128 protein-coding genes, 1 riboswitch and 2 other annotated features (2 of these 131 cut by a window edge) are annotated in these 115343 nt (G+C 38.5%); of the genes, 17 read left to right on the forward strand and 111 right to left on the reverse strand.

Going from position 1 to position 115343, the window contains the following annotated elements; all coding sequences use genetic code 11:
- From CEY16_RS04890 to CEY16_RS04915, 6 genes are all read right to left on the reverse strand, one after another.
- Positions 1–2085, reverse strand: the 5' portion of a protein-coding gene (locus CEY16_RS04890) for a RelA/SpoT family protein (protein WP_101330835.1). The gene continues 108 nt to the left of window position 1, outside the view; only the first 2085 of its 2193 coding nucleotides appear in the window; its start codon is at positions 2083–2085; its stop codon lies beyond the left edge, outside the window.
- Between the two features lie 154 nt (positions 2086–2239).
- Positions 2240–2752 (reverse strand): adenine phosphoribosyltransferase, encoded by a 513-nt coding sequence (locus tag CEY16_RS04895; RefSeq protein WP_101330836.1) that lies wholly within the window; start codon positions 2750–2752, stop codon positions 2240–2242.
- Positions 2742–5066, reverse strand: coding sequence for a single-stranded-DNA-specific exonuclease RecJ (gene recJ, locus CEY16_RS04900; protein ID WP_101330837.1), 2325 nt, complete (start codon positions 5064–5066; stop codon positions 2742–2744). The genes CEY16_RS04895 and recJ overlap by 11 nt, the downstream gene beginning before the upstream one ends.
- A 75-nt stretch (positions 5067–5141) precedes the next feature.
- Positions 5142–5474 (reverse strand): LapA family protein, encoded by a 333-nt coding sequence (locus CEY16_RS04905; RefSeq protein ID WP_101330838.1) that lies wholly within the window; start codon positions 5472–5474, stop codon positions 5142–5144.
- A 188-nt stretch (positions 5475–5662) separates the two neighbouring features.
- Positions 5663–7939 carry a protein translocase subunit SecDF gene (gene secDF / locus CEY16_RS04910; protein ID WP_101330839.1) on the reverse strand — a complete coding sequence of 759 codons (2277 nt, stop codon included), beginning with the start codon at positions 7937–7939 and terminating at the stop codon, positions 5663–5665.
- 49 nt (positions 7940–7988) lie between these two features.
- The gene (locus tag CEY16_RS04915) at positions 7989–8303 is read right to left on the reverse strand and encodes a post-transcriptional regulator (protein WP_238378751.1); all 315 of its coding nucleotides are present in this window, start codon (positions 8301–8303) and stop codon (positions 7989–7991) included.
- Positions 8304–8412: 109 nt separating this feature from the next.
- Here CEY16_RS04915 and spoVB point away from each other — a divergent pair, with 109 nt between their 5' ends.
- Positions 8413–9957 carry a stage V sporulation protein B gene (gene spoVB / locus CEY16_RS04920; RefSeq protein WP_101330841.1) on the forward strand — a complete coding sequence of 515 codons (1545 nt, stop codon included), beginning with the start codon at positions 8413–8415 and terminating at the stop codon, positions 9955–9957.
- Between the two features lie 3 nt (positions 9958–9960).
- On the opposite strand, the gene CEY16_RS04925 is transcribed toward spoVB, so the two are convergent.
- Positions 9961–10605: a YetF domain-containing protein gene (locus CEY16_RS04925; RefSeq protein ID WP_101330842.1), complete on the reverse strand. Its 645-nt coding sequence runs from the start codon at positions 10603–10605 to the stop codon at positions 9961–9963.
- A gap of 69 nt (positions 10606–10674) precedes the next feature.
- Complete coding sequence (locus CEY16_RS04930) at positions 10675–11961, reverse strand: ArsB/NhaD family transporter (RefSeq protein WP_101330843.1); 1287 nt, start codon at positions 11959–11961, stop codon at positions 10675–10677.
- Positions 11962–12072: 111 nt separating this feature from the next.
- On the opposite strand from CEY16_RS04930, the gene CEY16_RS04935 reads away from it, so the two are divergent.
- The gene (locus CEY16_RS04935) at positions 12073–12444 is read left to right on the forward strand and encodes a TIGR04086 family membrane protein (RefSeq protein WP_101330844.1); all 372 of its coding nucleotides are present in this window, start codon (positions 12073–12075) and stop codon (positions 12442–12444) included.
- Between the two features lie 219 nt (positions 12445–12663).
- On the opposite strand, the gene yajC is transcribed toward CEY16_RS04935, so the two are convergent.
- The 29 genes from yajC to CEY16_RS05080 all read right to left on the reverse strand — a co-directional run bounded on the left by yajC (position 12664) and on the right by CEY16_RS05080 (position 39239).
- Positions 12664–12930, reverse strand: coding sequence for a preprotein translocase subunit YajC (gene yajC, locus CEY16_RS04940; protein WP_101330845.1), 267 nt, complete (start codon positions 12928–12930; stop codon positions 12664–12666).
- A 17-nt stretch (positions 12931–12947) separates the two neighbouring features.
- Positions 12948–14084, reverse strand: a complete 1137-nt coding sequence (gene tgt / locus CEY16_RS04945) for a tRNA guanosine(34) transglycosylase Tgt (RefSeq protein ID WP_101330846.1) — start codon at positions 14082–14084, stop codon at positions 12948–12950.
- 18 nt (positions 14085–14102) lie between these two features.
- A complete protein-coding gene (gene queA / locus CEY16_RS04950; RefSeq protein ID WP_101330847.1) occupies positions 14103–15131 on the reverse strand; it encodes a tRNA preQ1(34) S-adenosylmethionine ribosyltransferase-isomerase QueA in 1029 nt (342 codons plus the stop codon).
- A 17-nt stretch (positions 15132–15148) separates the two neighbouring features.
- On the reverse strand, positions 15149–15349 hold the full coding sequence (locus CEY16_RS04955; RefSeq protein ID WP_420795510.1) for a DUF2905 domain-containing protein: 201 nt from the start codon (positions 15347–15349) through the stop codon (positions 15149–15151).
- The gene (gene ruvB, locus CEY16_RS04960) at positions 15346–16347 is read right to left on the reverse strand and encodes a Holliday junction branch migration DNA helicase RuvB (RefSeq protein ID WP_101330848.1); all 1002 of its coding nucleotides are present in this window, start codon (positions 16345–16347) and stop codon (positions 15346–15348) included. Before ruvB ends, CEY16_RS04955 begins: the two co-directional genes overlap by 4 nt.
- A 14-nt stretch (positions 16348–16361) precedes the next feature.
- Positions 16362–16985, reverse strand: a complete 624-nt coding sequence (gene ruvA / locus CEY16_RS04965; RefSeq protein ID WP_101330849.1) for a Holliday junction branch migration protein RuvA — start codon at positions 16983–16985, stop codon at positions 16362–16364.
- Positions 16986–17220: 235 nt separating this feature from the next.
- A complete protein-coding gene (locus CEY16_RS04970) occupies positions 17221–17940 on the reverse strand; it encodes a YebC/PmpR family DNA-binding transcriptional regulator (protein WP_101330850.1) in 720 nt (239 codons plus the stop codon).
- A gap of 22 nt (positions 17941–17962) precedes the next feature.
- Positions 17963–18724: a (S)-benzoin forming benzil reductase gene (locus tag CEY16_RS04975; RefSeq protein WP_162297852.1), complete on the reverse strand. Its 762-nt coding sequence runs from the start codon at positions 18722–18724 to the stop codon at positions 17963–17965.
- A gap of 71 nt (positions 18725–18795) precedes the next feature.
- Entirely contained in the window at positions 18796–19287 is a 492-nt protein-coding gene (locus CEY16_RS04980; RefSeq protein WP_101330852.1) for a YhcN/YlaJ family sporulation lipoprotein, read from the reverse strand.
- A 51-nt stretch (positions 19288–19338) separates the two neighbouring features.
- The gene (gene nadE, locus CEY16_RS04985) at positions 19339–20100 is read right to left on the reverse strand and encodes an NAD(+) synthase (protein WP_101330853.1); all 762 of its coding nucleotides are present in this window, start codon (positions 20098–20100) and stop codon (positions 19339–19341) included.
- Positions 20101–20181: 81 nt separating this feature from the next.
- Positions 20182–20688: a LysM peptidoglycan-binding domain-containing protein gene (locus tag CEY16_RS04990; RefSeq protein WP_162297853.1), complete on the reverse strand. Its 507-nt coding sequence runs from the start codon at positions 20686–20688 to the stop codon at positions 20182–20184.
- 136 nt (positions 20689–20824) lie between these two features.
- Positions 20825–22114, reverse strand: coding sequence for a GTPase ObgE (gene obgE, locus CEY16_RS04995; RefSeq protein WP_101330855.1), 1290 nt, complete (start codon positions 22112–22114; stop codon positions 20825–20827).
- Positions 22115–22122: 8 nt separating this feature from the next.
- Positions 22123–22605 (reverse strand): Spo0B domain-containing protein, encoded by a 483-nt coding sequence (locus tag CEY16_RS05000; protein WP_101330856.1) that lies wholly within the window; start codon positions 22603–22605, stop codon positions 22123–22125.
- 169 nt (positions 22606–22774) lie between these two features.
- Positions 22775–23065 carry a 50S ribosomal protein L27 gene (gene rpmA, locus CEY16_RS05005; protein WP_101331142.1) on the reverse strand — a complete coding sequence of 97 codons (291 nt, stop codon included), beginning with the start codon at positions 23063–23065 and terminating at the stop codon, positions 22775–22777.
- A 14-nt stretch (positions 23066–23079) separates the two neighbouring features.
- Positions 23080–23412, reverse strand: a complete 333-nt coding sequence (locus CEY16_RS05010) for a ribosomal-processing cysteine protease Prp (protein WP_101330857.1) — start codon at positions 23410–23412, stop codon at positions 23080–23082.
- Between the two features lie 11 nt (positions 23413–23423).
- Complete coding sequence (gene rplU / locus CEY16_RS05015) at positions 23424–23732, reverse strand: 50S ribosomal protein L21 (protein WP_101330858.1); 309 nt, start codon at positions 23730–23732, stop codon at positions 23424–23426.
- 14 nt (positions 23733–23746) lie between these two features.
- Positions 23747–23822 (reverse strand) — a sequence feature (ribosomal protein L21 leader region).
- Between the two features lie 40 nt (positions 23823–23862).
- The gene (locus tag CEY16_RS05020) at positions 23863–25293 is read right to left on the reverse strand and encodes a ribonuclease E/G (protein WP_101330859.1); all 1431 of its coding nucleotides are present in this window, start codon (positions 25291–25293) and stop codon (positions 23863–23865) included.
- 14 nt (positions 25294–25307) lie between these two features.
- Entirely contained in the window at positions 25308–26120 is an 813-nt protein-coding gene (locus CEY16_RS05025; protein WP_101330860.1) for a site-2 protease family protein, read from the reverse strand.
- Positions 26113–26859: a M23 family metallopeptidase gene (locus CEY16_RS05030; protein WP_162297854.1), complete on the reverse strand. Its 747-nt coding sequence runs from the start codon at positions 26857–26859 to the stop codon at positions 26113–26115. Before CEY16_RS05030 ends, CEY16_RS05025 begins: the two co-directional genes overlap by 8 nt.
- Positions 26860–27224: 365 nt before the next feature.
- Positions 27225–28022, reverse strand: a complete 798-nt coding sequence (gene minD / locus CEY16_RS05035) for a septum site-determining protein MinD (RefSeq protein WP_101330862.1) — start codon at positions 28020–28022, stop codon at positions 27225–27227.
- A gap of 1 nt (position 28023) precedes the next feature.
- Positions 28024–28695, reverse strand: coding sequence for a septum site-determining protein MinC (minC, locus tag CEY16_RS05040; RefSeq protein ID WP_101330863.1), 672 nt, complete (start codon positions 28693–28695; stop codon positions 28024–28026).
- A 35-nt stretch (positions 28696–28730) separates the two neighbouring features.
- A complete protein-coding gene (gene mreD / locus CEY16_RS05045) occupies positions 28731–29255 on the reverse strand; it encodes a rod shape-determining protein MreD (RefSeq protein ID WP_162297855.1) in 525 nt (174 codons plus the stop codon).
- A gap of 2 nt (positions 29256–29257) precedes the next feature.
- Positions 29258–30124, reverse strand: a complete 867-nt coding sequence (gene mreC, locus CEY16_RS05050) for a rod shape-determining protein MreC (RefSeq protein WP_101330865.1) — start codon at positions 30122–30124, stop codon at positions 29258–29260.
- 15 nt (positions 30125–30139) lie between these two features.
- Positions 30140–31180, reverse strand: a complete 1041-nt coding sequence (locus CEY16_RS05055) for a rod shape-determining protein (RefSeq protein ID WP_101330866.1) — start codon at positions 31178–31180, stop codon at positions 30140–30142.
- A gap of 219 nt (positions 31181–31399) precedes the next feature.
- The gene (radC, locus tag CEY16_RS05060) at positions 31400–32089 is read right to left on the reverse strand and encodes a RadC family protein (protein WP_101330867.1); all 690 of its coding nucleotides are present in this window, start codon (positions 32087–32089) and stop codon (positions 31400–31402) included.
- 146 nt (positions 32090–32235) lie between these two features.
- Positions 32236–33054 (reverse strand): hypothetical protein, encoded by an 819-nt coding sequence (locus CEY16_RS05065; protein ID WP_101330868.1) that lies wholly within the window; start codon positions 33052–33054, stop codon positions 32236–32238.
- Between the two features lie 421 nt (positions 33055–33475).
- The gene (locus CEY16_RS05070; RefSeq protein ID WP_101330869.1) at positions 33476–35188 is read right to left on the reverse strand and encodes a sensor domain-containing diguanylate cyclase; all 1713 of its coding nucleotides are present in this window, start codon (positions 35186–35188) and stop codon (positions 33476–33478) included.
- Between the two features lie 25 nt (positions 35189–35213).
- On the reverse strand, positions 35214–36515 hold the full coding sequence (locus CEY16_RS05075; protein ID WP_162297856.1) for a bifunctional folylpolyglutamate synthase/dihydrofolate synthase: 1302 nt from the start codon (positions 36513–36515) through the stop codon (positions 35214–35216).
- Positions 36516–36587: 72 nt separating this feature from the next.
- A complete protein-coding gene (locus CEY16_RS05080; RefSeq protein WP_101330871.1) occupies positions 36588–39239 on the reverse strand; it encodes a valine--tRNA ligase in 2652 nt (883 codons plus the stop codon).
- A 49-nt stretch (positions 39240–39288) separates the two neighbouring features.
- Positions 39289–39522 (reverse strand) — a binding site (T-box leader).
- A gap of 105 nt (positions 39523–39627) precedes the next feature.
- On the opposite strand from CEY16_RS05080, the gene CEY16_RS05085 reads away from it, so the two are divergent.
- Complete coding sequence (locus CEY16_RS05085) at positions 39628–39816, forward strand: hypothetical protein (protein WP_101330872.1); 189 nt, start codon at positions 39628–39630, stop codon at positions 39814–39816.
- Here CEY16_RS05085 and CEY16_RS05090 read toward each other — a convergent pair.
- Positions 39788–40924 carry a LysM peptidoglycan-binding domain-containing protein gene (locus tag CEY16_RS05090; protein WP_101330873.1) on the reverse strand — a complete coding sequence of 379 codons (1137 nt, stop codon included), beginning with the start codon at positions 40922–40924 and terminating at the stop codon, positions 39788–39790. The two genes, CEY16_RS05085 and CEY16_RS05090, sit on opposite strands and share 29 nt — an antisense overlap.
- A gap of 181 nt (positions 40925–41105) precedes the next feature.
- On the opposite strand from CEY16_RS05090, the gene CEY16_RS05095 reads away from it, so the two are divergent.
- Positions 41106–41531 carry a hypothetical protein gene (locus CEY16_RS05095; RefSeq protein ID WP_101330874.1) on the forward strand — a complete coding sequence of 142 codons (426 nt, stop codon included), beginning with the start codon at positions 41106–41108 and terminating at the stop codon, positions 41529–41531.
- An 81-nt stretch (positions 41532–41612) separates the two neighbouring features.
- On the opposite strand, the gene hemL is transcribed toward CEY16_RS05095, so the two are convergent.
- The 6 genes from hemL to hemA are packed head-to-tail and all read right to left on the reverse strand — an operon-like array spanning position 41613 to position 47872.
- On the reverse strand, positions 41613–42902 hold the full coding sequence (gene hemL / locus CEY16_RS05100; RefSeq protein WP_101330875.1) for a glutamate-1-semialdehyde 2,1-aminomutase: 1290 nt from the start codon (positions 42900–42902) through the stop codon (positions 41613–41615).
- 47 nt (positions 42903–42949) lie between these two features.
- Positions 42950–43927 (reverse strand): porphobilinogen synthase, encoded by a 978-nt coding sequence (hemB, locus tag CEY16_RS05105; protein ID WP_101330876.1) that lies wholly within the window; start codon positions 43925–43927, stop codon positions 42950–42952.
- Positions 43927–44688 (reverse strand): uroporphyrinogen-III synthase, encoded by a 762-nt coding sequence (locus CEY16_RS05110; RefSeq protein ID WP_101330877.1) that lies wholly within the window; start codon positions 44686–44688, stop codon positions 43927–43929. Before CEY16_RS05110 ends, hemB begins: the two co-directional genes overlap by 1 nt.
- The gene (gene hemC / locus CEY16_RS05115; protein ID WP_101330878.1) at positions 44688–45620 is read right to left on the reverse strand and encodes a hydroxymethylbilane synthase; all 933 of its coding nucleotides are present in this window, start codon (positions 45618–45620) and stop codon (positions 44688–44690) included. The genes CEY16_RS05110 and hemC overlap by 1 nt, the downstream gene beginning before the upstream one ends.
- 37 nt (positions 45621–45657) lie before the next feature.
- Positions 45658–46485 (reverse strand): cytochrome C assembly family protein, encoded by an 828-nt coding sequence (locus tag CEY16_RS05120; RefSeq protein ID WP_101330879.1) that lies wholly within the window; start codon positions 46483–46485, stop codon positions 45658–45660.
- A gap of 19 nt (positions 46486–46504) precedes the next feature.
- Positions 46505–47872 carry a glutamyl-tRNA reductase gene (gene hemA / locus CEY16_RS05125; RefSeq protein WP_101330880.1) on the reverse strand — a complete coding sequence of 456 codons (1368 nt, stop codon included), beginning with the start codon at positions 47870–47872 and terminating at the stop codon, positions 46505–46507.
- Between the two features lie 198 nt (positions 47873–48070).
- Between hemA and CEY16_RS05130 the strand changes: the two genes are divergently transcribed.
- Both CEY16_RS05130 and CEY16_RS05135 read left to right on the forward strand, forming a co-directional pair.
- On the forward strand, positions 48071–48550 hold the full coding sequence (locus CEY16_RS05130; protein WP_101330881.1) for a LiaI-LiaF-like domain-containing protein: 480 nt from the start codon (positions 48071–48073) through the stop codon (positions 48548–48550).
- A 76-nt stretch (positions 48551–48626) separates the two neighbouring features.
- The gene (locus tag CEY16_RS05135; RefSeq protein WP_101330882.1) at positions 48627–49550 is read left to right on the forward strand and encodes a P1 family peptidase; all 924 of its coding nucleotides are present in this window, start codon (positions 48627–48629) and stop codon (positions 49548–49550) included.
- On the opposite strand, the gene CEY16_RS05140 is transcribed toward CEY16_RS05135, so the two are convergent.
- From CEY16_RS05140 to aldA, 14 genes are all read right to left on the reverse strand, one after another.
- Complete coding sequence (locus tag CEY16_RS05140) at positions 49545–50390, reverse strand: NAD(P)H-hydrate dehydratase (protein ID WP_101331143.1); 846 nt, start codon at positions 50388–50390, stop codon at positions 49545–49547. The genes CEY16_RS05135 and CEY16_RS05140 overlap by 6 nt on opposite strands.
- 65 nt (positions 50391–50455) lie before the next feature.
- The gene (locus CEY16_RS05145; protein WP_101330883.1) at positions 50456–50776 is read right to left on the reverse strand and encodes a gas vesicle protein; all 321 of its coding nucleotides are present in this window, start codon (positions 50774–50776) and stop codon (positions 50456–50458) included.
- Between the two features lie 38 nt (positions 50777–50814).
- Positions 50815–51135 (reverse strand): gas vesicle protein K, encoded by a 321-nt coding sequence (locus CEY16_RS05150; protein WP_101330884.1) that lies wholly within the window; start codon positions 51133–51135, stop codon positions 50815–50817.
- A 3-nt stretch (positions 51136–51138) separates the two neighbouring features.
- Positions 51139–51378 (reverse strand): gas vesicle protein, encoded by a 240-nt coding sequence (locus CEY16_RS05155; RefSeq protein ID WP_101330885.1) that lies wholly within the window; start codon positions 51376–51378, stop codon positions 51139–51141.
- Positions 51378–52217, reverse strand: a complete 840-nt coding sequence (locus CEY16_RS05160; RefSeq protein ID WP_162297857.1) for a GvpL/GvpF family gas vesicle protein — start codon at positions 52215–52217, stop codon at positions 51378–51380. The genes CEY16_RS05155 and CEY16_RS05160 overlap by 1 nt, the downstream gene beginning before the upstream one ends.
- Positions 52218–52236: 19 nt before the next feature.
- Entirely contained in the window at positions 52237–52488 is a 252-nt protein-coding gene (locus CEY16_RS05165; RefSeq protein WP_101330887.1) for a gas vesicle protein GvpG, read from the reverse strand.
- Positions 52485–53246 (reverse strand): GvpL/GvpF family gas vesicle protein, encoded by a 762-nt coding sequence (locus CEY16_RS05170; protein ID WP_162297858.1) that lies wholly within the window; start codon positions 53244–53246, stop codon positions 52485–52487. Before CEY16_RS05170 ends, CEY16_RS05165 begins: the two co-directional genes overlap by 4 nt.
- Positions 53247–53277: 31 nt before the next feature.
- The gene (locus tag CEY16_RS05175; RefSeq protein WP_101330889.1) at positions 53278–53550 is read right to left on the reverse strand and encodes a gas vesicle protein GvpO; all 273 of its coding nucleotides are present in this window, start codon (positions 53548–53550) and stop codon (positions 53278–53280) included.
- A gap of 92 nt (positions 53551–53642) precedes the next feature.
- A complete protein-coding gene (gvpA, locus tag CEY16_RS05180; RefSeq protein WP_101330890.1) occupies positions 53643–53903 on the reverse strand; it encodes a gas vesicle structural protein GvpA in 261 nt (86 codons plus the stop codon).
- A 16-nt stretch (positions 53904–53919) separates the two neighbouring features.
- Entirely contained in the window at positions 53920–54378 is a 459-nt protein-coding gene (locus tag CEY16_RS05185; protein ID WP_101330891.1) for a hypothetical protein, read from the reverse strand.
- Between the two features lie 36 nt (positions 54379–54414).
- Positions 54415–54807, reverse strand: coding sequence for a gas vesicle accessory protein GvpU (gene gvpU, locus CEY16_RS05190; protein WP_101330892.1), 393 nt, complete (start codon positions 54805–54807; stop codon positions 54415–54417).
- Between the two features lie 34 nt (positions 54808–54841).
- The gene (gene gvpT / locus CEY16_RS05195; RefSeq protein ID WP_101330893.1) at positions 54842–55483 is read right to left on the reverse strand and encodes a YtxH domain-containing protein; all 642 of its coding nucleotides are present in this window, start codon (positions 55481–55483) and stop codon (positions 54842–54844) included.
- A gap of 14 nt (positions 55484–55497) precedes the next feature.
- On the reverse strand, positions 55498–55854 hold the full coding sequence (locus tag CEY16_RS05200) for a hypothetical protein (RefSeq protein ID WP_101330894.1): 357 nt from the start codon (positions 55852–55854) through the stop codon (positions 55498–55500).
- A gap of 148 nt (positions 55855–56002) precedes the next feature.
- Positions 56003–57448 (reverse strand): aldehyde dehydrogenase, encoded by a 1446-nt coding sequence (aldA, locus tag CEY16_RS05205; RefSeq protein WP_101330895.1) that lies wholly within the window; start codon positions 57446–57448, stop codon positions 56003–56005.
- A 278-nt stretch (positions 57449–57726) separates the two neighbouring features.
- Here aldA and CEY16_RS05210 point away from each other — a divergent pair, with 278 nt between their 5' ends.
- The 3 genes from CEY16_RS05210 to CEY16_RS05220 all read left to right on the forward strand — a co-directional run bounded on the left by CEY16_RS05210 (position 57727) and on the right by CEY16_RS05220 (position 61063).
- Entirely contained in the window at positions 57727–58422 is a 696-nt protein-coding gene (locus tag CEY16_RS05210) for a hypothetical protein (protein WP_101330896.1), read from the forward strand.
- 186 nt (positions 58423–58608) lie between these two features.
- Positions 58609–60267, forward strand: coding sequence for a BCCT family transporter (locus CEY16_RS05215; protein WP_101330897.1), 1659 nt, complete (start codon positions 58609–58611; stop codon positions 60265–60267).
- Between the two features lie 181 nt (positions 60268–60448).
- A complete protein-coding gene (locus CEY16_RS05220) occupies positions 60449–61063 on the forward strand; it encodes an NUDIX hydrolase (RefSeq protein ID WP_101330898.1) in 615 nt (204 codons plus the stop codon).
- Between the two features lie 92 nt (positions 61064–61155).
- Here CEY16_RS05220 and CEY16_RS05225 read toward each other — a convergent pair whose 3' ends face one another.
- The 3 genes from CEY16_RS05225 to CEY16_RS15150 form a co-directional block, all read right to left on the reverse strand.
- A complete protein-coding gene (locus CEY16_RS05225) occupies positions 61156–61752 on the reverse strand; it encodes a class I SAM-dependent methyltransferase (protein ID WP_143484589.1) in 597 nt (198 codons plus the stop codon).
- A 381-nt stretch (positions 61753–62133) separates the two neighbouring features.
- Positions 62134–62598 (reverse strand): hypothetical protein, encoded by a 465-nt coding sequence (locus CEY16_RS05230; RefSeq protein WP_143484590.1) that lies wholly within the window; start codon positions 62596–62598, stop codon positions 62134–62136.
- 23 nt (positions 62599–62621) lie between these two features.
- On the reverse strand, positions 62622–62762 hold the full coding sequence (locus CEY16_RS15150; RefSeq protein ID WP_162297859.1) for a hypothetical protein: 141 nt from the start codon (positions 62760–62762) through the stop codon (positions 62622–62624).
- A gap of 281 nt (positions 62763–63043) precedes the next feature.
- On the opposite strand from CEY16_RS15150, the gene CEY16_RS05240 reads away from it, so the two are divergent.
- Positions 63044–63499: a YhfM domain-containing protein gene (locus tag CEY16_RS05240; protein WP_101330902.1), complete on the forward strand. Its 456-nt coding sequence runs from the start codon at positions 63044–63046 to the stop codon at positions 63497–63499.
- A gap of 626 nt (positions 63500–64125) precedes the next feature.
- On the opposite strand, the gene CEY16_RS05250 is transcribed toward CEY16_RS05240, so the two are convergent.
- From CEY16_RS05250 to CEY16_RS05265, 4 genes are all read right to left on the reverse strand, one after another.
- A complete protein-coding gene (locus CEY16_RS05250; protein ID WP_101330903.1) occupies positions 64126–65034 on the reverse strand; it encodes a glycine betaine ABC transporter substrate-binding protein in 909 nt (302 codons plus the stop codon).
- A 287-nt stretch (positions 65035–65321) separates the two neighbouring features.
- Positions 65322–66317, reverse strand: a complete 996-nt coding sequence (locus CEY16_RS05255; RefSeq protein ID WP_101330904.1) for a F510_1955 family glycosylhydrolase — start codon at positions 66315–66317, stop codon at positions 65322–65324.
- 95 nt (positions 66318–66412) lie between these two features.
- On the reverse strand, positions 66413–66907 hold the full coding sequence (locus CEY16_RS05260; protein WP_101330905.1) for an NUDIX hydrolase: 495 nt from the start codon (positions 66905–66907) through the stop codon (positions 66413–66415).
- A gap of 17 nt (positions 66908–66924) precedes the next feature.
- Positions 66925–67155 carry an excisionase family DNA-binding protein gene (locus tag CEY16_RS05265; protein WP_101330906.1) on the reverse strand — a complete coding sequence of 77 codons (231 nt, stop codon included), beginning with the start codon at positions 67153–67155 and terminating at the stop codon, positions 66925–66927.
- A gap of 348 nt (positions 67156–67503) precedes the next feature.
- On the opposite strand from CEY16_RS05265, the gene CEY16_RS05270 reads away from it, so the two are divergent.
- Complete coding sequence (locus CEY16_RS05270; RefSeq protein ID WP_101330907.1) at positions 67504–68580, forward strand: M14 family zinc carboxypeptidase; 1077 nt, start codon at positions 67504–67506, stop codon at positions 68578–68580.
- Positions 68581–68585: 5 nt separating this feature from the next.
- Here the strand turns inward: CEY16_RS05270 and CEY16_RS05275 are convergent, their stop codons facing one another.
- Both CEY16_RS05275 and CEY16_RS05280 read right to left on the reverse strand, forming a co-directional pair.
- Positions 68586–69431, reverse strand: coding sequence for a protein-glutamine gamma-glutamyltransferase (locus tag CEY16_RS05275; protein WP_101330908.1), 846 nt, complete (start codon positions 69429–69431; stop codon positions 68586–68588).
- 100 nt (positions 69432–69531) lie between these two features.
- Complete coding sequence (locus tag CEY16_RS05280) at positions 69532–71709, reverse strand: ATP-dependent helicase (RefSeq protein WP_101331144.1); 2178 nt, start codon at positions 71707–71709, stop codon at positions 69532–69534.
- Positions 71710–71996: 287 nt separating this feature from the next.
- On the opposite strand from CEY16_RS05280, the gene CEY16_RS05285 reads away from it, so the two are divergent.
- Both CEY16_RS05285 and CEY16_RS05290 read left to right on the forward strand, forming a co-directional pair.
- Positions 71997–72767, forward strand: coding sequence for a DUF817 domain-containing protein (locus CEY16_RS05285; protein WP_101331145.1), 771 nt, complete (start codon positions 71997–71999; stop codon positions 72765–72767).
- Positions 72768–72927: 160 nt separating this feature from the next.
- Positions 72928–73575 carry a uracil-DNA glycosylase gene (locus CEY16_RS05290; protein WP_101330909.1) on the forward strand — a complete coding sequence of 216 codons (648 nt, stop codon included), beginning with the start codon at positions 72928–72930 and terminating at the stop codon, positions 73573–73575.
- A gap of 241 nt (positions 73576–73816) precedes the next feature.
- Here the strand turns inward: CEY16_RS05290 and yihA are convergent, their stop codons facing one another.
- From yihA to CEY16_RS05330, 8 genes are all read right to left on the reverse strand, one after another.
- Positions 73817–74398, reverse strand: coding sequence for a ribosome biogenesis GTP-binding protein YihA/YsxC (gene yihA, locus CEY16_RS05295; protein ID WP_101330910.1), 582 nt, complete (start codon positions 74396–74398; stop codon positions 73817–73819).
- A 6-nt stretch (positions 74399–74404) separates the two neighbouring features.
- Positions 74405–76723, reverse strand: a complete 2319-nt coding sequence (gene lon, locus CEY16_RS05300; RefSeq protein WP_101330911.1) for an endopeptidase La — start codon at positions 76721–76723, stop codon at positions 74405–74407.
- 163 nt (positions 76724–76886) lie between these two features.
- Positions 76887–78170: an ATP-dependent protease ATP-binding subunit ClpX gene (gene clpX / locus CEY16_RS05305; RefSeq protein WP_101331146.1), complete on the reverse strand. Its 1284-nt coding sequence runs from the start codon at positions 78168–78170 to the stop codon at positions 76887–76889.
- A 219-nt stretch (positions 78171–78389) separates the two neighbouring features.
- Complete coding sequence (gene tig, locus CEY16_RS05310; RefSeq protein WP_101330912.1) at positions 78390–79676, reverse strand: trigger factor; 1287 nt, start codon at positions 79674–79676, stop codon at positions 78390–78392.
- Positions 79677–79816: 140 nt separating this feature from the next.
- Positions 79817–80806 carry a tetratricopeptide repeat protein gene (locus CEY16_RS05315; RefSeq protein WP_162297860.1) on the reverse strand — a complete coding sequence of 330 codons (990 nt, stop codon included), beginning with the start codon at positions 80804–80806 and terminating at the stop codon, positions 79817–79819.
- Positions 80807–81007: 201 nt separating this feature from the next.
- Positions 81008–81871, reverse strand: coding sequence for a fructosamine kinase family protein (locus CEY16_RS05320; RefSeq protein WP_101330914.1), 864 nt, complete (start codon positions 81869–81871; stop codon positions 81008–81010).
- Positions 81872–81990: 119 nt separating this feature from the next.
- Positions 81991–83265 carry a C40 family peptidase gene (locus tag CEY16_RS05325; RefSeq protein ID WP_238378752.1) on the reverse strand — a complete coding sequence of 425 codons (1275 nt, stop codon included), beginning with the start codon at positions 83263–83265 and terminating at the stop codon, positions 81991–81993.
- Between the two features lie 751 nt (positions 83266–84016).
- Complete coding sequence (locus CEY16_RS05330; protein WP_101330915.1) at positions 84017–84601, reverse strand: class I SAM-dependent methyltransferase; 585 nt, start codon at positions 84599–84601, stop codon at positions 84017–84019.
- 354 nt (positions 84602–84955) lie between these two features.
- Positions 84956–85036, forward strand: a riboswitch (cyclic di-GMP riboswitch).
- A gap of 23 nt (positions 85037–85059) precedes the next feature.
- On the opposite strand from CEY16_RS05330, the gene CEY16_RS05335 reads away from it, so the two are divergent.
- The 3 genes from CEY16_RS05335 (at position 85060) to CEY16_RS05345 (ending at position 86530) form a co-directional block, all read left to right on the forward strand.
- Entirely contained in the window at positions 85060–85431 is a 372-nt protein-coding gene (locus CEY16_RS05335; protein WP_238378753.1) for a response regulator transcription factor, read from the forward strand.
- 102 nt (positions 85432–85533) lie between these two features.
- Positions 85534–85737 (forward strand): hypothetical protein, encoded by a 204-nt coding sequence (locus CEY16_RS05340; RefSeq protein ID WP_101330916.1) that lies wholly within the window; start codon positions 85534–85536, stop codon positions 85735–85737.
- Positions 85738–86140: 403 nt separating this feature from the next.
- Complete coding sequence (locus tag CEY16_RS05345) at positions 86141–86530, forward strand: DUF1259 domain-containing protein (RefSeq protein WP_101330917.1); 390 nt, start codon at positions 86141–86143, stop codon at positions 86528–86530.
- 787 nt (positions 86531–87317) lie between these two features.
- On the opposite strand, the gene CEY16_RS05350 is transcribed toward CEY16_RS05345, so the two are convergent.
- Together CEY16_RS05350 and CEY16_RS05355 are read right to left on the reverse strand one after the other, a co-directional pair.
- A complete protein-coding gene (locus tag CEY16_RS05350; protein ID WP_101330918.1) occupies positions 87318–88037 on the reverse strand; it encodes a hypothetical protein in 720 nt (239 codons plus the stop codon).
- Positions 88038–88151: 114 nt separating this feature from the next.
- Positions 88152–88574, reverse strand: a complete 423-nt coding sequence (locus CEY16_RS05355; RefSeq protein WP_101330919.1) for a hypothetical protein — start codon at positions 88572–88574, stop codon at positions 88152–88154.
- A 206-nt stretch (positions 88575–88780) separates the two neighbouring features.
- Between CEY16_RS05355 and CEY16_RS15155 the strand changes: the two genes are divergently transcribed.
- Positions 88781–88927: a hypothetical protein gene (locus CEY16_RS15155; RefSeq protein WP_162297861.1), complete on the forward strand. Its 147-nt coding sequence runs from the start codon at positions 88781–88783 to the stop codon at positions 88925–88927.
- A 169-nt stretch (positions 88928–89096) separates the two neighbouring features.
- Here CEY16_RS15155 and CEY16_RS15395 read toward each other — a convergent pair whose 3' ends face one another.
- From CEY16_RS15395 to CEY16_RS05510, 34 genes are all read right to left on the reverse strand, one after another.
- Positions 89097–89237 (reverse strand): hypothetical protein, encoded by a 141-nt coding sequence (locus CEY16_RS15395; protein ID WP_238378754.1) that lies wholly within the window; start codon positions 89235–89237, stop codon positions 89097–89099.
- Between the two features lie 276 nt (positions 89238–89513).
- A complete protein-coding gene (locus CEY16_RS05360; RefSeq protein ID WP_101330920.1) occupies positions 89514–89732 on the reverse strand; it encodes a hypothetical protein in 219 nt (72 codons plus the stop codon).
- 235 nt (positions 89733–89967) lie between these two features.
- Positions 89968–90342: a hypothetical protein gene (locus CEY16_RS05365; RefSeq protein WP_101330921.1), complete on the reverse strand. Its 375-nt coding sequence runs from the start codon at positions 90340–90342 to the stop codon at positions 89968–89970.
- Positions 90343–90404: 62 nt separating this feature from the next.
- Positions 90405–90665, reverse strand: coding sequence for a phage holin family protein (locus tag CEY16_RS05370; protein WP_101330922.1), 261 nt, complete (start codon positions 90663–90665; stop codon positions 90405–90407).
- Between the two features lie 14 nt (positions 90666–90679).
- Positions 90680–91474: a peptidoglycan DD-metalloendopeptidase family protein gene (locus tag CEY16_RS15400; protein ID WP_238378755.1), complete on the reverse strand. Its 795-nt coding sequence runs from the start codon at positions 91472–91474 to the stop codon at positions 90680–90682.
- A gap of 6 nt (positions 91475–91480) precedes the next feature.
- Positions 91481–91921 carry a phage holin family protein gene (locus CEY16_RS05380; RefSeq protein WP_101330923.1) on the reverse strand — a complete coding sequence of 147 codons (441 nt, stop codon included), beginning with the start codon at positions 91919–91921 and terminating at the stop codon, positions 91481–91483.
- Positions 91922–91957: 36 nt separating this feature from the next.
- Positions 91958–92383 (reverse strand): DUF1617 family protein, encoded by a 426-nt coding sequence (locus CEY16_RS05385; protein WP_101330924.1) that lies wholly within the window; start codon positions 92381–92383, stop codon positions 91958–91960.
- A 13-nt stretch (positions 92384–92396) separates the two neighbouring features.
- Positions 92397–95234 carry a phage tail spike protein gene (locus tag CEY16_RS05390; RefSeq protein ID WP_101330925.1) on the reverse strand — a complete coding sequence of 946 codons (2838 nt, stop codon included), beginning with the start codon at positions 95232–95234 and terminating at the stop codon, positions 92397–92399.
- Between the two features lie 13 nt (positions 95235–95247).
- Positions 95248–96678, reverse strand: a complete 1431-nt coding sequence (locus CEY16_RS05395) for a distal tail protein Dit (protein WP_162297862.1) — start codon at positions 96676–96678, stop codon at positions 95248–95250.
- On the reverse strand, positions 96668–99964 hold the full coding sequence (locus CEY16_RS05400; RefSeq protein WP_101330927.1) for a phage tail tape measure protein: 3297 nt from the start codon (positions 99962–99964) through the stop codon (positions 96668–96670). Before CEY16_RS05400 ends, CEY16_RS05395 begins: the two co-directional genes overlap by 11 nt.
- A gap of 15 nt (positions 99965–99979) precedes the next feature.
- Positions 99980–100126 carry a phage tail assembly chaperone GT gene (gpGT, locus tag CEY16_RS15160; protein ID WP_162297863.1) on the reverse strand — a complete coding sequence of 49 codons (147 nt, stop codon included), beginning with the start codon at positions 100124–100126 and terminating at the stop codon, positions 99980–99982.
- 35 nt (positions 100127–100161) lie between these two features.
- Positions 100162–100515, reverse strand: a complete 354-nt coding sequence (gpG, locus tag CEY16_RS05405) for a phage tail assembly chaperone G (protein ID WP_101330928.1) — start codon at positions 100513–100515, stop codon at positions 100162–100164.
- Between the two features lie 41 nt (positions 100516–100556).
- On the reverse strand, positions 100557–101636 hold the full coding sequence (locus CEY16_RS05410) for a hypothetical protein (protein ID WP_101330929.1): 1080 nt from the start codon (positions 101634–101636) through the stop codon (positions 100557–100559).
- Between the two features lie 6 nt (positions 101637–101642).
- Positions 101643–102317: a major tail protein gene (locus CEY16_RS05415; protein WP_162297864.1), complete on the reverse strand. Its 675-nt coding sequence runs from the start codon at positions 102315–102317 to the stop codon at positions 101643–101645.
- A gap of 15 nt (positions 102318–102332) precedes the next feature.
- The gene (locus CEY16_RS05420) at positions 102333–102701 is read right to left on the reverse strand and encodes a hypothetical protein (protein ID WP_101330931.1); all 369 of its coding nucleotides are present in this window, start codon (positions 102699–102701) and stop codon (positions 102333–102335) included.
- Complete coding sequence (locus CEY16_RS05425; RefSeq protein ID WP_101330932.1) at positions 102701–103093, reverse strand: HK97-gp10 family putative phage morphogenesis protein; 393 nt, start codon at positions 103091–103093, stop codon at positions 102701–102703. Before CEY16_RS05425 ends, CEY16_RS05420 begins: the two co-directional genes overlap by 1 nt.
- On the reverse strand, positions 103090–103461 hold the full coding sequence (locus CEY16_RS05430; RefSeq protein WP_101330933.1) for a phage head-tail adapter protein: 372 nt from the start codon (positions 103459–103461) through the stop codon (positions 103090–103092). Before CEY16_RS05430 ends, CEY16_RS05425 begins: the two co-directional genes overlap by 4 nt.
- A 1-nt stretch (position 103462) precedes the next feature.
- Complete coding sequence (locus CEY16_RS05435; protein ID WP_101331150.1) at positions 103463–103738, reverse strand: hypothetical protein; 276 nt, start codon at positions 103736–103738, stop codon at positions 103463–103465.
- A gap of 58 nt (positions 103739–103796) precedes the next feature.
- Positions 103797–104969 carry a phage major capsid protein gene (locus CEY16_RS05440; protein WP_101330934.1) on the reverse strand — a complete coding sequence of 391 codons (1173 nt, stop codon included), beginning with the start codon at positions 104967–104969 and terminating at the stop codon, positions 103797–103799.
- Positions 104970–104996: 27 nt separating this feature from the next.
- A complete protein-coding gene (locus CEY16_RS05445; RefSeq protein ID WP_238378757.1) occupies positions 104997–105758 on the reverse strand; it encodes a head maturation protease, ClpP-related in 762 nt (253 codons plus the stop codon).
- Positions 105758–106891 carry a phage portal protein gene (locus CEY16_RS05450; RefSeq protein ID WP_101330935.1) on the reverse strand — a complete coding sequence of 378 codons (1134 nt, stop codon included), beginning with the start codon at positions 106889–106891 and terminating at the stop codon, positions 105758–105760. The genes CEY16_RS05445 and CEY16_RS05450 overlap by 1 nt, the downstream gene beginning before the upstream one ends.
- A 6-nt stretch (positions 106892–106897) precedes the next feature.
- Positions 106898–107668, reverse strand: a complete 771-nt coding sequence (locus tag CEY16_RS05455; protein WP_101330936.1) for a DNA-methyltransferase — start codon at positions 107666–107668, stop codon at positions 106898–106900.
- Between the two features lie 89 nt (positions 107669–107757).
- Positions 107758–109404: a terminase TerL endonuclease subunit gene (locus CEY16_RS05460; protein WP_101330937.1), complete on the reverse strand. Its 1647-nt coding sequence runs from the start codon at positions 109402–109404 to the stop codon at positions 107758–107760.
- The gene (locus CEY16_RS05465; RefSeq protein WP_101330938.1) at positions 109405–109734 is read right to left on the reverse strand and encodes a P27 family phage terminase small subunit; all 330 of its coding nucleotides are present in this window, start codon (positions 109732–109734) and stop codon (positions 109405–109407) included.
- A 109-nt stretch (positions 109735–109843) separates the two neighbouring features.
- Positions 109844–110173, reverse strand: a complete 330-nt coding sequence (locus CEY16_RS05470; RefSeq protein WP_101331152.1) for an HNH endonuclease — start codon at positions 110171–110173, stop codon at positions 109844–109846.
- An 82-nt stretch (positions 110174–110255) separates the two neighbouring features.
- Positions 110256–110666, reverse strand: coding sequence for a hypothetical protein (locus CEY16_RS05475; protein ID WP_101330939.1), 411 nt, complete (start codon positions 110664–110666; stop codon positions 110256–110258).
- Positions 110667–110743: 77 nt separating this feature from the next.
- Positions 110744–110959, reverse strand: a complete 216-nt coding sequence (locus CEY16_RS05480) for a hypothetical protein (RefSeq protein ID WP_101330940.1) — start codon at positions 110957–110959, stop codon at positions 110744–110746.
- Positions 110960–111049: 90 nt separating this feature from the next.
- Positions 111050–111520 carry a sigma-70 family RNA polymerase sigma factor gene (locus CEY16_RS05485; RefSeq protein WP_238378758.1) on the reverse strand — a complete coding sequence of 157 codons (471 nt, stop codon included), beginning with the start codon at positions 111518–111520 and terminating at the stop codon, positions 111050–111052.
- Positions 111495–111647, reverse strand: a complete 153-nt coding sequence (locus CEY16_RS15165) for a hypothetical protein (RefSeq protein WP_162297865.1) — start codon at positions 111645–111647, stop codon at positions 111495–111497. The genes CEY16_RS05485 and CEY16_RS15165 overlap by 26 nt, the downstream gene beginning before the upstream one ends.
- A 105-nt stretch (positions 111648–111752) precedes the next feature.
- Positions 111753–112475 (reverse strand): hypothetical protein, encoded by a 723-nt coding sequence (locus CEY16_RS05490; protein ID WP_101330941.1) that lies wholly within the window; start codon positions 112473–112475, stop codon positions 111753–111755.
- Between the two features lie 73 nt (positions 112476–112548).
- On the reverse strand, positions 112549–113637 hold the full coding sequence (locus tag CEY16_RS05495; RefSeq protein WP_101330942.1) for an MrcB family domain-containing protein: 1089 nt from the start codon (positions 113635–113637) through the stop codon (positions 112549–112551).
- A gap of 86 nt (positions 113638–113723) precedes the next feature.
- The gene (locus CEY16_RS05500; protein WP_101330943.1) at positions 113724–114554 is read right to left on the reverse strand and encodes a putative phage abortive infection protein; all 831 of its coding nucleotides are present in this window, start codon (positions 114552–114554) and stop codon (positions 113724–113726) included.
- Positions 114555–114616: 62 nt separating this feature from the next.
- Complete coding sequence (locus tag CEY16_RS05505; RefSeq protein WP_101330944.1) at positions 114617–115240, reverse strand: hypothetical protein; 624 nt, start codon at positions 115238–115240, stop codon at positions 114617–114619.
- Positions 115237–115343: the 3' portion of an XtrA/YqaO family protein gene (locus CEY16_RS05510; RefSeq protein WP_162297874.1), read on the reverse strand. The gene runs 64 nt beyond the window's last position; 107 of the gene's 171 nt are visible here — the last part of the coding sequence; its start codon lies off the right edge, out of view; it ends in the stop codon at positions 115237–115239. The genes CEY16_RS05505 and CEY16_RS05510 overlap by 4 nt, the downstream gene beginning before the upstream one ends.

Consider the following 115343-nt stretch of genomic DNA (forward strand, 5'->3'; position numbering starts at 1 on the left):
CGCAATTTTATTTTTGTCAGATTTACCCGTAACAAAAGTAATCGTAGTATTCGTTTCATTGACCACATGTAGAATTTCATTGAGCAGACCGCTACGATCAAATCCTGAAATTTCTAGATCGACGTTATAACTTTTGCGGCTTTGTATTTCATTCTCCCATTCTACATCTATCAGACGGCTCTCTTCCTCTGAAGAGATGTTTGGACAATCTGCTCGGTGAACAGACACTCCCCGACCTCTTGTAATGAAACCGACGATTTCATCGCCTGGCACCGGATTACAGCATCGAGAAAGTCGAATCAATAAATTGTCGACACCTTTAACACTCACACCTGATCCAGATGAACGATTTTTACGATTTTCAACTTCTTGTTGGACTTCTTTGATTGAATCTTCTAAATCAGTCGGTTTCTCTTTTTCACGTAATTTTTCAGTCAAACGGTTCACTACTTGTTGTGATGTTAATCCCTGATAACCTACCGCTGCGTAAAGGTCATCTACATGATTGAAATGGAACTTTTCCAAAGCGACTTGAATATTTTCATCCACTAATATTTCTTTTGGACTCAAGTCCATGCTTTTCAGTTCTTTCTCAATCATTTCACGACCGCGTTCTACGTTATCGTCACGTTTTGCCTTCTTGAAGAACTGTTTGATCTTATTTTTCGCTTGAGAAGTCTGGGTGATTTTCAACCAGTCCTCTGATGGGCCATATGAACTTTTCGATGTCATCATTTCAACAATGTCACCGGTCTGAAGCTTATAATCCAGAGGCTCCATTTTACCGTTCACTTTCGCACCTACAGTTTTGTTTCCTACTTCAGTATGGATACGGTAAGCGAAATCTAAAGGCACTGAACCGCTTGGTAGTTCGATGACATCTCCATTTGGCGTAAAGACATAAACCATGTCTGAAAAGAAATCGACTTTTAATGATTCCATGAATTCCTCAGCATCACTTGTCTCATTTTGCCATTCTAAAATTTCACGGAACCAAGCCAATTGTTTGGCCATATCTTCAGGATTGTTGTTACTTTTACCCTCTTTATAAGCCCAATGCGCAGCAATCCCGTACTCAGCAATCTCATGCATTTCTTCGGTCCGTATCTGTACCTCTAATGGGTCACCTTTGGGTCCGATGACAGTCGTATGCAATGATTGGTATAAGTTCGGTTTAGGCATTGCAATGTAATCCTTGAACCTACCAGGCATCGGTTTCCAACAAGTATGGATAATCCCCAGTACTGCGTAGCAATCTTTGATACTGTTGACGATTACTCGGACAGCTAGTAAATCATAAATCTCGTTGAAATCCTTTTGCTGGAGAACCATCTTGCGATAAATGCTGTAAAGATGTTTCGGTCGACCTGAGATTTCAGCCGTAATATTCACATCTTTCAATTGCGTATGTATTTCATTGATTACATGATCAATATATTCTTCACGCTCTTGTCGCTTCTGCTTCATTAACTGTACAATACGGTAATATTGTTGTGGATGCATATAGCGTAACGCTACATCCTCCAATTCCCATTTAATAGTGGAAATACCAAGACGATGCGCAAGAGGTGCAAATATCTCTAAAGTTTCATTCGCAATACGACGTTGTTTCTCCTCAGGAAGATGGGTCAACGTACGCATATTGTGTAATCGGTCAGCTAATTTAATCAAAATGACACGGATATCTTTAGCCATAGCGATGAACATTTTTCTGTGATTCTCAGCTTGCTGTTCTTCTTTTGATTTATATTTGATTTTACCTAATTTAGTAACACCCTCGACTAAAGAAGCCACTTCTTCGCCGAATTCATCTTTCAATTCTTCGAAAGTGATGCCTGTATCTTCTATTACATCATGCAAAAAGCCACTTGCTATAGTTGCTGGGTCCATCTCTAAATCAATCAGAATATTAGCAACTTGAACAGGGTGAACAATATACTCCTCGCCGGATTTACGTACTTGTCCCTCGTGTGCTTTCTTCGCATATTCATAGACATGACTAAGGAATGCTATGTCCTTTTCGTTGAGATAGCGACTAGCATGATCGAGTACTTCTTCTATTGTTTTAGTTTCATGTTTAGCCATATTATTCATCACCTAGGTCAATTTCTGTCAAAATACCTTTTATACATTATTAAAAATAATTCATTCATTGTAAAGTAATTCAATTCTTATTCTTAAAAATAGTAGCTGACCCTATTTAATAGAGCCAGCTCTATAATATCTAACAAATTTCAAATTAGTATTGCATTAAGGTCAAGACATCGTATCCTTCTAGTTTGTCACGACCATTCAAGTAAGTCAATTCAATAAGAAAAGCACAACCTGCAACCTCTCCACCTAGCTGATTCACGAGGTCTATCGTCGCTTCGATCGTTCCACCTGTTGCCAATAAGTCATCAATGATTAAAACTCGCTGACCAGGCTTGATTGCATCTTTATGAATAGTCAGCACATCGCTTCCATATTCAAGACCATAATCAACTTTAATCGTTTCTCGTGGTAGTTTACCCTCTTTACGTACAGGAGCAAACCCCTTTGCTAGTGCATATGATACGGGGCACCCCACGATAAAACCTCTTGCTTCAGGACCTACAATTACATCTATATCTAACTTTTTAGCATACTCTACAATGTCATCAACTGCTGATTTGAATGCAGGTCCATTATCCATTAATGTCGTAATATCTTTGAAACGGATCCCCTCTTTTGGCCAATCCTCAACAATCGTTATATGTTCTTTATAATCCATGTACTACTGCTCCTTCCCTCGAATGGGCATTCATTCGATGTTCGAACCACTCTTTCATTTCATTATAAGAGGCATAAAGTAATTTTTCCTCTACTTGAATGGAACGAATTTTCTGCTGATAGGTATTTGATTCTGTTAAAGGACGTGGTTGCACATCCTCTTGAAAGACAATTTTACCATTCACTATTTTAACAAAATTCAGGTCAAAAAACACATTAATCATAAAATCTAGTTGTGACTGATTCCAGCCTTTTGCTTGAGCTAATTGTAATTTCTGTTCTTCTTGGATCGTTTGATGCTTTTTCAATATACCATACAATTGCTTAAATTGATCTCTTGTAGGCACAGATGAAAAGAAATGTCCTTGATTCGTCGGATAACATAAATAAATCGAGTGGAATCTTGACTTCCCTAGGACTTGTTCAAAAACATCTAAATGATCAGGAAGGTCGAGTAGAGCAATTCTATTTGCAGTTTCTAATTGTTCGTCCAATTGAGGATCATTAATATTCAAAGTCTTCAATTTGGTCTCATCTGCCCGGATGGCATCATTGAAATATATAGCCACTGTTTCATTCGTTGGTATGCTTTCATGTATTCTTTGCAAGTTTTTACTACCACGATAATCGAATAATTGCCATTCCAAGCACTGAAGGTCTTTCAACTTGATCTGTAACTTTTTCGTGCCGTTCCATTCATTGATTTCAATTTCTCCGGCAACATCCACTGTAGAGTTCAGTGTCAGATGGTCAGCTAGTTGGCCGAGTTGGAAACCAATCATATCAATTGATCGACCATCTTTTTGGCCTAACAACTTAATATGGTTTTGCTTCGCTCCAATTTTTCTCATTTGACTCAATTGAATGCCGTTGAACTTGAAAACGGGCTTGGGATTGTTCATACCGAATGGTGACAGCTGGCTCAATTCTTCTGGGAGTGCCATGTCGATTTCTTCTAAATTCAACTCATCTTCGATCTCAAGTGGCGTTTGAAAATCTTCTTCTGTTAGATCATTGAATGCCTTTTCATTCAAAGCTTTTCTTAGTGGATCTAATTGGTCTAAGGAGAGTGTCATCCCAGCGGCTTGAGAGTGTCCGCCAAAGTGAATGAAATAATCTCTGACTGTCATCCCGTTTTTAAATAAATCAAACGCTGGGATACTTCTGGCACTACCTTTAGCAGTATGAGTTTCCGGATCTATTCCTAAGACAATAGCAGGACGATCGTAAGTGTTCACTAAACGAGAGGCGACAATCCCTAAGACACCAGGGTTCCACCCTTCCTTCGCTACTATCAACACACGATCTCCTTTAAATTTTTCCTCGACTTCTAAAATAGCTTCATCGGCAATGCTAGCTACGATTTTTTGTCTTTCTTGATTAAGCCGATCGATCTCCCCGGCCATCTCGATAGCTACTTCAGGATCCTCCTCTAAAAGAAGTTCCACTGCCAATGATGCATCTTGAAGTCTTCCGACAGCGTTCAACCTAGGACCCATAACAAAGCCGATCGTCTCCTCTGTCACATCTTCAGAGATACGCGCAATTTGTTTTAATGCTTGGATTCCTGGAAGCTTCGAGTTCGTCAATTCTTTTAATCCATAATAAACTAATACTCTATTTTCCCCTTGCAATGGAACTAAATCTGCTACTGTTCCAATAGCTGCATACTCAAGTAGTTCTTTAGGAAGTTCACCTAATAATGCTTCTGCGACTTTTAAAGCAACTCCGACTCCTGCTAAGTCGTTAAATGGATAATCAGGAGCTAACCTTGGGTGGATAGTCGCAAATGCATCAGGCAGTTCATCTTGCTCTTCGTGGTGATCTGTAATTATGAGATCGATTCCTAATTCTTTCGCCACCCTAGCTTCATGTGGTGCAGCTATGCCATTATCAACTGTGATAATAACTTCAAACCCCATCGCATGAGCTTCTTGAAAAGCAGCTTCATTAGGACCGTAACCTTCTGTAAAGCGGTTTGGTATGTAAAAGTCAACTTCTGCGCCTAAAAGTTTCAATGTGCGTACGATTACCGATGTAGATGTAACGCCATCCGCATCGTAGTCACCATATACTAGAATTGGTTGTTGTTGGTCGATTGCTTGACGGATCCGCTCGACAACTTTTTCCATATCATCAAATAAAAAAGGGTCGTGTAAGTCATTTAAAGAGGGGCGCAAAAAAGCTTTCGCTTGATCGACTGTTACGATTCCTCTTTTAGCTAACATCCTTTTCAAAACCGGTGATATGTTCAAATCTAATGAATGATGTATATCTTCCGTTTGTATTTTCCAATTCATTTTACTTTCTAACATAAATACACCCCTGACGAACTCATTATACTAGAGCTCATCAAGGGTATCAATCACGTATAGAACTTTAAGAAATAATTAATAAGTTGGGTCCTGATCCTGAGGTGTTTCTTCAGCCTCAAATTTTTCTCGGTCCTTTTTGTTATCCTGATAAGTCGCTGAACCATCTCTCGAACTCTTCTCATTTTCAAACGTTTTCAGCTTTCTCTTCATCTGATAAAATTTAGAAAAACTTACACCAGTGACTAACAAACCTCCTAATAATGCTGAAAGTAAGATAATAAGAATCAGCGGTGCATTAGCTGATGTGAAAAGAAAGTCCACTTCGACTGCATCCACATTAATAACAGCGAATACAGCAATAATGATAGCAAATACTAATGTAAAAATAATCCATGATTGCTGTTTCATTTATTAAAACCTCCTACCTTTCTGTTATTTCTTGTTTACCCGAATTATTGAAAAAATATCCACCTTTTTTAAATCATCCAAAATAGGACAAACACCTTTGTTTAACAGAATAAGTGGCGCAATCCTATCCTTGTATTAGATAATGATTAAAAATCCGCACCCCTCAAACTGGAGTGCGGAACTTTTTATTATACTTGTGGTCCACCTGATGGTTTTTTCTTCGTGTAATCTACTGGATTAGACTCTACTGTTCGACCTCTCCACACTAACCATAGCTGAGCTGCTAAGAATAGAGAAGAGTAAGTACCAGCAATTAAGCCGACAATGAGGGCGAACGAGAAGTACGTAATCGCTTGCGCACCGAAAATGAATAACATCAATGCAGCGAATACGACTGTAATCACCGTGTTAAAACTACGTGCTAATGTCTGCATCAAACTTTTATTTACGATTGCTGCTAGAGATTTGAATGATTTGACCCGCTTCTCAAGTCGTAAGTTCTCACGTATCCTGTCAAATGTAACAATCGTGTCATTGATCGAGTAACCGACAATCGTCAATATGGCAGCGATAATGATAATACTGAATTCAAACTGGAATATGCTGAACAACGCCAAGATGAAAAATGCATCGTGTAGCAAAGCTATAATCGCTGTGACACCTGAGATTAGTTCAAATCGGAAGGTAACGTAAATGATTATACCGATCGAAGCGAACATCACGGCGTAAATCGCATTCATCACAAGTTCTTCTGCTACTTGCGGTGATACCGTACTGACATTTGGTTGATTACCGTATTCCTCTTCGAAATAATTATTCAGTTCACCGATTTCTTCTTGTGAAAGAGTTCGGTCGAAACGAGCCATTCCGATTTCATTATCATCTCCCGCCAAGATTATTTGTTGGGGAGAAAAACCAAGCTCATCAAAGTGTGATTGAACCTCTTCTTGGGTCACTTCTTGATCGGATAAGACCTGGACACGAGAACCAGCTTTGAAGTCTATTCCGAGATTCAAACCGACAATCGATAAGAAGAGTCCACCAACAACTAAGAGGGCTAAAGATATAGCAAAAAACTTTTTGCGATGTTGCACGAAATCGAATGTTTTCCCAAGAAAATGCGGTTTAACCTCTTCGCCTTTTTCAATATCTTGGATTTCATTCGGTTTAACACCGAACCATTTCGGCTTCTTGTTCAGTGCTTTACTCTTCACCCAAAGGCCAAGAAGTAAGCGTGAGCCGAATACGGCAGTAATGAAACTTAACAATATACTGATAATCAACATCGTTGCGAAACCTTTAACAGAGCTTGTACCGAAAATGAATAGTACAATCGCTGCAAGAATCGTTGTTATGTTGGCATCCAATATCGTACCTAAGGAACGTTTGTTACCAGCTTTAAACGCTGATCTTAACGTCTTACCAGCTTTCAATTCTTCTTTCAATCGCTCATAAGTGATAATATTCGCATCAACCGCCATACCAACACCTAGTACTAGTGCTGCAATACCAGGAAGTGTCAACACACCATTAATCAGGTAAAAGACAAGTAGAATCAAGTAAATATATGCACTTAATGTAATAGTCGCAATTAAACCAGGGAAACGGTAATAGGCAATCATGTATAAGAAAATTAAAACAATACCTAGCATACCTGCAAATAACGTTTTATCAAATGCTTGTTCACCAAATTGAGCACCAACCGCGACAGAATACACTTCATTCAAGTTCGCTGGCAATGAACCTGCATTCAAAATATCCGCAAGTTGCTGAGCTTCTTCAATTGTGAACTGCCCTTCAATCATCACATCATTCCCCGTAATAACCTGACTCACACGAGGAGCAGAGATGAACTTTTGATCTTCCTCTGGCTTTTCTAGTTCTTCTTCAAAAGAGTCTCCCTCTTCATAATCCAACCAGATAACTAACAAGTTCTCTCCCGCTGGTTTTTGAGAAATTTCTCTTGTAACGTCCTGAAAATTTTCATAATCACTATTTTCAAAATCACTTTTTGTTTCTAAAGTTACAATAGGTTGGTTCGATTCTGAGAAGTCTTGCATCGCGCTTCCTTCAACCAACTGTGAACCATCAAAATATAATTTATCATTTACTCCTCTAAAAGACAGTTCCGCAGTAGTCGATAAGATTTCACGTGCTTCATTCTGGTCACTTACACCAGCTAATTGTACACGGATGCGGTCGTCTCCTTCGATGTCAATCTGAGGTTCGTTTACTCCTAAAATATCTACACGTTGATAGAGGCTCTCCACCACCGCGTTCAGCATTTGATCATTAACCTCTTGACCTTCATTCAGCGGCTCTACTTCATATAGAATTTCAAAACCACCTTGGAGATCTAGACCTAGTGGTATGTCTTTAGCAATCGAATTCGTCGTCGTTCCAATCGTCGTTCCAATCAATAGGACGACGAGAAAAAAGGCAACTATCCTTCCCGTCCGTTTCATATGTACTGGTTCCCCCTTATTCAGCCTTCACGAGACTATCTTCCTATTTTTATTTATTATTTGATTCCCACTCATTCAGAGCTTCGATTTGTTGTGCTAAATCATTTGATTCCATCCCTTGTGCTTGTGCTTGAATGGATAAATAATTCATATACGTTCCATCTTTTAAATGTAAAACATCTTGAATTACTTCATGCAACTGCTTTTCTTGTTTCTTTCTCCAAACCTTTTGCATCAAGCAATCCCACACCTCGCGCTCGTTCGCGCCATCATATCCTAACAATTGTAACTCGTCCACTTTACTTTGTAAAACGTCCTTAATATAAGGTCTCCAGCGGTCTACGTGCTTTACGATTGGTTCCACGGCATCTAGCCTCCTATAATAATAAGTCTCTGTCATGACTTGTACCTTTTAACGCATATAAATTATTGTACCGAACTTTCATATTTTTGAGAAGGTAGGCAAGCAAATTATGACGAAACAAACTTTCATTAAAGGTGCAATAATTCTCATCATAGCTGGTATGATCAGTCGACTACTGGGTTTTATCAATCGTATTGTCGTAGCTAGATTATTAGGGGACGAGGGTGTAGGTGTTTACATGCTTGTCATGCCTGCTCTCTTTTTGATGATCACTTTATCTCAATTGGGGATTCCAGTCGCAATTTCAAAACTGGTGGCAGAGGCAAATGCACAGAAGCAATCACAGCGGATCAGAAAAATTTTATATGTCTCTTTCTCCATAACGATTACACTGAGCATTATTTTAACAGTTGTATTCATTTATGTAGCACCTATCATTGCAAAAGAAATGCTACTTGACGACCGGACATACATCCCGATGCTCATGATCAGCCCAATCATTCCGATCATCGCGATTTCATCTGTATTCAGGGGTTATTTCCAAGGGATGCAAAATATGATTCCACAGGCCACTGCACAAGTAATTGAACAAGTCGTCCGGATTTTTTTAGTTGTCGTGATGGTACAAGCCTTTCTTCCATATGGCCTTGCATATGCGACAGGTGGGGCAATGTTATCGGTGATTATAGGAGAGTTCGTGTCACTCGTCTACATCTATATCTGTTACAAAAGATATAACCGCGGGCTCCCACGTCACCTTTTCAGTACGCCTTTTCATTATTTAAAAGATACATTCAATAACATTATGAGGATCGCATTACCTACTGCAGGAAATCGTATGATCGGTTCAGTAACTTATTTTCTAGAACCGATATTAGTATCTCAGAGTCTATTCATTGCCGGTTACACTGTCTCAGAGAGCACGAAAATGTATGGGCAACTAACAGGATACGTTTTACCACTACTTCTGCTGCCGACATTCATTACACACTCATTGTCAGTTGCTTTGATACCGTCAGTAAGTGAAGAGAATGCATTAGGACATCAAAGGGCGGTCCATTACCGCATCAGACAAGCTTTGCGCTTATCGTTTGCTTCAGGTGGATTAGTGACGATTGTATTCATGTTGTTCGCTGTCTCTATTCTACAGTTGATCTATGGCAGTGTGAATGGAGCCCAATTCCTGACTTTCATGGCCCCATTCTTTATATTGTTATACTTTCAGGCTCCGCTACAGGCGACATTACAATCACTGGACTTCGCGAAACATGCTATGATCAATAGCCTTATAGGCGCTGTGGTGAAACTGACCATACTATGGACACTCGCAACGAAACCTTCGTTTGGAATCGATGGGGTCGTCATTGCTGTACTCGTCGGGATACTAGTGGTCACAATTTTGCACTTTATTACGCTTTACCGTGTTATTCATTTCGCACTACCGGTACCACTGATATTAAAAATGATTTCTTTGTTGCTAATTACGTATCTCACAGGGTCATACTCACAAAAAATGCTCACCCCGATGAGTGAGCTTCCTTTATTAGTATTAAGTATCCTATTCATGACGATCGTCTATATCATCGGATTATTTCTATTTCAAATCATCTCACGCGACGAATGGAATCAATTAAAAAATAGGGCGACCCGATAATAATCAATTCTTCATGTCGATAAAAAGCGAGCCATCGGTATTCAATTGTGCTAATGACACATGGTCTATCTCGTACAAACCCTTTCTTTTCAACATCGAAAGGACTTCGTCTTTGGTCAAAGACAACGATTTTAATGTTTCTTCTTGAAACTGACCGTCCATGATCAACGGATCAATCACATCAGGTGGTTGATCTTTTTTTTCAAAGACAGACAGCTTCCCGTTGGTTTCTAAAACGGCCATTTCTACTTCGCTAACTTCAATGACCCCCTTTTCCCTAAGCTGAATCATTAAATCCTCCATATTATATCTCTGCCTCTTCATTTCATCTTCATTAATTTCTCCCTTTCGGATGACAACGGACGGCCTCCCATCTAACCAATTTCTGAATGTGACACTTTTCAAAGAAAGATATGCAGTAAGTCGCTGAATGACCAAAAGCACAAGCATCGGAATCATTGAAAAGAAAAAGGACTGTTCCGTTTTTTCAACTGCAAATATCGCAATTTCAGCAAGTAATATGAATACGACAAGGTCCATGACGCTTAACTCACCGATTTCTCTTTTTCCCATTAAACGAAACACGAGAAATATAGCGATATAGACTCCGATAGTTCTTATAATTAACACGAGGATTTCATTAGTCATCTTAGTCCCTCTATTTTACATGAGATAATACTTGTACGTTCTCCTAAGATGACGACTTTATTCATTTGGTTAGAGCATAAAGTAGCGAACGTACAGGTAAACTGAGGAGACAATCAGTGAAAGAATCACAATCGAAAACCCATACAGCATATAACGGACAAAACGTATATGAACTTGGTTCGTGCTAGCAATTCCAGCCACTACTACATTGGCCGAAGCTCCTAACAAAGAACCATTCCCGCCCAAACAGGCTCCAAGTGCGAGTGCCCACCACATAGGGTCGATTGACTGGATCCCAAATTCCTGAAATTCGTATACAATCGGAATCATCGATGCGACATAAGGAATGTTATCTACGAATCCAGACAAAATTCCGGCAGACCATAATATAACGAATGATGCGACCATTACATCGCCTTCCGTCATTTCAATGAACATTAATGCCACACGGTCGATGATGCCTGTGGATTCTAATCCACCCACTAAGACGAATAATCCTATGAAAAAAAATAGCGTCGTCCATTCTATCTTTTGAAATATAACATCGCATGAAGCTTCTTTCTCAGACAGTAACAACAACAGTAGTGCAGACATAATCGCAATAGTCGTCAGCTCTAAATGGAGTGAGCTATGGAGTGTGAATGCCACCATCGTTAAAATCAATATGATAACGGACTGATAGAGTAATGGTGTTTTCCTAAGTGACTTTTGAGGGTCAATATTCTCAATATACGATCGGTCGACACGTCGAGTACTCGTGATTTTTTTCTTAAATAATGCAAGCAGAAATAGCATCGTGATGATAAAAATAAGGAGGACAACAGGCCCTAGGTGGATGATGAAAGATATGAAAGTAAAATGAGGCACTGCTTGTCCAATCATTATATTAGGTGGATCACCGATCATCGTAGCAGTTCCACCGATATTAGAAGTGATAATAACCATTACAAGGTAAGGGAAGGCAGGCAAATTCAATTGTTTGAACAAGTGCATCAATACCGGTACAAATAACAAAACGGTTGTCACATTGTCGAGTAAAGCGGACCCGATCGCCGTTAATGTCCCAATCCAAATAAAGAGTGGTACAGGACGGCCTTCGACTTTTTTTATCATCCACAAAGCAACAAATTCGAACACACCTGTCCGTTGAGTGATCGCGATTAACACCATCATCGAAAATAAGAGCATGATTGTGCTCCAGTCAACATAAGAAGATAAAGCATCATCCCAAGTAAATAATCCGAATAAAACCATCAAAGATGATCCACACAAAGCAATCAGTGCTCGATTGATTTTGTCCATTAGTAAAAAAAAGTAGCTAATAAGGAAAATCGTTACTGCTAGTATTGGTTCCATGACATGTACCCCTTTTTGTTTCATGACAACTGTTCTTATCCATAAATACGTCTTTTATCTTTGAAACATGCATAGATTGTTATCAAATAGGACAAAAAGGAGGTAATCGATTTGAACGAGAGATTAAGGGCTATTACGTTCGGCGTAGCAGCTGTTGTTATCTTCATGCTACTAACTAGTTTAGTTATTGCGCTCTTTATCTATTTTGGTGATGTGACTAATTCAACCCTTCGCTGGACAACCTTTATTACAAGTGTACTTATACTTATGGTTGGAGGTTTGATTGGCGGAAAGATGACCATGGACAAGGGGTGGATGACTGGTGTCTTGATCGGAGCAGTATACGTTTTCGGGATACTAATATATCAATTTCTTGCTAACGACCAATGGGTTCACCACAATCAAACACTCTACTTTGCAATCTTCTTACTGGCTAGCACCATCGGTAGCATGGTAGGGGTTAATTTCAGGAAAACAGCGTAAGGAATGTTCTGAATGAAATTAATAGTTGTGGCTTATCGTTCAATAGTAGTGTAATAGTGGTCACTAACCGTTGATTAACAATCACTAAAGGTAAATTATCAGTCACCAATTATAGATTAACTGTCACTACACACGAATTAACGATCACTAACCGAAGAATAAAAATTCTCAACGCATAAGAAAAGGGCGAGTCTCAACGACTCGCCCTTCTACCTTTAATTAATCGTTAGATGTAACAACTTCTCTGACCGAGTTACGGTCATATGTAAGTTTGTTTCCATCATTCACTTCTAGTACAAGTGAACCTTCATCTACTGCGTGTACAGTTGCATGAAGACCACCGATCGTAATGATACGATCACCTTTTTGCAAGTTGCTTTGCATTTCTCTTACTTGCTTTTGACGTTTTTGCTGTGGACGGATTAAGATCAACCAGAACAACAAAATGAATAGCAATATCGGAGCTAAAGTTCCTAGAATTTCCATTTATATTGACCCCCTTCCTAAAAGTTCTTTGCATTAGGTTTATTAAAGCCATATCGTTCAAAGAATTCATCTCGAAAATCACCAAGGCGATCTTCTCTTATGGCTTGTCTAACATCCTCCATCAATTTTACCAGAAAGTAAAGATTATGATAAGTAGTTAATCTTAAACCCAACGTTTCATTCGTTTTGATTAGATGACGAATGTAAGCTTTCGTATAATTACGGCATGTGTAGCAATCACAGTTTTCATCAAGTGGTGTGAAATCCCTAGCAAATTTAGCGTTTCGAACAACCAGACGGCCATTGGATGTCATGCAAGTTCCATTACGAGCAATTCGAGTAGGAAGTACGCAATCGAACATGTCAATTCCACGAATAGCACCATCAATCAATGAATCCGGTGAACCAACCCCCATAAGATAGCGTGCCTTATCAGAAGGTAATATAGGTGTCGTGAACTCGAGTACTCGGTTCATCACATCTTTAGGTTCTCCTACTGACAACCCACCAATCGCGTAGCCTGGGAAGTCCATTGAAACAAGGTCTTTCGCACTCTGTTTTCTTAATTCCTCATATTCTCCGCCCTGTACAATACCAAATAACCCTTGTGAGTCAGGTTTCTGGTGAGCTTCAAGGCATCTTTCTGCCCAGCGGCTCGTCCGTTCCACAGAAGACTTCATGTATTCATAACTTGCTGGGTATGGTGGGCACTCATCAAAGGCCATCATGATGTCAGAACCTAATGAGTTTTGTATGTGCATCGCCTTTTCTGGAGATAAAAACAATTTCTCTCCATTCAAGTGATTTCGGAAGTGCACGCCCTCTTCTTTTATTTTACGCATATCACTCAAACTAAATACTTGAAATCCACCGGAATCTGTAAGAATAGATCCATCCCAGTTCATGAACTTATGGAGTCCACCCGCTTCTTCAATGATATCTTCACCTGGTCGAAGCCATAAGTGATACGTGTTTGATAAAATCATATTCGCACCCATCTCTTTTAATTCCTCAGGTGCCATAGTTTTAACTGTCGCCAATGTTCCTACTGGCATAAAAACAGGAGTATCAAAAGAACCATGAGGAGTATGCACTCGCCCTAGCCTTGCCCCAGTTTGTTTACAAGTTTTAATATGTTCATAGCTGATCGCCATTTTAAATTCTCCTACCATTTATAAAATAATCATCGCATCTCCAAAACTGAAAAAACGATACCGGTCACGCACAGCCTCTTCGTAAGCACGTAAAATTAATTCTTTAGATGCAAAAGCACTAACTAACATAATTAATGTTGATTTCGGTAAATGAAAATTCGTAATCATTGCATCAATCGCCTGAAAACGATAAGGAGGATAGATGAAAATATCAGTCCATCCACTTGATCCTTTGAATTTTCCCTGTTCATCCCTTGCAATAGTTTCCAAGGTCCTAACAGATGTAGTCCCGACTGCAACCACACTATTCCCATTTTGTTTCACATCATTTAAAAGATCTGCAGTTTCTTGATCCAATTGATAAAACTCTGAATGCATATCGTGTTCTTCTACGTCATCTACTTGCACAGGTCGAAATGTACCTAGCCCAACATGGAGCGTCAGATAAGCAATTTTAATTCCTTTGGCTCTGATACGTTCCAGGATTTCATCTGTGAAGTGTAACCCAGCCGTTGGTGCGGCAGCTGATCCGACTTCTTTCGCGTAGACTGTTTGATAACGATCACGGTCATCCAGTTGCTCTTTTATATAAGGTGGTAAAGGCATTTCTCCTAGTTGATCCAGTACTTCAAGAAAAATACCATCATATTCGAACTTTACGATTCGTAAACCCTGATCACGGATTTCTGTACATTCAGCTGTCAATAATCCATCACCAAAAGAAACACGAGTTCCAACCTTAATTTTTTTGGCAGGCTTAACTAACGCCTCCCACTCATCCTCACCTGTTTGGTGAAGCAATAACATCTCTACCTTTCCCTTTGTCTCCTCTTTTTCCCCAAGAAGCCTGGCGGGAAGAACTTTTGTATTGTTCAAAACGAGACAATCTCCAGGATTAAGATAATCAACAACTGAAGGAAACTGCTTATTTTCTACAGATCCTTTATCTCGATCAATCACCATCAATTTAGAGGCAGCTCGATCTTTCAAAGGAGTTTGAGCAATCAACTCCTCTGGCAAATCAAAATCAAAATCATTAACGTTCATCTATCTAGCACGTCCTTCTATCGAAATCTTCCAATAATGAAAAATATTAAGCTTAAGATAATGCTTATCACAATCGATGTCACGATTGGAAAGTATATGGTCGTATTTCCTTTTTTAAATGTAATATCTCCAGGGAGCTTTCCAATTAAGCCCCAGACTAGTCCAATGATGACAAACAAGACTCCTATGAAAATAAATAACTTCCCGATGTCCGTCAAGAGTTATTAACCTCCCGATTGAGATGTTCATATGATTTCATCGTAGCCACTCTTCCTCGTGGTGTCCTTTGTATAAACCCTTCTTGTAGCAAAAATGGTTCATAAACATCCTCAATTGTCTGTGATTCCTCACCGATTGTCGCCGATATTGTGTCTAAACCTACTGGGCCACCACCGAATTTATCAATGATCCCAAGAAGATACTTATGATCGATATGATCCAATCCGTGCTGGTCCACTTGAAGCATTTTAAGAGCTCTCTTAGTCGTTTCATAAGAGATTTGAGCTTCTTCCTGTACTTGTGCAATATCACGCACTCGTTTTAGTAAACGGTTGGCAATACGCGGAGTTCCTCTGGACCTTGAAGCAATTTCCCCAGCAGCTTCTGCATCGATTTCAATTTCAAAAATATCTGCTGTCCGTCTGATGATTTGGCTCAAGTCCTCCATATTATAAAATTCTAAGCGGTTCAGTATACCAAAACGGTCACGCAAAGGTGCAGAAAGGAGTCCAGCTCTTGTTGTGGCACCTACTAATGTAAAAGGTGGTAAGTCAAGGCGGACCGACCTTGCACTTGAACCTTCACCGATGACAATATCCAGAAAGAAATCTTCCATAGCAGGATAAAGGATTTCTTCTACTGATCGAGGTAAGCGATGAATCTCATCAATAAATAATACATCCCCGATTTCTAATGAAGATAAAATGGCAGCCAAATCTCCTGCTCTTTCAATTGCTGGCCCTGAAGTTGTCCGAAACTGCACATTCATTTCATTAGCAATGATGGATGCCATTGTCGTTTTACCAAGTCCAGGTGGCCCATATAACAGAACGTGATCTAATGATTCCTCACGCATTTTTGCAGCTTCTATAAAAATGCTAAGATTTTTCTTTGATTCATTTTGTCCGATATATTGTGCTAATGTGGAAGGTCGTAAACTCTGTTCCACTTGTGTATCGTCTGTTTGTAATTCACCCGATACCATTCGATCGTCCATTCTTTCACCCACTTTTAACGTTTACTCGTTAATAATTGTAGACCTTTTTTCACGAAATCATCCGTCGAATGGCCGTCATAAGCCTTCAATTTGCCCGAAATCCGGTTGATTTCACGTGATGAGTAACCAAGCGCCTTCAAAGCTTCAAGAGCTTCGTCCGCCCCTTCTGTGGACATCGTAGTGATATTCACTGATCCTGCATCAGGTTCAGTCATAGTTGCACCACCACTATGCATCCATTCGTCTACTTTACCTTTCAAATCTAATATCATCTGGCGGGCAGTCTTCTTACCAACGCCCGGGAAATTCGTCAAGAATCCATCATCCTCATGCTCGATGGCCAATGCAAAATCATGCGCAGAAGTCTGACCGACAATCGATAAGGCGTTCTTGGGACCTATTCCAGATACATTCAATAACTTTTTGAACAGAGACTTTTCTTCTTGCTCTTTGAAACCGTATAAAATTTGTGCATCTTCACGCACATGGAAATATGTATATATTTTAACTTCTTGCTCGATTTGTCTTTGAAAATTATAAGGGTTAGGGCTATAAATTTCATATCCTATGCCTGATACATCAATAACTAGATGGTCTTCGAAGACATCTTCTAACTTTCCTTTTATGTATGCGTACATATCGTTCCTCCTGAATTGACTACAACGAATTCTTTAAAAATGAACAGATGTTCTCCATTTATTTTAACATGTTCTATACCTGAATGTAATTGTTACCTGTTTGCTAATTTACAAAGAAAATATTAGGTTTTTAAAACAATTTTTGGTGCCAACTGACTTATTTTTCTATCCTTTAATTACTTTCTTAAAGTGTAAAAGTTCCACACAACTATCGCATTGAGTGGAACTTCTACAATTACTGTTTATTGTGGTGAATATCTTGAACGTCATCCAAGTCTTCAAGCATATCAATAAGTTTTTCCATATCTTCGTCATGTTCTTCGATTACCTCTGTATAAGTATCTGGAAACATCGTTAATTCTGCCACTTCAAACTCATAAGATTGATCAAGCGATTGTTTAACTTTGTCGAAATCATCCACAGAAGTGAAGACTTCAAACACTTCATCACTAGCTTCAACCTCTTCACATCCAGCCTCGATCGCCTCTAACATGAATTCGTCCTCGTCAACGTCCGTTTTCGTACGGTCGATTACCATATAACCTTTTCTTTGAAACATGAAAGATACACAACCGTTTTCACCAAGGTTCCCGTTATTTTTTGAAAAAGCATGTCGAACCTCTGATGCAGTGCGGTTTTTGTTGTCAGTAAGTACATCCACCATTACAGCAACTCCACCAGGGCCATACCCTTCATAGGTCAGCTCTTCATAATTTTCACCGTCTAAATTACCAGTCGCTTTATTGATTGCACGGTCAATATTTTCATTAGGCATATTATTAGCTTTTGCTTTATCTACCGCTAGTCGAAGAGATGCATTGGTTTCAAGGTCTCCCCCACCCTCTTTAGCAGCTACATAAATCTCTTTCGCCAACTTCATAAAAATTTTCCCGCGTTTAGCATCTTTAGCATTTTTCTTGTGCTTAATATTATGCCACTTAGAATGTCCGGCCATGATAATTCCCCCTTAGGTCGTACTATTTGCTTAAATCATTGACGTGATAAACTTTTCCGTTTTGGATTGATTGACGTTCAACGATCAATTCCGTCATGAGATCAGCTACTTCTTTAGGGCTTCTTAGCTCTCCGTTTTCTTTCAGTTGTTTGAACTTATCGACTGCTTGGAAAGAGTGCTCATCTGTTCCTCTAATTTCTTTTTGCATATCTGTATCCATCACACCAGGACTGAATGCCACATGCATATCACCAGACTTGAGAGCCTCTGCTTCGAGTGCTGCCGTTTCCGTATACATATTAACTCCTGCTTTAGTCGAACAATAGGCGTTCCAACCATACATACCATTTTCAGCTGCGCCAGAAGTTACATTAACTACGAAAAGATGTCCAACTTCTACATCTTTTTTTATCGTATTCACTAACAACATAGGAGCAGTCAAGTTGACAGCAACATGTTGTGCAATCGAATAGTTTTTTAGTTCACCAACTGGTCCCATAGGTGATACCATCCCAGCGTTATTCACAATCAATAACTCTTCGATTTCCTTTTGATTCGTAAGAGATACGACTATTTCATGTAATGTATCGTTAAAAGCTTCTAAGTCACTCAAATCACAAGAATGATGGAAATAGGAACGGCGGTTTTCGTTCGCAAGATTTTTAAGCTCATTCGTTTTTCTTTTTCTAGATATCGTAATCAGATTATAATCATTCTTCAATAAATTTTTAGATACTTCTAAACCTAAACCCCTGGAAGCACCCGTAACAATTGCAAATTTCATTTGTTTTCCCCACCTTTTTGTAATATGTAAAGAAAAGAGGTACTTATCCTCTTTTCTTCTTCCACTTTCCATTAATCAGTATCTTCAATACGATTATTATGCTCGCCATCTACAATTACATCTATATCGGTTCGCCCTGTTATATTTTCTACTACTTCTCTAACTTTTTCAACAGCTTCTTCAGGTTCTGTCCGACTTTCAAGATTTATTGCGACAGTGATTTTTTGAGGTCTTATTGAAACCCCAGCTTGTCTTACTTCTTCTAATCGTACGAGTTCATAGTAAATTTGTCTCTCACGCTCGACGCGTTTGCCGGTATCATCCGACATCGTGCCACCACCACTAGTATTATCCATGGTACCCTCGAGTTCTTTCTTTTCATAATACTCATAAGGGTTCTCGTACAAATTGTATCGAATGAGCTCTTCATCCGTAACCTTTTCATCTGTGTGAATCTCTGTGATTTGTTCACTATTCGTCAGACTATTGTCTTTTCTAGGATCGACATAAGTACAGGCTGAAAGCAAGACAACGGTTAATAAGATCAACATCTTTTTTAACATGAAAACACCTCCGTTTCATTAGTTTGAAATAAGAGGTGCTTCATCATGCGTTTATTCTAATGTGAAATAATGGAAGTCCGGCGGAGATTTAGGCAGAGCACGCTTATGAGACGTTTTATTGTGCATTTTCTCAATCGTTTCGACATCTTTTTCGTCGAGATCTTTATCACCTTTAAGATAAGCATCTATGACATCGTAAGAAACGCCCATCTCTTCCTCATCAGTTTGGCCGTGCCATAGCCCTGCACTCGGTGCCTTCTCAATCACTTGATTCGGTACACCCAATTCTTTTGCTAATTCACGGACTTCAGATTTCGTGTAATGCAGTAAAGGTACGAGGTCAACGCCACCGTCTCCATACTTAGTGAAGTAACCTGTATACCATTCAGCGGCGTTATCTGTACCGACAACTAAATAATTGTAATTCGTTGCTACTGTATAGAGTGTGCTCATACGTAGTCTTGCACGCAAATTAGCATCAGCCAATTGGGCGCGTTGATCATTCCATTCCTTTTTATGTTCAATACCTTGTTGGATAGAGCCGAATAAAGAGTCATGCTGTGTTGATAAATCCACTACTAAATGATCAAGCTCTACACCTTTAACAACTGCCTGGGCATCGGTCTGGTCTTGATCACCACTTTTACATGGCATGATTACACCCAATGAATGTTCAGGCATTGCACGCTTAATCAGATATCCGACGACAGAAGAGTCGATTCCTCCACTAAGCCCAACTACTAAACCATTTACATTGGCTTCTTCTACTTGTTGCTGCAACCATTTCGTCAATTGATCGATATGTTTTTCCATAATCAATTCCCCTTCGTCTTTCTGCAATAAGTGATATTCTACCACACATCAGAAAGGGAGAACAAAGAGAAGCTAGTCTGTTTAATAGTGATATGGTGTGCCAGTGCAAGGATTGTAATAGTACGGATAATATCCTCGGTAAGGCTCTGACGGCTGATAATAATAATTCAGCTGGTACGGGACATAATCCTCTGGCATGTTTCCACTGTTGTTATCTGGTATATAAGCGCCTGGCTGACCGTACCATGATTGATGCAACCAATCTTCATGAGTAGCCTGGTCATAGGGTTGAATGGTTTTATCTAAAAAAACATGCTCATCTTCTCTGATTTCTGGGGCATATTGACGAAAGTGTTTACCACTTGTGTTGTACGTTTCCTTTTCACTCGAATGATTTCTTTCAGAATTTGACGAAATTACAGGCTCTAGCTGTACTTCTTTGTTAGGCACTTTCAATTTCATCCCTGCCATAAGAGATTCTGGTGAAGATATTTGTTGATTCATACCTAATATTTCATCCAAAGTAATATCATACTTTTCAGCAACCGATGCCAATGTTTCATTCTTTTTGACCACATGTATTTTCATTGTCATGCTCCTCTCCCTGTTATTTTGCAATTTTTTTGCTACTAACAAGATATGCATACAATGAAATAAGTTGAGTCAATTGCCTATAAAAATATACAGCTTTTGAATGATTGTATTGCATGTGAGTCAGACAAAATTAATCGATGAATTCGAATTCGTAATCTAAGAGACGGACAGTGTCTCCATTTTCGGCCCCTCTTTTGCGTAAAGCATCATCAATTCCCATATGACGCATTTGTCTCGCAAACCGCCGCACTGATTGATCTTGATTGAAATCAGTCATCTTGAATAATCGTTCTATTTTCTGTCCTGATAATACATAAGCACCGTCAGGATCACGTGTGATTTCAAACGATTCATCGTCTTTTTCGAATTTGTAAACTACACGCTCTTGCTCATCTTCCTCAGGCTTCGATTCAAAGATATCCTTCGGCATTTGATCCAGTTTATCCGCTATTGCATACAAAAGTTCCTGGAGCCCTTCTTGAGTATAAGCGGAAATAGGTACTATCGTTGTACCTTCATCAAAATGAGCTTTGAATTTTTCTACTTGCTCTTCGGAGTCTGGCATGTCCATTTTATTTGCTACAATTATTTGAGGGCGTTCGAGTAATTTTTCATCATATTGTTTCAACTCTTCATTAATTGTGATGAAATCCTCATAAGGATCACGACCTTCAAGTGCTGACATATCAACAACATGAACAATAACCCTTGTGCGTTCGATATGTCTTAAAAATTGATGACCTAAACCTACTCCTTCATGAGCTCCTCTAATCAGACCTGGCAAGTCAGCTATGACAAAACTACGATCATCTTCCGTTCGCACCATTCCCAAGTTTGGGGCAAGGGTAGTGAAATGGTAATCAGCAATTTTTGGTTTTGCTGAACTCACTACCGATAAAAGAGTCGATTTCCCGACGCTGGGAAAGCCAACTAAACCTACATCGGCTAAGACTTTCAACTCTAACTGAACATCATTCTCTTGACCAGGCTCCCCGTTCTCCGCAATTTCAGGAGCACGATTTCTAGCGTTGGCGAATTTGATATTCCCACGTCCGCCTCGACCACCTCTAACGATGATCGCCTGCTGTTTATGTTCAGTTAAGTCCGCTATCAATTCACCAGTTTCTGCATCACGTACAATTGTTCCTGGTGGTACTGGTACTACCATAGGCTCAGCATTTTTTCCATGCTTACCTTTGTTCATGCCGTTTTCACCACGGGAGGCTTTAAAATGACGCTGATAACGGAAGTCCATCAATGTATTCAGACCTTCGTCCACTTCGAAAACCACGTCTCCGCCATTCCCGCCGTCACCACCTGCTGGACCACCCATCGGTTCATACTTTTCACGACGAAAAGCGACGATTCCGTTCCCACCGTCACCTGCTTTTACAAATACCTTGACCTGATCGACAAACATGTTCTCACCTACTTATATTGGTATATTACTTCCAACCCTTGTTCTAGTTTATTTACTTCTATATTCTTTACCGAGTTTAATTTTTGTAAAACTTCTTCTGATTGCTTATTAAATTGGTAAGCAACTTTATTTTCATTTATTGTTATATTCACATCAACAGGGGGAGTCTGGGACAGTTTTTCAAAAAGAGCTTGTCCATCCCTTTTCATTTGATGATCATGATGTTTTAACTCTTCCCCGATATCCTCTATATAGAATTCGATAGTAAGGTTTTCGTTCGTATACTTTTCATTGAACAACCAAAGAGGAAATTCTTGCGACTCAATAGCCTGCAAAAGTCTCTCTGAAGAAAGTCGCTTGATTAGCGCTTGAATCTTCTTATTCGAGTACTCATACTTGCCCATGGATGCGAAACCTTGAATCAGTTGTAAATCGTTGAGCAAATCGTGCCTATAATGCCTTAACAGCTCCAATACATCTGAATCCTTCACCCAATCACCCTTCTCGTTTTACACTTATCATACCATAAAATTGAAAAGATAAAGGGCAACAGGAATTTGGCCACTTCTGAGTATAACTACCCTTATAGAATGATTGATAATAAGACCTAAACAAAAGAAAAAGCTGACCCTCGATTGAGCCAGCTTATATCATATCTAATTATGCTTCTTGAACTTCTGGATAAACACTTACTTTTTTGCGGTTACGTCCGTAGCTTTCGAAACGAACAACACCGTCAATTTTAGCATAAAGAGTGTCATCTCCGCCGCGTCCAACGTTATATCCTGGGTAGATTTTCGTACCGCGTTGGCGATAAAGAATAGATCCACCAGTAACTAGTTGACCGTCAGCACGTTTTGCTCCAAGGCGTTTGGATTCGGAATCACGTCCGTTCTTCGTACTACCTACACCTTTTTTCTGCGCGAAAAATTGCAAGTCTAAACGTAGCATCATTTTGCACCTCCTCAGTTTTTCGAGATGTTTATATATTGGCTATAATCTTTTTCAATCGTTTGAAACGTGACAAGCATGCCTTGTAATAAGGTCTGGGCCTTTTCGAATTTCTCAGCTGACATATCGTCAGGTAGCATCATTCGTAAGTATCCACCTTCAGCACCTTGATCGATTTCAGGTTCGATTTTGCAAATCGAAATGATCGAATTGACTGTCCCGAATGAAACGGCCGAAACGGCTGCACAAACGAGATCATGTCCATGAGGACCGCTATTAGCATGTCCTGATAATTCAAACCCGATGATTGTTTCATCTTTATTTTGAAATACCATCATTTCAATCATGGCCAAAATCCTTACGCGTTAATTTTGTTTACCGTCAATTTAGTATATGGCTGACGATGACCTTGTTTACGCTTGTAGTTTTTCTTTGGCTTGTATTTGAATACAGTGATTTTGCGGTTACGACCTTGTTTTTCAACTTTAGCCGTTACAGTTGCACCATCAACAAATGGAGCACCTACTTTTGCAGAATCACCACCAACGAAAAGGACCTTATCAAAAGTTACTTCTTCGCCATCAGCAACGTTGATTTTTTCAACATAGATTGTTTGGCCTTCTTCAACTTTGAATTGTTTACCGCCTGTTTCGATAATTGCGTACATTCTCTGCACCTCCTCTTTATACTCAGACTCGCCATCGAGGTACTTGAATCTACAAGTTTTAAAACCTCTTTTGAGCGGTTGTAGCAATCGGGTGCTACATGAAAGCATAACATATAGATGTTATCACGGATTAAAAAAGTTTGTCAACCTTTTTTCCTTGCTTCTGCAAACGATTCAAGAGCCATTCCGCTTCTCCAATTTTATATAATTGATAAGGCTTTTGCAATGATAAATTTTCGGTTAGATATAATTCGAAGTGGAAATTGTGCTTTTCATTTAAGTTCTTTAGATAATCTTTTGAAAAAATACCTCTTTCAGCAACAGTACCTACGTCAAGATGGACTACATCAGCCGTATTCGTCTTATGCATGAGTAAATCTTCTTCTATTTTATATCTGAAATACTCATCGCTATTTAGTTGATGATTTAATGTGACACCGAATTGTGTATATACATCGGGGTACACTCTTTTTCTAGTCAGCTCGAGGAAACCTAGTTTCGTAAAACCAACGATATGAATAGGAATAGAATCTTTTCTAATCTCTTCCTTCATAATGGAAAGGATCTCTTGTTGATCTTTTTTGGAAGCCATATTAATGAAATCGATAATGATCGCACCTGAACTTTGCCTTAAACGTAATTGTCTTAAGCTTTCTCTTGCCGCTTCGGAATTAACTTGTCTCACCATTGTTTGTGGAGACCCTTGATGTCTGAAGCTACCTGTGTCAACGTCAATAACCGTAAACGCCTCTGTACGATCTACCGTTAAATTCGCTCCATTTTTTAAAGGCACATGGCGAGTGGTCAACCGTTCAATCAAAGTAGCCATATCAAACGGCTTATGATTAAAAAATAACCGATCGAATTTGATTTTTTCTGCTAACCTATAATGACGCTGTTTTGCATGCTGCTTAAGCTCGGTACTATCGACCACTATCTCATCGATTTCTTCAAGCGAGAGCCTTGATAAAAAATCGTCCCAAACATTCGGACCCCTAACGATCAACTTTGGTTTCTTTTCGTCACTTGCAACTTGCTCTAGCTCTCTCCATTTAGAATTTAAGTTTTGCAAGACCTTAGAAAATTCATCAAAATCAATGCCTTGTGCGGCCGTGCGAATGGTTACTCCTCCGTCCATCTTGAGGGATTTCCAGTATTGTTGAAGCCTGTCCTTTTCTTCCTCATTCAGTTTGGAAGATACTTTGCACCCATTTCCAAAAGGGGAATAGACGAACCATTCATTCTTCCATTCAATATGTTTGGTGACTGTTACCGTTTTCGATTGTCGTGGCGTTTGAATAACCTGCACAATGATTTTTTGACCATTGTGGACTTTTTGATCAGCAGAGTTTTTTCCCAACGCTAAATAAGCGACATCACCTTCAGGAAGGTTCACAAATGCCGCTCCAATTCTCTGGTCCACATTCTTTACAGTCCCCAAAAAGATGTCACCTACGTGATAATCATCACGGTTCTGGAACAAAACATTATTCAGTTCCCCATCTGTTATATCCATTAACATCTGTAATTGTGTAGTTGACTGAATCAACAGTTTTCTCATATATCTTAACCCTTTCAAGCCTGATCGTGAAAATAATTATTAATAAATTCTTCCTCACTAATAATACTATCTTCTCCTCTTGTTTGATAGCGAATATAATGATATCGATTCATTTTGAATCGAGAAATGATTTCAGGGAAACTCGTCTGACTAGAAACCTCAATGATATGAGGAGGATCGTTATTTTTTTCGTAAAAAGTAGCACGATTAAGTACGTGTCTGATCAAAAAGATGAATTTATTTTGAAAAGTCATCCAATTATCTATCAGAAGAAACATCGAAAAAACTGACAAATGAATACTATAATAACCCATTATAAAAATTATAACATTGCCAAATAAAATAATTGTAAAAGAAACGATGCTCATACAGATTATAGCTCGGTAAAGAGAAATCCATTTATTCATCATAATAAAAACCAACCGTCCTCCATCAAGAGGCATAATTGGAATTAGATTGAACCCTAAAACAAGTAGGTTGATGAGCCATAACCGTTCAATCATAATATGCTCACCGAAAGATAATGGCATAGCCCATAAAAAAACAGCGATCCAAACATGTTGGATCGGCCCTGCTAGAATAACAATCAATTCTTCTTTCCTCGGTCGATTGTAGAAATCCTCCGTCTCCATAACCCCGCCAAAAGGCCATAGAACCAGTCGACGCACATTCCATTTAAAATACTTAGCTGCAACAAAATGACCCAATTCATGAATAGTAACAATGACTAAAAAGCTGAACAATTCTATGAACATCCCCAAAAAATAACTGGCAATCAGCATTAAAAATAGTAAAGGATGAAGATAAATTGTGCGTTCTTTATTCATCAGAATCCCCAAGTATTATTGTGAATGGGTCGAGGAACTGTTCACCATCTTGAACTGAAAAGAACATGTTCGTAAATCCGACACTTTCATCAGGGTTTACCGTAGCGATCGGATTCCCCTCATCAACGAATTGATAATGAAAGACGTCAATTGACTCTAAATGTCCATATACAGATTTTTGTCCATCAGCATGCTGCAGAATAATCGTTTGACCAGTTTCAGGCTTCGTTCCTGCAAAAATAACTGTTCCACGCTCTAGTGGAAAAACTTGTTTTTGTTCATTTACTTTAATGTAAACACCTTCATTGAATGTCTTTACATCTTCTTGATCGATTCCGCTTACTGGGATCGTACCATCCGATTGACTCGCTTCCGTATATGGCTTGTCTCTTCCGAAGGATAAAAATGAAGTAGCAAAATGATCATCATACCAAGCTTGTACAGTAGCAAATGGCAAATCTTCAGTCAGTGCATCTTGAACGAATGATTTAGGCTTTTCCAATAATGCGTAGGATGTTTGTTCCAAAATCAACACTGTCAAAAATAATATGACAGCCAGAAAAAGCTTGTGAACTCTCACTTGCTTACGATTCACTTCTTTTGTGTCAGTTGAAGAAGGAAAAGAAGTATGGCCGTATCTTTCTTCGTCATCCAGAAGTGAAAAGGAATGACTTTTCTTAGCATTCAGTTGCTTTCTTCTAGAAATGTTATTTCGAATCTGATCTAAATTTCGCTTCATCTTCACCAATCCCTTTAGCATTTGTACTAGCCTATTCGGAATTAATGAGAGATATGACAAGCTTTAAAAGGGTCCATATAAAAAGGCACTGTTAAAATTTGTTGTTGATTCTACTGAACCGCTTTGAAGCTTTCGCATGCCTAGGGGCTTGCCCTCCACTAATTTTCCCATCATTACCATTCTGGAAAAAATGGATTTTGGCCTACGCTTATCCCATAGCCGTCTCGGCTTCACGCGATTCATCGAAATCATTAGGGTAAATCTGTTCTATATGATCTACTTTATCAATAGTTAACTTTAACGAATGTATTATAAAAAGGCTGTCGAGAGTTTCTCGACAGCCTAAGGGTTGTTTCATGTTATTTTTAAGCCCTCATACCTAACATCTTTTTCATTTTAGTAAGCAATCCTTTTTCTTCCTCCATTGAAATCAATGGAACGGATTCCCCCAAAATTCTCCTTGCGATATTACGATAACTGATGGATGCTTTCGTATCTGGCTGGAAAGCGACAGGCTCACCGTGATGGGAAGCTTTGATAACATCTTCATCATCCATCACTACTCCTAAAAGCTCAATAGACAATGTGGATACGATATCATCAATACTTAGCATATCTCCGCTATCCATCATGTGTTTTCTGATACGGTTGATGATCAAGTGAGGTGGTTCAAGGTCTTCTTGTTCTAATAGACCAATAATACGGTCGGCATCACGGACGCTTGATTTTTCAGGAGTTGTTACTACAACTGCTTTATCTGCGCCAGCAACAGCATTTTTATAGCCCTGCTCAATTCCTGCTGGACAATCAATTAAAATATAATCATAATCAGCTTTTATTTCATCCACAAGTTTTTTAATTCCTTCTGGAGAAACTTGGTTCTTATCTGAAGTCTGTGCAGCTGGAAGTAAGTGTAGACAGTCGAATCTTTTGTCTTTGACGAGTGCAGCTTGCAATTTGCAACGTCCTTCCAGTACATCAACGATATCGAAAATAATTCGATTCTCCACACCCAGAATTACATCCAGATTTCTTAAACCAATATCTGTATCGATCAGACAAACCTTCTGATCAAGTAATGCCAAAGCTGTACCTACATTCGCTGTAGTCGTCGTTTTTCCTACGCCACCTTTTCCTGACGTAATGACAATCGATTCACCCATCTCACAATCCCCTTTCTGACAGATCCGCTATACTTGGGCGGATTTTTTGTAAATGTTGTACCTGGTTTATTTCAATTTGATCTGTTTCTAAATTGATATATGCGAATTCCCGGTCCGCACCTTCTGTTTCATAATCAGGTGCCCGGCTGATTTTATCAGCAATTCTGATTTGGTTCGGATTCATATAAGAAGTCATTACCACACATTTTTTATCCCCATCATAACCTGCATGTGCGATGCCATTCAGTTTACCCATAATATAAATGTTTCCAGTAGCTTGGATAGTCCCACCAGGGTTGACGTCTCCTAATAATAGAGCATCTCCTTTGATTTTATGGACCTGCCCTGAACGGATGGTTTTCATAACTGTATGGAGTGTTTGATTTTCTAGCCATTCATTGGCTTCTACTTTTGAGATGACATTTGATTCGATTGTTTTGATCTTCAAAGCACTATTATTTTCAACAATATCACGAATCATCTGTTCTTGTTCTTCATTAACATAACGATATTGCATATCTACTGTTATTTCAGTCATGTCTTTTGCAATACTCGATGTCACTTTTTCTTCTAGTTCCTTTAAAATTGAATCAAATGAACAACGATCGTCTAGGTAGACAATGATGCCATGGTTGGTTCCTTTCATGGTGATCAAATGATTAGATTCCATCATCGAGGTAACACCCCATTATCTGCGTTTGGTATTTGTCATGATTCTTTCTCTTTCTGCCAGGATGATAGCCATTTAACGGAGAGTGGATAAACAATCAAAAAGAATAATAGATTTATCAAGACCGTCGGAATCAAACGACTCTCTACATAAGTATTAAAGTCGAGATTGATATGACCAATCAAAAGGTATGCTCCGAATATCAAGCACTCTGCTATAACGAGCCCTAAAGTAACTGACAGCATTGCCACGTAAAAGTTCTGATGTAATAATTTTTTCAAAAGATGAATGATATACAAAGTTACTGCGTATGCTAAGAAATATACTCCGAGTAAATCTGTATATACTAAATCAATAATTAAAGCGAATATCATTCCGTTTATGATTCCATGATAGCTTAGTGGGCTATCAAAGAATAGTAGAACCAAAATGGAAAAAATCAATACCCAGTGAGGAATATATTGGACCTCAAGTTGTAATAGAGGTGCTGGCAAAAGCCCAGTAGCTATGCTTTCCAGTACAAGTAGTCCAAATAAAATCCCAGGAATAATGTATATCTTCAATATTACTCCTCCTCTTCTTCATCAAGAATCGGAGAGTGGATATCTCTATCAATAATCATTAGGTGATTGACATTGTATAAATCCGCAGCTGGTTTCACATATGCAATTTGTGTCAATCCATATTGATCCAATTCCACAGTTTCAATTGTACCAATTAATAGGCCTCGTGGGAATACTCCACCTAAACCGGAGCTAACAATTGTCTGCCCCTCTTCAATGTTCCCTTCACTACCAATTTCACGGAAAAGTAATGCTCGTTTTTCCTTATCGTACCCTTCAATCATTCCGAAGACATCTTCATCCCCATCAACCGTAACTGAAATTCTGTTATTCTCATCAAATCCGCTTAATAGTTGTACCGTCGATGTGAGTTGGGAAGATTCAATGACTTTTCCTACCATTCCTTCTGGAGTACTCACTGCCATATTTTGCTCCACACCATGAATTTGTCCTTTATTTATGGTCAATTGATCAAACCAAAGATCTGGACTTCTAGCAATTACGGTTGCTTTTGTAGGAGAGAAATCACTGATTGAGTCTTCCATTTCAGTAATCGCTCGCAGTTCATCATTTTCTTTTTCCAATTCATTTACCTGAAAGGCTAATGTTTTATAATCCTGTAATTCTTCTTTCAGCACTTCATTCTGCTGATATACATTACGAATATTCTTTATATCTTCTGTCAGTCCAACAACAAGTTGAATCGGCTGATGAGCAATGTTTTGGAAAAAACCGACCGTGTCTGCCACAAATTGCGCTGGCAATGATGATTGCTCATCAGAACGAATGGAATATCCTATGATTGCTACTACAAATATAATAAATACAAGAAAAAATATTAATTTTCTTTTGCGTAAAAATGACGGCATTCTTAAAGCACCTACTTAATTTAAAGTGTTACGTTTTGCTACGTTCGGAGTATTTTGGAAGTGTTCGATATGCTCTAGCGCCTTGCCAGTTCCGATAGCTACGCAGTCCAATGGATTTTCAGCTATGAACACCGGCATTTCCGTATCTTCACTAATCACTTCATCCAAGTGACGTAATAAAGCTCCTCCTCCAGTCAACACAATTCCTCTATCGATGATATCCGCCGCTAACTCTGGTGGCGCAGATTCCAACGTTTGTTTTACTAATTCTACTATCATTGAGACTGATTCCCTTAATGCAGAAACCATTTCTTCGTTTGTAATCGTTACAGTTTTAGGTAACCCTGTAACAAGGTCTCTTCCCCTGATATCCATATCTTGCACTTCTTCAGAACGTTTCGCTGAGGCAAGATCAATTTTAATTGTTTCTGCTGTGGCTTCACCAATTAAAAGGCCATATTTTTTCCGGATATACTGGACGATTTGTTCATCCATTTCATCTCCAGCAATCCTAATCGAACGACTGACTACTGTTCCACCGAGGGAAACAATTGCAACCTCAGTTGTTCCTCCACCGATATCAACCACCATGCTCCCCGTAGGTTCCCATACAGGCAAACCAGCTCCAATTGCTGCTGCGAATGGTTCAGCGATCGGGTAAACATCCTTAGCCCCCGCTTGTTTGGTAGCGTCGATGACAGCTCGTTCTTCGACCATCGTAATTCCAGATGGTACACAGACCATCACGTTTGGTTTTCTAGAAAACAATGATTTGGACCGATGGATTTTACTAATATAATAATTCATCATCGATGCAGTGATATCATAATCTGCAATGACTCCGTCCTTCATCGGCCTTATAACAGATATAGTTCCAGGCGTACGCCCGATCATCTGTTTTGCTTCATTACCTACAGCTGCAATCTCCCCTGTATGGTTATTGATCGCGACAACAGAAGGTTCTCGTAATGCAATTCCTTTTCCTTTTAAAAATACTAATGTATTAGCTGTACCAAGATCAATCCCGAAATCTCTCGTGAAAATGGGTCTTCCCAATCGTATCGTCCTCTCTTATGTTTCATTCTTATGTAGCTTATGAACTGTCGTCACGAAACATGAATAAGCGCCCCAAACGAACATTTCAAATCGCTGGATGGCGCTTGTATTATTCAAATTATAATATCTATTATACGAAAAAAAAGTTTAAATAGATAGGTTTTCATGTCTCAAATAGTAGATATTTTACGATTAGGCCAAAAGGATTAATAAGTATGATTACAAATAACCTTTCTCTTTTAAGGAAATGAATTTATGATCTCCAATGACAATATGGTCCAATAATTCAATACCTAGGACCTTGCCTGATTCGAATAGTCGTCTTGTCACTTGGATATCTTCATTGGATGGAGCAGGATCTCCTGAGGGGTGGTTGTGAGCACAAACAACAGATGCCGCAGAACGTTTTACTGCCTCCTTGAAAACTTCACGAGGGTGGACGATGGATGAGTTGAGACTTCCAATGAAGATGGTCTGGCGGTGAAGAACTTGATTCTTTGTATCTAAATATAAACAGACAAAATGTTCCTGTTTTAAATTTCTCATTTCTTCCATCAGGAAATTGGCGCCATCTTCTGGACTCCTAATAACATAGCGATCACTGACTTTGAATGCATGAATTCTTTTTGATAATTCAAGCGCAGCTAGAAGAGAAACCGCCTTCGCTTCTCCTATACCTTTAATATCGGTTAATTCGGTAATGGAAGCATCTTTAAACAATGATAACCCTTCAAAATGGGCAAGTACTCGGTTGGCTAAAGATAATGCGGAGGTACCCTTCGTTCCACTTCCAATTAAAATTGCCATCAACTCTTGGTTCGATAAAGCAGCTGGTCCTACATGAATAAGTCGTTCTCTCGGTCGGTCATCCTTTGGTACATCTTTAATAAATATCGTATCAGTAGACATTGATTATGACCCCTTTCAGAATAATAATATCTTCATTCTATATAGGGGTGTGATCGATTACAAAGGAGCTTAAATCGATTTTCTCTATCAGAAACAATGAATATAGTAGTGTATGAAGAATTAACTTGCAAATTTCATATGTTAATCTAATTTTCACCTATTTCTTCTAAAAACAACCATAAATTTAGTTGAGCGGTTTGTAAGTGCAAGTCCGATTTTTCTGATGATGCGTTTTGTTCATATAAACCTAGCTGAGTTGAAGCTGCTTTCAAACGCTCGTTGTCACCCCATATGTCTGGAGCATCATTAATCCATTGCTTTACAGAAGCAAGGTCACTTTCAGCTAATGGATTAGTTAAAAATTCAGTTTTTTGTAGCCACTGTTGCTCATTTTCGCCTACTTCCTTGTTAACAACAGAAAAGCTCCAATCTTTTACTAGGAAATCCTCCATATAAACTAACCCTAGACCCTCGTGAGCTCCCTCTACTTGAGTTCTCATGGAATCATTTAATAAAAGACTATTAATCAAATAGAATTGCTGATCCTTTTCCACAATTGCTGACGGAACGACGTTAAGTTGTTGCGAAAACACTTCTGCGTTCTCCCTACTTGAAAATATTCCAAGTTGAACGACGGACGCTTCGGGGAATTCAAACTGAAATGCAGCACCCGTGGAGGCTTCAGTTGCTTCTGTCGAACCCTCGTCTTGCTCTTCTTGTGATGGTTGATCTACTGGAATGGCCGAAGGATTCAAGTCTGAAAAGAAATGCATAATTGAAAAACCAAATATGCCACCAAGAATTACGGCAAATAACACAGGTTTTAAAAATGCTTTGAGTGCTCGATTTTTATTGAACTTTTTCTTAGGTGATTTTTTTGGCGTAAGCACTGATTCTAGCCGATGCCTTTCCGAATGCTCCTCATCCTGTTTGAGTTTATATTGAAAAGAAGAATGCTTGTCCACTTGTGGGCCACCTTTCTCTAAATGTAATCTGCTTATTACAGACTCTAGCACAGACTATGTGAAAAAATGGTTAAAACTTGTCTGAGGACTTCAACATTTTTCGTCATCAATATGATTTATTATTCACTATAATAATTCATCTAGCCCTAAAATAAAGGCTCTGTTAAAGTTCATTGTTGATATGGTCAAAACTCTTAGAAGCGGAAGCTTGCCTAGGGGCTTGTGCTCAACTAATTTTTCCTCCATTGCCATTTCGAAAAAATGGATTTTCGCACTGCGCTGATCCCTCAGGCGTCACCGCTTCACGTGTTTCTCCTCCATACGATGTTTTCTGGATAAAATCAACACTTAACGATAACAGCGCCAAAATAAAAAAAACCTTCAGAGGCTAAAAGCCCTGAAGGTTTCGATAATTTTTTTATTAACTTACATTTGAAGCAACTTTGTTCTTACCGTCTCGTTTGGCTCCAACGTACATTGCCCGGTCAGCTTGACGGAGGAGTTCCTGCGGAGATTCACAGTGATCAGGATAAGTCGCAACACCAATACTAGCAGTGACATTAACTTTTTGTTCTTGGCCTGTCCCCATATTTTTGATAACAAATGGGTCTTCAGCAATCAGCTTACGTACCTCTTCGGCTAGAGCCATGACTTCGATGTGCGCAAAACCTTTTAATAGGATTGTGAACTCTTCGCCACCATACCTGGCTACAATCCCTCTCTCATGTATATAAGTCTGCAATCGTTCAGCTAATTGCGACAAGATTTCGTTACCTGCTTCATGACCGTACGTATCATTAATTCTCTTAAAAGAGTCCAAGTCTAGAATGATAATAGAAAGACGTTCGTCAATCCCTTTAGATTTCAGGTCATTCGCATATTCATCAATATGCTCTGACAAAAATCGATAATTATAGAGGCCGGTTAATTCATCCCTCTGACTTTTAAGCTTTTCAGATTCGTAGTGACGTGCGTTTTCCATTGCTACAGATAAGAAATTCGCTAAAATCTCCAATAACATTACGTGATACTTTTCATATACTCTTCTTTCATTAGAAGCAACTAAAAGCACACCAACAACATGGTCATTCCGTTTAATAGGCACTCCAATTGCACTTTGCACCTCATTAGGAAATTCATTGGCTTCCATTCGGTTCAATTTCGACTTAGTATCAACCATGCTAGATTCTTTTTCAGCATAAATTTTACCAGCAAATCCTTTCCCATAATATAAAGTGAGTTCCTTTTTATCATCTGGGTCATCTTCATTGACAAAACGGATTAGACTCATAGATTTACTCGCACTCGTAACATCAAATATATAAATATATTTTGCTGGGATGAGTTTACTGACTTCCTGGACAAAAGTATCAAGAACGGCTTTTACATTCAGTCTTTTTGAAAGCTCATGTCCAATTTGGCTCGTTGTATGGAGGTATCGATTAATTCTGCGTCCGTTATGGTAGAAGGAAATGACGATTGATAACAAAACGAATGGAATTCCAACAAACAGAATCGCACTTATCTTCAATTCCAGATATAATATGTAAAGAACGAGACCTAGTGGAAAAGTCACCAAAATTATTAAACCGTCAACAAATAGAGACTTATTCATTTTGACTGATTTTCTACCATGAATATAAGCATTTATAATCATTAGGAATAGTTGGTTAGCAAGATTATAACCTAAAATATATCCTACTAAAGGGATGATTTGATCTAACGAATTAAGCGTCAGCACCCCGTGAGTACCACCTAAAGCATAATAAATTCCTGCGGAAAAAATCGATGTTAATAGCAACATCGTTGAGTTCATCGGAATTTTATGTAGTTCATTTTTCTTTAACCCAATCTTTAAATATAAAGCTATTAAAGATATCTGCGTAAGCACGATCTCAGCAAATAGTCCAAAGTATAAGAAAATAGCAAAACTGATACTATTCAGAAAGAAAACTGTGATGGACCCTACTCTTATAGGAAAAATAGCGACAGCACTCATGATGATTGCGAATGCAAGCAAGTCTAACCAATACCCATCGAAAGTCGGATCGAGCATAAAATAAAGATAAATCATTAATGGTGGGAATAATACAAACCAAACCGTCCAAATTGTAATCGATTTTGATCTAGTCATTCATCATGAACTCCTTTTACAGGTGTTAAATTTCTTTCCCTCGAAACCATTGCCTCACTTCAGATACAAAATACAATGAACCAGTTATTACCAAAATGTCATCCCCTTGCATCTGATCTGTGATTTCTTTATATGAACGACGCCAATCTTGAGAAATATTTATTTCACAATTTTGAAACTTTTTATTTAGTTCATAATACCCATAACTCTTCGGAAAGTCAAATACTGTTAAGTATATATTTTTTGAAAATTCATTTAACATCGCAACCATTTCCTCGATCTTCTTGCCTTGAAGTATTGAGACGAGAAAATAAATATTTTTATGATGATATTTTTCTTTTAATGTTGAAATCAAGGTTTCTAGAGCTTCAATATTATGTGCTCCATCAACATAAACTTCCGGTTCTATTTGAATTCTCTCGAAGCGACCTGGCCAAGTTGAATTAAGTAACCCTTGCTCTATATCAGTTTCATTAATGTTGAGTTGCTCGATGTCCACTATCTGAAGAAAGCTCATTAACGCTAAAGCCGCATTTTCACACTGATGAATTCCTTGCATTTGTATTTTCCACTCTCGATTATCTAACGGAAAAAGGTCCTGCTTTAATTTGAAAGTTTCACCACCAGTTGGGCGTTCATTCACTTCACAGAAAAAATCTTTATCTATTTTAATCATGCCTGAATCTTGCTCTTTAGACTTATGTTCAATCTCCTTCAGTGCCTCTCGTTGACGAACATTCGTAATCACTGGTACGCCTTCCTTAATAATTCCAGCTTTTTCGTAAGCAATTTCTGCTAAAGTATCTCCTAATATGTCGATGTGGTCATGCCCAATAGTTGTAATAACTGATAATAACGGCTGTAGCACATTAGTAGAGTCTAGTCTTCCACCAAGTCCAACTTCGAAAATGGCATAGTCCACCTGTTTATCTGCAAAATAAAGAAAAGCAATGACCGTAATTATTTCGAATTCGGTAGGAGATCCGTAGGGGGTCTGTGATAATTCTTCGCTCAATGGAATAATTTTTTCCACATAAGCAACGAGTGATTGGCCATCTATCGGTAATCCATTAATACTCACTCGCTCATTAAATGTTTCAATATATGGGGAAGTAAATGTACCAACTTTATAGTCATGTTCTTGAAAGATATTCCTTAGAAAAGTGACAGTCGAACCTTTCCCATTCGTACCTGCTACATGAATCATTTTTGTATTATGCTCGGGATGACCTAAGCGTTCTAACATCCACTCCATCCGCTTCAGACCAGGTTTGATTCCAAAATTCAGTTGTTTATGAATCCAATCAATTGCTTGTTGTTCGTTCATATTGAACATCCTTTTATTATGTATACAGTAGAAAAGCCTGCAAAAGCAGGCTTACTACCATCAATCCATTTATTACTTCACTTTCTTCAACTCTTGGATACGAGACTTCACCATTTCTTGCTTTTCTAAATAATCCTTTTCTTTATCTCGCTCTTCTTGAACGACGGCTTCTGGAGCCTTGTTGACGAATTTTTCATTCGACAATTTCTTCTTCACGCGTTCAACTTCTGAATCCCATTTCGTAAGTTCGTCCTCTAATCTTTTAATTTCGGCATCAATGTCGATTAGTCCTTCTAATGGGAAGAAAATTTCTGCTCCGCTTACCACAGCACTTTTAGATTGCTCTGGAGCGCTTACGTCAGTTCCAATCGACAATTCTTCTGGATTACAGAACTTTTCGAGATACTGTTGCTGATTCTTCAGTTCATCAGTAGTCGTTTGGTCATTAGTTTTAATGACGATTTTAATTTCTTTAGACATTGGAGTATCTACTTCAGAACGCACATTACGAACGGATCGGATAATTTCCATCAAGCGAACCATTTCTTTTGATGATTGTTCGAAAGTTTTACTTCCATCTGTTTGTGGCCACGGGGCAACTGTAATTGAATCACCCTCATGAGGAATGTGTTGCCAAATTTCCTCTGTGATGAATGGCATGAACGGGTGTAACATTTTCAAAATAGAGTCTAATGTATGGACTAGTACTGACTTTGTCGCATGCTTTTTCTGTTCATCATCTCCGTATAACGGCAGCTTCGCCATTTCGATATACCAATCGCAGAAGTCATCCCAAATAAAGTTATAAAGGTAACGCCCTGCTTCACCGAAGTCGTAGCGATCGATGTGTCGTGTAACCTGCTCAATAGTCTCATTCAGACGAGTCAGTATCCACTCATCTGCAATTGACTTCTCCTGTTCCAAATCGATTTGATTATGCTGGAAGTCTTCCAAATTCATAATGACAAAGCGAGAAGCGTTCCATATCTTGTTCGCGAAATTCCAAGTCGCCTCTACCTTTTCCCAGTGGAAACGTAAATCCTGACCAGGAGATGAACCTGTAGATAAGAAGTAACGTAGCGAATCAGCACCATACTTTTCAATAACATCCATCGGATCAACACCATTACCGAGAGATTTACTCATCTTACGTCCTTCAGCGTCACGCACGAGCCCGTGTATCAACACGTCTTGGAATGGGCGGCGATCAGTGAATTGCTTCGACTGGAAGATCATACGAGATACCCAGAAGAAAATGATGTCATACCCTGTTACCAGTGCGTTCGTTGGGAAGTAGCGCTGGAAATCTTCACTCTCCTCATCTGGCCAACCCATCGTAGAAAAAGGCCAAAGTGCAGATGAAAACCAAGTATCTAGAACATCTTCGTCCTGTTCCCAGTTTTCAATATCTGATGGTTCTTCCCGACCAACATATAATTCTCCAGTTTCCTTATGATACCAAGCAGGAATTCTATGTCCCCACCATAATTGACGTGAAATACACCAATCTCTGATGTTCTCCATCCAACGAAGATAAGTACCTTCAAAACGATCAGGAACGAAATTGACTTTATCTTCTGTTTTCTGGAGTTTAATCGCTTCATCCGCTAGTGGCTGCATATTAACGAACCACTGCGTTGACAAGTAAGGTTCTACGACTGCATCGCTACGCTCGGAATGCCCTACCGAGTGCATATGTTCTTCGATATGGAATAGTACGCCTTCCTCTTGTAGGTCTTTTACTATTTTTTTGCGGCATTCAAAACGATCCAGACCTTCGTATTGTCCAGCGTTTTCATTCATCGTTCCACTTTCGTTCATAACTAGAACACGCTCTAAATTATGACGATTTCCGATTTCAAAGTCGTTCGGATCGTGTGCTGGTGTGATCTTAACAGCACCAGAACCAAATTCCATATCTACGTAATCATCTGCTACAATTTCCATCTCACGACCAATGATCGGAAGGATAACCTTTTCTCCGATCAGGTGCTTATAACGATCATCTTCCGGATGAACAGCAACAGCTGTATCTCCTAACATTGTTTCAGGTCGAGTGGTAGCTACTTCGATATGACCCTCTCCATTTTTAAGTGGATACTTCATGTGATAAAAAGCACCTTGCACCTCTTTATGGATTACCTCAATATCGGAAAGTGCTGTCTGTGTGCTTGGGTCCCAGTTGATGATATATTCACCACGGTAAATCAAATCTTTTTCATAAAGTGAGACGAATACTTCTTTAACCGCTTCAGACAGGCCATCGTCAAGTGTAAATCGCTCACGAGAGTAATCTAGTCCAAGGCCTAGTTTTTCCCACTGGGAACGGATGAACGATGCATACTCTTCTTTCCAATCCCAAGATTGTTCTAAGAATTTCTCGCGACCAAGGTCATAGCGAGATTTACCTTCTTCTTTAAGCTTTCCTTCTACTTTCGCCTGTGTCGCAATCCCAGCATGGTCCATACCTGGAAGCCATAATACATCGTAACCTTGCATCCTTTTATAGCGAGAAATAATGTCTTGCAATGTTGTATCCCAAGCATGGCCCAAATGAAGACGACCTGTTACATTCGGTGGGGGTATTACAATTGTAAACGGTTCTTTATTCGGATCATCCTTTGCTTCAAAGAATTTACCTTTCACCCAATAATCATAACGACCTTTTTCAATTTCCTCTGGATGATATTTTGGTGCCATCGATGTTTGATGTTCTTCAGCCATCGAAATCCCTCCTAATTTTTCATATAAAATAAAAAAATCTTTCCGTCCAATAAAGGACGAAAAGATTGTATTCGCGGTTCCACCTTCGTTGATAAACGATCACACTTGTCGCTTATCCACTCGATTCAATAACGGGATCTCCCGACTTCTCCTACTATCGTTCAAAGAAGCTGCATATTCAGAGCGACCTTCCAGACCTTCGTTACCGAGGAAGCTTTCAGCCGGTGACTTCCCTCTCTTTTTTCAGTATCCAATCTGTACTCTTCTCCTGCCAAGCATTTGCGTATCAATATTTGTATCTTATTGTATACAACTTCACAAGAAAAAGTCAATATTTTTCACACGTGTCATCGAATTTTTTCATAATTTAATAATGAGGAGGGAAATTATGAGTCGTTATTATCGCTATCGCTTACCCCCATGGGCTCGTAAATGTATATTTGTTATAGAGAAAGTGGTTCTGCCAATCATGATTTTCCAGTTGATCAGGACGCTCCTATGGCCCACCACATTGGATGTATTTTTAGCAGGTGCACTAGTAGGTCTATTTATTGCATTTTATCTTGAATGGATTTAACTTCACCAGAAGCTGGGACATATAACAAGTCACCTGCTTGCAAATCATGTCCGGCTTCTAACTGGTTGATACGTTCGAGTTTAGATACAGGTACTTTATAGTCCTCAGCAATTGACTGGATGGTTTCATTTTGTTGCACAAAACGAATTTTCATCTTAGTAGACCCTGCTTCACCATCCCTGAAAAAGTTAGACAAGTAACTAAGTCCTTTTTTCTTCTTTTTCCCATCTTCTACTTCTTCTTCAGGTGAAACGTTTTCATCTAGCTCAGATTCAGCTTCCATTTTCTCGTTTTCTTTTTGTTCAGCTTCTTGAACCATTTCCTTATTCTCTGGCGGCATATTCATTTCCGGCTTTTCTTCATATTCCGGCTCTGCATTGCTTTCAGGAACTTCTTCTTTTTTCGGTTGGTTTTGCTTTTTTGGTGAAACATTGTCTTCAGGTAGATTTTCTTCTTTTTTATAGAAAAAGTCCTTGAACGATTTAGATTCCTTCTTCTGCCAGAACTCACGACCCTTATCAGCAGATTGATCTTCCCTTTGTTCTGCTGGTTCAGACTCTGGTTCATTGTAAGAGGATGGTGGTTGAGGCGGTTGGTATGGTTGCTGGAACGTTACATCTTGTGGTGGGATGCCCTTAAGAGAAAAATCTGAGTTTGCCTCTGATGAAGATTGGTCATTCCACTCGACACCCTCCAAACGAATCTTCGTAAAAACGTTCATCGTGCTTGGTTCTGGAATTTCGTAATCGAAGTATTGCACCTCGACTCTCAATTCATCGGTTTCGTTGATCTTACTCCTCGGTATTGTAATATCTACCGGGATTGGATATTGAAAATTAGTAAACCCATTGTCCAACGCACGTACATGATGAACATAATTATTCTCTTCTTGATCATCAACCATATACAAAGGTGCCTCGCTAGCCATAGATTGATAATCCCCTGAAATCACCAGTACTCCTCTTAACTGGATGAAATCATCTTCATGAATCACACTTATTTCAGGTTCAACCGATATGCCATATAAATCATCAATCTCATCACCTTGTCTGAAATTGATCTTCTCACTCAAATCGAATAAAAACGGATCATTCTCATAGTGGCTCAATGATAGTCCCCCTTTGACCTCTTTATCACTAGGTATATGTGCTACCATATGAAAAAAGAACAAGCGATTTTGGTAAGTTCATTCTTCTTTACATAGAAAATGCAACAAAGGGAAAATTTTTTACTATTTTCTAAAAAAGATAATATGTATGTTAATATCTTCCTTAAGGGAGTGTTGATTGATGAAAAGGTTAGTCTGGTATTTGAGTTGGGTGATCATCATTATATTTATAATTAATGCTGGTGTACAATACCGTATCCATTTAACACTAGAGGCCAATACGGAATTTGTGACATGGCCTTATTATTCATTTCTAGCTATTTTTCCGATCTTGATCGGTATCCTACTTCGATTACCTCAATTCATTTTAGAGATAAAATCAAAACAACCATGGACATTTGACTGGTTAAAATTACTAGTTATTGGGTTACCTGCTTTGTATGTAACCCTGATGCCGTTGTTCTATTTTCTGGTACCTTTTGAACTACTTTTTCAAAACGAAATTATTAGTGGCAGAGGAGAATATTTTACTATAACGGCAGGCATCGTTTTTGGTTTCGTTCTTTTAGATAGTTTGAAAAAAGATAGAGGAAGCTATCAAAGATAAATTTTATAGGTGACTCATTTTTTCAATATAAAAAAGACACTTGGAATTAAATCCAAGTGTCTTTTATTTACTCATATCTTTTTATTTCATATACAAAGCAAATGCCTTTCCAGCTGCTTCGATTGTCTCCTCAATATCCTCGTGAGAGTGGGCAGTCGAAAGGAACATGCCTTCGAATTGAGATGGTGGCAAGAAGACGCCTTGCTCTGCCATTTCACGATAATATTTTGCGAACCAGTCCAAGTCAGAGGATTTAGCCGTTTCAAAATTCACAACAGGTTGATCTGTGAAAAAGAATCCTATCATGGATCCAGCGCGGTTGACCTGTAATGGTACTCCATGGTTTTTCGCGGCTTGCTGGAGTCCGTCGATCAGTCGATCCGCTTTTTCATTGATTTCATCATATGATTGAGGTGTCAACTGACTCAGAGTCTCATAACCTGCTGCCATCGCAAGTGGATTCCCTGACAATGTTCCGGCTTGATAAATATCACCTGCTGGAGCAATGCGTTCCATGATGTCACGGCGTCCACCATAAGCACCAACTGGCAATCCTCCACCAATCACCTTTCCTAGACAAGTCAAATCTGGAGTCACACCGAAATGTCCTTGTGCACAGTTATAACCGACACGGAATCCTGTCATTACTTCATCAAAAATCAACAGAGAGCCGTTGTTTTCGGTCACTTCACGTAAATGTTCCAAGAAGCCGTCGACAGGAGGCACTACTCCCATATTACCCGACACTGGTTCAACAATTACCGCTGCCAAATCATCACCGTATTCTTTAATTACATAATCGACACTTTCTTTATCGTTATAAGGTACAGTTATCGTGTTCTGAGCGATAGACTCAGGTACTCCTGGACTATCCGGTAGACCTAACGTTGCTACCCCAGAACCAGCTTTGATCAACAGTGAATCACCGTGACCGTGATAGTTACCTTCAAATTTCAAGATTTTATTACGACCTGTATAGCCACGCGCCAAACGAAGAGCACTCATCGTCGCTTCAGTCCCTGAGTTGACCATACGTACCATTTCGATTGATGGCACTCGCTCCATCACTAACTTGGCTAACTTGTTTTCATACTCGACGTTTGCACCGAAGCTTGTCCCTTTTTCCATAACATCTTTCAACACAGATATCACATGATCATTAGCGTGACCTAGAATCAATGGGCCCCAGCTTAATACATAATCGATATATTCATTTCCATCGACATCGTAAATGCGAGAACCCTTCCCTTTTTCCATATAAATCGGGTCCATATCAACAGAATTAAATGCACGGACTGGTGAATTCACTCCACCTGGCATCAAATCGACCGCTTCATCAAAAAGTTGTTTTGAACGTTCATTCAAACTCATCCATTATCGCTCCTTTAACGAATTCATTACTACATCTATTACCACTTCTAACCTTTATTCAACCATTTAGCCACGTCTTTCGCGAAGTAAGTGATGATTAAGTCCGCCCCTGCACGCTTCATGGAAGTTAACTTTTCAAGAACAATCTCACGCTCATCAACCCATCCATTTGCAGCAGCCGCTTTGATCAACGAGTACTCACCACTCACGTTGTATGCCACGATTGGCAGTGGATAGCGATCCTTCAACTCTCTCATGATATCGAGATAACTCAACGCAGGCTTGACAATTAAAAAGTCTGCTCCTTCTTCTACATCAGACTCAGCTTCTCGCTGTGCTTCTAAACGATTTGCTGGGTCCATTTGATATGTCTTACGATCACCAAATTGAGGTGTGCTATGAGCTGCATCACGGAATGGACCGTAAAATGCCGAAGCATACTTCACCGCATAAGACATGACTGGGATATGTTCGTATCCTGCTTGATCAAGTCCGTCACGTATTGCAGCCACGAATCCATCCATCATGTTCGACGGAGCAATGATATCAGCACCCGCTTCTGCTTGAGTTACCGCAGTCTGAACCAACAATGGCAAAGTCGCATCATTATCGACATATTGGTTTTTAATCACACCACAATGTCCGTGCGAAGTATATTGGCACAAGCAAGTATCAGCCACAACGACCAAATCAGGATGGTTCGCCTTGATTTGACGTGTCGCTCGTTGAACAATTCCTTCTTGTTGATAAGCTTCCGTACCGACTTCATCTTTTTCCTTTGGCACACCAAATAAAATAATCGAACGAATACCTAGATTAACCACTTCATCAATTTCAGCATCTAAGTAATCAAGCGATACCTGGTGCACACCTGGCATCGATTTCACAGCGTTGCGCTTCCCATCTTCCTCTAATACAAACAAAGGATAAATTAAATCTTCCGTATGCAAATGCGTCTCGCGAACCATCGCACGAATATTATCAGACGTACGCAATCTGCGGTGACGATCAAAGAACAAATCCATTACAACATACCCCTCTCATAACAATCCACAATAATATCCGCTAATTCATCAAGTGTATAATTCTCAGGCAATATGACCGTTTCAAAACCAACTTCTTGAGCGCGCTGAGCAGTAGTTGGCCCAATACAGAAGCAAGGTTTTGTCAACCATACATCAACAGAGTCCTCAGAAAGTTCCATCCACGCGTCTATCGTAGAGGGAGAAGAGAACACCCAAGCATCTACAGACTCCATCCCTATCAATCGATTAGCCGCTTCACGATTAGTTGACGTTTCATAAACCGTCACACTCTCGAACTCAACCCCATTTTCTTTAAAAAAGACATCGAGCACCTCGCGTGAAAGATTTCCCTTCACTAGCAACACACTCTCAGGCCCCATTTCTAAGAACTGGGGACCCATATGTTCTGCATCAAATGTAGTCGGGACAAAGTCAACGTCAGGTACATACTCCTTCAAATAATCTTCAGTTTTCGACCCGATAGCTGCAATCTTTTTAGATTGAATTGTAGAATGAGAAATCCCCTCTTGATCTAAAGACTCAAAAAAGAACCTTACACCATTCACACTTGTGAAAAGGAGCCATTCAAATCGATCCAAATTCTCTAGTACTGTTTGAGCTGATTCATCAAGAATGTGTCTGAACTTGATCAGTGGTAAACCTACAACCTCAGCACCTTGTCTTTCCAATGTACCAACAAACGATAAAGCATGTTCACGCTCTCGCGAAACTACAATATTTTTTCCGCGTAAAGAACTCATTACTGTTCGTCCATTTCTTCTTTCGCTTTTTCAACAAGCTCTTTAGCACCTTGCTTAATTAGAGACTCAGCAGCTATGTTTCCAGCTTCTACTGCATCTTTAGAACGAGATACTTCCTTCAATACAGTTTTACCATCTGAGGAAGAAACTAACGCAGTCAACACAACTTCGTCTCCTTCTTTCACTGCGTAACCAGCAATAGGGACAGAACAACTGCCTTCAAGTAAGCTCAAGAAACGTCGTTCTGCAGCAACTGTTTCAGCTGTATATTCATCATTGATCTTTTCAATCAACTGAATTAAATCTTCATCATCTGAACGGCACTCAAGAGCTAATGCTCCTTGACCAACCGCAGGAAGACATTTTTCAGGCTCTAGTAGTTCAGTAACAATGTCCGTCGACCAGCCCATTCGTTTAAGACCAGCTGCAGCCAAGATGATTGCATCGAAGTCCTCTTCTTTCAATTTACGTAGTCGAGTTTCGATATTTCCACGTATCCACTGGATTTTAAGGTCAGGACGATATGCCAAGATCTGAGCTCCACGTCTTAAGCTACTTGTACCGATAATAGCTCCTTCCTTCAGATCATCCAATCCGATATGATCGTTAGAAATGAATGCATCTCTGTGATCCTCACGCTCAGGAACACAACCAATCATCAAACCTTCAGGCATTTTAGACGGCATATCTTTCATACTATGTACCGCCATATCAATTTCGTAATTGTACATCGCCTCTTCAATCTCTTTAACAAAAAGGCCTTTACCGCCAACTTTTGATAAGGTGACATCAAGGATCTTATCACCTTTTGTTACAATCTGCTTAATTTCGAAAGAGTATTCATCTGTTTTCTTCTCAAGTTGATCGATCACCCACTGCGTCTGAGTCATCGCTAGATTACTTCTTCTTGAACCAATAATGATATTTCTCATGAAAAATCCTCCTGACCGATTGCTTTAGTGCAATCTCTTATAAAAAGTGAAAGTTTGTAAACAATGAAACAAATATATAATTTAATAATAAAATAGAAAACGCGATCGCATTGAACAAGGCAATATTCTTCCCTACGATTTTCTTTGAAACCCTTAAATATAAAATAACACAATAGACAATCAGTACGACAAAAGAGCCTACTGTCTTTGCGTCAATCCAGTAAAACAAATCATCAGTCGTATACGCCCAAGATACACCTAATATTAAAGCGATCAGTAATACTGGAGTTGCCAAAATCATCATCAGAAACGATAAATTATCAAGTTGTCCTAAACTACCAATGCGCCGTAGTAGTTGCGGCCACTTTTTCTTTTTCAAAAGATAGAATTGCACAATATACAAAGCCGAAAACGCGAACGATAGCGTGAACAAAGTGTAAGCAATGAACGCCAACACAATGTGTGCCAGTAATAATTCACCAATAAATTGGCCACTAAAAAGCGTATCACTCTGAATTGTATTTGAAACGAGAAAACCCATCATCATCATGAATCCTACTAAATTTATAACAAATACGATAAAGTCAACTTTATAAAAATAGTTGATGACGATTGACACTAACAATATTAACCAAGCGTAAAAATATAAACCTTCTGCTAAGTTGAATACAGGTAACGTCGATGTGATATATATTTTTGTAAATAAAAAAATGGTTTGAAGGATCCAAACCACTAAAAGTAACCAGAAGGCCAATTGATTAGCCTTCCGGTCCCGTTGCACGAAATCATAGAAATAACAAATCAAACTTAATCCATATAGAATTACAATAATTTCATAGACTCGAAAATATTCAAAAACACTCATGTGAGCGTCCCTCAAATCACTAGCTCGTTAAAGCTTTAATCAAACTTGCAATCGGCAGTGACTGATTCACTGATTCATGACTTTGGTGTTTCTTGCTTTGGTTGGTCAGTTCTTGCTGCACTTCCTCTTCTATTCCGAATATCTGAACGAACAATTTCAATACGTCATCAGAGTGCTCTTCTCCGGCCATTTCTTTTGCCTGGAGTATCGGTTCCTTGAGCATTTGATTAACGATACTTTTCGTGTGCTTATTCAATACTTTACGCTCACGGTCTGTCAGGTTCGGCATTTTACGCTCAATTGATGCCATTGTGTCTTTCTGGATATTAAGTGCTTTTGTACGTAGCGCAGAAATCACTGGTACGACACCTAGCGTGGTAATCCACTCATCAAAGTCCGTCAGCTCAGATTCGATCATCGACTCAATCTCAGAAGCAGCTTTTTGACGCTCTGATAAGTTTTGGTCCACTATCCCTTGTAAATCGTCGATATCATATAAAAAGACGTTCTCAAGTTTATCGATTTCAGGGTCCAAATTACGTGGTACTGCAATATCCACTAAAAATAGTGGTTTACCATTACGTTTTTTAAGCAATGGCTTCATATTTTCTTTCGTAAGCATATATTCTTCAGTGCTAGCTGAAGCAATCAAAATATCCGCACTTTCAAGTACATCATCAAATTGATCTAATGAAGCTGCTTGTCCAGAGAAGCGTTCAGCAACTTCTTCTGCTTTATTCAGTGTCCGATTCACTACGGTTATGTTATGGACACCTGAGCCGTGCAAGTTCTTCACTGCAAGCTCGCCCATTTTTCCAGCACCAAGAATCACAACATGTTGGTTTTTCAACTGATCGAAAATGGTCTTAGATAATTCCACAGCTGCATAACTGATTGACACCGCATTTTCTCCGATGCCTGTTTCTTTATGCGCTTTTTTCGCATTCGTAATAGCTTGCTTGAACAACTGATTGAATAACAACCCGGATGCATCATATTCCTGAGCAACTTGGAATGAATGTTTAACTTGTCCTAAGATCTGTGTTTCACCTAGGACCATAGAATCCAAACCAGCCGCCACTTTGAATAAGTGCTCGATTGCTTCATCTTTTTCTTTTATCGACAAGAAATTATTTAGATAATCAATATCCATGTCAAACCGTTCAGCCAAGAAGCGCTTAACGTAGTAACGGCCGGTATGTAACTGGTCCGCTACAACATAGACTTCCGTACGGTTACACGTTGAGACAATTACATTCTCTAAAATGCTTTTTTCAGCATTAAGTTCGACCATCGCCTGGCCGACTTCTTCATCCGAGAAAGTTAATTTCTCACGTATTCCAACTGGGGCTGTTCTATAGTTTATACTCGTTACAATGACATGCATGTGGTGTTCACCCCTTCATTCGCACACAATTAACTATTATAAGTATAACAACTCGTGAGCTTAAATGCCATTCGACATTCATGAACATATTATGAAAATTTATGATAGTATTAGATTAGAATAATTATAATTACAATACACAGCGTATCATAAGGCCTTTGAACCTTCAAGAAAACTGACTAGGAGCGATTAAACCTAATGAAACAACAAAAAACTTTTGTCGCCATTCTATTGATCGGACTCGGACTTTATTTTTTATTACAACAATTTTCCATACCTTTTCTGTCACAATTCGACACATGGCCATCGATCCTCATCATCTTAGGAATTGCCTTTTTAGTTAATGGTTATGCAAATAAGCAACATGATAGTGTGTTTCCTGGTGTTATTTTATTAGGACTAGGTCTTCATTTTCACATGCTAAGCCACGCTGATCGATGGATCGATCACTGGGGCATGTATACATTGATTGTGGGACTAGCCTTTTTGGTTAAAGCACACAAAACCAATTCTGGTATTTTTCCAGGTATCATCTTACTTATTATATCCTTTTTTGCCATTTCATCCGTCGCGATGCCATCTTGGTTCAAATGGTTCGATGTTATTTTCAATACTCTAGAACAATTCTGGCCAGCAATACTAATCATCATCGGAACCGTTCTGTTATTTAAAAAATAGATGCTACCACAAGCTTTCTTGCTTGTGGTTTTATTTTGTTAAAATACACTTAATAGAAAGTTGAGAGGGTGGTAATATGACTTACGGAAATATTACAGATGTACCAGGTGTTAAAGTGGGTCACGAGCAAAATAAGAATGCTCTGACCGGATGCACTGTGATTAGGGTGGATGATGGAGCGACATGTGGTGTTGATATACGAGGGTCAGCTCCGGGTACACGCGAAACAGATTTACTGGACCCTGTTAATCTAGTCGATCAGATCCATGCTATTTGTCTAGCCGGTGGCAGTGCTTTCGGATTGGATGCTGCGAGTGGAGTGATGCAATTTTTAGAAGAAAATAGGATCGGTCTAGATGTAGGCGTAGCGAAAGTACCGATTGTACCTTCAGCCATTCTTTTTGACTTGGCAGTGGGAGACCCTAATGTTCGCCCGGATAAAGACATGGGATATAAAGCAACCCAAAAAGCTAAAGCTGGCATTTTTGAGATGGGAAGTGTGGGTGCAGGAACTGGAGCAACTGTCGGAAAAATTATCGGTTTCGAACATGTTGCGAATAGTGGAATAGGAAGTGCTTCTATAAAACTTGAAAATGGACTGGTAGTCGGGGCGATTGTTGCAGTGAACGCTTTCGGTGATGTGATTGATCCTAAAACGGGGAATATCATTGCAGGGGCTAAAGATCCGAAGACAGGAAAATTTTTAAATACTTCTGAAGCTATGAAGAAAAAAGCTACCTCGGAAGGATTTCCAGGTACAAACACGACTATCGGGGTAGTCGCCTCAAATGCCAACCTGAATAAATCACAAGCAAAGAAAGTTGCTCAGGTCAGCCAAAACGCGATTGGACGAACCATTCGCCCCGCTCACACGATGTTCGACGGAGATACGATTTTCGCTTTAGGTACTGGAGAAAGTGATTTTTCTATCGATTTAGTGGCGAGTCTTGCTACAGAGGTGATGGAAAAAGCTATTATAGAAGCTGTCAAAAATTCATGATTGGCTAGTTTCAACGTCTGCCCAAACTTCTGGCAATAACTCGCTTATTTCATGTGCCAGCAAACTATGGGCAGACCTTTTCTTCACCCAGTAATCAGCACAAGCACCGTGTAGGTAGATAGCGTTCAATACAGCATACTTCCAAGATTTGTTACAGCACAACATCCCTAAGATCATGCCTGTAAGAACATCCCCACTTCCACCTTTCGCCAACGAACTGTTACCCGTTGAGTTTTTATAAACGCTTCCATCAGCAAAACTAGTCAATGTATTGTATCCTTTTAAAACAATCGTGACTCCCAATCTTTGCGCCCATTCGCTGACTAGGCTAGCTCGGTTATTCTCGATTTCTCCAATAGATTTACCAGTCATCCTTGCAAATTCTCCAGGGTGGGGTGTCAATATTGTGGGGGAATTCCGTTCCTCATATGACCTTCCACCTATCGCTCCAGCATCAAGCACAACCGGAACTTCTGCTTTTAACAATCTTTCAACAGCAGCTCTGGTTTCTCCATCCTCTGGTAGACCCGGACCTACAGCGATGGAACGGTATTGACTTAATTCCATTTCATTTTTTGACAAAAGATAACGGCCGTTTCTCACATATGTCGCTTCTGGTAGCGTTGACACGATGTGAGAGACGACCGCCTCATCCGTTGCAATTGCCAATTTCCCTAAACCGCTTCGCATGGCACCTAATCCGGACAGAATTGCCGCTCCTGGCATATCTTCACTTCCAGCAACTAGCAACGCAATTCCGAATGTACCTTTGTGGCTTTCTGCGGCTCGGTCAGGCAAACTGTTTCGCACGTCATTCTTAGTCCACTCGGACACACTTATGCTACGGGACATATTCTACTCTCCTTTAATAAGTAGTTTTTGCCATTAATCATAACTCCAAAAAATCACTTGTCTTCTTCTTTCTTCGTAATCTGCGATTCCAAACGATTGATTTGTTCTTGTAGTCGCTGATTTTCCTGTTTCATCTCATCCATTTCTAGACCTTTAGATGAAAAATATGGATCTGTCTCCCACCAGTCCATGCCTATTTCTTTTGCTTTATCCACAGAAGCAACTAATAATCTAATTTTAATCGTCAAAAGTTCTACATCTGCCAAATTGATTTTGATATCACCTGCAATGACGACACCTTTATCTAATACAGTTTCAAGTACATCAACCAAACTATTCGAGTCGGTTGACTGTTTAATCGGTTCCTGATCCATCACGATCTCCCTCCAATCCTTTTAAGTATTTTGAAATTTTATAGTAAGTTACCAAGTGGGCCTAGATCTATATTTAAATCTTCCTCAGTCAATCCGAATACGTCCTTAAGCTCTTCCATTTTTTCTTCCAAGTTCATTAATGCAACACCTAGTTGCTCTTCTTGCTCTTCTGTAAGAGTGCCACCTTCTACGCGGCGAATAGCCTGCTGTTCCACTAATTGACGGAGTAATTCTACAACAGTCATCACTAATTGAGCTAAACCGTGTTCAGCATTCTCTGGATCAAGTGAAATATTTCCACTTGGTTGATGAGCTTCGGGCTTTGAATTGATTACACGTTCAAAGCTTTGGTTACTCATACGTTACAAACCTCCTTGTCTACGTACATATTTTTGTTCATATTCTTCTACGCTTGGTGTTTTTTTAGCTTCCATCAAAGTTTCTACAGACGATAACAAGATACGCAGATCCAGATGCACCAGGTCAACATCCGCAATTGAAATTGTGATATCTCCTTTCAACACCACGCCTTTGTCCAATACGGCATCAAGTATCTCCACCAAAGAAACATCCCGGTTTTGTAAGGTTTCAGTCTGCACCACTAATCAACCCCTTCAACTGGATCACTTGTTACATCTGCAAAATGATAAGCCGGCCATGGACCTGTGCACTCGACAATTAGCCCAATTTCTTTATCATTCATATCACTTTGAAAATCTTTGATTTCTTGTTGGAATTCTTCCCTGTATTGATCTGCTTCAATCAAATAGACACTGTTCCAAGCCATCGTTTCGTCACGGCCTGTCACTTGTTGATTCCAGTTTTTCTTCACTTCCAGTCGAGCACTTTTCACCTTTAATTTTTCATGTAACGATTCACAATAAAGATCGATTTTTTCTTGAATCATTCCTTCAATGTACTGATCAAGCTTCTTCTGGGCAAAAAAACGCTTCCCTTTTGAGAGGTGGTCGATTTCTTCTCTTTTCTCTTTTATTTCACGTTTCAAATCATCTTCCTGTTCAAAAAATTGTGCTTGGTCGACGAAAATTTTAACATTCCATTCTTCTTTATCCTTTAAAAAACCGAGTGCTTTTGACAAAGTGTCTTGCTTAGCATTAATAGCTTTCTTTAGACTCTCGGTATTTTTGTATATAGTCCCGAATTTCAATGGCACAATCGTCATCCGACTGTGTAAGTAGTTCATCAATTCGTGATGATGGAATGCTCGGGTTTGTAACCAATTGATATTCTCTAATTGGCTTTTCAACGTTTCTTCCTCATAATCTTCAGCAGGAACGCGGCAAACAACCGCCGCGAGGTCACCGAACGTTAGCATTTCAACAAAAGTACCTTCTTCGATCCCTTGAACTTCTTCTAGTTCATTTTTTTCATCAGATCTAGCTTCTGAGAATGCATAGACATAAAAATACTGATTATCCAAGGTCATCTCCCCCCCAACTTTATTCATCCAAAGAATTTTTCATTGATTCTTGCTCCATTTCTTTAGCCACACGATACCTTTCCATAAGTTCATTGTATTGTTCCTCATACTGAGCATCTGTTACTTCTTCCATTTCGTACATCATTTCAAGGTTTACTAGCTTTTTCTGAATCTCATCCGCGTCATAAAGCTCTTTATCCACTTCATCTTTCACTTTTTTTCCGACAAATACGACGGTGTCAATCGGCCAAGTGAATAATTTATGAATCATGACGCTCTCTTCGCCTTCACTTTGATATCGATAAAGTTGTAAGCTGGCCAAGGCCCAGTATATTTGAAAGTCAAATGATCCTTCCATTGATCGTGGAATTCATTAATCTTTTGGTCGAACTCATCCTCTTTTTCTAAATCTACTAAAAAGGAAGCATTCAACACCATCTTTTCACCGACAACTTCGTTATTTTTCGCTGCATCAGCAATTTCAGCTAACGGTTCGAAGATTTCTTTTTCAAAACGGTCATGAATACCTTTTACAAAAACACTTGCCGCTTCTCCGACCTTCATCTGCTCATACATGTGAAGTTTACCTTTTTTCTCATTCACATCATTCTTCAGCTTCTTCATTTCAGAATGTTTCTCGGCTTCCTGCTCTAGCCATTCTTTAGATGCAATCAGTTTGAGTCCTACTTCAATCTTATTACGTACTTTAGGAAACACTTTTTTAAATTCATCGTATAGTTTAACGTGAAGCAACTGTACATCTTTTTTGTTCTCCAAAACAGTACCGAAACTCATCGGAATAACAGTTGTCTGTTTCATGGCAGATGCAACGACTTCCTGATGAGCTTGTAAGTTTTGTTTATTCGGATCGAAGATTACGTTTGGTACTTCAGTTACAATCATTCGCTGGCCTTTGTGTTCAATCGTATAAGGTTCAACTTTATTACCACCAAGGTTTATTTCCGGAAACCTCAACCCTTCTTTATTCTCTACAACTCCAAATAAATATACACTCATGTCTTTGCTCATCATTCAATCTCCTTTAATCACAAATACTCGTTTACTCTTCGTCTTTTTGTAGTTCAACAGAAGTTCTCTGTCTCAACCCTTTTCTTTCAAAAGATGTTACTTCATTGTTATCATTCAAACGCACAACATACTCACCAATGATCTGGTCACGTCCATATTTCCTCATATATTCCTTTTCTTCAATCACTTCAACGCCTGCTTCCCAATACTTCCCTCTATTATTGATGGAGGTGATTTTGTGTACTGGGCTTACATGCTCTGCAAAAAATTCTTTAATGGAACTCATTATTTCAGTTACATTCATGTCCTAGCCACCTTTTCCTTTGTACTATTTAAAATAGAATCAGCCGTAGGCAAAGTTGAACACTCATTCTACGGCTGAAAAACATATTAAGATTAAGCAAAGTTCAGTTGTTCTTGACCTCGATCTTCTCCACTGCCTAACTCACCTTGAACTTCATCTCTGAGGAGTCCGACCGCTTCAGCATAGCGTAACCAAGTATCAACAGAAGCAACCACTACTCTCGCTTCAACCGTAATCAATTCAATTCCTACTAAAGAAACACGTGCATATAAATCAACTACAACACCTTTGTCTAAAATTCGATCGATTACATCTGCTAGACCTGATGCGTCTGTACTTTTTTGTACTGCCATTTGAAACAACTCTCCTTTAAGGTTTTTTAATATTGTTAACTCCCTTGATACGATTGTGACTCTTCACATCATCGTATCCTTTAACGGATGAATATCCTTTTATATCACTTGGCTTTTTGATTCCATCATCATTTGATGAATCACCACTAAGGAATCCATCTGAATCAGAATTAGTCAACTCATTATCCTTGACTTCTTTTTTAGCACTCTGTACCTGTTCTTGTAGATTTTCCTTTGCTTCTTTCGCTTTATCCTGAAGCTGTTCTCCAGTGTCTTCTAGATTTTCTTTTATATGATCCCTAGCCTCGCGAACTTTCTCAAACGTCTCATAAAACTTCTTCCCGATCATTGTTGCTGCCGCGGCATTTTTTGCTTTCGGATGGTCATCTGCTAGATCTTCAGCTTCGTCTTCGGCCTCATCTTTTGCCTTTTCTATCCCATCTTGTACTTTGTCTTTCAAGTCTTTATCTGCCAAATGACGATCACCCTCTCTGTTTACCCAGGTGAAAACCTATTTACCCTTCTTAATTTTTCCAAGAAAGTAACCATCGACCTGAGTGAGTTTTCCTCTCCAAAGGACTCCTCCTTCTGAAGGGAGTGCATTGCCTTTTTCATCGAAGAAATTAGCGTCTTTCAGATGAATGAAATTAATTTCCGTTTCTCTCTGATTGTCCAGTTGTTCTTTTCCTTGAGACAATTTCTCTTTCATCTTCTTTTCCGCATCAGATTTACCTGAGAAATATCCTGCAACTGTATCTAAATACTCGGAAGCAGAGATGATAGTCCCTGTAACAAGCGTTCCATTCACATTCAATGAAACATCCACACTTAGTTCACCAGAATGAACCTGATTAATGATCTGCTCTAATAAAGCATCATTCTTTGTATTAGAAGTAGTATTCATAACATCACCCTTATTTTATTTTCAAAGATTCAATTTATTTTTCCGTTGAATCTTTTGCTGATTTCGAGTTGTTAGACTTTGTCGACTTCTTCGCATTGTTAGATTCCTTCTCATTTGTAGGTGAATCTACTTTTGTACCTTGCTTCGAGTTAGAATTACTAGAGTTCTTCTTAGAATTAGTAGAATTATTATTTTTCGAACTTGAACTGTTTGCTGGTTTCTTTGAGTTAGCGGAATTAGTCTCGATGAATTTAGTAATTTGTTCTTCTAACTTTGTCATTCGATCCGCCAGTTCATTGTTTTGCTCTTTCAACTGTTGAAGCTCCTCTTGCTCTTGGCCGGAAGCTTGGTTGCTTACTTCAGTTGGATATTCTTCCCATTCACCAGACTCATCATGATTAGACCTTTTTTCTTTAAAACCATTCCATTGATCCTTACGATTGTTCAACCATTCTCCACTCTTATCTTTCAGTTTTCTCTGAGTACCTTGAACCTTTTCTTTCGCTGAATTACTTTTAGCTTTCAATTGTTCTCGGTCAATCGACCTCACTCGCTCATTTGCTTTCTTGCGGTTTTCTGGGCTGAGCAAGAATCCAGCTGCTGCCCCTACTAATGACCCTGTTACTGTTCGAGCATAAACGCCGGTATTTTTCTTGCTTTGATTTTCATTACTCAATGAACCCACCTCCTTTAATTTGATTGCTCTGTCAGCTGCTGAAGCATATTCTCAATTCTTGATAATCGCTCGTCCATTTTTTCATAATCATTCTTCAGTTCTTCATATTTTTCATCTGAGACCTCTTGTGTTTTATCAGAAGTATCTTTATTCTTCATTCGAGACAATACCTGTTGAGTCACCGTATTTCCCAAATGAGCAGTGAATTCTGAACTGACTACTCTAAAGATTTGGGATGCTGCTACAGTTTTAATCACTTTCTTCCCTGGGCTAGTGGTCGATAATAGACCAACTCCCGTCCCAACTACCGAACCAACCACAGCATAGGTTAAGTCATAGTTGTCATTACTTTGATTCTGTTCTTGAGACATCTTTCAACCTCCTTTACCCATCGAGAGCTTACTTCAATAAGTAGTAGTCTTCTTCTTTACCGTTCACTACTCACTCAAAACCCTTTTAACCCGATTCCATACGAAAGCCCCAGACATACGCCCGGGGCTCACTCATTAATAGCTATTTTTAATCATTCTTATATTGCATATATACCACTTGTGTCACGAGGAAATCTTCCATACCGTGGCGACCATCTGCACCACCTAAGCCGGACTTACGCATCCCAGCGTGATAACCTTGGACCGCCTCGAAATTCTCTCTATTCACGAAAATTTCACCAAACTTCAATTCGTTTACAACTCTCATGACTTCATTCATGTCTTCACTATAAACAGATGAAGATAATCCATATTCCGTATCATTACCTTTCTCAATCGCTTCATCTAAAGTTTTGAAAGTAGCTATAGGAATAACCGGGCCGAAGATTTCCTCTTTCATAATTTCCATACCATGCGAGACATTAGTTAGTACCGTCGGTTGAAAGAAGAACCCCTTTTCCAGGTCTGCACGTTTTCCACCTGTAACTACTTTAGCCCCCTGATCAACAGCATTCTTTACCATTCCTTCGACCTCTTCTAATCGATCCTGCCCAACGAGTGGACCAACCTCTGCATCTTTATGTTTACGTGGATCTCCTATTTTCTTGGATTCAAAATTATTCTTCAATTTTTCTATTAAATCATTAGCAACATCTTCATGAACATAAACACGTTCTGCATTCGTACACGCTTGTCCGTTATTCGCTAATCTTGAAATGACTATATTTTCAGCTGCAACATCTAGATCTGCGTTTTTGGAGACGATTGCTGGCGCCTTTCCACCTAACTCCAAGTTCACTTTCGTGATATTTTGAGCCGCAGCTTCCATCACTTTTGTTCCTGCAGGAATACTCCCCGTCATTGTCACCATTTCTACATTTTCGTGAGATGCTAATGCATTACCTATTTCAGACCCAGTACCTGTTACTAAGTTATAGACTCCCTTAGGTAGATCTTCCATCTCATGGATAATTTTAGTGAATTCTACTGCTGTATTTGGGGTTTGTTGACTAGGTTTCAATACCAATGTACAACCCGTTACAAGCGCTGTTGCAACCTTTCTCGCTAAGATAAACACTGGGAAATTCCATGGTACAATACCTGCTACCACACCGATTGGCTTCTTATAGATAAAAATATTTTCATTTTCACGATCGCTTGGCATTATTTCTCCTTCGATTCGTCGAGCCCATTCAGACATATATCTGAAGTAGTCAATCGCTAGGTCGACTTCACCTGAAGCGAGTTCATAATCTTTCCCTTGTTCTTCTTGTAACAGGTCGACAAATGTATCTTTCCGTTTCTCGATTTCATCACCTAGGCGACGAACAATTTTTCCTCTTTCTATATTAGGAGTTAGCTCCCAACCTTTTTGAGCTTTCACAGCCGCTTCAACTGCTTTATCTACGTCTTCCTCAGTACCTTTTGGTGTTTTAGAGATCACTTCTTCTGTCGCAGGATTAATAATATCTATCCATTCTCCACCAGTTGAATCTACATATTTACCATTAATATATAATTGATGTTGTTTCATGTTATATCCTCCTTCAAAGTCATTAACGTACTAATTCCACGCACTTCCAACCAATAAACGGGTAATTCTAAAAATTAATCTGTAAGTTAAAATGATATTATCTAAGTTTAAAATTGGAATTCATGTGGAAATAACCCAATTAAATGACAAATAATTATGAAAATATTGTTAATTTAAATTTATTTCGGATTTCGTAGTTTTTTATTGACAATTTATTTCAGATAGCGTTACAATGTCAATCGAGCCAAAAAATAAATAGAAAAATTGGGAGGGGTTTCATGCGTTATTTAGTAGTTCTTTTAGCCTCGTTAATGTTAATCCTTGCTGCTTGTGGTGGCGGAGATGACTCTAACGAAACAGAAGAAAACAATGAAGAGACAGAACAAACTGATGGAAATAGCGGAGAATCAGAAGAAGATTCAGAGCAAGATAATGAAGAGAGCACTGAGGAAGATACAGAGGAAACAAATGAAGATTCTGCTTCTGGAACAGATGAACAAGTAGTTACTGCTGTACAAGATTACAGCGATGCTATGGAACAATTCCAAGACGAACAAGTAGATGGCTCAACTGTTCAAGATATGGAATCACGTGAAGAAGTAGCTGAATGGTTCCAAGAGAATGCACCTGTTACAGAAAAATTCGCAACTCAAATTTCTGAAGATTTCTTTAAAGAAGATGGTGGCGAATTGACATGGGCTGAATTAGATTATTCAGTTACATTCGATGCAGAAGAACACAAAGCTTACCAAGTAACTGAAAGTAATTTCTTAGTAAGTTTCCAAATCGCAGGTGATGCTGAAGAAAATAGAGGCCATTACAACTACAACGTTGTTGACCAAGAAGGCGAATGGTTAGTAAATGAATTCGACTTTGGTTATTTAGATGGTGAACACCCTGACGATCAAGAAGAGGAAGAACAAGCTGAAGAATCAAGTGAAGATTCTGAAGAAGATAGCGACGACGAAGAATAATATTTTTTAGATAAAATCTTATGAGAGCCTTGGATGAACTATGCCCAAGGCTTTTTTACATGCACTATTTGTCGAAATGCGTACCAAGTGATATGTATTTGAAATAAATGTATGTTAATAATACTGTCATTAGGGTAGATACTAATATACCTAGTCTGTTGAACTATATTATTGAGGAGGAGTCGTATGAGAAACACAAAGAAACAGCCTAAGGGTCTCACATCATTTTCATCAGCGGTTAAAACACCAACATTCGTCATCTCATTGATTATTGCATTAATCTTTCTTGCATTTGGTGTTTTCTATTCTGAATTTCCAACATATATAAATGAGACATTCAATTGGGTAGTAGAGTACTTAGGTTGGACTTTCATACTTGGGGCCAGTTTATTTGTTATCATTACCATTTACTTGATCGTAAGCCCGATTGGGGAAATCAAGTTAGGTGAAGACGGAGAAAAACCGATGTATTCCACTCCGGCATGGTTCTCTATGTTATTCAGTGCTGGTATGGGTATTGGTCTATTGTTCTGGGGTGTTTCAGAACCAATCAACCACTATGATTGGCCGCCTATGGGAGAGGCAGGAACTGAAGGTGCAGTTCATTTGGCTTTACAATATTCATTCTTCCACTGGGGATTACATCCGTGGGCCGTATATGCAATTGTTGCTTTAGCACTAGCATATTTCAGTTATCGTAGAGATTTACCGATGCTTATGAGTTCAACTCTTGAACCATTATTAGGTAGAGACAATTTGAATGGTGGTATAGGTAATACAGTAAACATCATCGCTGTTATTTCAACACTATTCGGAATCTCAACTTCACTAGGATTTGGTGTTATGCAAATTGGTGGAGGTTTCACTCAGTTATTCGGGATTCCAAATAATGAGTTCTTATGGTTGATTATTATTGCTGTTGTTACAACATTAGCTATTCTGTCAACCACCTCCGGTATTGATCGAGGAATTAAATGGCTAAGTCAAGGGAACTTGATCATCGCCGGGTCGCTTATGTTGTTTGTTTTAATTTTAGGACCAACATTATTTATTTTCGAATCATTCACTCATGCTACAGGAGCTTACTTCCAAAATCTTTTCTCGATGTCGTTCGGAATTGATGCTGCAGGAGAGAATACAGAGGGTTGGTATGACACTTGGACAATCTTCTATTGGGCTTGGTGGATTTCATGGGCACCGTTCGTTGGAACGTTTATCGCGCGTGTATCTAGAGGACGTACCATTCGAAGCTTTGCAATAGGTGTACTTCTAGTACCGACCGGTGTAAGTATGGTTTGGTTTGCTGTATTCGGTGGAGCTGCACTATATGAGGAGCATTTCGTACAAGGAAGCAGTATCTTAGAATCCGTTTTAGAAGATGAAGCACAAGGTTTCTTTGCTCTACTGAATCTCTTCCCATTCTCTAGTGTTCTCATTATAATTGCCATGATTTCACTGACTGTATTCTTTATTACATCTTCCGACTCTGGAACGTATGTAATTGGTATGTTAACATCTAAAGGTAATATGAACCCTCCAGTAGGTTTACGTATTATCTGGGGTATTATCGAAGGCGGATTCGCTGCCGTATTGTTACTAGCAGGCGGACTCGGCGCCCTCCAGACCTCAGCAGTTACAGGTGGTTTTCCATTCATGGTCATTATGTTCGTAATGATATTCTGTCTGATCTTAGCTCTACAGCGAGAACTCAAGGCAGGTTCATTACCACATGAACGGGCTCGTATTTATAAAGCACTTGGTGACTTACAAGAAGAACGCAAGATAAGACAAAACACCGTACAAGAGACAACAAATCATGAGAAAAAGAATGAAGATCAAAAATAATTAAAAGCATCACCTCTCTTTTGACTCAGGTCACTAGAGAGGTGATTTTTACATAATACTTATTTTTGGGTAAACATTTATCCTGTAACATCAGAACAAACGAGTGACATTCTATTTAAAGAAGGATATGATATAACCATCGTCTATGAAGGAATGATCACATGGGAAGGGGATGTAGAGAATGAATAGAGTTGAAATTCTTGAAAAGATAAACAATCACCAGCCTTCCATATTAGGATTAAAAAATGCACGTAACTATTCTATTTTACTCCCCCTAGCAGAAAAAAACGAAGAGCTTCACATCGTCTTTGAAATTCGATCTAAAGATATGCGTAGGCAACCAGGAGAAGTTTGTTTTCCTGGTGGAAAAGTAGATAAGGAAGATCAACGCGAAGAAGACACCGCTATTCGAGAACTATCTGAAGAACTTGGAATCGGTTGGAATCAAATATCCGATTTACAATCTATTGGAGTATTGGTCTCACCCTTCGGAATGAAGGTTCATGCCCATGTGGGTTTTATCGAAGATATGAGTCCATTAGAACTTAATCCCGCCGAAGTCGAAGATATTTTTACTGTTCCACTGAACCATTTTTTAAAGACAGACCCCGAAGTACACTACATAAATTTCGACGTTCGTCCTGAAGACGGTTTCCCATATGAGGATATAGCCAACGGGGAATCATATCAATGGCAATCGATGAAATATGAGGAACATTTCTATTACTACAACGATCAAGTGATTTGGGGCCTTACTGCAAGAATCATCAGAGATTTCATTGATTTAATAAAATAAATAATTTCAAATACTCACTAAAAACCGCCCCCTGGCAGTAAAATGTTTAAGGGTAGTTTATCTTTTTTGATAGTTCATCAACGCGAAATCAACTATTTCCGTGCAACAACCTGAATCACATGACCTAACCCGTCATGTCTTTTTCCTTCTACTCTCTCTGCTTCTCCTGAATAAAAGTGCAGTCTTTTAAATGATGAAGTCCAGCGCATAATATCAACCGGTCGGTACAGCATCTCTTTTGTTTTGGGCCCACCTGTTCCATAATCTACCTGTTCTTCAGAATAAACCTCAATGAATATATGTCCTCCTTTTTTAACTGAATCGAACATATTTTTCATTAAATAATCCTGATCCTCTTTTGAGACATGACCGAAAACCATGATCGCAGCGTCAAATGAATTCTCTTCCACTTTCTCTTTCGTCAAATCGACTTTATGAGTAAGAACTTCAACATCGTTCATTGCAGCAAGTTTTTTCGTCTTTTCAAGACCTACCTCTGAATTATCAAAGGAAGTGACTCGATGCCCGAGTTTCGCTAAATGAATAGCATTTCGCCCTTCACCTTCAGCAAAGCAACCTACCTCTGAATTTGCTGGAATCATTTCGCTATATTCTTTAATAAATTCATTGGGTTCTGTTCCATAAACATAATCATCATCCGAGAAATTTTCATCCCATTTATTTGACAATAACATAACCTCCAGAGGTCCATACTCAACAAGAATTTTCCATCTTGTTGAATTGTAACCATTCAGTATTTGACACTATTATGTATCTAATACACTTAAAGAATCAATTTAAACCAACTATTTAATGAAAAAATTATTAAATAAAGAAAAGAGAGCTCAGATTCATAAGCTCTCTAGATCATTTAAGTGATTGGGTTATCCCCTCGCCTAATTGAATAATTCCGTAAACGGATTTCCAAATAGAGGTATGATTATAAATAAGGTTACCAAAAACACGACGATGAAAATCAGAAGATTTTTCTTCCAATTCATTGATGAAGACACCACCTTAAGTATATTATACACGATGAAAAAAATTCATTTAGTCCATTTTCATTCCATTCACCTAATGAATGAAAGCCCACTCTTCTTTTTATACAAACTACCTAGGATTGCAAAACCAGTCAAAATAAATGTAGCTTTAAAACAATTACTAAAGAATGTGGCAAATGAAATAAACTCTTCATCGTTCAAAGAAGTTGAAGTAGGACTGACCACCTCTCCATTAAACCATTCGCCGTTCGCGCTGACCCAAAGCATGATACTCGCGACGACCAAAGCACCTAATAAGAAATGCAATCGATACCCCCACTGGCCTTGCTCTCGAAACTTCCCAATCAAATATGGCACAGATAATATCACTCCGAGAAATATCGCATCAATAACCCAGAACCATACCACTCCACTTTGAGAATTATATCCTTCAGAGCCCATAAATATAGATTGAACACCAGAACGAGCGGTTCCATAAAACAATACCAAACCTAAAATTAAAACAATATGTAGAAAAAAAGACTTAAACTTCACTGCTGACTCTCCTTTGCCGATAACTATGATAATTCCTTCCACAGAAAAGACACCATTAAACTGACAACTGATCCAAAGAAAATCACTGAACTCATATCAACCAAGTCAATAATATCAAGCCAATCTTTGAATAATAGACCTTGAAAGCCGATACTAAAAATCATTGCACATGCCCCTATTATCATCAATATGAAAAAGATAATCATGTTATAATCACGGTGAGTACGAAATTTAATTTGCAATAACTTCAATAACACCGAAACCAATGCAAAGGCTGATATAATCAAGAGTGAATCCACACGAATCGCATCCTCTGTAAAAGATATATTTCCTTTGCTTATCAATTCGACATTTTACATAAAATTCCCTGCTATGAATTTCCAAAAAAATGAAACACAAATAATTTCTCGATCGTCTTATAATATAAAAAGGAGGGGATAATATCGTGAAAAGAGCTATTGCATATATTCTATTAAGCTCGGTCATAGTGAGCAGTTTAGTTCTTGCGAGCTGTTCACAACAGACGAATCGATCCGTACATAGCGAAGAGCAATACCAAACGGTCCAAATGGAAGGAAAAAAAATTGTTTCAGTCTCCATAGCTAAAGTTGGAGATTATATGGACGAAATCATGTCACCTCACCTTACATATGAAAATGATGACGTTGATGAGCTTAAAACTTTTGCAAATGCTATTACAGATGCAAAAGAGATCAACGGTGTAGTTGATGTCTCAGCACCAGATTATTCGATTGAATTAACATTCGAAGACAGGGATGTTGCCCGCTTCTTTGTTTGGTTAGGAGCTGATGGTGGAAGCATCATGAATCAGAAAGACTCCCGCAAGCTCTCTATGTTACCTGAAGAAATAATTGATAAACTAAACCAATATTTATATTAGATTTTTAATAAAATTTAAAGTTTATTTCCAGATACAAGTGAGGTAGCCCTATATGAAATCTTCAAATGGTTTGTTCATATTAAATGTTTTTTCTCTGCTCGCTGTAATTTCTGTTAACGCATTAGCCAATTTGCTACCCACCAATGGGCAAACCACAGGACAGATTTCAAATCGTCTTCACGTTCTCTTCACACCAGCAGGATACGTCTTTTCTATATGGGGAGTAATTTACTTCAATTTATCTTGGGTGGGTTTCTGCAGCTACCATCCTTAATTTCGGAATCTTTTTTAAGGTAAACGATCTGGAACCATTGCTGGGAATCTCTTCGATTATTTGGACGGTAATTCTTTTAGCCTTTGCGACAGGACTGGCCCTATGGTTAATGACATTTAAAAAAGATATAGCTTTTCCATTAGTATTCATATGGGCTTTTATTGAAATTGCACTCAAGCGATCGATTACTCGGAAATTTATTGGACATCGTGGGTGATGGTAGCGATCCTTTCAGGGGGAATATTGTTAGCTATTATTAAGTATAAAGTAAAAGGACTTTAAAAAAGAACATAAATAAGGAGCAGGTTCATTTCACCTGCTCCTTATTGTTTATAACTATCATATACGATTATTATTCAGAACCGCCTGTCCATTCGTCAATCAAATCTTGGTTTTCATCAATCCAGTTTTGGGCGCCTTCTTGCTCAGAATCAGCTTCATTCAACGAAGCCATCAAGCTACCTAACTGATCATCATTTAACATGAAATTATCAAACCATTCAACGACTTCTGGATGATCTTCTTCAAGACCTAAACGTGCTGCGTATGAAATGTTCTCAGAATCCCCATAGATATTTTTAGGGTCCTCAAGAATTTTTAGATCCATTTCAGAAAACGTCCAGTGTGGCTTCCAAAGAGTCACCACGATTGGTTCTTCGCTATCTATACGGTTCTGGAGTTCAGCTAACATGCTAGGCTCAGATGATCCAATCAATTCATATTCAAGACCGTAGTCAGCAATGACATCTTCAGTTAATCCCATAATACTTGATCCAGGATCGATTCCGTAAATCTCAGATTCAAATTTGTCAGCATGCTCATTCAAATCTTCGATGCTATTAACATCTTCCACATAAGATGGTACAACAAGCGCTAGATCTGTACCCTCGTACCACTCTTCTCGCCAATCGATATCTTCTTTAAAATCTTCATAGAAAGCTTGGTCCGTATTAGGCAACCAAATTTCCATTCCAATATCTAAATCTCCATTCTTAAGCCCTTCATAAAGTATTGCCTTTTCTACAGGCTCTAACGATACATCATAACCTTTTTCTTCTAACACGATTTTCCACATGTTTGATACAGCGACGTTCTCTGCCCAATTATTCATACCGATAGAGATTGAGCCCTTATCTTCTTGTGCCTCATTATCTCCTTCATTGCTTTCGCCTTCTCCTGATTGATCGTCTCCACCACAGGCGGCGAGTAGTAACAAGATCCCTAGTAATATAATAGGGAACAATTTTTTAAGATTCTTCATCAAATTCCTCCTTGTTGAATTTTTTGTAAGTAGACACTCTAATAAGTTTAGTTTTCCCTAATATAAAAAGACTAAGTCAATTTTCTAAAAAAATATAGCTGAACCATTAAGAACTATAACATAGTCTAATCTTATTTCAAGTCGGTTGCTTCCCGTTTAGTCATATGCACTCTATATGTTGGTAGTTTGGACTTGAGTTATTGCTGTCTCTTCAAGTTAGATAAAAAAAACATGTTAAACAGCTTTTGAGCTGCTTAACATGTTCCTTAAATCCATATGTTGATAAATTATTGAACGCTTCCATCTTTTAAAATTTGCTTCCAACTATCTGTCCCATCTTCAGAGATATAAGCTTGGTCTTCAATTGTATAAATTGCAAACTCTTCTTCATTCTGAGGATTTTGACTTATGAAAAGAGGCGCGTCTTGGTTTAATTGAGGTAGATTCAATTCCTCGCGATTATCCGCTTCAAGATCATATGCAATGAAGTTGGCATTTCCACTATAGGTAGAGTAGTACAAAGTATCCTCACTGAAGAATACACCGATACCTTGTCCCCCATCACTCAATAAGTCGAATTCGTTTCCACCATCTTGTGATAAATATACTCCTTGTGTCGTACTTACAGCTACCAAATTGGAGTCCACAGGGTGTAGTGCAATTTCCATATAGTCCCCTTCTAGGCCAGATGCATCAACCTTTTTCCAACTTTCACCCTCATCTTGACTGATGTGGAAACCTTGATCCAGCTTGGAGTTTTTATCAGGGTTGTATAAGAGCAAGTCATGACTTTTATAGCCAACAGTTAGAAAATGAAAATCCGTTTCCCCAACGAAATCAATACTTTCTAGATTTTGTGCGCCATCTACACTTTTCTGAATACCGATTGGGTTTGGTAGATCTGATTGGGCGCTAGGATGCCCGGAAGTATAAAACCCTTCATCAAAAACAGTGAAACCCATGAAATCATTCTGGTTTTCTGTCACTTCATACCAAGTTCCGTCTTCGAAATACCGAAGTCCGATATGAGTACCAAACAGTATGCGTTCACCATTTTCCTCATACCCCATTCCATGGGCATGAGATAGATCGCCTTCAAGTTCTTTACCACCGATATCACTAAGTTCGGCTGCTTTCTCTTCATCATCACTATCGGCACTGTCGGATGATTCCTGAGTGTCAGTAGTATCTTCTTCAGTTGTTTCTTCTTTGTTATCAGTTGAACAACCGACTAACACAAATAAAAATGTAATTCCTATTATGATTAAAAGTTGTTTTTTCATTGAACTTCCTCCAAATCAATGTCGTGATCTGAGTATATCAATTAATCATGTAGTTTGTATGAAGAAAATTTTTAAATTCAGTGACAAAAATATAATCATAACTGTTTACTCTTGATTTCATATCCACCTGAAATGACTTGTTCAGGTGTTTCAGGTAAATTCTTCAAAGCAGACTGCAAAAATTCAGGATATAATAAAATCTTATCTATTTCCGCAATAGGAACCCATTGATAAGTAACATGCTCCCCTTCTTCCCCATAAAAAGGTTCAAGATCATAGTCAAATGACCCTTTTACCGGTGAAACTTTGTAAAATAGGCCTAGTTCATGAAAATTACGCTTCTTATACTCAAAGAAATTTTCGGAGAACCATAGGAGTTGATCGATCTTCACTTCAACATTTAACTCTTCTTTCAATTCACGTTTAACACTTGATTGAGAATCCTCTAATACTTCCACTCTTCCACCCGGTAGAGCCCAATGATTATCTTTCGTTTGCTTATGTATTAAAACATAACCTTTCTCGATCATTACTGCTGCAACACGATAATTGAATACGATATTGTTCTCTAAATAAAAAGTTGAGTCCATGTCGAGTCCCCTTTCAATCAATCTTCATCTTTCACATCAGGATCTTCTGGTATCGATTCATTCAGATATTCCTGGATCATTTCTCGATATTTTTCCATTTGATCAAAATAAGAATCGAACTGACTCTTATTCACCAAAAACCGTTCACCATCATGGATGCTTCTAATTTTTCCTTGTACAATCAACTTCTCCACATAGGCTTCAGGTAATTCAAGATATTCTGCAGTTTCTTTGATTGTTAGATACATGTATTAACCCCTTTGATTCTTAAGCCTTTTTATTTCCTCTTCTAAACAGACACTCTTTTTTCTATATCATTTGGTGAATTTTTTATTACCTACATTCTCTTTAACAATATAGGGATAGAAACGACTATTGATAGAATGATAATGATAAATAAAATCATGATTAGTTGAGCCAGCATCGTTGAAGTTTCCATTATTGCACGTCACCCTTCTTTGAATAAAAACTCAAAGTTCAAATAGATTTTATCAAATTATACCATATTCTAACAGAGATCATGTTGACCCTATATCAATCTATTATTACTTTTGTTATTGTAATAATATCCAATCCACCGAGGGGACATGTTTTAGATGATCAAAAAAGTAATAAGTGTGCTTTTAATTATTGTTGTTATAACTTTACATATAACTGATAGTTCAGTTGCTGAGACAAGCTATCATATAGACAACCCCAAACAAACCTACACATATGAAATGATGGTCGAAGATATTGAAAAGATGGCTAAAAATCACCCGGACCTTATAACCTATCAATCTCTTGGAAAAACACCATATGATCGTGACATATGGGCGGTCAAATTAGGTCACGGTGATGCTTCTATTTTCATTAATGGCTCTCATCATGCTAGAGAATGGATTACGACCAATCTAAATATGAAAATGATTCAGACGTATGCTGAGGCTTACCAAAATCACGAGCAAATTGAAGAATACGATGTAAGTGATGTTTTAAATCGAGTGACCATATGGTTCGTTCCTATGGTGAATCCTGACGGGGTTGCCCTTCAGCAAAAGGGATTAGATGCATTTCCTGCAGAAGTACATCATGAGCTGATTGAAATGAATGAAGGTAGTACGGATTTCAAACGATGGAAAGCCAATGCTAGAGGAGTCGATTTAAACCGACAATATGACTACGAGTGGGACAATATTGCTGTTAATCATGAAGATGCTCGGTGGTCGAAACATAAAGGTAAGGAACCATTCAGTGAAAAGGAAAACAAAATCATTCGTCAGTTCACTAACGAGATAAATGCTGAAATTCTTATCTCATACCATAGTTCTGGACGTGTCTTATATTGGGATTATCCAGAGAAAGATATAAGATATGACGATTATGCAAAAATTATAAGTGGTTTAACGGGATATGTATTGATCAACCCAGAAGATAACCCAGCCAGAGGGACTTTCATGAGATGGTTCGTCCAAGAATTCCAAAGACCCGCGTTCACTCCAGAGTTGAGCTATTTCGTAGGGGAAACACATGTGCCTGTTGAAATATTTCCTGACATTTGGGAAAGGAATATTTCAGTTCCTTTGTATGCAGCTGAGCAAGGATATACACAATGGTCATCCAGAGTGAACGAGCATCATTCTACACTTATCTACCAACTATTTGAATGGATTAAAAATATCTTGTTCAAATAAGTCATTTAACTCTGAAAAACATGACTTAAATAAAACCGATATTGATCATAAGGTATTGAGTCTTCATTATGAGGAATAACAACTACATTCCACTTGTAAGGATTATAGGTACGGGACAAGTTCGAGAATTTTGCCAAATGTTTATACGAAGGTTTTACGACTAGATCCTTTAAATATGCTGATTGGGTAGCACCTCTTCTTCTTAATCGGTTCAATCTGTTAATGATTTGTTCCGCTCTTAAAATACCCAACCCATGCCCAAAAAAATAGCCGTCAAGCATTGTTACAGCGTTTTCCCCTCTCCACTCTGGAGTATCAGGGTCAAAGTCTGGATTATCAAAATATACGACGTCACCAGGTAAAATGTGGTCCGTATAAGTGTTCGTCAATCCAAGATCCGTATCTGAATGCCAGCTGTAAATATAAAGATCTGGAAATAGTTCGTTAAAAAATTGCTCTCCGATTACTTTCAACACAGCGTGGTAGTAGATGATGATGATTGCTCCTGCGCATTCAAATGCATACATCGCACTGTTATTGTAAAAGTCTTGAATAGCATCCGATGGCTTCACTCCCGGTTGAAGTTGAAACCCACCAATCTCCGTTACGTGCCAGTAATTTGTATTTCCTCTAGTCTCTTTGAATGTAGCGAATTTCATTCGGCTACGATTCATCATTTCAGAACTATCCATGATACTTTTTCGGAGTCTGATCTCGAAATATAACTCCCCAGCAGAATCATAAGTATAAACGACAGGCGAATCATTCATCCTTTGAAGAATTGCGTTATCAATTCGATCTAATTCTCCCAGTTCACCTGGTTCAAAGGGTCTTCCTGAAATTTGAATCATTCTGACAAACCCCTCTCCACATTTATTGGAATTACGTTTATTACTAACGTATTCTTACCAAAAAAATATAGACGCTCCTGAAGAGAAACGTCCACATTGTCTATACTGGCTCAATCAATCCAAGTTCAAGACACGTCGAAATTGACAATTCTTTTTGATATGTAGGAAATTGAACAGATATAATGTCATCATCAATAATCATGATTTCACCTGTTCCAAACACTCGATGTTTAATTTCCATCCCTGGACTAAGTTCGCCTATACTTTTGACGGCATTTGGATTTTTCGGTAATTTAGCTTTAGATTCCTCTGCAAATGAATATTTGTCAGCTCTATCTTTTTCTTGTGGAGGGTTAACAATGCGCTTCACATCTTTGAAAAACTCTGAAGATAATACATGTAAACTGAATTTCCGATGATAGGAGATCAGTTCTAGCTTTCTTCTTGCGCGTGTCATTCCTACATAAAATAAGCGAACAGCTTCTTCTATCTGTTCTTTCTCACCCTTTTCTGACGCCTCTAAATCCGATTCTGAGGGGATGATACCTCTAATCAAATCAATCATGAAGACATGCTCAAATTCCAACCCTTTTGAACTATGTAAGGTAGAAAGCGTCACGGCATCCAGATGTTTATTATCTTTAGATTGTTTGACTAGCGATTCTAAATGGTTCAAACGTTTTGCAAATTCAACCATCGTACCGGATTGCTGAGCAATTACTTCTAGAATTCGAATGATCTCCCTTAACCCATCGAAATTGAATCCAAGCTTTTTACTCAACTTTTTCAAAACCTCTTCATACCCCATATCTTCACGAATGGTCTTGATAACTTCCCTCGGACTTTTATTATGGAAATTACGGAAATATTCTTGCTGCCTCTTCAATTTTTCTTGATGCTTCTGATCAATTCCTGAAAACTTCAGAAGAGAATCAATAACTGTATATTTCTTGTGGCTTCCTTTAATATGATCCAATTGTTGTCTTGAAATATATACGCCTAACTTGGAAAAAATACGCTCAAAAATATCGACTCGTGATAAGTCATAAGAAAAACGCATGAAATTCAAGATATCCCTGACCACCCAATGGCTGAAGAAGCGAAGATCAGAATCCTTGATATAAAAAGGGATGTCTGCCTTATCTAGAGCATCAATCAAGATAACTGAAGAGGCATTATTCCTGTACAAAATTGCAAAGTCACGGTATGTATGACCTGAGCTAATCGTTTGTACAACGTGGCATGTCTGTTCCCCGTAGTTGGCCATTTTATGTAATTGAACCGGTTCATGGGGTGGGTTCTCTGTAAACATATTTTTGTTGTAACGATTTTTGTTTCTCTTAATGAATCGATTAGCAACTGTCACGATGTCCTTTGAGGAACGATAGTTTTGTTCCATAAACAAAGTTTTTGCCTGTGGATATACATGCTGGAAATTTAACAAGTAAGAAGGTTCTGCCGCCCTCCAAGTGTAAATTGACTGGTCATCGTCAGCTACTACACACAGATTCTCATGCTTCGCTACGAGTTTCTCAATAATCTTATGCTGTACGAGAGATGTATCTTGGCTTTCGTCGGTCAGCACATAATCATACAGCCTTTGATACTTAGTTAGAATCTCGATATCTTGCGATAGGAGCTTATTTGCAAAAGTCAGCATGTCATCGTAATCAACAAGCAACTTATTCGAATACGTTCTCTTCTGCTCTTCATACTGCTCGAAAATTTGTAATGCTTCTGGCACATCACACTTGACGGTCGATCGATTGTCCTTAGGTATAAGTTTGTTTTTTAAGAAACTGACATAAATCATCAATTCTTCCAGTTGATCTTCAGTAATATTCTCATCATGAAAAGAATAATAAAGGTTTCTAAGGATTATTCTTTTATGTAAGCCCTGAGGTACATCATTCCCCTCAATCAATTGATACGACTGATTATTTTTATAAAAATACTCACGAAAAATTTTAAAGGCTAAGCTATGTATTGTAGAAAAATCTACCGGTTCTAAATGAGGAAAGAAACTTGTATATCGCTCTTCCATATCTTTAGCAGAGGCACGACTAAATGTTACCGCTTTGATTCTGGCCGGACTTACGCGCTTCTGTTCGATCATGTAACCGATTCTCATGATGATCGTGGTCGTTTTACCAGAACCAGGTGAAGCTAAAAGAAGTAGTGGACCATCAGTCGAGAGAACCGCCTCTTTCTGAACCTCATTTAATTCTACGCCTAGTAGTTCTTTCTTTTGCTGAAAAAATTGTTCGGATGTTTGCATCAATGAAGCTCCTTCTTCATGTTGTTCTGCCAAAAGTATCTCACAAAAGTTGATGTTTGGTAAGAGAATTTAGATTGTCTTTTGGGTTTAAATTACGTAGATTGAATCATAGATTTGTATTATACTAACTATCAACTGGAAGTTTTTATGGAACATGGATGGACATGACTCATAATGGTGGCGAGGAAATGAAAGGATCTAAACCAAATACTATAACTAATTTTATGAAACCCTTACAGGCAGACACAACAGCTTATATCCAAGAACTGGAACAAAAGAACAGATTGATGAGAGCTCTGATGCAGCTTGTTCGATTCGGACGAGAGCAAGCATTATCTTGCCTGTTTCCAGTAGTCATTTTTGCTTCATTAGGATTGACACAAATCATATCACTCCCATTTCTACTGCGATATGACTGGATTCTATTGATATGTATTCTGATGCAATGGTGGATGCTTCGTAGTGGGCTTGAAACTCGTGCAGAACTCCAGGTTATTACCTTGTTTCACTTGATCGGCCTCGCCCTTGAAATATATAAAGTGCATATGGGTTCCTGGGCGTATCCTGAAGAAGGTTATTCTAAGATTTTCGGGGTTCCCTTATACAGCGGCTTCATGTATGCCAGCGTTGCAAGCTATTTGTGCCAAGCTTGGAGGAGATTAAATGTCAATTTGATCAAGTGGCCACCTTTCCCTCTGGTTGTCGCTTTAGCAGCAGCAATCTATTTGAACTTCTTCACCCACCATTTTTGGATGGACGTAAGATGGTGGTTATCATTGTTTGTCATTATCCTCTTTTGGCGTTCATGGGTTTCTTATGAAGTGGGAGGTTTAACATATAAAATGCCGATTGCACTCTCTTTTGTACTCATCGGCTTTTTCATATGGATAGCAGAAAATATCGCAACATTTTTCGGAGCATGGGAATATCCCAACCAAACCGAAGCTTGGAGTCTCGTTCACTTGGGTAAAGTAAGCTCGTGGTTGTTACTTGTAATCGTGAGTTTTTTAATCGTGGCTACGTTGAAGCAAATAAAAGATAAGACCCAGAAAGCCTGATTTTTGTGTAGTTTGCATTTATAGAGGTAGGGGTTTTTACTCGTTCTTTTCAATGCGAATATTATGGATTAAAACTTAAATATGTTTATTTATAATTTTAAGGGTATTGTACATTAAGTATCTTATATTGAACTTTTAAATCTAGTAAGGAATGATTCCATTGTTCACAATTCCAGAGTCACTAGCAAATCAAGCTCAAGAACGCATCAAAAATTTTCCTGTCGAAGGTTTTGTTTATAATAAAGGACCAAGTAATCCTAAGATCATGCTTGTTGGAGAAGCACCTGGTGAGCAGGAAATCATTGATGGAATTCCTTTCATCGGCAGAGCTGGCCGAGAACTGATGGCTTCACTTGAGTCGATTGGTCTTAGTCGAGAGGATGTTTATATTACAAGCGCTGTACGCAGCCGTCCTTATAAGTGGGGAAAGAAACGTAATCGCGATGGCACTGAGACTGAACGTAAATACAACCGACCACCAACGAAGAAAGAAATTTTCGCTCATGCGCCCCTTCTCGACTACGAAATTCAGAACCTTAACCCAAAATTGATCGTAACACTAGGTAACATTGGACTCCAGCGTTTACTTGGACCAACCGCTAAAGTTACTCAAATGCACGGTGAGTTGATTGAACGTCCTATTCAATATATACCTGATTTAGATAAAAATGCATTCACTTTAACCGATAAGGCATATAGAATCGTTCCGACTTTTCATCCTGCTTCTGTCTTCTATCGTCCATCTCATCGAGAAAGTTTAGAAGCTGATTGGAGGAGAATTGGCGAGATACTATCGAATGAGAGTTAAGTGGATTAGAGAAGCACACAAGTTAGATGCACTGTATTCACTGACTTAAGTCTCTTTTCATATAAAATCTAACAGTTAATTTAATTAATCTAACACTTAAGTTGAATTATCTAACACTTATCAACGAAAATCTAACAGTTAATTCAGTTTATCCATCAAACAGCTCCGTTTACCTTTTTATGAGCTCTCACTAATACAAAAAGCTCCCGGCCTTTGGAATAAGGTCAGGAGCTTCATTATTTTACATCACACTTTTCAATACTTTCCAAGCTTGATCTTTGCCTTCGGCCGTTTCAGCAGAGAAGGCTACTAGTTCATCGCCTTCTTCAATATCTAAGGCTTCACGGATGATTTTCAAGTGTTTTTGACGCTGGGCTTTTTTGACTTTGTCCAGCTTCGTTGCAACGATCATCACAGGAATTTCATAGTGTTTAAGAAAGTCATACATGATGATGTCATCTTCAGTTGGTGGGTGACGCATGTCAACGAGAAGTACTGTGAGTTTGAGTTCTTTTCTCGTCTGGAAGTATTCTTCCATCATACGACCCCATTTTTCTCGTTCCGTTTTGCTCACCTTAGCGTAACCATAACCTGGTACATCAGTGAACATGAGTTGTTCATTGATCCGGTAAAAGTTCAGAGTTTGAGTTTTACCTGGCTTAGATGAAGTACGTGCTAAAGCTTTTCGCTGAATCATTTTGTTGATGAAAGATGATTTACCGACATTTGACCGACCCGCCAGTGCGACCTCCGGAAGATTCTCGCTCGGGTATTGACTCTGACTGACGGCGCTGATGACGATTTCAGCTTGGTTCACTTTCATTTCGATCTACTCCTTCAACAGGGCGTGGTCTAAGACTTGATCTAAGTGATTCACTTTGATGAATGTTAAACCTTCTCGAACACTTTCTGGAATATCTTCTAAATCTTTATCATTTTCTTCTGGAATCAAAATAGTTGTCAGGCCTGCTCGGTGTGCACTTAACGACTTTTCTTTCAAGCCACCGATCGGTAGGACGCGACCCCGCAATGTGATTTCACCGGTCATGCCGACCTCTTTTTTCACAGGACGGTTGGTCAATGCTGAAACTAATGCAGTTGCCATCGTAATTCCGGCAGATGGGCCGTCTTTTGGTGTTGCCCCTTCTGGTACGTGAATGTGGATGTCTAGTTTTTCGTAGAAGTCTTCATCGATGTTCAGTTCTTCTGTTCGAGAACGTACATAACTCAATGCGGCTTGTGCCGATTCCTTCATTACATCTCCAAGTTTACCTGTCAGGGTCAGTTTACCTGTCCCTTTGGATAATGAAACCTCAATCGATAAAGTATCTCCACCGGCTTGCGTATAAGCGAGTCCAGTAGCAGCTCCGATTTGGTTTTCGACTTCTGCTTGTCCATAACGGAACTTCGGCTTACCGAGTAACTTTTCGATCTGGGCTTCAGTAATCACTACACGTTTTTTCTCGTTTGAAACAATCATCTTAGCAGATTTACGGCAAAGGGATGCAAATTGACGCTCTAAGTTACGTACACCAGCTTCCCTTGTGTACATACGGATCAGTTTCAAGATAGCTTCGTCTTTGAATTGCATTTTTCCTTTCGTCAGTCCGTTTTCTTTAATCTGTTTTGGAATTAAGTGTTCTTTTGAAATATGAAGCTTTTCCACTTCTGTATACCCTGCAATCGAGATAACTTCCATACGATCAAGTAATGGACCTGGAATCGTCTGCAGATTGTTTGCTGTTGCTATAAACATCACTTTTGATAAGTCATAAGATTCTTCTATGAAATGGTCACTGAATGAATTATTCTGCTCAGGATCAAGCACCTCTAGCATTGCTGAGGATGGATCCCCACGAAAGTCGCTGGCCATTTTATCAATTTCATCAAGTAAAAATACAGGGTTAACCGTTCCTGCTTTATTCATACCTTGAATTATGCGCCCAGGCATCGCACCTACATACGTACGACGGTGGCCACGAATCTCTGCTTCATCGCGCACTCCACCAAGAGATGATCGTACGAATTTACGATCGATTGCACGAGCTACAGATTTAGCAAGAGAGGTTTTTCCTACCCCGGGAGGTCCAACCAAACATAAGATCGGTCCCTTTAAAGATTGGGTCAATTGTTGAACGGATAAATATTCTAATACACGCTCTTTGACTTTCTCTAAACCGTAATGATCTTCGTCCAAAATTTCCTCTGCGTGATGGATATCTAGGTTATCTTCCGTTTCCTTCGTCCAAGGAATAGCGACTAACCATTCAATATAATTACGAATGACCGAGCTTTCGGCTGAGCTCTGAGGTACACGCTCATATCGGTCAAGCTCTTTATATGCTGTTTTTTCGATTCGCTCAGGCATTCCAGCCTCTTCAATTTTTTCTTTCAATTGAGCGACTTCGCTGTTCTTACCGTCACGGTCGCCTAATTCTTTTTGAATGGCTTTCAACTGTTCACGTAAATAGTATTCTTTTTGGGTCCGTTCCATTGATTTCTTTACTCGCTGGCCAATCTTTTTTTCCATACCTAGAACTTCTTTTTCATTATGAATTAATTGAATCAAGTAATCCAAGCGATCAGGAACGTATACTGTTTCAAGAATGTTCTGTTTCTGCTGAGTCTTTAAACTCAAGTGAGATGCAACAATATCAGCTAACCGGGAAGGCTCTTCGATATCTTTGATTGAATTATAAGTTTCTTTATTCAACTTTTTAGAGACCTTTGTGAATTCTTGGAACTGGCTATCAAGCATACGCATAAGAGCTTGCTCTTCAGTATCTTCACCATGCTCATCATCAAGGATATCGTAGTTCACCATGAAATAAGGTTCTGTTTGTTCGACAGAGCTGACTTTTGCACGCTCTAAGCCTTCAACCAAAATACGGACTGTCCCATTAGGCAGTTTTACCATCTGTTTAATATACGCAATTGTACCTGTAGAAAAAATATCATCTTCACCAGGAGTATCTTTAGCAGCATCACGCTGTGTAGCAAGTAATAATTTATTATCTTCTACCATTGATTTTTCTAAAGCTTTGACGGATTGGTCTCGTCCTACATCTAAATGCATGACCATTGAAGGATACACAATCACACCACGCAATGGTAGGAGGGGAATTTGTTTTTCGTTAGTATCTCCCATAGATACACCTCCACTATTGTCATGTCTATTGCTGGTTCTACCGTTAGTATACACTATTTCTCTTTAACTTTACGCTTATATGTAATAGAAAAGAGGGCACTCTCACTACGGAAAGAGGAGAGTACCCTCTTCATTCATTTATTATTCAATTAGAAAGTCTTACTTATGCACTCTCTCTTGGTGATTCATCATCATTGTAATCAACGACCGATCCGTCTTTCAATACTAATTTTGGACGACCATCATCATTCTCAACCGTTTCTTTTGTGATGATACATTTCTCAATATCTTCACGAGAAGGAAGGTCGAACATCAAATCTAATGTTACACCTTCTATGATTGAACGAAGTCCACGAGCACCTGTTTTACGTTCGATTGCCTTATTAGAAATCGCACGAAGCGCTTCTTCTTCGAACTCAAGCTCGACATCATCGATTTCAAATAACTTCTGGTACTGCTTAGTAAGAGCGTTTTTCGGCTGTGTAAGAATATCAACCAACGCGTCTTCATCTAGCGGCTCAAGTGCACCGATTACTGGCAAACGGCCGATAAACTCTGGAATCAGGCCATAACGAAGTAAGTCTTCAGGAAGAACTTTTGAAATAAGTTCCGCTTGAGAAAGCTCAGACTGCTTCGCTTCAGAACCGAATCCGATCACACGTTCACCTAAACGGCGTTTGACAATCTGGTCGATTCCATCAAAAGCTCCACCGACGATGAATAAAATGTTCGTCGTGTCGATTTGGATGAATTCTTGATGAGGATGCTTGCGTCCACCTTGAGGAGGTACACTAGCTGTTGTACCTTCAAGTATTTTAAGAAGTGCTTGTTGTACACCTTCACCAGATACATCACGAGTGATTGAAGGATTCTCTGATTTCCGAGCAACCTTGTCGATCTCATCAATATAAATAATACCTTTTTCAGCTTTATCAACATCATAGTCAGCAGCTTGGATCAATTTCAGTAAAATGTTTTCTACATCTTCACCTACATAACCAGCTTCTGTTAAAGAAGTTGCGTCAGCAATAGCGAATGGAACATTCAAGATTCTCGCCATTGTTTGTGCAAGTAATGTTTTACCACTACCCGTTGGTCCCATTAGAACAATGTTACTTTTTGAAAGCTCTACATCGTCATCTTTGACATTATTTGAATTCACACGTTTGTAGTGGTTATATACAGCAACAGAAAGAGATCTTTTTGCTTTCTCTTGACCAATCACATAATCGTTCAATACGGAATGGATTTCTTTTGGCTTCGGAATTTCTGTCAATTCCTCTTGCTCAACAGAACCTAATTCTTCTTCTACGATCTCTGTGCAAAGATCGATACACTCATCACATATATATACACCAGGGCCTGCGACAAGCTTACGTACTTGGTCTTGATTTTTACCACAGAACGAACACTTTAGTTGCCCTTTTTCTTCACTAAATTTAAACATACTTTCACCCCATAAACCTATATTTATTACGAATTTCGTGATATGTTTTCTTGCTAAAATCATTTCGTAATTCTCATTATGTACTGCAAAGGAAAAATAGTCAAAAGAAAAACTTATGTGTTTAACTATATGTCAGAAAGGACTATTTTACCCCTTGTAATGTTTACCTAATTTTAAAACAAGGCACGGGATTGACCGCCGCGCCTTGCTAAAAACAAATTATTTAGTTTGACTTTGCTCTACTAAGAAGTCAATTGCTTTTTTCATTTTTAGATCGTCTTTTAACATATCAGTGTTACCGCCAAGCATTTGCTTCAGCTGCTCCACATCTGTTTGATACATCTGAGACATTTCTTCTAGCTGACCTTGAATATCTTCTTCAGTTACTTCTAAGTTTTCAGCGTGAGAAATTGCCTCAAGAGTCAAGTTAGTTTCAACACGTTTCTTCGCATCATCTTTCATCTGGTCTTTTAGAGCTTGCTCGTCTTGACCAGAGAACTGGAAGTACATGTTCAAGTCCATGCCTTGCATTTGTAGGCGTTGTTCGAACTCTTGCATCATGCGGTCTAATTCAGAATCAACCATTGCTTCAGGAATGTCTACAGTTGCGTTTTCAGAAGCTTTTTCAACTAGAGTTTCACGCATTTGGTTATCTGCATCTTGTTGCTTCTGCTCTTCTAGACGTTCACGAGTCTTTTTCTTCAATTCGTCTAATGATTCAACGTCATCATCAACGTCTTTAGCGAATTCGTCATCCATCTCTGGAAGTTCCTTAGTTTTTACATCATGAATTTTAACTTTGAACGTTACAGGTTTACCAGCAAGTTCTTCAGCTTGGTAGTCTTCTGGGAAAGTAAGTTCAATTTCAGTTTCGTCTCCAGCTTTTTTACCAACTAATTGCTCTTCAAAACCAGGGATGAACTGACCAGAACCGATTTCAAGTGTATGGTTCTCAGCAGATCCACCTTCAAAAGCTTCTCCGTCTTTGAAACCTTCGAAATCGATAACGACTGTATCGCCGTCTTCAACTTCTCCTTCTTCTTTTACAACTAGCTCAGCTTGTTTTTCTTGAAGAGACTTCAATTCTTCGTCTACTTCTTCATCTGTTACTGTAGTGTCTTCTTTTTCAACCTCAAGGCCTTTGTACTCGCCGAGTTCTACTTCAGGTTTAACAATTACGTTAGCAGTGAAAATCAAGTTCTTACCTTTTTCGATTTGCTCAACGTCTACGTCTGGCTTATCGACAGGTGTAATTCCTGTTTCTTCTACTGCTTTCATGTAAGCATCAGGTAATACGAAATCAATCGCATCTTGATAAAGAGCTTCTACACCGAAACGTTTTTCGAACATGTTACGAGGCATTTTCCCTTTACGGAAACCTGGTACCTGAACATCTTTCACTACTTTTTTGAAGGCTTGGTCTAATGCACGATCAAATTCTTCGGAATCTACTTCAATCGTTAGGACTCCCTCATTGCCTTCTTTCTTTTCCCATTTTGCTGACATAATTAATTCCCTCCAACATCAAAATCTATTATTCCATTCTTTTTTCGTTTATAAATGGATAAATACGTACTTGCAAAATTGCAACCATCTTATTATAACATAGAACGAACACGGTTCAACACTCATGTTTCGTTAAAAAACTAATCGTCTATTTGTGAAAAATAAACCTTTTCCAAATGCTCGATTTCATCCATCTTTTCTTGATGAATCCTAGATGGTGCTTCTTGTTGTTCATTACTTTCATTCACTTGCAGATAATTCTTCGCTAAATAGAGAACGGATTCAGCGACCAATTCTGCATCCTCCATGTCTGGAGTGTATGGAAATGTGATGTACAAATAGCGATACAAAATCTGTTTCGTAAATTGATACATCGTAGCATCTGATTGCTCCACAGAATCCAAATGTCTCAAACTAGCTTTAGCGAAATCACTTTCTAATACATCCGGCAAAGTAGCCGGTGAAAACCAATCACGTTGATTGAATTTTTCTACTTGGAACCGGTCCGTCACATCTTCATCCATGCACCATTGGAGAATTCCCGTTTTGATTACAGGATTCAAATTGCTGTCGCTCAAATATGGCACTAACTGTTTCAAATAAGGCTGTATGGCATGTTTTCTATGGAAGGATAACAACTTCCACTGTTCTTGGAAATTCCCATTCTCGAGTGAAGTAAAAAAGTGATTCATGTGATCTTCAGCATCTTTAACTGTGGCAGTCGTCTGGAATTGCTTACTCATGTCATAGATTTGCTGGAAAGGTTCTTGGTATTCTTCAGGTAACAATGACATGTCTTGAACCTCATCCAACATATCAATTACTTCACTATATTGACTAGTCTGGAATAAAATCGTCAAATAAATATGTAAGTACTTATAATAATTCTCTTCGTCCTCTTTCATTAATTTACGGCATAAACTAATAGCCTGATCATAGCGTGATAATTCAATCAGGCAAATCACTTTTGCTGTCAGGATATCGTTTGATGCGGCATCGTATGTTTCTAACTTTTTGATATGTAATAATGCTTCTTCATAATTTTGGAGTTTTACAGCTTCGAGACTCTTATCCTCTAACTCCTTCCTCCATCCAGGGAACATGATCAGATCCCCATTTTCGAAATTCATTTCAATCATCCTATTCTGAATTAAGTTACCTTGTTAAACGTTACCCCTTTTCACTTTTTTGAAACATGCCTTATTCACTACTATAACACAACATATTTTCGTATATGTACCTGTTGCAAAAGAAAATTTATAAGCTCGAGGGCAACAGGGTGTTGTTCGCTTTAGCCTAACTGCACGGTGTTGCGAAAATAGGAGAAATTTTTAAGCATACCTTTTCAATATCCTGTCCACTAAACCTCCATAAGATTCACCAAACATGTTCAAATGGACCAATGAGTAATACAGTTGATAAATTGGCTTCAATACCTCGTAATCAGAAGATATCGGATATATCTCGTTATATGCATTATAAAAATCTTGAGTGAACCCTCCAAACATTTCGGTAAATGCAAGGTCAAAGTGTCGGTCGCCGTATAAAAAAGATGGATCAATGACATATGGGGTACCTTTAGGCCCTGGCAACCAGTTTCCACTCCACAGGTCCCCGTGCAAATAACTTGGTGCAATGTCATGTGGAATGTATTTTTCAAGGTTGTCGATTAAATGAATTAATTTCTCTTCCCGTTTATCTGCAATTCGATGGCGTTCTCGACCTAATTCAAGTTGGCGCTCCAAGCGAAAGGTACGATAATAATCGACCCATTCTCTACATAGTTGATTAGGCTGTGGTAAGTCCCCTATGAATGTCTGTTGATCCAACCCATGATATTCAGCATGAGAAAGATGCATCTTTGCGATTCTCTCTCCCAATAACGACTGAGTCTCTTGGGTCGACTCACCCGACATCCATTCCATGACCAGAAAGGACTGACCTGGTTTATCCTGATATGCTAGCACTTCTGGTGTATCGATCGAATCAGTTGACCGGATATTTTCAAGACCTTTAGCCTCCGCTTCAAAAAAATGAGCTGGAGCTGTGGCATGATATTTTACAAAGTATTGATTTTGGTCCATCTCGACATAGTAGCTTTCATTGATTGACCCGCCACTGACTGATTGGATATTGCGAGCTGTACTTGACTCACCTGCCTGCTTTAAAGCTTCATCGATTATTTCATCGAGCATATTGCCACCGCCTAACTTTAATGGTTAACCCTATTGTAGCAAATTCAATCATTAATTTTAAAAACAAAAAGACTGACACCTTTTTAATAGGTATCAGCCTTTTATTGTAAACGTCTAAATTAGTTAACGCGGCGAACGTGTCCCGCGAATTTCTCAGCCCAGTAGCCGCTAGTCATATCAGCTACTGCTACGCCAGTACTGTTCTGTGCACCTAAGAATTTACCTCCACCAAGGTAGATTCCAATGTGTCCATTAGTCTTGTAAGTATTGAAAAATACTAAGTCGCCAGGTTGAGCGTTGCTATAAGATACTTTTGTGCCAACACTTTGTAATGCTGCAGTACTTGACGGAATAGACTTTCCAGCTTGAGCGAATGCCCATGATAGGAAACCAGAACAGTCAAAACCACTTGGAGTCTTACCGCCCCAAACATAAGGAGTACCCATTACTTGATAACCAGCTTGGATTGCTGAAGAATAACTTCCGCTAGTCTTTTTACCTGACTGACTGTTACCAATACTTGACGATTTGTCTTCACTAGTTTTTGAGCTCACAGTTACAATATTCCCATTAGAACTATTGTTAGTTTCGCTAGCAACCGCTCGAGCTTGAGCTCTTTGTTCTCGCTCTTTAGCCGCAATTTCTCCTCGGATGTTGCTTTCAAGTGATGCTAAGTCACTATCTTTCATTTTTAGTTCTTCTTGGAGAGCAATAAGATCAGTTTGTTTATCTTTCATTTCTTCTTTTTTCGATTCAGCTTGTTCTTTTTGATCTGCAATCAAGGTAATCATACCCTCTAACTCTACTTTCATTTCCTCTAGCTCTGAAAGTTTTGATTGCACTTTTGATTGCTTTTCCTCAACCTCTTGCTTATCTTCTTGATGGCTTTCCATCAAATGACGATCAGATTCCATAATTTTATTCACTGCAGCAGTACGGCTGATGAATTCACCAAAATTTTTGGAACCTAGTACAACTTCCATATAATTAATGCTTCCACCCTGCTTTTGGTAGGAAGATAAACGTTCTTTTAAAATATCTAGTCGAAGTTCAATACGTTTTTCAATAATATCAATTTCTTCTTGTAGCTCATCTATATCTTCTTGAGTGATATCAATCTTAGCTTCTGTCTCGTCTAGTTGTTCTTGGTTTTTTTCAGATGCTTCTCTTAGTTGTTCAATTTCTTGATTCAATTCTTCAAGCTCGATTAATAAATCTGCCATTTCACTTTCTGCTTCGGACAAATTGCTTTTGATCTCTTGGCGTTCATCAGCAATTTTGGACTTACGATCTTCAAGGTCATCAATAGTTTCTGCGTGAATAGAGGTACCAATCAGTGCTCCTCCAATAAGAATTGATAAAAAGGTTGCACTCGTCATTTTTTTAAGCTTCAATTCAATCCCTACCTTCACTATGTATCTAATAATCTATAAAATACTTTTAATTCAGCCTAATTGCAAGTCTACCATCAATAAGTTTCACAAAGGTTATCATAATATTACAATTACATTTCAAGAGGAGGTTTTTTGCGACGAATTTCGACAATTCGATCTCAAATTACCAAATAGTTCATTTATAATGTAATTACATGTCAGAAAACAAAAAAACTCAAAAGCACATTTGCTTTTGAGTTGGTAATTTAAATTTAATGGCGTCCCAGGAGCGATTCGAAAGCCTGACCTTTTAGGTCTAGCATTCAGGTTTGTGTAGTTGAGTCACATTCTTATAAACCACTTATACTTTTACTTACTCAAACGTTCACGGTTTTCTTTCCTGGTGAGTACGTTAAGAGCCCAGATTAGTATTAGTGATAGGTAAACGAAAACTTCAACTGCATGAAACCTTATTTGAAGTACATAATACAAAATTATGACTATCAAAAGATATATCAACAATTCTATTGTGTTTAAAGTGTAATCTCTCTTCTATTTGTTTGACATTTCTTTATGTCCTTCCTTTGACGCTGTTACCATTATTATACAATTAGAGAATTCAGTTTGCAAAACAACACGGATAGAATACTTCATATAAAAGTGTCTGTTTCTCCATAGACAAGCATAACAATAAATGAAAGTTTTAGATGCATAGAAGAGCTCTCCAATTAAGGAGAGCTCTTCTCATACTATGACTTTGTAAATATAACTACTATTTTAATTGCGCTTTGAAGAGCAATTCATTGTAAAACAGTCCTTTCGGAAATTTGTTAATGGATAACACATTAAATCCTGCTCTTTTGAAATAACCTAAGTAGGAATCCTCATGTTGAATGAACTCCCCTTTGTCGAGTTTTTTCATTACCCAATTTTTAAGACATTTTTTATTAAGTAAGCAAGGCTCTAAAACGATCACTTCACTGTTTTCATTTTTCAGCACCCGACGAAACTCGGTAATATAGTGATCAATCTTCTCAACTGGTATATGATGCAATACTGCCACAATCATAATGATGTCAACTGAATTATTAGGTAACGGAAGTTGATACCCATGTAATGGTTTGAATTGATATTGTGGATACTTCTTTCTGGAATAACCAATTCTATCTAGGTCCGTGTCTAATCCTATATAATTTATAGGGGAAACAAGTATACAGTTCGCACCCGTTCCTGACCCGAAGTCTAAAACAGTCTTTTGTTTAAAATCACAGTGTTTTTTAATTTGCTGGTGGATATACCTTTCATTGAACCAATTAGGTCTAATGACCAGGTCATAAATGTGAGGGGACAGCTGCATGGTCAATCTCCTTAAATATTTTAAAATATACACTCTTCTCTATCTTGAACTGACTTTTTATTTTTATTCCAGCATATTTAAGGAAAATAATGTTCATAATCTTTTAAGTCAAAGTTATCTTAATGAAAAAAAGAGTGCCTCCAATTAATGGCTTCTCTCTTTATATCATGATATTCAAACATTCATTTACCTTGATAGTTGTAATTAATTTATAACACCAATTTGTTCTTGATTTCTTCATTATTATTTAAATTGTAGTATTTAAACTACTGCTAATGTTCTACCAGAGCAATCTCGCTATGATATAATTAGTAAAAGCTGTACTTGCCAGGGGCCCTGCTCTTGGCTTTTTAAAAACTTAAAGGGCAAACCTTACGAAAGTAAGAGACGCAAAGCCACGGACCTAAGGACTTCTATGGTAGCCGGGCTGCAATCACTTGTCCCTTTCTTGATGGAAGGTGATTTCTATTTATACTGTTGTGTTGGTTGACGATTCATGGTTTATTCGCCAGTGGTTGAAACAAATCTTAGAACAAACGGATCGATATCAGGTCATTGCTGAATCCTCAAATGGCAGAGAGGCTCTTCCTATCTATAAAAAGCACCATCCGGATATAGTAATTATGGACCTCATTATGGATGATTTAGATGGATTTCAAACGTTGTCACTTATGAAAAGACTATTTCCAGATGCTAAAGTCATCATGTGTTCTTCTCTAGCCCAACCTCATATCATCCAGCGATGTTTGGATTTAGGAGCAAAAGACTTTATAGAAAAACCATACTTTGAAGACCTCACTCGAAAATTAGATAAAGTGTTGATCGACTAAGCCAGTAAAAATCTGGCTTTTATTTTTTGCTTTTTTAGTCATTCGCCCATACATCAAGAAATTAGGAACCTAAACTGACGTTAAAAACTCAGGAGGAATTTCATGCGTTTAGATCAAAGAGCAAAAGATTTATTGAGTGAAGCTAGTTTGTATGGATTACTAACAAAAAGGTATGAATATGTGGAACCTCAGAAACACATGAGCTATTACCAAAGACATTTTAATGCTGTAATGCGACTCGAACAATATTTGATGCAACAAGGCTATAACCCTGGTCACGAGATGTCATCTCATCATCAAATGTAGCTATCATGTGTGTTTATTAATTTTATAATTTTGAAGCTACTTACACAAAATATCCTTTGCTTACCTATTTGGACAGTTTCACGTTAACAAAGCTCAAGCCGGAGTTAAAACTTAAAAAAGTAAAGGATTGGATAGTATTTGAATATGTAAATTAATCGCCAGAGCTGAAGCTCTGGCGATTAATTTATCTTTACACTCCCCATTTTATAAACCACCTACTAGACTTCAAAGTTCGATGTTTTGGCAACATTCAAATGATTAACTTCTAATCTACATCGCATTATATCGTGATGTGCATTATTTAAATGATGACTATTTTTTCTCTATTTTATTGACGTTGAATGACCACCTATACAACATATTTCTCCCTACATACCTTGATAGTGTAAGGAGGTGAAAAATAATGTCATCAAGTTGTGATAGATTAGCTAGAATTATTGGTGGTACTCCTCAAGTTTCAGATGGAGTATGTGTTGTTTCTAGACTAAGAAACATAGAAGCATCAATCTTGAACAGAAGAACAAGATCTCCATTAGCTTTACCATTTGCATTATCATTTGAAAATTCAGTAGGTGGGCGAACACTTAACTTGGGTGAAACAGTAATTCTCCAAGAAGAAATTAATCCTTTTATTTCAGCTCTCCGGTGGAGAGGCATAATGGTTACAGCTCTCCATAACCATTGGCTATTTGATGAGCCAAGGTTAATGTATATACACTGGGAAAAAATTGATAATCCATTTGATTTTGCAAGAGATAGTTTTGATGCTGCAGTAGAAGCAGGTTTATTTTAGTATAGTCTTAGCTCTCATTTTGAGAGCTTTCTTTTTTTTAATAAGCAGTACCTTATTTCGTATTTATTTTCTCAGTCTTATATGTACTACAACTTCTGAAATAGAAGCCTGTATTGTGACCTTCTTTCTTCTTGTTCGTATGAAATTTGGGGCCATAACCGTTTCCTCCTTAAAAATTCGCTTAATTGAAGTTCAACAGCTTTCTATTCGGTTGTCCTGCGGCTTAACGTCCAACAATCGACAGCAAAAAAAAATCCGCCAAGTAACCGTTTAATTGGACGATGCCTTTAACGGTTGATATGACGGATTTTTAAAACGTTATTTTTTTAAGAGCGTCCCAGGAGCGATTCGAACGCCCGACCGACAGCTTAGAAGGCTGGTGTAACTTTCAGATTTGTTCAGACTAAGTTGAGTTTCTACCTATTATATATGCGGTTAGACAAACTCTACTTATTTTTGTTCAGACCACTTCAGGACAAATTGTGCTGAAATTCTGCCCCATTCCTGCCCCAACTTGTTGGAAAGAGAATATTACCGCTTGAATTTAAAATAGACCATCAAATATTGATAACTTCCAAGGGGTGTACTTGTGTACGGAACATGTTAAAGGTAAATCAACTCAATTCAAGTGCAGTCAAATAGCTGATATAACAGTGTTTTTAAAATAGGTACATCAATTCGAATAAAACAAATTCAACATGTGGGGGTGGATTGGGGGTGTAGTAAAATAAAAGAAGGGAGCCTTATAAGCTCCCTTCATATTGATGTTGCGTTCGAATTGTTTTGATTAATCGAATTCAACTTTAAATTCAGTTTTTTCCTCAATGGTTTCATAAGAATTTAAATCTGTAACAGAATCAAAAACCACTCTCAAGCTATCTACAACCTCATCGTTCAATATATACCCAACTACATAATTATCTTCGGTACCTGCGTAAACCTCAGGTCCCAAAACGTCTCCGATTATATCCTCCGTGTATGCATCTATTTGTTGTTCATCAGCCACAATAGTATCCATACCATACCAATAAACGTCCTTATCTGAAGTATTTTTAACATTAAACATTATTTGAAGATAGTGAACAGTTTTTTGGTCCGTCCCTAATACTGGTTGAAGATAATTTAAACTCTGTTGATCTAAATCGGTCCACTCCAATACCTTAGCGTTAACTATATCAATCTCTATTGGGCCATGTTCAATTACTTCATCTATTTTTTTGACGTTTATTAGCTCACGTTTTCCAGTACGATCTTCAGCTGTTTCTCCAATCTCCTGCAAAGCCCCGTACCTTTCTTCATTTCGGTCTTGATTGATTTCATTTTCTTCTTCCGATTCATTTTCTGTTTCAGATTCTTCTTGATTGCTGTTATCTCCATTTTCTTCGTGATTAACCCGTTCTTCTTCAGCTTCATCAGCGCTCTCTTTATTAGTATCACTTGCTTGATCATCACCACTACAACCTACTAGCAACATCGCTAAACCCATGAATAGGATAAACTTCTTCATCAAATCCCCCTAGATATGTATTACCATGATTATACAACTAAGGAATTAGGTTTGCAAAATACCCTGGGCACCATAAATAGTTGAAGTGTTAGATAGCGATAACAGTTTAATCACTTACCATTCACCGTTTAACTTCTTCTTTACCATTTCCCAAGCAACCATTCCCCATTGAGATAGTTTCTGCATGTTCTCTGCATCTTTTACGATTTGACTTGTCCGTTGCATAAATTTTCGGTATTTTGAATCGGCTTCTTCTACAGTCCCCGACTGACTTATCTCAAATAAATCTTGGACCAAGCGCATCATCTCTTGATGGTCTTCTCTGCTATCCATCAGAACTTCAAAGATTGCTGGTAAAGAAGCTGTATTCTTTTCAATCCCTTTCAAAGTATCTAATACTTCTTGATCATATTCTGCTTTTCTTCTACTTGCTTCTTGAATTTTTCTTATATTTTCATTTTGTAAGCGAGAAATATTTCTGATGCTTTCAGGTATTCCGCTGTTCTTATTAGGTAGGCTATCATTAAAATTTACCAACTCAAATCACTCCTCCCCTTTTGCAATTCGACATAGAAGTAAAAACCCCTTCCAAAATTTATTCATAATATCCAGTTTTCGAGTGAATTTTGTTCAAATTGGCTAAAAAGTAGTGTATTTAACCACAGAAAACACCCCCTTAAGTCATTTAGCGAATTTCCCATGTAATCATCTATGGGGTAAAGTTTCTTTGAGGAGGGATGATCATGGAAAAAGATAAGAAAGAAAAAAGTGATTACAAAAAATACACTATAGGATGGGTGCTAAAAGAATGGTGTGGTTTCACTGATGAACAAGTCGAAAAATACTTAGATGAAAATGTTAGATGTATTAAAAAAGAGCTCTCCAATTAAGGGGAGCTCAACGTTCTTTCTATAGGTCTAAATTACGTAACTTTAAAACCAATATGATGATCGGAAGTAGAAATAAAACAGCATAGGGCAAGTAATCAATTAGAGCCTGAACCATTTGTTAGAATTTAAGTATGGCATTACCATTTTTTCACCTCAAATTATTCAAAATTTAACCACCGGATTTTGTATCCACCATTAGTCTATACGCAACCTGCTCAATAGCCTCAATCATCTCTGCTATCTGAAAACACAGGACGATAAGGGAAATAGCAATAGTAAGTAAAATCAAAATTTTAAAACTCTCTTTCATATAACAACCACTCCCTGACCCATTTTCAGCTATTGTATATTGTAATTAATATACTCTAAGTTTTGTCGTATTTTTTCTAATTCATTTGCTTGTGCATTCATTTGGAGAACGATAAATATAAGGGTAATCAATATTCCAATTAATATAAAAGTTAAAAGCCTTTGATTGAATACTGTCATCACTTAATCCCCTTTTTATAATTACCTTTAATACTTTTATTTTACATTTATTGGTTTATATTGCAATACCTTCTTTAATAATAAATTTCTTATATCTTTAAGATACCTCTTTCTTTGATCGATGTGGCAAAGCAGATAGGACATTCTCTTTCTTGAATGAGCGCACGGCTTTCTTATAGAAACAATAAGCCAGAATGGAGTTCTGGTCCACACGAACGACCCGAATAAAGCGTTGAGATAGTTGCCCGTCTTGGTCAACATAAATCAAATTTATCTTTTGCTTGTTTTCCAGTGCTCTTTCGAATATAGAATCCATGTACTTCACCCCACAATTACGAACATTTGTTCTTATTATAACATAAAAAAATGACCCTGCAAGCGAGGTGCAGGGTTACATAATTATGATTTATTGTTATAAATTTTTTATAAATTAACATACCCAGAAGGAGAATCATTAGATTTAGATGAATTTATAAATTTTGAGACACGAGAACCCTACTAGAGCTAAGAACTTTTATATAAATGCTCCACAGATCTTGGGGCATTATTCATTATCCCCTAGGGATAGAGTGCTCCAGCTCTTCTTCTAACATTTTATAAATTTTTTCTTTTAATTGTTTAACTTTTTCATCTACTGCTTCAGCATGTTCGCTTTGACTATTAACTGCCTCACGATTTATTTCATCTTGTATAATTGGTTCAAAGTAGTCTATTAGATCTTGCCGTTGAGATGCAACATAAATTACTAAGTCATTATGAACTTGTTTATTACGCATTTTGCTTTGTTCCTCGTAGAATTTCATCAGTTCATTTTTTATTTGATCTTCTTGATTACCTAATAAATCTGCATAATAGTTGCTAGCAGCATAGGTTGTCCCACTTCCGAGTAATAATCCAACCAATAAAAAGGCTATTACTTTTTTCAAATCTATTCTCCTCCTTAAACAACTCCATCTATTTAATCCTATTTTTATTTTTAATTTATTATTCACAATTCACTAGAAATGTTTTTATTTTGCTTTACTAATTGATGCCCTAGCACTGCAGCACCAGCAACTAAAATACCTTGAATCACCGCCTCTATACTCATACCAATTAAAAAGACCGCTAACACCACACTGATAAACAACAAAATCAGTGGAATGTAACGGTCAAGTAGAAAGGGAAGTTCTTTCAGAAACTTACCTAAAATGATAAGCACTGGAATTAGTATTAACGCTTCTTCGATGATATATTCTCGAAATTCCAATTACGTTCACCTCCTTAATTTACTTCTGCGCCAGTACTTGGTGCGACATAGATATTTCCTTTTCCAAAGTCATTAGAATTGATGGTCACAACGTCTTTTTGAGGCTTGTCCAATACTTCATAAACTAGGCCACCGAATTTTTTCGGGTTCAGGAATGCCATCTCATTCCCTTTCACTGGTGCTACATTGGTTGGGTAAATTCTCCACGAGTCAGCTGTTACAGGCAGGTATACTTTCTCAACGTCATCGTATTTAATCTTCTGACCGACTTGGATCACATTTTCATTCTTGATGTTGTTAATGCGTGCTAGCTCGTCAACCGAAGAACCGACTTTCTTCGCAATTACTGAAAGCGTATCTCCTGGTTGGACCGTATACTCACCACTACTGGATTGAGGATATAAGTCTCTACCTAAATACTTCTCTGGATCAACCGCATTGGATTTGTCGTAATTCCATTTCCCTTTGTGCAACTCAAAGTGTAGGTGCTGACCGAACGAACGACCAGTGTTACCCATCACACCAATAATTTGACCTTGTGAAACGGTTTGGCCAGGAAATACCTTCCGTGAGCCTTCAAGTAAATGAGCGTATAAAGTCTGCCAAGTTTGACCATTGATTCTATGTTCAAGAATAATTGTCTCTCCATAGCTTGAAGACGAATAAGATTTCACAACGGTACCTGCAGCTGCAGCTTTAATCGATTGGTGGCCAGGCCGTGCAAAATCCGTTCCGTTATGATCAGGTCTTGAAGCTGTTCTAAACTTACTTGTCACTCTCTTAACTGTTGGATAGATAAATGTCGTCATTTCTCATCAACCTTTCTTTTCATAAGATTTGTCTTTAAAAAATTCAATCGATCGTCTTAACAGCGGAGGAATAGGCACGTGTAATCGCCCTAAATTCTCACTAATGCTGATAAATTCATTTACCAGGTAATAAATAATCGTGGCTGCCATAACACTTAACTTCATATCACCAATCACGATTGGATCTCCTATTTGAAATAAATAAATTTGATCGATTACTTGTGCTATAGCCACTAGCCCAAAAATCATGATCTTCTTTGGAATGCCCCAAAAAGCAACGTCTGCTTTCAATTTCCCTTCATATCCTGCTGCAACAATACCCGTCAAGAAATCGAATGACACAAAAAAGATGAGCGCCCCCAACAAAATAGACCACTCACCAAACAACCAACTGAACACAACTGCAGCTCCTGCTGTTAATATTTTTGCATTGTTTACCACATCCACATTTTGCCCCCCTCGTTCCGACATAAAAAATACGCCTTAATCGGCGCTTAATCCTTGCTCTTCGAATTGCTCACAGAGGTAGTCATAAGCTTCTGCTTCTTGCCCTTTCCACTCTTCTTCTGAGTTCAATAACACATGGCCAATCGTCTTAAGTGGTTCCGTCATGTTCTCTCCTTCAAGTATATATTCTTCCTGGTGTAACTCGTTCATGTCTTTCGAAAAAATTTCTACGTCTTTCACATGATACCCTTTACCGTCAGACGTTCTCTTAGGATTTCCTTTGTCATCTTGATAACAGTGCTCTTTAATGAGCACGTGCTCTTGTTCCACGATCTCTTTCACTTGTTCATTCAGAGCCTTAATAACTTTTGAACGGTGCCGCGATGATCGTCCTTTTAAACTTAGATTTGATAATAGATTTATTGCCTGAGTCACCATTCGGTTTGGTAATTTTAGTTGCATTATGCATTCCCCTTTACGCAATTTGATTTTCTAACGCTTCAACTCTTGTCGATAAATCTTGAATATGTTGATCATGAGCATCATACAAAGTGTTTAACTCCTGGATTGCTTTTAGAGATAAGCTATTCATTAGATATTGCTCGACACCTTCGCCGGTTTCATCAATCACTTCCTCTGGGGTTGCGTACCCATCACCAATGACATAACCAAATCGAATTTTATCAATATCATTTTCGACATCTGAAATCAGGCGATATTTCTGTAATGTGGAGTTCATAATGATATCTAAGGCAGAGCCTTCCCACGGTTCGATATCCTGTTTGTATTCCTCAAGAGATCCTGTGGGGAAACTTGAAGCTCTTGCCGGACGGTAACTACCTGTGGTCCCTAGTGCAGTTACTCGAAGCTCTCCGCTGCTTGAAGGTCTGACATATATATTAGAAGCGCCTGTGTCTACAGCATCAGTAGTGATAAATCCGTTTGTTAAAATGGCGCCCGTGACGATTCTTTGGGGGTTTCCGCTATGATCTTGGAACCTAATATCATATGGTGCTTTTAAATCAAGGTTTCCGCCTGACTTAATATACATATATCCAGCATTTTCAATATTTCCATCTAACCGTATATTTCCGGAAAACTCTGCACCGTTAGCATGAGTAACTTTGAACCTTGTAGAACTTCCCTCACTTTCAACACTAAAAATACTGGCCCCTATGTTAGGATTATCAATGGGTCTTACACCGATTCCAGTACTTTCATTTTGTGAAGAACCTATTTCAAAGTTCCCAAAACTTATTCTATTTAAGAACGATATATTTGCGTCATTATGCGTAGAAACGGTGTCTATTTTAACCTGAGAATTAAACTCTACTACGTCCGGATATATTTCTACCTCAGCACCGCCTGGAAAGTTTACGCCGTTTTGTTCGCTGTAACTATCCCCTCTTACACCTAACTTCAACCCGTTATATGCGTGTAGTTTTCCATCACGATTGTCAAAATCATATGAAATGTTAACTGAGTTATTTAGTACGTTATTTACTAAGAAATTGTCTTTACCAACATATAGCAACGGGATATCTTCATACCACATGCCTACTTGCTTATAGTTACTGTCCGTAAGAGACAGGCCGTTATCCATGTTGGTGTATCGATAACTCGCATAGAATCCTCTATTTCCAGTACTATTGTTGATTGCAAGTTGTGCTTGGCTGATGTCCAAAGTAGATCTATCGGTCCAATCACCTGCAGTACTGACGGTTTGTATATTATCCCCTTGAATTTCTACATAACCTTCATTTGTTTCACTATAAAACACAGCACCCTCGAACAGTGACCCTTCGAAGGTTCCTCCTGTAAAGGTCTTCCCTACGAAACTTCCACTAACCATTTGCTCGGCAACCACCAGACCGGTGTATACCCCGTTCTCATCAATATAGGTACCTTGGGCGTTCCAAGTACCCGCACTTTGAATTTGACTATCCGTTAATTGCCCTGCAAGCCAGTCGACATTCAAGGTACCATCGGCATTGAACACACCCGCTTTATTCCAGGTATCGATGTTGGTATTGACCGTGCTCTTTGTCGGCTCATATTGGTTATAGGCATAATTTTCAGCATTGTCTTGTGCTGCCTGTGCTTCTTGAAAGGCATATGATTTCCCATCAGCGAGAATGGCTCCATCTTTATCATCTATCTGCGTCTTGTCATATGTGTAATTTGCCAGTTCCTCTTGACCGATTTTAAAAGCTACCTGTTTTCGCAAGTTCCGCCAGATTGATAGAACTTCTTGCTCGGTGAATTCAATATAATCGCCTAAAACGATTTTCAATTGAGCATCTTGCTTAATGCTCCCTTCAAACGTATGAACACGCGCTTGAAGATATAAAGCCGGATTAAATTTTTTATCTTTCACACGAACCGTATCACCCACGAATACCTCTTGTCCCAACTTATTCGATAATGTAGCGATATCCGTCGAATATTCGACCGTGGCATTCACGCGTTTTTCTAGTTCGTTTTCAGTTAACGTGTCTAAACGTTCTTGCGTCATTTCAGAGTCGGTTGATTCGGGATAGTAGACATCATATAGGTGCTGAAGGTTTCCGTTTACATCTGGAACCCCCCACCGTTTTAAAGCCTCATCATTTTCGATTAATGCCGTTTTAACATTACCCTCGGTATCTGGTGGACTCACCCCTAGTAAAGCTGTGATGATCTTCGTTGACTTACTTTTACGCTCAATGCCTAGTAAATTGCGTCCAAACGTCACTTCAAAACCACGCCACCTGCCCACACGCTCGATCATATCGACATAGCGAAAGATGTAACCATTCTCAATAGCAATTCTGAATTGGAGCTCAAGATTAAACTCACTGGCCAACCGTTTTAAGAAGCTATACGGATTGGTGTGCTCTTCAATGTTGAAGGATCGTAAAGTCGTATGGGCAATTTGACCCGTTATCCATCCTGTGCCTTGCAGAATTGAGTCGACATGATAAGAAGCTGTTTCTGTACTCGTTTGTTGAGGATTGATAATTTTAGCTTTTTTGAGACGTAAATAGCTACCTGAAGACCACACTTGAATCGCATGGCTTCCATCACGTTTTAGCTTTTGCTTATGCTCATCAATCAAAAATTCAGCATAGCCAGTCTTAGGGTCCGGAATGATCAGACGGTTCTGATCTTGAATGTACTTCGAAAAACCTTTATCCGCTGAAGTGGTGAAATCAAACGTATCACGGTGATTGTTTAGCTGAATCTTGCGATAGTCTTGCCAGTAGTTAGATTCCGTAATATAATCTAAAATCTTGCCTGTTTGTTTATCCGCTATATGAATCAATGACTGCAATAGTGTTCACCTCCTATTGATCTCTCGGTCGATATCGGACCACGCCTTGAACATCTCCATCCGGTAATGCGGTCAACGTTCGTTCACCTGGCTTTAACTTAAATGGTGTAGCTCCAAAGTCTTTCAAGTCGTTTCGCAACTCACCATTGATACGTATTTCAGGATCATGCTCATTATCATCTCGGTGATCGAAGATAATTTCATCACCCGCTTGGGCAATATAGGGAACGCCTTGTACATCATTTAATTGATAGCAACGCATGAGAAGAACTTTCATATCTTCTTCATTCGTATCGTAAAATTTTTGAAAAGATAATTGAATCTGTGAAATTTCTTGAGTTGATTGGTCCGACTCAATCGTTCGTCTCCATTCTTTCTCCACAATACGACCGACGCCAGTTCTCAAATGCTGCATAATGAGTGTCCATTGGTTTCCTTCACGAATGACTTTCATTCTTCCGTATACATCCTTTAAGGTTTTCGGTAACGTCAAATAGTCCGTGACTGCGCCACCTTCCAACTCTAATTGCACCCCAAAGTGGTCTTGACCAATCCACTTATCTTCGATAAACGCACGAAAGACGATATTATTGTTACTATCCAGTCCATACATTTCGATTCGTCCGACATTTCCACCTATATTTTCCGCAAAAAAACGAAAGCCCATATCGGCTTTAAAGTTCTGGACCGCAGAGGACAAACTGTGTTTAAGCGCAGGCCCGTGCCACTCTTGCACGTCAGGATTGGGGGCGTCAAACACAGGCGAAAAACCTGTTGAATCAAACTCCATCGAACCGTTGATATAACCTTCAGCCACCATATCGGTTGATACCCAGCCAACCATCGATTCCATTCCGTGATAGAAGACTTCGGTTTCGGATTCCTCTGGTGTTTGGCTGACGTCTATTGGTTGACCAATCATCATGTATTCATCACCGTTTGAGACGAGCGCGAACGTAATCGGTGCCAAAACCCCCAGTTCGAAAATCGGTTCGGTTTCGTCTGTGCCCTTTACCGTGAACACTTCACTCGTAATATTTTCCGTTTTTTCGGGTTTTATTTTATAAGGCAAACATAAAAACGTCAGCGTCCCTTGCCTGAGCGTCGGGGCAGGTCGTGCATAATTTGATATCTCGCCTGTCACTCTTCCTACATACGTTTTCCCTGGGACATTATCAAACTCGATTTCTACGTCTTCTTCTGTCAGAATCCAAGTTTTTAATTCATCAAGCAGCTGCTGTTCATGTTCCTCGCCTTTCACTGTGAAACCAATCGGTTGATCGACACGAATTAGATTAAACGTAGTGGAAACAATGCGAGCCCCCTTCATGCCTGGGGTTTGTAACAACTCATGGTCCCGTGGAGCGAATGGAGATTCCTTACGACCTCTCAGTAAATACAACCATTCTTTTCTAGTGCCATTTAAGGTTAAACTATCCGGCAAATTGTTCACCTCTTTCTTGATCCCGTTCGATAAACTCAGCGGTGGTTTTATACGTTCGTCGGCTCAATTCTTCCCCGTCCATCTCGTTCACAACATTAACAAAGACGGTGGCTTCACCTTGCAGCTGCTGACCAGTAATATTATTCATCACTCGATTGAGGTCAGTATCTGTTCTGGCCCCTGTAGCATAGCCAGGGATATTGTTGATCGCGCTTAAAATTTTCATGGATTCATCATGAGGGAACACTTTATAGCCTGCTGGACGATTATAAATACCAAGACCTAACAACTCTGCTTTATTACCCATCATGCCGATTTCAATACCTTTTTCACCAGCTAAAAATTCACCGCCAGGGTGGAAACTCGTTCCTTCAGCATAAGCAAGTCTTTGGTAGCCAGGGTCCGGAGCGTTATAACTAAGATTCACGCGTTTGGTAACGTCAGCAGCAATTTCACGGTTTATGGATGAAATGCTCGGGTGCGTTCGAAAATAAAGGTCCTTTTCGTAAGTTGTTTCTGCAGCTAATCGATTAATTTCTTGGAGTTCACCTTTCGCATCTCTTAACCGTGAACGCTGTTTCGAGATTTCATCTTTTCCTTCTCGGTATTGCTGGTTTGTAAGTTGTCCGGTTCGAAGATGTTCCTCTAACTTCTGCTCCTTTTTATCTAAAGCGAGCAACTCTCTATTGACCGCGATGATCCCTTGCCCTTTCTCAGCATTCAAATCAAGTTCGGAGAGGATTAAAGCTTCGTATTTATATTTTAGATTATCCATTTTTTTGAGTTGCGAATTCGTTTTTTGGAGTTCGTCTTCTTTTCCATCCACTAATGATTTTTGATCACTTAACTTTTCTTCGGCCTGTTCAAGTTCTTTTTCGTTGGCTAAAATATTATCCTTAGTTCTGGCAATTTCCTTGACCTTTTCCTGCACAATTTTACTCTGTTTGTCGTACCCTTGATTCAATAAACTTTGAAGCTCTTGATTCAACGTATTTTCTCTGTTTTGGTACTCTGTACTCTTGGTTAATAAACCATTGTACTTTTCTTGAAACGTGCCTCGTTTTTGTTTCGCAATTGTTAATTCATTTTCTAACTCTGTTTGGGCTTCCAATAATGCTTTTTCATTTCGAAGACCTTCTAACAATTCAGTTTCAGCTTCGGCTAACATCTCTTTCCGTTTTTCAGCATTTAATTCTTTTAACGCCTTTAAGTTGTCTGCATATGCATTACCTTCTTCGCTGATTGCCTTAGCTGTATTAGGTGCTTTCTCTATGATCTTGTCATTTAACCCTAGAAACTCCTCCATCTCACCATTGGTCATCTCAGATTTTTTCAAAAGACGTTGTTGTTCATCTTTCAAATCTTTCACTTTATCCGGTGCAGACGTACTAGACAGGTCATCTAAGACGTCCATATAGCGAAGCATTTCATCTTTGGTTAACTTGTTCTTCTCTTCTAATTCTTCAAATTGGGCAATTAAATTGTCCGTTTTATTGATCTCTTTTTGCATCTTTTCAACGGTCTCTAAACTGACTTCATTCAGCTTTTCTTTATCTTTGGTGAGGTAGCCGACAGTAGCACCTAATGCACCCAAGCCAGCGATTCCCCAACCAACAGGTCCACTCAGCCCAAGTCCAGCAATTCGTCCTAATAAGCCAACTCCACGTGCCTTTCCAAGTAAAGAGAATAACCCTTTTCCTGCGCCAATGAGCGTCGTCGCCCCTTTGGCAACACCAACTAACGCAAAGCCGGCAGGTCCGGCAACTGCAACAAGACCACCTATTTTCACAATATTTTCTTGTGTTTCAGAAGATAAATCGGCAAAAGCTTCGGTTAAATCCGTTACTGAATCCGCAATGCTCGGCAGTATATCTTCACCAAGATCAAGTAAAATTTCCCCTGCAGGTTCTAAGTCATCCTGAAAATCTCTCCACATCGCAGTAGCGTGTGTGCCAAAATTATCGTATAAGGCGTCACCAGCTTTTTCAGTGGCTCCTTCAACTTCTCCAAGCATATCCGTTGCGGGGTCCAGTGAGAGAATAACTTTTTCTCGAACGTCTTCCCACATGGTACCGAATAAAGCAACTCCAGCTTGGTTTCGTTCCACTTCATCTTCCATATTGGCTAAAGCCGAGACCGTGACTGCAAAAGCGTCCTGAGCTGAATCGCCACCTTTAGCCATTTTTTTAGCCATATCATCAGCCTCAAGACCAATCGCTTCGAATCCTTCAGCTGTAGCATCGGTACCATCAGTCGCTCGAACTTGGAATTCTTTAACCGCATCGCCGACTTTGTCTAAATTAAAGGCCCCGTTCTGAGCACCTTGAATTAATGTATTGAACATCCCATCAATGGAAAAACCAGCATCCGAGAATTGAACGCTGTACTCACTAATGGTGTCCAGTAAATCTTGGGCAAAGTCGCCACCTTCTTGCGCTGCTCGTGTAAGATAATCAAAAGCCTTGGTGCCATCGACCCCGAAGTTTTCAATAAGCGACCGTGCTGCACGAACACTTTCATTGAAATCGTACTGAAAGGTGTCACGTAAGATAAAGGCTTGTTTCGTCACCGTTTTCAGTTCGACATCAGACAAATCTTGCATATTCTGAGCGATCAAAGAAAGAGTCTCAGAAACTTCGTTCATGTCCTGCCCAAAGGCATCGACCCATAATTCCTCAGCCACATCATTTAACTCTTCAGCCCGTTCTGCTGTTACTCCAAGGCGAGCTTCAATTCGGCCAGCCGATCGATCAAAGTCATCGGCAAGATTCCCCATGAATAACCCTGCACCGGATAATGGAAGGGTGATTCCGGTTGAAAGTGCTTTTCCGGCATTCATGAATCCGTCGGCGGTTTTATCGACTCTTTTTTCCAATTTGGCTAAAGAGGAATTCGCCCGTTCTTGTTCTTGACGCATTTGGTGAAGCTCATCAGTCGCATTATTCACGTATCGGTCGAGGTTGTTTAAAGCCGCAGCTTGATGATTATATTCTCGCATCGCTTTTTCAGCTTCTTTAGAACCCTTCCCATTCGCTTCGACCATACGATCATACTCTTTTCGTGCCTCACTGGTTACACGTTCTTGCGCCTGTAATTTCTTATTCAACCCCTGCAGGCGCTTTTCATACTTCTCTATGGTTCGGTCGCCTCGATCAAACGCTGACATATTGGACTTCATTTCGCTATTAACCGTCTTTAATTGGTCTTTAGCACCTTTTAACCCACGGTTTAATCCAGCAGTATTTAAATCCAAATCAATGGAAAGGCCTTCTACTCGTTGTACCAACGTTCTCCCTCCTTCCTATCCTCCGAATGCAGCAATGAGAGATGTTTTCTCATCTGGTTTTTCATCCTCACCTAATAAATTAATTACGAAATAATAGGGCATGTTCAAAACTTCATTAATGTCTTTGCCGTTTTTCATCCACTTTAGGATCCAGCGATCCATATCCTCTTTTTGTTGTTTGAAGGTGTAGATATCACCTACTTCTTCGTCTCCAGATACTTTTTTGTATCATCGTCCTGGATGCCTCGAGCAGCAAAAATGATTTGTTCTTGTAACTTCCGAGTCGCGTCTGGACCGTGTAGACCGTTAAACAATTCCTCTTTGGTGAATTGTTGGTCATATAAATCAACCACGAAGATTAAGAGGTTATCAATCAACTCTCGTTCTGATTTAGCGGTACCAGCTGAAGAGTTGATTTTCTCTAATGTATCAACAGCTTCGTAAACTTTTTTCATCGGAATAAAGAGTGGTGTTAAGTATTTTTCAGTGACAAGCTCACCTTGCTTCACATCTTTGACAAGCTCAATCATATTGCGTTTTAAATCTGCCATTTCAAAATGCCTCCTCATATTAATAAAGAGTAGGGAATCCCCTACTCTTCCACTTTTCTAATCATTGGGCGTCCAGCTTTGTTTTGGTCCGATAACAGTTCATCAATACGCTCTTGGCTGACTTTCTTGTTTACTGGCCGTGGCCATGGCTTATCCTTTTCATATTCTTTTTCGTCATCTAAATCACGCCAATTTTCATTTGACAAATACTTTGACTTTGCACTCTTTGCCATATTTTTAGTCTCCTTTATAGCTTTTACATATTCGTATGATGCTTTATTTTGGTCTACATGACTTAAATCATCTTCAAATGGTGTTCTACTTACATATTTACCTTTAAAAAATAGTTTCTGATGATCATCCATCACCCCTGCATTATGAAAAATGTTCGTTTCATCATATTTTTCAACAGGATCCATCGGCCAACAGAATTCTAGCTCTTTCGGAGTCTCCACTTGTTTTCCGAAATGATAAACGTTCCACAGCTGCGCCCACATTTCTGCGGTCCATTTTTGGATGGGCACGTAATTGGAATCATTTTTTCGAACATATTCAGGTTCCACCGAAAGAAGGAATTGATAGAGTTTATTCGAATCTTCGTAAACCTTTTTCCAATATTGATATGTCGGGTGCTTAATGACCCACTGGGCTCCCCCAATCGGATGTTGATCACGAATAAGGGATGGTTCAATGTTAATCACATCACACATACGGTCTAATAGATCTGTACCTTTACTATCAATGTAATGCACACTAAGATAACTTTCACAATCGGATGCATACCAAGTATCTTTTTTCGGCTTAACCTTGGGCACATCTCGAAACAGTACATCGCTGTCTAAATAAAAATAAGTTTTCTTTTCTCTCGTAGGGTCCTCTTCTAAATACTTCATCCAAAGGTATGGTTTCACGGATGGGATATAGCTCTTATCCATTCGCTCATCTGCATAAACATGCGCTTCAACATCGTAATGCTCTTCTAAATAAACAGGCACCCGTTCATCCTGCTGCGTAAACAGCAGAATGATATCACGGATGCCTAATTGATGTAGCCTGGTAATACAAACTTCAAGTTCCCACTCGAAACGTTTAATCGCTGGTTGGCATAGAATGTACTTCATAAGCGATTACGCGCTTGTGGTAGTCGTGGTTGTACTAGAAGTTGTGGTTGTTGTGTTCGGATAAGCTACACCGAATATTTTTTGGAATAGTTTATCACGATTGGCGCTTTCACCTGATTCATCATAACCAAATACAACCGTCTTTTCTTTTTCAAATCCGTCAACTGGTCGTTCCATGAATTGTCCGGAAATCTCATCAGGGCTAAACTGAACACTTTCATTTTTCGTTTGAGCATTGATGTTCGGACGCATGAAAAGACCTTTTGTCAAACCAACCCACTCTTTAGAACCGTCCTCGTGTGTTTTCGCAAAGACACATGCTACATATGGTGGATTGTCACCAGCTCCATAAGAGGATAAACCGTCCACGGTTTCAAGACCAAGCAACGTTTGTCTCACCTCTACTGGCAACTTGTGAAAGGCGCCACTGACACTCACATTGCCGTTGGCTACAGCGATCTCTGCCGTTTTGTCACTCCCGTAAGCTCTTACAGCTTCTTGAGGCATTTCTACTGTAATGGTTTGAACAAAGTCTACTAAATCCACATCACCTGTGATGATGCCTGCACCACTCTCGTCTAGAACCGCGTAATAAAGCTGATCCACACCCGTGGATGCTCTATAATTTTTTTCTTCTGCAAAGTGCTGTAAATCTAGCTTTAGCAAATTACCTTGTTTCATAATCTTCCTCCTCATTTAAATTACATATTTCTTTCCGCGATACCGTCGAGCATCACGGAAAATTTTATAATCTCTATCGTACTCGTCTAATCCACCACCGCTATTCCCAAAATTCAATGTCCACATGATGGACTGGATGCGCTTGGAGACGACATCACGATCCGTTTTATTTTTGGACCAAACTTCTATTTGAAAAATAAAATCTTCCATCAACCATTGATTACTGGCGTAATCACTTGGCTTAGGAGGATCAAGAGGGTCAATGATGATGTGAGTATCTGTTAAACTACTAGTCTCTGGATACTCATAGAATTTGATTTGTCCTGCACACTTTTCATTGATCAATTCATCAGCAATAAGTGCCTCATTGATTTCATCTAACATCAAATCCCCCTTTCCACCACTCGACGAATAGTATTGTGATAGGCTTTTTCTGAGTTTCGTAAAGCACGGGCAATCGCCCCTTTACCCGCTGGATTCGGGTTTTTCACTGTGCCGAATTCATTTAAGTGAATCACACGATACCGTTCATCCGGGCCTTTCCAATGAACCTTTATGGTCCTAGCCCCTTGCTCTGAATACGGCTTGGATAACGTAATCTCTCGAATGGAAGCTCCCGTATCACGAAACGATTGAAACTGTTGTTTTAACTCATGAACGAATACATCCGCTGCCTCTTCCAACGCTCGATCACTGATACGTTGCATTTCCTTTTCTCCAAAACGATTCTCCAAATCATTGAGAAGTCGATCCAACCCACTTACTTTTACACTCATGATCTCAACTCCGCAATCACGTTAATAAAGTCCTTATGCTGCATATCTGGTTGAGCTTGTTTCACATTAAAAAGTTGCCCCTTATACTCGGGGGCATCAATCTCAACGTAATGCTTATTCGATGGAATAAAGTCAGCTAATGGATCTCGGATGATCACGGTCACGTCTGAAAGGGTACCATTGGATTTAGCCAATTCGACATCTCGTAACCATACCTCATCAATTTCGGCCCAGGCTTCATATATAGGGTCCTGCTGAATATTACTCCCTGGCAACGGCCCTTCATTTGGTTCAGCTTCGTAAAACTTCACAGGTGTTCTTAGCTCACCTGAATGGACACGAGGCGGTTTATATTCAAACTTTCTCATCCTATCCACCTCCAGATGTCGTGGTGGTTGTAGTTGTAGTCTCCGGAATCAAAGCAATGCCCAGGCTCGTCAAATCGCTCAAGAAGTTATCCTCAAAAAATTCAACAGCATCGTTATACGCATAGCGAGATCTCTCAAACACTAATTCGGTGGCTAGCTTATCGGTTTCTTTTTCACCGTCAATCGTAAAATCACCACAACGGTTTTTAATGACAGCAACAGAAAAGGATAACAACCGTTTGAGATTGTTATCCTCGACACTGTGTGAAATGTGCATGCGACTTTTGAATTGGCTTAATACACTATCCGTGATTTCTTCCAATCACATCACCTCATTACGCGCTTGTAGTGGTTGTCGTAGTGCTAGAAGTCGTTGTTGTCGTAGTAGCACCATGAATGTTCAAATCATACACTTGAGCTGAGTATTTATCTTTTGGTTTACCAGTAGCAAATTGCTTTTGGATATACAACGTTGCATCATCCAACGCCATCGTCTGATCGAACTTTTTAATAGGTTCTGAGCCACCCGTAGCTGCAATGTACTCACCCTCGACGAAAAAGAGAACTTTTCCTTCTGGAACGAAGATAGATTCTTCATGATCAGGGTTAAATGGTAGATTCGTCACATAAGCGCCATTTGCATTTTGAACAGTCGCATTGGCTTGGATATCAATCGTGTTAAACGGATTAGTAACCATTACAACTTTACCCGCAACTTTTTTAGGTTCGTCAGCGTCAGACCCATCGCCATTCACTTTCTTAGCAAGAAGTTTGACCACATCACGCATCTCATTAATCAATGTGCGACCTGGTTCAAAAGTTAATGTTCCTGCAGATTGCTTCTGTGCTACTGCTCCATCTTGTTGTTTAACATACAACAAACCAATAGGCATGTTGTTTCCATTACCTGTTACAAAACCTTTTTCCAGTCCAACAGCCATTGCTTCTTTGATCATTGTACGAACATAACGTTCTACCCAAACCGGACCAAGTTTTAACATGTCGTTTGCTAGTGGAATGAAGGCTGTAAGCTTTAACTGAGTAAGGGTTTCCTTGCGAAACGCTGCATTAAGTTGCCCCTTAATTTTGTCAAATAGCGGTCCCCATACGGCTGCACCTTCTGGATCAGAATAAATGAACTCAGTAACTGCACCATAGTTTTCTAGACCAAGCTTATCTAACAGGGGATGCTCTTTTCGAAGCTCCTCAAACACACGCTCCTGGGTTGTCTTAGGAAGTGTTTCAGTTTCTTTGAAATCTCCATCTTCAACCACAGCATTAAAAAATTGCATTTCCTCACTCGTAAGCACGTTTTGACCACGAGACTGGATAATCGCGTTATCAGCTGATTGAGTGTGTACTTGGTTCAAGATATCACCCTGAACATCATTAGCAAGTGCTTCAAGCATTTCATTTAACGCTTCTGATTGTTCCTTTTCCGTACCTTCCTGTGTTGCTTTTGCAAACGCCTGTTTCTTTTTTTCGAAATTATTAAATTTAATCGGCATTTCTCATTCCTCCAATTTTAATTTTGTTTATAAATTTAAAAAGAGCTTACTCACATTGTTTTGAGTAGGCTCTTCTTCAGGTGGTTCTTGGTTATTTGGTTTTGGTGTTGCCTGAGCTGCATATTTCGCAACCAATCGATCTTTGAAGTTTTCGTATTCTTCCTCATCTTCCTGATCATCTTCTGGATCTTCGAGGTCTTGAATCTCGATTTCTTCTCCTACTATATCGGCCAATCCAAACGCAACTGCTTCCTCAGCTGTTAGGAATGTCTCATCATCTAGCAATTGATCAAGCTCTTCTTGGGTACCGACAAATCGTTTTTTGTAAGACGCAGCCAAAGACTGATCAATTTTGCGTAAATCGGATGCGGTCTTTTCAAACACTGCAGCGTTCCCAAAGTCAATCGTTGAGGCACGGTGAATCATCATCATTGTATTTTCAGGCATGATAATTTTGTCTCCTGCCATGGCGATTACGGAGGCTGCACTAGCTGCCCAACCGTCCACATGAATAATAACCTCAGCCTTATGCTTTTTGAGTAAATTGCTAATGGCCACTCCATCAAAAGCAGAACCTCCTGGCGAGTTAATATGCACGTTGATTTTCTTTGCTTCGGTTTCAGCCAGTTTTCGACGAACACTTTCCGCATTCGTACCAAAGAAAAAACCACCGATTGGACCGTAAATAAACAAATCGTATTCTTTAGATTCTTCATTTCTAGCTGCAAAACGAATATCGGTTTTCTTCCCCATCATACTGATGACTTGCTTTTTCATTTCCTCTGACATCAATTCTCACCCCCTTCAATAGATTCACTGTAGTTTTTAGTGATAACATACTCTTTCAAAATAGGATCATCCACCCTTTCATCACCAAGTTTTTCTCGTAGTTCGTTTCCGTTGTAAATACCAGCTGAGCGTAACTTATCAACTGCACTTGCTAAATCGAACAAGTCCCGATAAGAAATGCTTCTTATATCCATGCGTTCACCTTTTAGATAATCCCGCTTGTCAATGAACTTTCCGCTGAATTCATCCTTTACTTTCTTTAAGAGTGGATCAATGCAGAATGTCATATAGTTTCGAGTGCTCTTCTCAACATCTGCCATTTCGCCTCGAACTAATGCCGGAGGAATACCGAGTGCCCGAGCGGTGTGATCTAAAAATCCATTAGTCACCTTGTTGATTTCGTCCACACTGCCCGAGGTCCTAGATGCTCTTTCAGATTGCTCCTGGTACACAAACCCTTTTTGCTGCGGGACAATGGCGAAAGTTCTTTTCTTAATAGCCCCATACATGTTGTCTATAAAATTCTGCATCCTCGTTTGTTTTTCAGGATCTTTTGGGTTTACATTTTCTGTATCAACTGTTGCTCGAATTTGGTTGTTGTGCTTCTGGAACTCCAACATGCGCCCAAACAGTTCCCCATAATCCGAGTAGAGACTATCGAGTAACCGCGATAAGTCCTCATTGCTGTGTTTGATATAGATCACATCACTAGCTACAAACGTACGTTGATACGTAAAATCTTTGATGGTGACATCTCGAAACACGTCATCCATTAAGGCGTATTCTGTGCGAGAAAAATCATCCGCCACTAACAAATCATCACTGTCTGTCTTGATTATTAAGACTTCATTATCGTGAATGAGCTTGTACACAAAAGTCTCCCAAAACTCACTGGCAGACTGGTTCTTATTCGGTTTCACATTCAACCGATAATAAAATTCATCATGCTGCACTTCTCCTTTTTTCTTCATCATAAATTCCGATTGACTAATCGTTCTCGCAATTAAATTAACGCATGTGGCAATCGCAAGTTTTTTGTAATAGATGCGGTCGGACGTGTCTTCTAAAAGATCAATGTCATACAAAAAATCCATTTCATCGTAATTCTTTGTAAAGATGTCTAGTAGCCCCAAATAATATCACCCCCTTACAATATCAATCGATGGCAGCTCCATTTTTGATCTATTTTCATTTATTCTATTTAACCCTTGCTCACAATACTCTCGATTTAATTCAAAGCCTATCCAATTGCGGTTCGAATTATCACAAGCGATAGCAGTTGTAAAACCGCCCATGCAATTATCTAGTACAGTCTCACCCTCATTGGTATAAGTCCGAACAATGTACTCAAATAATTCTTCAGGCTTTTGAGTAGGGTGGAAAGTGTTTTTGTTTCTTGAAAACGATACGACGGATTTGGGAAAGTTCTTATATCTCACAACATGGTATCTACTCAAGGACTGATTGTTCTTTCCTAAAGCTTGCATACTCTTATTTCTTTTAACTGTTTTTGGTTTAATTTTCATTAATCCTTGTGGATTATATGTCGGTAGCTTCTTATAAAACACGCATATATTTTCATGATTCTTTAATGGCATTCGATTGGCATTTTGAAATCCTGTGACGTGGTTTTCTTTCTTCCAAATCCACTCGTAGCGAAACCATTTGAAATTCGACTCAATGAGCTTGGTTGTAAAGGGCTGACTGGCTGTAAGAACAATAGCTCCATTCTCTTTAATGATTCTTTTATACTGCTCCCACAACTCTTGAAAAGGAATAATGCTATCCCAAGAACAATGGGTGGTACCGTAAGGAAGATCGCACAATATTAGATCAATACTTCCATCTGGAATATGCTTCATACCCTCCAAACAGTCCATGTTATATACGGTATTCTTATTAATCTTCATACTTTTCCCCTCTCAATATGTTAGTATTAAAAAGGGGAACTAATGTTCTCTTTTGTCTATTTGAGGCCTGTTACATCAGGTCTCTTTTTTTAAAATGAAATCTCGTCCAGATAGAAATCTTCCTCTTCTTCGAGGACATTGTCTGCTTCAAACAACGCATGGATGAATGCTTGAAACCCGTCTGTTTTTCTTCTTACTTCATCCTTTTTTAGATATTCTTTATTTCCATCTTTCTTGATTTTGACGTACACATTATTCGTATACCAACGCATTAATGGGTTATCGTCAAAAATAATATTGTGATTAGCAAAAATCGTTTCTACTCTCGGCGCTAATTTACTATGAATGGCTTTTGGATTCCGGATATAGATGAGTTCGAATCCTTCAGCTTCTAAAGCAGTCTTCACTAAGTCCAAACGGAATGTATCGGCTACAATGCGATTTACACCATATAACTCCCTCATTTCAATAAACCAATCAACAATATGTTTGATATTGATGACTGGCTCGTCAACTATTGTTAGGAAACCTTCTTTTTCCCAATCATATATAGGTGGTTTCATTTCTACATTGTCTAAAAATCCTTTTCGAATAAACGAATGAGTCTTCCACACATAATCATCACCTACCTTAAAAAGTAACCCCACAGCTGCAAAGTCTCTTATGGATGCGAAGTCTAGACCTCCTACAGCAGTGCGATGCGTTAGTTTTGGGAACGGACGAATTGTTGCTTTAATTTCATCCCAAGTTGCAACTGAAGCAGTCAAGTCAGTAGCAGGTGTATTCATTCGCTTCGTCATAAACCGGACTTTAGCTGATGGTTTGGAGTTAGTTAAAGCAATGTATTGAGTTTTAACTTTCCGGAATAACTCTTTAGCATACTCACTCATTGGTTCATGGAACATTGGATTAGCTTTTTGCCAGTTTGTTTCATCATCTAATTCGTTTTCATCATCCAATGTCGCCATGAACACAAATAAATGATCCTCTAATGCTTCCCCATTTAATACACGAATTGCTCGCTCTTTTAGATCATCAAGATAGCCCCCTCGAACAAAACCATCCGTAGTGATAAAAAACTCTCTTGAGTGCTTAACCTTTCCAAGACCAGATGAAAAGACATCAACGATCGCCGAGTCTTCATATTCGTGTACCTCATCGTATACTACACATCCATCTCGCAAACTATCTTTGGTTTTTGCATTGGATGTATGGTATTTTAAAACACTCTTATTGGTCCTACTATTAATCTCTGACTTCGTATGATGGAAAAGGGATTGAAGTACTCCGCCCTTACCATCTAGATCAATTACATTATAGACTTCGTTGAACGACGTTTTCGCCTGCTCCTCACTGTTAGCCACAATCGATACATTATAGTTGTCGATGCCGTGAAGATCGCTAATAAAAAAATTCGTTAGTGACGAGATTAATCCGTTCTTTCCAGCTCCACGAGCTTTATACAAAAAGAATTGTTCAAAGAATGGATAGTCTCCTGTTTTGTAATACAAAAATACGAAAGCCGTAATGAATTTCTGGAACGGCATAAGTTCAAAATAGTTCTTTTCAGTAAATTTGATATAACGTTCGTGAGTGACTTCATCGAAATAAAGATCGGTTCGATTAAGGACATGTTTTTTTAGATAAGAAAATAAAAGAACCAGATACTTACTGACTTTGATTTGGCCAGCTTCGTATTGGTTCATATAATAAGTAACGTGTTTATTAATTTTCATCTACATCAAATCTTTTGCGGTATAGTTTTTATTATCACCTTCGTTATCATCAATGAATTGAAAAGTCCGCTCTATGTTAATAATCGCAGAATTCACCTTATTCATTTCATTGAGTAGAGGATGGGATTTCACAAATGTCTGACTAGCGTTTTTTATAGTTACAGAAACGCCATCTTGCTTGATTGTTCGTTCCATTCTTCGATACATCTCCAAATGCTTCAAGTACCTACCGACTTTTTCGACTTCAACTGGGCTACTTGTATCAACCCTCGACATCAGGTAATCCTTGATCTTATCAATACCTACGTCGGTTCTTAGTGTGCTTTTCACATTATCCCACCCCCCTAACGTGTGAATATGGTTATAAATATGGGAAGTCGACCCCCCTGCACCGTTTCCCCTAAATCGAAAAATGGCCAAATTATTTAGGCGGGGGGATCTACCACCATTCATCACCATCCCATTTATTGGGCTTGCGCTTAAATCGACTTACATACCTTCCATGCTTTCGGTTGTGACAACGAATGCAAAGCGTCTCTAAGTTATCTGGTTCCATCGCTAAGTCTGGACGATCAGGCAACTCTTCAATGTGATCGACATCTAAATTTTTATGTTTGTCTGTATTATGACTGCTGGTGAACACTCGTCCTTGCCTCTTACATTCCTGGCATTCATAATTATCTCGCTCCAAAACAAAAAGCCTCAGCTTTCGCCAAGACTTGCTTTTGTAGAATTTCATGCGTTGTTCTCTGGTTTGGTATTGCTGCATCTTTATCACCACATTAAAAAGACACCTCGTAGTGAGATGTCAATATTCGTTACATTGAACATTCAATTAATGAATTGAATGTTTATCCCCTGAAAATTATAACTTTCCTCAGTGCTTCAAAAATTTCATCAAAGGTTTCTTCCTCTATTTTTACGTTATCAATAAGAATTTCTCTTCCAGAATCTAATGATATAGCTATTTTATTAATGCGAGTAACTTTCTTTATAAACATTGATAAAAATCCAATAATAAATAAAATTATACCGATTAAAAGAGTCAATTCTTCACCTGTTTGACCATTATAAATTATAGCTAATCCACCTAAAGCAAACAAACCTGTAGGTGGTTCAATTTCTTCTTTGTCCACATAAATTGAGCTAATTGATTTTGTTGGAATAATATGATCATCATATTCAACTATTGTCGAAGTAATTTTGATCTGTTCATCTTCGAAAAATAAGTGTTCTTCTAAATCATCCAAGCCTTCATTCAATTTATAAACCTCCCTATTGATTCACAGATTCGACAAAAGGAGAGTTTTTCCTGCCAGCAACAACCAACTCAGCTCAGTTAATTATAATCAAAGTTCATATTCATAAACATTAGATAAACACCTACAAGCATAGTTATTGCCGCAATAAACTGAACAATTCCCGCGGGTAGTTTTAACTTTTTAAGTAAAAAAACAATAATCAATGCAATTAAGAATGGAGCACCTAATATTATTAATAAGTCCAAAGCCATTTCATTCATAGTTGACTCCATTGGACTAAGGTCTATATCCATAATGTCACCTCCAATACCATTATCGGAGGTTGAGAAAAATAATTAATATTAAAGAGACATGTTATTTAACCGCCTTGCCTCCCTCACAGTTTACCCTGTCAACTTTTCCTCCGTCAAAAAGTGTATTATTTGGCTTTTTTGGTCTTTTTGGTACAAAGTGTTCAAAATGGTCTCTTTTTCTCGATAGAACTTTCCTCTAGAGATTCCAAGGTGTTTTCCTGTGGCTCGATAGCTCATTCCCTCCATCATGCAATCATAAATGGTCTTATGAAGATCTTCTTTTAATAGCTCCTGGTCATGCTCTACAGCCCTTGTCATAGAATCATAGCGTTGAAGCTTTTTATAGATTTTCTTTTCTCGTCGATCCATCGCATTTAGTTCCGGTTGACTCTTTCCTGGTGAACCTTTCGGCATGACAGCTGCTAATCCATATTGAGCTACACCTTCACTTTTTTTACTGCCAATAGAACCCCAAAGCGCTTGTTGCAATCGATCTACTTCCCGACTCATCCAGTGATAATCACTAATGACGTTTTCAATTTCTCTTAGTTTCATTTTCATCATCCTTCCATCCTGCTGGATTTTTGAATAACTGTTTGGCATACTCTGACGTTTCTATCGGATTGGTAGCTCCGGTTCGACGATCTTGTCTGTATTCGTTCACGATCCACCTAAAATTATGACTCATAGATTTTCCTCCTTATTAATAAATAAAAAAGGACACCAATCAAGCAGCTGCGTGTAGCAACTTACTTAATCAGTGTCCTCCAGTTGGCTGGTAGAACAATATATTTTATTCTTTAAAAACAGTTTCATATAATAAATCTTCTTTTAATATTTTCTTAAACTTTTTACAATTTGCATCATACTTATCATCACCTAACAATATCTCTTGTTTACTTATTGGGTGTAAGATATACCATATTTCTTCATTATCTGGACCACTCTTAATATAGACAGCAGCTTCTTTATCACTCCAACTTAAAAACTTATCCAGAGGGCTAATAAATATTGTTATTATAACCGAGTACAAATAGGAACCTATGAAAAAAGCGGACATATAAGCAATTTTTTCATTAATATTATCTCCTATTTCAACATCGTGAATGCCTCCTATTATAGAACTGAAAATAACTAATAATAACACCAAATAAGTAAAGGTTAAAATAAGTTTCCAAATCAATACTGTGACTTTTCTACTTGACCTATCTCCTTTTTTATAAGCCTCAGCTTTATAGGCTAAAAAAGCAAATATTATAAAGACTATTATAATATATCCTATTATTAGATTATCATTAATATCTTTTGTATACTCACTCAATGCCATTAAAAATATACTAATTATAATGCTTTGTAAAATAAAATTGATAAATTTTATGCTAAATCTTCTTTCCTTTGTATATAGCTTCTTTTCAAATTGATTAGCAGTAAATGTTGTTACTGGACTAAATTTTAAAACTAAATATATCAATGATATAAAAGGTAATATGTAACTATATGGTTCTAAATTATCCAAGCTACCTCTCACCCTCCCATTTCCAGTTCAATTTCAGAGTAACTAAATCAAATTTCTAAATCACCCGTTGTTCTTATTTATAGTACTTAATTAGCTCATTATTTGATAGACCAATTCCAAATGAAGATAGTTTACTATTTTTTTGAGTGAATAAATAATTTAGCATCTCTTTTTTGTCTTCCTTATTGCCATGGTGTATACGCCGGTGGCAGTTTGGGCATAAAGAAACTATATTTCCCGGCACATCTAAACTGTATTTAAAATCTTCTTGAGCTCCCATAGGTATAAGATGATGTGCTTCCACAAAATTTTCTCCTGTTCTGGGAGAAACAAAAGTTTTGTGAGAGCTGTCAAATTCACATTTATAATTAGCTAGCTTTAAAGCCTCCTTAGCCTTGCCAGGATTCCTGGAATAGGACTCTCTATTTCCCCCTTTTTTTGGAGGGGCAGTTTGCGGCTGTTCCGTCGTCTTTGTGGGCTCTGAAATATAAATGTCCTCTTGAAATTTAGTATCGCTAATTTCATCTTGGTAAACTATGTTATTAATAACTTCTTCTAACTCTCTTCTTGCAATAAACCTTTTTATATTATCTAATCCAACTAATAATTCTCTCAAGTCCCTTAGCAAATCACTTTCACTAAAATTATTAAATTCATAAAATTTTGCGCAAATATTCGCTGCCTTATAGTACCTAGCATTATTCGTATGTGACTGCAAATCTATATTTACTAGGGGAAATTTATTTAAGGGTAGATCTATATCATTCCTCATGAAGCTGGAGATATAGGTCATTTTTTCTTTTGGATTGTTATTTTTAAACTTGTTATCTAAATAGGAAGTTCCTTGATTTAAAGAAAGATAAAAACCATCCATTTCTTTACGGAATAGAAAAACTATATAAAAGCCATTTTGAGCACTCTCTGAAATATCTCGGTCTAAAATAGCGATCCAAGGTGTCAAAGTTAAGTTACCTGAACCATATGATCCATATATTTTGAAATGTTTATTATCTAAGCTTAAGTCTTCATATAAATTTTGGGGGATCTTTTTTGTTATTAGATCCCCTATATAATGCTTGCTGGGTTCTCTAGATGATAAATAGAACTCACCATAATCACTCATTACTTTACTTAATGAACTACTTAATATATTTCTAGCCATATGTAAAACTCTCCCCAAACATAATTTTTTGACTAAACTTCAACATAACAACGCTCATTGGTTGGCTGGGAGGAAGTAATTTAATTCTATAATTTGTTATAACTTTCACGATGAAGCTTCAAGCAAGTTCTATCTCCTTCCAGTAGGCCATCAATATGATCTTCAAAAAAACTCTTACCTTGTAATAAATCTCCGAACTCTTTCCCTTTAGAGGAGAAATTAACATTATAAAATAGAAAATAGATTTCATCACTAGATAATTGAGCTCTAAATATACCTCTATAATTATTTTTTTCAACTTCTTTTAAATCGCTTTCTTCGATAAATTTTATTATTCTATACATATTCCTAAAATAGTGGCCCAATAGTGGTTCGTATAATATGTAAAATTCATCAAATATAGCTATTAATTTTTCCTTGTCATTAAAGTTTATTTTATATTCTGGAAAATCATATTTTGTACCATTTATCTCCCCTGCTTGGCTACGATAAACTTTTGAAACTTCAGAATTAGTTTTACCTTCAAATGCTCTCCACATTTTACTTAATGCTTGTCTGGAAGTATTGTCACCTATTCTAATATTCTCAACTATACTATTGTGTAACTCAATCATATTAAAAAATGTCGTGTCAAATTGTTGTTTTTTTAGCGCATCGTTAGTGTTTTGTAATTCTTCTTTTTGAGTTTGATAAGTTAAAAATAATAAGATTACGCTTCCAAGCGTAAATATAGGTACAGTCACCCCTGATATCCAATTACTTACTGAGGAAAAGTATTCAGCATAATTATTAACTTCATTAAATCCATATTTCAATGATGCTTTTTCAGAAAGAAATTTTGTTAATACAGGAAATATTATCGACAATATAAGACACAATAGGCAAAAAAACATAAATGCCCTAATTTGTTTGCTCAAAACTCCTCCCCCTCATCGAACTTTATAAACTACGTTTTCTCTTCAAATTTTCAACCACAGTACTAATTTAGTTTTTTAATAGAAGTCTTTGCGTCATGTTTATGCCCTACTAACTTCTTGTAAATGAGATCTTCTTTCACGCGTAATATTGTTGATTCACTTTTTTTCATAGTTGCCCTATATTTTTGTCCTGATAAAGATGAATAAGTAATTGTCATTATTTCGTCATCTCGAGTTTCATCTGCATTCGTTTCATTTCTAGTCGGAACCAAAACTATTTCTTTTCCCTTTAAGATTTTACGTCTATATTTATATTCAGTTCTTGCCCCATTCTTCCAAAATTTGTGAAATACTTCTAAATTCAACACCGGATTATTTGTAATATTTTCAACTACAACTGCTTCTGAAATTTTATCAACTTTTAAAAAAATTTCTTTATTATTGAACAAATTTATGACTTCATGTGTTCTTTCTTTAAAATTAATTATATTACTGGTTTGAAAGAGGTCTACAATTGCCCTATATTCATAATCTCTGTCTCTCTTTTCCTTTCTTAAACTAAAAAAAATCGTGATCAATACTACAATTATTGGAATTGAAATACTTAAAGCATTCCAATCTATCCATGACGCACTATTAGCTGGATTTGAGTTTACTTCAGTTTGAGCTAAATTTAGAAAAATCAAAACTCCTCCCCCTCATCGTACTTCACTCGTTTCACCTTGCCTTGATGTGTTATTACTCTCGTCTCTCCATGATCGGGCAAAGGTGTGATTTTCGCTTTCCCAT

The sequence above is a fragment of the Halalkalibacillus sediminis genome, from assembly GCF_002844535.1.
GTDB classification, from domain to species: Bacteria; Bacillota; Bacilli; order Bacillales; family Alkalibacillaceae; genus Halalkalibacillus_A; species Halalkalibacillus_A sediminis.

Excerpts from the sequence above, each read along its gene's own strand:
- CEY16_RS04895 (WP_101330836.1), bottom strand. The coding sequence starts at position 2,752 with ATGGATTATAAAGAACATATAACGATTGTTGAGGATTGGCCAAAAGAG.
- recJ (WP_101330837.1), bottom strand. The coding sequence starts at position 5,066 with ATGTTAGAAAGTAAAATGAATTGGAAAATACAAACGGAAGATATACAT.
- CEY16_RS04905 (WP_101330838.1), bottom strand. The coding sequence starts at position 5,474 with ATGAAACAGCAATCATGGATTATTTTTACATTAGTATTTGCTATCATT.
- secDF (WP_101330839.1), bottom strand. The coding sequence starts at position 7,939 with ATGAAACGGACGGGAAGGATAGTTGCCTTTTTTCTCGTCGTCCTATTG.
- spoVB (WP_101330841.1), top strand. The coding sequence starts at position 8,413 with ATGACGAAACAAACTTTCATTAAAGGTGCAATAATTCTCATCATAGCT.
- CEY16_RS04925 (WP_101330842.1), bottom strand. The coding sequence starts at position 10,605 with ATGACTAATGAAATCCTCGTGTTAATTATAAGAACTATCGGAGTCTAT.
- CEY16_RS04930 (WP_101330843.1), bottom strand. The coding sequence starts at position 11,961 with ATGGAACCAATACTAGCAGTAACGATTTTCCTTATTAGCTACTTTTTT.
- yajC (WP_101330845.1), bottom strand. The coding sequence starts at position 12,930 with ATGGAAATTCTAGGAACTTTAGCTCCGATATTGCTATTCATTTTGTTG.
- tgt (WP_101330846.1), bottom strand. The coding sequence starts at position 14,084 with ATGGCGATCAGCTATGAACATATTAAAACTTGTAAACAAACTGGGGCA.
- queA (WP_101330847.1), bottom strand. The coding sequence starts at position 15,131 with ATGAACGTTAATGATTTTGATTTTGATTTGCCAGAGGAGTTGATTGCT.
- ruvB (WP_101330848.1), bottom strand. The coding sequence starts at position 16,347 with ATGGACGATCGAATGGTATCGGGTGAATTACAAACAGACGATACACAA.
- ruvA (WP_101330849.1), bottom strand. The coding sequence starts at position 16,985 with ATGTACGCATACATAAAAGGAAAGTTAGAAGATGTCTTCGAAGACCAT.
- CEY16_RS04970 (WP_101330850.1), bottom strand. The coding sequence starts at position 17,940 with ATGGCCGGACATTCTAAGTGGCATAATATTAAGCACAAGAAAAATGCT.
- CEY16_RS04975 (WP_162297852.1), bottom strand. The coding sequence starts at position 18,724 with ATGAAATTTGCAATTGTTACGGGTGCTTCCAGGGGTTTAGGTTTAGAA.
- CEY16_RS04980 (WP_101330852.1), bottom strand. The coding sequence starts at position 19,287 with ATGTTAAAAAAGATGTTGATCTTATTAACCGTTGTCTTGCTTTCAGCC.
- nadE (WP_101330853.1), bottom strand. The coding sequence starts at position 20,100 with ATGGAAAAACATATCGATCAATTGACGAAATGGTTGCAGCAACAAGTA.
- CEY16_RS04990 (WP_162297853.1), bottom strand. The coding sequence starts at position 20,688 with ATGAAAATACATGTGGTCAAAAAGAATGAAACATTGGCATCGGTTGCT.
- obgE (WP_101330855.1), bottom strand. The coding sequence starts at position 22,114 with ATGTTTGTCGATCAGGTCAAGGTATTTGTAAAAGCAGGTGACGGTGGG.
- rpmA (WP_101331142.1), bottom strand. The coding sequence starts at position 23,065 with ATGCTACGTTTAGACTTGCAATTTTTCGCGCAGAAAAAAGGTGTAGGT.
- CEY16_RS05010 (WP_101330857.1), bottom strand. The coding sequence starts at position 23,412 with ATGATTGAAATGATGGTATTTCAAAATAAAGATGAAACAATCATCGGG.
- rplU (WP_101330858.1), bottom strand. The coding sequence starts at position 23,732 with ATGTACGCAATTATCGAAACAGGCGGTAAACAATTCAAAGTTGAAGAA.
- CEY16_RS05020 (WP_101330859.1), bottom strand. The coding sequence starts at position 25,293 with ATGAGAAAACTGTTGATTCAGTCAACTACACAATTACAGATGTTAATG.
- CEY16_RS05025 (WP_101330860.1), bottom strand. The coding sequence starts at position 26,120 with ATGAATAAAGAACGCACAATTTATCTTCATCCTTTACTATTTTTAATG.
- CEY16_RS05030 (WP_162297854.1), bottom strand. The coding sequence starts at position 26,859 with ATGAAGCGAAATTTAGATCAGATTCGAAATAACATTTCTAGAAGAAAG.
- minD (WP_101330862.1), bottom strand. The coding sequence starts at position 28,022 with ATGGGTGAATCGATTGTCATTACGTCAGGAAAAGGTGGCGTAGGAAAA.
- minC (WP_101330863.1), bottom strand. The coding sequence starts at position 28,695 with ATGATGGAATCTAATCATTTGATCACCATGAAAGGAACCAACCATGGC.
- mreC (WP_101330865.1), bottom strand. The coding sequence starts at position 30,124 with ATGCCGTCATTTTTACGCAAAAGAAAATTAATATTTTTTCTTGTATTT.
- radC (WP_101330867.1), bottom strand. The coding sequence starts at position 32,089 with ATGTCTACTGATACGATATTTATTAAAGATGTACCAAAGGATGACCGA.
- CEY16_RS05070 (WP_101330869.1), bottom strand. The coding sequence starts at position 35,188 with ATGACTAGATCAAAATCGATTACAATTTGGACGGTTTGGTTTGTATTA.
- CEY16_RS05075 (WP_162297856.1), bottom strand. The coding sequence starts at position 36,515 with ATGAACGAACAACAAGCAATTGATTGGATTCATAAACAACTGAATTTT.
- CEY16_RS05080 (WP_101330871.1), bottom strand. The coding sequence starts at position 39,239 with ATGGCTGAAGAACATCAAACATCGATGGCACCAAAATATCATCCAGAG.
- CEY16_RS05085 (WP_101330872.1), top strand. The coding sequence starts at position 39,628 with ATGAGTCGTTATTATCGCTATCGCTTACCCCCATGGGCTCGTAAATGT.
- CEY16_RS05095 (WP_101330874.1), top strand. The coding sequence starts at position 41,106 with ATGAAAAGGTTAGTCTGGTATTTGAGTTGGGTGATCATCATTATATTT.
- hemL (WP_101330875.1), bottom strand. The coding sequence starts at position 42,902 with ATGAGTTTGAATGAACGTTCAAAACAACTTTTTGATGAAGCGGTCGAT.
- hemB (WP_101330876.1), bottom strand. The coding sequence starts at position 43,927 with ATGGATTTGTTCTTTGATCGTCACCGCAGATTGCGTACGTCTGATAAT.
- CEY16_RS05110 (WP_101330877.1), bottom strand. The coding sequence starts at position 44,688 with ATGAGTTCTTTACGCGGAAAAAATATTGTAGTTTCGCGAGAGCGTGAA.
- hemC (WP_101330878.1), bottom strand. The coding sequence starts at position 45,620 with ATGAGAAATATCATTATTGGTTCAAGAAGAAGTAATCTAGCGATGACT.
- CEY16_RS05120 (WP_101330879.1), bottom strand. The coding sequence starts at position 46,485 with ATGAGTGTTTTTGAATATTTTCGAGTCTATGAAATTATTGTAATTCTA.
- hemA (WP_101330880.1), bottom strand. The coding sequence starts at position 47,872 with ATGCATGTCATTGTAACGAGTATAAACTATAGAACAGCCCCAGTTGGA.
- CEY16_RS05130 (WP_101330881.1), top strand. The coding sequence starts at position 48,071 with ATGAAACAACAAAAAACTTTTGTCGCCATTCTATTGATCGGACTCGGA.
- CEY16_RS05135 (WP_101330882.1), top strand. The coding sequence starts at position 48,627 with ATGACTTACGGAAATATTACAGATGTACCAGGTGTTAAAGTGGGTCAC.
- CEY16_RS05145 (WP_101330883.1), bottom strand. The coding sequence starts at position 50,776 with ATGGATCAGGAACCGATTAAACAGTCAACCGACTCGAATAGTTTGGTT.
- CEY16_RS05150 (WP_101330884.1), bottom strand. The coding sequence starts at position 51,135 with ATGAGTAACCAAAGCTTTGAACGTGTAATCAATTCAAAGCCCGAAGCT.
- CEY16_RS05165 (WP_101330887.1), bottom strand. The coding sequence starts at position 52,488 with ATGATTCATAAATTATTCACTTGGCCGATTGACACCGTCGTATTTGTC.
- CEY16_RS05170 (WP_162297858.1), bottom strand. The coding sequence starts at position 53,246 with ATGAGCAAAGACATGAGTGTATATTTATTTGGAGTTGTAGAGAATAAA.
- CEY16_RS05175 (WP_101330889.1), bottom strand. The coding sequence starts at position 53,550 with ATGAATGTAACTGAAATAATGAGTTCCATTAAAGAATTTTTTGCAGAG.
- gvpA (WP_101330890.1), bottom strand. The coding sequence starts at position 53,903 with ATGGCAGTACAAAAAAGTACAGACGCATCAGGTCTAGCAGATGTAATC.
- gvpU (WP_101330892.1), bottom strand. The coding sequence starts at position 54,807 with ATGAATACTACTTCTAATACAAAGAATGATGCTTTATTAGAGCAGATC.
- CEY16_RS05200 (WP_101330894.1), bottom strand. The coding sequence starts at position 55,854 with ATGTCTCAAGAACAGAATCAAAGTAATGACAACTATGACTTAACCTAT.
- aldA (WP_101330895.1), bottom strand. The coding sequence starts at position 57,448 with ATGAAACAACATCAATTATATATTAATGGTAAATATGTAGATTCAACT.
- CEY16_RS05210 (WP_101330896.1), top strand. The coding sequence starts at position 57,727 with ATGCGTTATTTAGTAGTTCTTTTAGCCTCGTTAATGTTAATCCTTGCT.
- CEY16_RS05215 (WP_101330897.1), top strand. The coding sequence starts at position 58,609 with ATGAGAAACACAAAGAAACAGCCTAAGGGTCTCACATCATTTTCATCA.
- CEY16_RS05220 (WP_101330898.1), top strand. The coding sequence starts at position 60,449 with ATGAATAGAGTTGAAATTCTTGAAAAGATAAACAATCACCAGCCTTCC.
- CEY16_RS15150 (WP_162297859.1), bottom strand. The coding sequence starts at position 62,762 with ATGATTTTTAGTATCGGCTTTCAAGGTCTATTATTCAAAGATTGGCTT.
- CEY16_RS05250 (WP_101330903.1), bottom strand. The coding sequence starts at position 65,034 with ATGAAGAATCTTAAAAAATTGTTCCCTATTATATTACTAGGGATCTTG.
- CEY16_RS05255 (WP_101330904.1), bottom strand. The coding sequence starts at position 66,317 with ATGAAAAAACAACTTTTAATCATAATAGGAATTACATTTTTATTTGTG.
- CEY16_RS05260 (WP_101330905.1), bottom strand. The coding sequence starts at position 66,907 with ATGGACTCAACTTTTTATTTAGAGAACAATATCGTATTCAATTATCGT.
- CEY16_RS05265 (WP_101330906.1), bottom strand. The coding sequence starts at position 67,155 with ATGTATCTAACAATCAAAGAAACTGCAGAATATCTTGAATTACCTGAA.
- CEY16_RS05270 (WP_101330907.1), top strand. The coding sequence starts at position 67,504 with ATGATCAAAAAAGTAATAAGTGTGCTTTTAATTATTGTTGTTATAACT.
- CEY16_RS05275 (WP_101330908.1), bottom strand. The coding sequence starts at position 69,431 with ATGATTCAAATTTCAGGAAGACCCTTTGAACCAGGTGAACTGGGAGAA.
- CEY16_RS05280 (WP_101331144.1), bottom strand. The coding sequence starts at position 71,709 with ATGCAAACATCCGAACAATTTTTTCAGCAAAAGAAAGAACTACTAGGC.
- CEY16_RS05285 (WP_101331145.1), top strand. The coding sequence starts at position 71,997 with ATGAGAGCTCTGATGCAGCTTGTTCGATTCGGACGAGAGCAAGCATTA.
- yihA (WP_101330910.1), bottom strand. The coding sequence starts at position 74,398 with ATGAAAGTGAACCAAGCTGAAATCGTCATCAGCGCCGTCAGTCAGAGT.
- lon (WP_101330911.1), bottom strand. The coding sequence starts at position 76,723 with ATGGGAGATACTAACGAAAAACAAATTCCCCTCCTACCATTGCGTGGT.
- clpX (WP_101331146.1), bottom strand. The coding sequence starts at position 78,170 with ATGTTTAAATTTAGTGAAGAAAAAGGGCAACTAAAGTGTTCGTTCTGT.
- tig (WP_101330912.1), bottom strand. The coding sequence starts at position 79,676 with ATGTCAGCAAAATGGGAAAAGAAAGAAGGCAATGAGGGAGTCCTAACG.
- CEY16_RS05315 (WP_162297860.1), bottom strand. The coding sequence starts at position 80,806 with ATGAATTTCGAAAATGGGGATCTGATCATGTTCCCTGGATGGAGGAAG.
- CEY16_RS05320 (WP_101330914.1), bottom strand. The coding sequence starts at position 81,871 with ATGCTCGATGAAATAATCGATGAAGCTTTAAAGCAGGCAGGTGAGTCA.
- CEY16_RS05330 (WP_101330915.1), bottom strand. The coding sequence starts at position 84,601 with ATGCAGCTGTCCCCTCACATTTATGACCTGGTCATTAGACCTAATTGG.
- CEY16_RS05340 (WP_101330916.1), top strand. The coding sequence starts at position 85,534 with ATGCGTTTAGATCAAAGAGCAAAAGATTTATTGAGTGAAGCTAGTTTG.
- CEY16_RS05345 (WP_101330917.1), top strand. The coding sequence starts at position 86,141 with ATGTCATCAAGTTGTGATAGATTAGCTAGAATTATTGGTGGTACTCCT.
- CEY16_RS05350 (WP_101330918.1), bottom strand. The coding sequence starts at position 88,037 with ATGAAGAAGTTTATCCTATTCATGGGTTTAGCGATGTTGCTAGTAGGT.
- CEY16_RS15155 (WP_162297861.1), top strand. The coding sequence starts at position 88,781 with ATGGAAAAAGATAAGAAAGAAAAAAGTGATTACAAAAAATACACTATA.
- CEY16_RS15395 (WP_238378754.1), bottom strand. The coding sequence starts at position 89,237 with ATGAAAGAGAGTTTTAAAATTTTGATTTTACTTACTATTGCTATTTCC.
- CEY16_RS05360 (WP_101330920.1), bottom strand. The coding sequence starts at position 89,732 with ATGGATTCTATATTCGAAAGAGCACTGGAAAACAAGCAAAAGATAAAT.
- CEY16_RS15400 (WP_238378755.1), bottom strand. The coding sequence starts at position 91,474 with ATGACGACATTTATCTATCCAACAGTTAAGAGAGTGACAAGTAAGTTT.
- CEY16_RS05385 (WP_101330924.1), bottom strand. The coding sequence starts at position 92,383 with ATGCAACTAAAATTACCAAACCGAATGGTGACTCAGGCAATAAATCTA.
- gpGT (WP_162297863.1), bottom strand. The coding sequence starts at position 100,126 with ATGGATCGCTGGATCCTAAAGTGGATGAAAAACGGCAAAGACATTAAT.
- gpG (WP_101330928.1), bottom strand. The coding sequence starts at position 100,515 with ATGGCAGATTTAAAACGCAATATGATTGAGCTTGTCAAAGATGTGAAG.
- CEY16_RS05410 (WP_101330929.1), bottom strand. The coding sequence starts at position 101,636 with ATGAAGTACATTCTATGCCAACCAGCGATTAAACGTTTCGAGTGGGAA.
- CEY16_RS05415 (WP_162297864.1), bottom strand. The coding sequence starts at position 102,317 with ATGAAACAAGGTAATTTGCTAAAGCTAGATTTACAGCACTTTGCAGAA.
- CEY16_RS05420 (WP_101330931.1), bottom strand. The coding sequence starts at position 102,701 with ATGTTAGATGAAATCAATGAGGCACTTATTGCTGATGAATTGATCAAT.
- CEY16_RS05425 (WP_101330932.1), bottom strand. The coding sequence starts at position 103,093 with ATGAGTGTAAAAGTAAGTGGGTTGGATCGACTTCTCAATGATTTGGAG.
- CEY16_RS05430 (WP_101330933.1), bottom strand. The coding sequence starts at position 103,461 with ATGAGAAAGTTTGAATATAAACCGCCTCGTGTCCATTCAGGTGAGCTA.
- CEY16_RS05435 (WP_101331150.1), bottom strand. The coding sequence starts at position 103,738 with ATGCACATTTCACACAGTGTCGAGGATAACAATCTCAAACGGTTGTTA.
- CEY16_RS05440 (WP_101330934.1), bottom strand. The coding sequence starts at position 104,969 with ATGCCGATTAAATTTAATAATTTCGAAAAAAAGAAACAGGCGTTTGCA.
- CEY16_RS05445 (WP_238378757.1), bottom strand. The coding sequence starts at position 105,758 with ATGTCAGAGGAAATGAAAAAGCAAGTCATCAGTATGATGGGGAAGAAA.
- CEY16_RS05455 (WP_101330936.1), bottom strand. The coding sequence starts at position 107,668 with ATGAAGATTAATAAGAATACCGTATATAACATGGACTGTTTGGAGGGT.
- CEY16_RS05460 (WP_101330937.1), bottom strand. The coding sequence starts at position 109,404 with ATGAAAATTAATAAACACGTTACTTATTATATGAACCAATACGAAGCT.
- CEY16_RS05470 (WP_101331152.1), bottom strand. The coding sequence starts at position 110,173 with ATGCAGCAATACCAAACCAGAGAACAACGCATGAAATTCTACAAAAGC.
- CEY16_RS05480 (WP_101330940.1), bottom strand. The coding sequence starts at position 110,959 with ATGGATATAGACCTTAGTCCAATGGAGTCAACTATGAATGAAATGGCT.
- CEY16_RS05485 (WP_238378758.1), bottom strand. The coding sequence starts at position 111,520 with ATGAAAATGAAACTAAGAGAAATTGAAAACGTCATTAGTGATTATCAC.
- CEY16_RS15165 (WP_162297865.1), bottom strand. The coding sequence starts at position 111,647 with ATGAGTCATAATTTTAGGTGGATCGTGAACGAATACAGACAAGATCGT.
- CEY16_RS05495 (WP_101330942.1), bottom strand. The coding sequence starts at position 113,637 with ATGGCTAGAAATATATTAAGTAGTTCATTAAGTAAAGTAATGAGTGAT.